This window comes from Arcicella gelida, assembly GCF_034931025.1.
Classification (GTDB): domain Bacteria; phylum Bacteroidota; class Bacteroidia; order Cytophagales; family Spirosomataceae; genus Arcicella; species Arcicella gelida.
This window is the reverse complement of the sequence record NZ_JAYGIL010000024.1, coordinates 1-93,826: the sequence shown is the minus strand read 5'-3', so window position 1 is coordinate 93,826 and position 93,826 is coordinate 1. Positions and strand designations below refer to the sequence as shown.

The following is a 93,826-nucleotide window of genomic DNA, read 5'->3' as shown; positions in this document are numbered from 1 at the left end:
CCCAACAATTTTATAATTTCGTCTTTGATGATTTGTTTCATCCTTAAAGGCTGGTTTGATGCGTGGTAGCTCAAAGTTCAGCCTTTTTGTTTTCAGAAACAAAATCTTCGGGTAGAGTAGTAAAAACCATTGCGACTAGCTATTTATCGTTTAAATTGCTCATGTTTATGAAATCAAGATTATACATATTGCCTTTATTGCTTATCGTAGGCTGTTTGTTCTTCATTGCAACGAATCGAAAGAAAGATGATGATTATGCCGAAAAGCATCTGACGGTGGTGCTTAGAGACATAGGACATCAGTTATTACTCCATGCCAAAGACTCTAGTTCGAGAGTTTTGCCCATCAAACGGATAGATGAGAATACCTTTGAAATCGCTTTTCAAAGTAAATTCACTTTTGTATCAGATACCTTGGTGGCATTGGTACATCGTCGTTTGAAATCGACCAATTTACCGACAGAATATATTGTTAATGTAATTGATTGTGGGAAAAAAGAATTGGTTTTTGCTTATGAAGTAAGTAAAAAGACCGATAGTATTTTACCATGCTTGGGAAGACAACAAGCAGTTGGTTGTTACTTGATTCAAATTGAGTTTTTAAGAGCAGAAACGTTGGCATTCAGTAATTATTTACTCTTACTGGTTCCTTTAGGACTAATAGGTTTTATACTGAAAAGCAATTTTGTAAAAGATAAAAGTGTAGCAGAGAAAGATGTTGTACCAGAAGAAAGAGATTATATCGCAATCGGTAAATATGCTTTTTATCCTGAAAAGAACAGCTTGAAGTATGAGAATGAAAACATAGAATTATCCGAACGAGAAGCCAAACTACTAAGCATTTTTGCGATAAACCTAAATCAATTAATTGAAAGAGAAAGACTTTTAAAAGAAGTTTGGGAAGACGAAGGTGTTTTTGTAATCAGTAGAAATCTGGATGTATTGGTATCGAAATTAAGAAAAAAACTTCAAAAGGATGAATTGGTGAAAATCACTAATCAGCATGGAAAAGGGTATAAGTTGGAGGTTTTGAAGGAGGCGGAGTGAGGATAAAGAAATGAGTTTTTATAAAGAATATCATGATGTAGCGGCAACCTTTACGGTTGTCGTTTTTTGTTGGTCATATCATGAAATACGGTAACCGCAAGGGTTTACCGCTACTTGTTTTATTAATTTTTATGGTAATAGAATCTGTTTAAACTTATGTGATTTTTCTATTAGCTGGCGAATTAATTCGCCTCCACTAGTGTAAGTGTTAAGCAGATTGTAACTTGTACCCAAAATAGATTCTCGCATGACCTACGATTTAGTATTAGCAATTCAAACTTAGCAATGAAAAAAATAGCCCAATATTTTGATTATTTATTTTATTGTACCTATCATTTTATGATAAAAATTAGAAGAACAAGAGATAGGGTTGATGATGTAATATGTATTTGAAGTGATTTTTTCTTGGTTTGAAAATGAAAATAGATAGTGAAAAAGTATAAAAATAATAGATAATGAAAATAAAAAAAATAATGCTATCACTCTTGTTTTTTTTGTTTGTTGCGTTGTTAATGGAGCTCTTAATTGATTACCTTAATAAGGACGAGCCGGAAATTCATTTAAAAGTAATAGCATTAACATATAAAAATAATGAGTACGCAAAAAAAATAGGAAAATTTAAAACATTTGAAATTAATTATACTCCTATGAATTTTAATAAGGATACAGTACTTTTTGATATGACAATTAATGGTGATAAAGGATTTATCTCCTGTAGTGGGGAAACAATAAAATTTGAAAATAAATGGAAGATTATAAATCTTCGATTTATAAAATAAATCTCGCTGGGAGTATTGAAACACAACGCCATTGTGTTCGCAAATCTTATGATTGGCAAAATGCGATAAAATTTTATAAAATATTGGATAGAGGAATTCGCCAGATGGTGCTACTAACATATACCTTTTCCTCAAAGTAAAGTGTGGTGCTATTCTCATTTAAGGTCGTAGGAACGCTTCGCTTAACCAATGACTAGTTGAAAACAAAAGAGAGAAGTCCAACTTTTTAATCAAAACAAATAAAAAATATGAAATTAAGACAATTATTAATATGCTTTATTTTTTTAGGTATTGTTGTCGGGTTTCGTTTCCAAAGAACGATTAATTATTCAAACGAGGATATAAGAGGTTATTGGTTTCAGCCTCATGCTGCTTTCATTAATATTACATTTTACTCTGATGGTAAATTTGTATTCAATGATTATAATGAAAAAAAAGATACAGAAGAGCGTTTGACAGGTAAATATTTAGTGCAAAATAATCGCCTCATACTTTTATATAATGATAGACCAAAACAAACATTTAATATAATTAAAGGTCAGAATGGAGATAAAAGTTATTATATTAAGAAAAAAGGATATTATTTTGTAAAGAAAGAATAGTCTACGCTCCTCAAAGTTTACAATTTCATGATATAATAAAAAGTGGTATGAGGCTGCAAATTTCCCCATTTTTCCTACTTGTGCAAGTGTTAAGCTAAGCGTCACAATTCAGTCTTTTACTGAACAAAAGCTTTGCTACGTCGTAGCGTTGGATTGGAGAAATATCTCACAGTGGGAGTATTTTTATCATTACAGTTTACCATTCTATTTTGTGACAATATTTTACAATTGACATCAAACAATAAACGGCAACCATAAAAGTCACCGTTATCTTATTGTAATGTGTTAGAAATACTCTAGGCGAATTTAGAAAGATGTAAGTTTGATGCTTACTGATAATTCCAATTAATGTCTTTGATGTGTTATTGAGTATAAGCCTCGATAAATAGTAATCATTAATTAGCCGTTGGCTTTTTAACCTTCAATTCATCAGGAGCATCTTTGGTATAAGTTTTGAATGTTGACTTGTAATTCTTATCAAAAAGTGCTTTGATTTCTTTAATGTCAACCGAACTGGCAGGATTGAATTGCGGAGAATTCATATAAGTTTTTAAGCTATATAATAACTGACGAGCCACAAAACGTTTATCAGGTTCTGTGCTAAGGTCTGCACTAGAAATAATCAATTTGCCTTTACCAACTTTCGCTTCTAAGATTAAACCCAACTTACGATTCAAGAACCAAGTATCTATGGGCTGAACAATAGGACGGAAGCCCGCAGGAAAACTATCCAACAACATTACTTGTGAACGATTTGTAATTTCCCACCATTGTAAATTACTATGATATTCAGTCGGGAAGTTTTGAAAAGCAGGATGCGAAGGTTCGCAAAGAAAACCCAAAGTATGTGGAGGACGCATTTTGAACCAAGAAGTATTCCAGAAAACAGGTTGGAAATAATTCACTACTTCTTTCCCTTTTTCGATTTTACCAGCCGCTTCCAAGAATACTTTTCCACCATTTTGTAAAATCTCTTCTGCTTTGGCATCCAATTCTTTACAGAAATAAATTTCATTGGTATTAATGATTGGAAGTGCTTCAGGATAAACCCAAAATTCCCAATTATTCATAAACGCAGTATCATCAATACGAACTTCAAAAACGAGTTTCTGTGCTTTTTGAATAGCATTTAACGCAAAAGATACTTTACCAATGTTAAAATTATTACCAATTGGAATATTCGTTTTGTCAAATTTACCTTTTGCTAATACTTGTTTGTTTTCATCAAATATTTGCCATGAAGTTTGAGCATTATTTAGCACATCTTTACCAAAATGAAACATTTCAATATTCGCTTCAAAGCTTTCTGAGTTTTTATACACAAATTTTGGAATACGTGCCAGTGGAACGGTAGTATTACAAAATTGTGCAAATTCAGCTTGTGAAATATATCCTTTTTCTTCCCAGAAAGAATCCAAAATACCAACTAAAGCTGTTCCTTGACCAGAGTAATCGTTCAAACCAAGCATTTGAATCCCTGCTGAAATAGGCGTGCGAAATGCCGTTTCTATTTCTGTTTTATAACTCAAAGCCTGTAGTTTTCCAGTAGCCATAAAGAATTTTTCACCCAATTCTTCCATGTCTTTATCTTTCAAATCTTCTTGGAAAAGCTCATAATTCTTGGCTTTGTAAACGCCAGTATATTTACTGATTTCCTTGAAATTCGGAAAAACACACCATTGTCCTAATTCATGAGTAAGATAAGGTACTTTAAAATCTTTTACTTTATCGGCAAAGTCCTCAGTACTGCTTGGAAGTTTATTCCAAGGTAAACCTCTTGGACCAGATTTAATCATGTATTCATTGGAGGGAACTAAAGGCCAACTCATTGCTACTGATGCACCAGTATATTTACGACGAGGGTCTTTAGTTTTCCAATAGTTTATGAATTTGGTTAGGTAATCTACTTGTTTGCTTCCTCTTGGTTCATTTCCATAAGCCAACATACAAAAAGAAGCATAATTACCGTAAGCTTTTGCCATACGGTTGGTTTCATCCATGATAAATTGGTCGATAGGATGCCCATCGCCTAAAGATGAACCATGATTTGCCCAACTTGGGCCTTCAGGCTGTAGATAAATTCCCACTAAATCTGCCGCAATAAAAGCTGCTTCTGGCGGACAATACGAATGAAAACGGAAATGGTTTAAACCATAAGCTTTCGCTTTTCTGAATACTTTTTCCCAAGAAGCTACATCCATTGGAGCGTAACCAGTTAATGGAAATTGGCAGTTTTCAACTGTTCCTCTTAAAAATATAGGGCGACCATTAATTTCAAAACGTGTGCCTTTTATGGCAAAACCTCTCATTCCAAACTGTACTTTTCTAGCAGATTGTACTTGTTTTTTAACAATGATTTCGGCAGATAGATGGTACAAGGCAGGGGAAAATTCATCCCAAGTTTGGAAGTCATCGCCCATCGGATAATCAATGGTGATACTTTTTTCTTGTCCATCTATCTGGAAATCAGATAAAATTAATTTTGGAGAGTGAGCTTTAATGCTGTTAAAACTTTTTGCAGAAAGCTTAATTTGTCCTTCAACAGGCTTTTGCAAAGAATTTTTTAATACGATTTTTACTTTTGCTAAATGATTAACCAAATCTGGATAAACCTGAATATCATCAAACCAAATTTTACTTTCGGCTTCTAATTCTATTTTGCCAACAATACCGTTCCAGTTCCCTTGCGTGTGGTCTGTTAAACTATGGGAATCTTTTCCAACATTGATTGCCTTAATGCGATTATCAACACGAATTGAAATGGTATGCTTTCCTGTGGATAATTTATCGGTTAAGTCAAAGGTTTGTGCAACGCACATTGAGTTTTCTAAACCAATTTCTTCGTTATCAATCCATACTCTTGTTTCAGTGTGCGGTCTTTCTAAAGTAAGAACAATCCGTTTGTTCGCCCAACTTTTAGGAACATCTATTGCTTTTTGGTACCATGCAGCACCAACATAATATTTGGCAGGTGTTAACCAAAAAGGGAATTTTAAATTTTCAGGAGTACGATACTTCGCTAAATGTGGATTGAAGTACCAAGAACTATCGTAAATACTGCCTGTCCACTGTGTATGAATTGTTACAGGATTACCTTTGCCATTTTCTAGCATCGAACCCGGCAATTTGATGGTTTCAGAAAGTTTACTATTAAACCATTTATCTTTTACACCAACGTCTGCTGAATCAATTTTGAATTGCCAATTTCCTGCTAAAGAGATTTTTTGAGCATTGATTGTATTGCCAAACAACAAGCATAAAATAAATAAGTAATTTTTAATCATAAGTTGTTAAGCGTTTTTCGCAGTAAGACTCTACTCTTATTTGATTAAGAAACCCTGCCGAACTTATCCTCAGCAGGGCTTAGTCTTTACACCAAAAAATCTATTTTTATAATGTTGATATTAATTATTCCAATCAAAACAAGGTATCGGAACTTTTAAGTTTATGAATGAGTATTTTCTCCTATAAAGAAAATTTTGAGAGTGACAATTTGTGAATATTCTTATAAATGGAAAATAATTATCTGAAAAAATATTTATTTTCTTTTGCAAATATAAACTGTATAAATTTGATAACAAATATTGATTATCAAAGAAATTATACTATCCTGTGCCTTCCTGCTATCGTCTTTGTACAATATTGACAATGTTTTTTATTGATTTTTAGGTGTATTGGTAGATTGTATTTTTCTAATAATATAAAATTTGACAACTGTATTTTTTGATTTACTTTTTTTGAATTTTTTGTATTAGAAAAGTGCAAAGATTTTTTATGTCATCGTTATCGGGAACGTTGCCATAAAAAATGGAATATTGTATTTCCATGAAAAAATCTTTGGGAGAAAGTAAGCTAAATTAAAAGTGCTGGAAAATGTAGCTGTATTTTACCGTTATTGATAAAAAGCGGTTTGCTAAGATAGCTTGGAAAATAATTTTAATATTTTTTCAATTGATTCTTGGAAAACTTTTTAAAACACCTTTTTTACGATAGAAATGCCTTTTCAAAAAGTTATATAATTTCAAAAAATACTACCAAACGCATGACATCACAGGATGCTACAGGTAAGTACTTAATTTTTCTTTGCAATAAATAACAAACCATATTTGATGAAACAGCATAAATCAACGAAATTTTTTCAGACGCTTTTACTTTTATCAATTTCTTGTTCTTTAAGTTTCGGACAAGCAAAATGGAAGCCTATTACACAGGAATCTAAACCGTGGTCACGCTGGTGGTGGGAAGGTAACTCAGTAAATGCCAAAGATTTAACCTATAATATGGAAACTTACCAAAAAGCTGGTTTGGGAGGTTTAGAAATTACACCAATCTACGGTGTGAAAGGTCAAGAAGCTAATTTTATTGATTTCCTCTCGCCAAAATGGGTAGAAATGTTCAAACATACTTTGAATGAAGGTACTCGTTTGGGTTTGGGTATTGACCTTGCCAATGCTTCGGGATGGCCTTTTGGTGGACGCTGGGTTACGCCAGAAGACGCTTGCAAAAATGTAAATTTCAAAACTTATCAGTTGAAAGAAGGGGAGAAGCTTTCGGAAATAATTTCATTTCAACAAAGTCCATTATTGCGATATGTTTTGCCTAAAAAGACAGAGATTTCAGCTTTAAAATATCCCATTTCAAAGAATGAAAACCTTCAAGAATTGGCAATCGACCAAGTGAAGTTTGAAAAACCTTTGCCTTTACAAACACTCATGGCGTATTCTGACAAAGGCGAAATAATTAATCTGACAGACAAAGTAAGTGCGATGGGACAATTGAATTGGGAAGCTCCCAAAGGTAATTGGACACTCTACGCCATTTTTCAAGGTTGGCATGGCAAAATGGTAGAACGTGCTGGACCAGGTGGCGAAGGTGATGTAATCGACCATTTTTCAGAAAAAGCCATTCAGAATTACTTAAAAGAATTTGATAAAGCTTTTGCCAAAACGGATGTTTCAAGTATGCGTGCTTTTTTTAATGATTCTTATGAAGTAGATGATGCTCGTGGTCAATCAGACTGGACGGAAGATTTATTCAAAGAATTTCAACAAAGAAGAGGTTACGATTTAAGAAATTACTTGCCCAATCTTTTCAGCAAAGAAAATACTGATTTAAACCACAGAGTATTATTTGATTATAGAACGACAATTGGAGATTTGATTCTGGAAAAATATACTGGAGAATGGGCAAAATGGGCTCATGGTCGTGGCAAAATTGTAAGAAATCAGGCTCATGGTTCGCCAGCTAATACTTTAGATTTATACGGTTTGGTGGACATTCCAGAAATTGAAGGGACAGATTTATTGAGAATCAAATTCGCTTCTTCGGCTTCCAATGTGTTGGGTAAAAAATTAACGTCTTCGGAATCGGCTACTTGGGAAAACGAACATTTTCTTTCTTCATTAAGTGATGTTAAAAAAGCGTTAGACTTGTTCTTGGTTGGTGGTGTCAATCATATTTTTTATCACGGAACAAATTATTCTCCTAAAAACGAAGCTTTTCCCGGTTGGTTATTTTATGCAGCGGTGCATTTTACGCCACATAATCCTTTCTGGAAAGATTTTGCTACCTTGAATAATTACGTGGCTCGCACACAAACCTTTTTACAAGATAGCAAACCCAATAACGATGTCTTGTTGTACTTCCCGATTACCGACCGACTCACAGAACCTTCTAAAAAAGGTTTATTAGAACATTTTGATGGAGTAACGCCAGAATTTAACGGAACAGATTTTAAAGAAGTTGCACAAAAAATGATTGACCGTGGTTATGGCTTCGATTTTATTTCGGATAAACAAATTGCCAATTTGAAATCACAAAATCAGCAAATTATTACGGGTGGCGTTGCCTACAAAACAGTATTGTTGGCGGAGAGTGAGCAAGTACCTTTAGAGACTTTTGAGAAATTAGTACAATTGGCAAGTTCTGGAGCGACAATCATTGTACATCATAAATTACCAGCTGATGTGCCAGGCTTAGGAAATTTGGACGAACGCAGAGCAAAATTTAAAGCACTTTTGGCTCAATTGAATTTTGTGAAAGTAAACGCTAAAGTGAATCAGGCGAAAGTTGGTGAAGGTTCATTTTTATTAGGAGAAGATTTAGACGAATTGATGATTTACGCTAAAATCTATCGTGAAACCATGACGGACAAAGGTTTACAATTTGTTAGAAAAACTTCTGCAAAAGGTAATTATTACTTCATCAATAATAAAGCTGGACAGGCATTTGAAGGTTGGGTAAAATTAGAAGCTGATGCGAAATCTGCCGCTTTGTATAATCCAATGACGGAAGTTTTGGGCATGGCAAAAGTGAAAAATAAAGAAGTATTTCTGCAATTGTCTGTGGGCGAATCGTGCATTGTTGAGACTTTTAAAACAGTAGAAAAAGGTTCAACTTACCCTTATTGGAAAACAAGCAAAGAAGCCGAAGAATTAAAAGGCACTTGGAAAATATCTTTCATCGACGGTGGACCGACTTTACCTAAAACGCTTGAAACCAAAAATTTAGGTTCGTGGACGAATGCAGGCGATGCTTATCAAGATTTTTCTGGAACAGCATTGTATCAATTGAATTTTGCAAAACCTAAAACTAATGCACAAGGCTATTGGTTAGATTTAGGAAAAGTAACAGAAAGTGCTTCGGTAACATTGAACGGAAAATATTTAGCTACTTTGTTAGGTCCAACTTTTAAAGTTTTTGTACCTAATACTTTACTGAAAGTACAAAATGATTTAGCGATAAAAGTCTCTAACTCAATGGCAAACAGAGTAATTGCATTAGAAAAAGAAGGCACTGTTTGGCAGAAATTTTATAACATCAACGTCTCGGCGAGACTGAAACAAAACTTAGGAAAAGAAGGCTATTTTACTACCAAAAATTGGGCTCCAAAAGAATCTGGTTTATTAGAAAAAGTAACTTTAACACCTGTAGAGGTTTTGAAATAGGAGCTAGAAAATAGAGAGACGTTGAATAAATAGTGAATTTTCAACCATTTTATTCATACATAAATAACAAAACAATCATGTTAAAACGTCTTTCTATTTTCGCCATTTATTTGTTTATCGCCACTTTTGCGAGCATTACTTTTGCCAAACCACAAGCTGAATATTACGAAACCAGAGTATATAGTTTCAAAACGCTTGAGCAGAAAAAAGTAGTTGAAGATTATTTTAAAGATGCTGCCATTCCTGCTTTTAACCGATTGGGAATTAATTCAGTAGGTGTTTTTAATGAAGCTGACCAAAAAGATGGAATTAAATTGTATGTACTAATTCCTTATAAATCTTTAGACCAATTCAGTAAAATTTCAAGCAAATTGGCTTCTGATGCTGTGTATCAACAAGCAGCAAAACCTTATTTAGATGCCAACTTCGCTACGCCAGCTTATGAACGTTACGAAAGCTCGCTTTCAGTTGCTTTTAAAGATTGGACAAAACTGAAAGTACCAACAACTTCAGCACCAAAATCTGAAAGAGTATATGAATATCGTTTATACGAAAGCCACAGTGAAACAAAAGGATTGAGTAAAATTCACATGTTTAACGAAGGTGGTGAAATCAACATTTTTGTAAGATTGGGTTTCAATCCAGTGTTTTATGCACAAACTATCATCGGTGGGAAACAGCCAAACTTGGTGTACATGACTACTTTTGATAACAGAGCGTCGAGAGATGAACATTGGAAAGCTTTCGGAGCTGATTCAGAATGGAACCGTATTAAAGTACTTCCAGAATACGACCATGCGATGACCAAAGCCGAAATCCATTTCTTGACACCAACAGATTTTTCACAAATCTAGATAGAGTTTATGAGTTCAAAAGTTTATGAGTTTACAGTTCTGATTCATAAACTTTGAACTCATAAACATTAAACCCATAAACTCAAAAAAATGCAGGAAATCGCTTTTACGATGAAGCTCAAAAAAGGATTTGAGCAAGAATACAAAAAACGCCATGATGAAATTTGGCCAGAATTATCTGAATTATTAGTAAAATCTGGAATTACAGAATACGCTATTTATTTGGATGAAGCTTCTGGGATTTTGTTTGCTGTTCAGAAAAGAGTAGATAATCATACGCTTGACGAATTACCACAAACTGAAATCATGAAAAAATGGTGGGCATTTATGGGCGATATTATGGATACGAATCCTGATAATTCTCCAGTTGTGAAAGATTTATCTTGCGTGTATAGAATGGCTTAATTGCTGGATTTAATAAGAAAGCACAGATTTAAGGAAGATCAATATCAAGATTGATGACTTAGTCTGTGCTTTTTTGATGCTTAAATTCGATTAATGTTAAAGAATAAAATACTGAAAACCATTGAGTAAGTAATATTTAAAATTGATAATTCATCCATCACTCTCAACTATTCATTATATGAAAAACATTAGATTATTACTCTTTTCTTTTGCCTCATTTTTTGTGCAATACACTTTTGCACAAAGTAAAATCGACCGAAAAGCTTTGGTAGAACGCCACACGGTTGTGGTTAACAAAATTGATACTTTGGCTTCATTGTCGGTTGGTAATGGTAGTTTCGCTTTTACGACTGACATTACTGGTTTACAGACTTTTCCCGATTTTTATGCCAAAGGAATTTCATTAGGTACACAGTCGGTTTGGGGTTGGCATCGTTATCCGAATACTGAAAATTACAAAATCGAAGAAACGCTAAAAGAAATCAATTCTCATGGCAGAAAAGTACCTTATGCTGTTCAAGCTTCTAACAGCGAAAGAGCAAAGGCTGCCAATAATTTCCTTCGTCAAAATCCACATCGTTTACAATTAGGAAATCTTGGTTTTGAATTGTTTAAAAAAGATGGTTCAAAAGTAAATCCACAAGATTTAACTAATATTCATCAAACCTTAAATGCTTACACAGGTGAAATTACCAGTCAGTTTTCAGTAGAAGGTATTCCTGTAAAAGTAATTACAGTGGCACATCAACAAAAAGATTTGATTTCGGTAAAAGTACAATCTGAATTATTGAAAACGGGACAATTGAAATATCGTTTACGTTTTCCGTACCCTACAAATCAGTTTACAGATGAAGGAAATAATTGGAAAAATGCAGATAAACACCAATCATCTGTCGTACTTTCTAGCGAGAAATCTTTTGTTTTCAAACATCAGTTAAACGATACTGAATATTTTGTGAAAGTTGAAAGTAACCAAGATTCAAAGGTTTTACAAAGCGAAGCACACTATTTTGTGCTGAGTCCAGATACAAAAGAAAGCACCTTGGAATTCAGCGTGATGTTCTCTGAAAAGCTTCCAAAAGAAACAATTCCAAATTTTACTAACACTTTATTGAGTACAAAAACGGCTTGGAAAACTTTTTGGAGTAATGGTGCTGCGGTTGACTTTGCTGGAAGTACCGATCCACGAGCCAAAGAGTTGGAGCGAAGAATTATTTTATCGCAATATCTCACCAAAATACAATGTGCCAATAACGAGCCGCCACAGGAAACAGGTTTAACCTATAATTCTTGGTTCGGGAAGCCACATTTAGAAATGCACTGGTGGCATGGCGTTCATTTTGCTTTGTGGAATCGTACTGATTTACTTGAAAAAAGTATGAGTTGGTACAAAAAAGTTGAACCAGAAGCTAAAATTATTGCAGAAAGACAAGGTTTTGAAGGTGTTCGTTGGCAAAAAATGACCGACCCAGATGGGAAAGAAGCACCTTCGTCGGTGGGTGCATATTTACTTTGGCAACAACCACATTTTATTACTTTCGCTGAGTTGGCTTATCGTAAACATCAAGATAAAGCTACTTTAGAAAAGTATAAAGACTTAGTGTTTAAAACAGCCGAATTCATGGCTTCTTACGCTTACTTCGACCCAGAGCAAGGTCGATACATTTTAGGAAAAGGAGTAATTCCTGCTCAAGAGCGTTTTAAACCTGAAGATACTTTTAACCCGACTTACGAACTGGCTTATTGGCAATGGGCTTTATCAACTGCACAAATTTGGCGTGAACGTTCGGGTTTAAAAAGAAATGAAAAATGGGATGATGTTTTGAAAAAACTATCGCCTTTGCCTGTACAAGATGGCGTTTATTTGGCTACAGAAAATGCGACAGATTCTTATACGAATCCAGTGTTTTTAACAGATCATCCAAGTGTATTGGGTACTTTGGGAATGTTGCCAGCAAGTAAAATGCTTGATAAACAAATCATGCAAAATACTTTCGATAAAATCTGGAAGATTTGGCATTGGGATGATACTTGGGGTTGGGATTTTCCGATGGTTGCCATGACGGCAACTCGATTAAACCAACCAGAAAAAGCGATTGATGCCTTGATGATGGATATTAGAACCAACACGTATTTGCCTAACGGACATAATTTTCAAGATGCTCGTTTACGTTTGTATTTACCCGGCAATGGAGGATTATTAACAGCAGTAGCGATGATGTGCGGAGGCTATGATGGATGTAAAACGATAAATCCTGGTATTCCTAAAAATGGAAAATGGAAAGTGCGCTGGGAAGGATTTAGAAAATTCTTTTAATGATGAGTATTTAGTGAAGAATGAGGCGTTTTTTAGCATAAAATTCCACAATAATCACAAAAATGCTCATTCACAACTCACAAATAACAATTATATGAAAAAAACCTTTTTAGCTATTTTACTACTTAGCCAAACACTTTGTTCTTTTGCCCAAAAGAACCTGACACTTTGGTACAAACAGCCAGCTAGAAACTGGAATGAAGCTTTGCCAATTGGTAATGGACGTATCGGTGCAATGATTTTCGGAAGACCAGCTAATGAATTAATTCAGTTGAATGAACAAACTCTTTGGTCGGGAAAACCCGTTAATACAAATCCCAATCCAGAGGCTCCAAAGTATTTGAAAGAAGTAAGAGAAGCACTTTTTAAGGAAGATTATAAAAAGGCAGAACAACTTACCCACAAACTCCAAGGACTTTATTCAGAGGCGTATCAACCACTTGGTGATTTACGTTTAGAACAAAACTTGAAAGGCGAAGTAAGTAATTATTATAGAGATTTAAACATCGCTAATGCTACCGCTAGTACTCGTTTCAAAGTAGGAGATACAGAATTTTCTCGTGAATTTTTTGTGTCTGCACCAGCCCAAGTAATGATTATTCGCTTAAAGGCAAGTACCAAAGGAGCATTAAATTTTAAGGCTTCAACCGCTGCACAGCATCCTATCAAAAAATCAGTATTAGGTACAAATCAATTGGTAGTTCGAGGAAAAACGCCTGCTCATGCCGACCCAAATTATGTGGGTTATAATGCTCAGCCTGTTATTTATGACGACCCAACAGGTTGTGGTGGCGTTCGCTTCGACTGGCGAATTAAAGTAAAATCTACCGACGGAAAAGTAAGTACTGATATTTCTGGAATTTCTATTTCAGATGCTAGTGAAGCGGTGTTAATTATTTCGGTTGGAAGTAGTTTTAACGGTTTTGATAAATGCCCTGATTCTGAAGGAAAGGATGAAAAAGCCATTGCTGAAAAGTATTTACAAGCTGCATTAAATCAAAATGTAGATGTGATGAAAAAAGCTCACATTGCTGATTATCAACGTTATTTCAATCGTGTAAGCTTTACTTTAAATGGAAACCCAAGCGTAGATTTACCAACTGACGAACGATTATTAAAATATGCAGATGGAAGGAAAGACCCTGCTTTAGAAAGTCTTTATTTTCAATTTGGTCGTTATTTATTGATTTCTTGTTCTCGTCCAGATGGTATTCCAGCCAACTTACAAGGTATTTGGAACAACTCCGTTCGCCCGCCTTGGAGTAGTAATTTCACCACCAATATCAATACGCAAATGAATTATTGGATGGTAGAAATGAGTAACCTTTCGGAATTACACACGCCATTATTGAAATGGATTGGCTACATGGCTAAAACGGGTAAAGAAACCACCAAGAATTTTTACAATGCTCGTGGCTGGACGGTTCATCATAATTCTGACATTTGGGGATTGTCAAATCCTGTAGGAGATAAAGGAAAAGGTTCGCCTATGTGGGCAAACTGGGCAATGGGCGGAGCATGGTTAAGCCAACATCTATGGGAACATTATGCTTTTACAGGAGATAAAAATTACCTGAAAAACAAAGCTTATCCATTGATGAAAGAAGCCGCTATTTTCTGTGAAGATTGGCTCGTTGAAGATAAAGATGGCTATTTAGTAACAGCACCTTCTACTTCGCCAGAGAATGTTTTTATTACTGAAAAAGGAGAAAAAGGTACGGTTTCTGTGGCTAGTACGATGGACATGGCTATCATTTGGGATTTATTTACCAACACCATCGAAGCTTCTGAAAAGTTGGGTATTGACGAAGCTTTCAGAAAAGAATTAATTGCAAAGAAAGCAAAACTCTATCCTTTGCACATCGGTAAAAAAGGAAATTTACAAGAATGGTATAAAGATTGGGAAGACGAAGACCCACAACATAGACACGTTTCGCATTTATTTGCTTTGCATCCAAGTCGCCAGATTTCGCCATTGCGTACACCTGATTTCTCAAATGCTGCAAAGAAAACCTTAGAAATTAGAGGAGACGATGGAACAGGTTGGAGTAAATCGTGGAAGATAAATTTTTGGGCAAGATTACACGATGGAAATCATGCTTATAAATTAGTGCGTGAGTTGTTAAAACTTACAGGAATGGAAGGTACAACTTATACAAAAGGAGGTGGTACTTATCCAAATTTATTCTGTGCACATCCTCCATTTCAAATAGATGGTAATTTCGGTGGTACTTCTGGTATTTCAGAAATGATACTTCAAAGTCATGATGGTTTGATTAATATTTTGCCAGCTATTCCAGACGATTGGCAGGATGGAGAAATCAAAGGAATGAAAGCCAGAGGTGGTTTTGAAATAGACATTACTTGGAAAAACAAGCAAGTAACACAATTGGTAATTCGTTCGTCGATAGGCGGAAATTGTATTATCAAAACACCAAATACACTTAATTTAGTAGGAAATCAAAGTTTGAAAAAAGCTAAAAACTTTAATGCTTATGAGTTCCAAACCATTAAAGGCGGAGTTTATGTTTTAAAGAGTTTGTAAGTAATCTTTAATATGGCAGGCATGAAACTAAATCATGCCTGCTGTTTTATTTTAAAGCCTTTCCTCATCACTTTTCATTACAGAAGAATTTCGAACAATCAATTCTGTATATAATTTAAAAGTCCGATAGCTTTTAGGCAGTTTAGAAGTGTTTTCTATTAAATCAAATAACAATTCTGCCGAACGTTTACCCATATCCAAAGCGGGTTGTACAATGGTACTGAGCGATGGTGCTAAAAGTGCCGCTACTTTTAAATTAGTAAAACCTATCAAAGCAATATCTTCTGGCACTTTGATGTTTCTTTTTTTCAAAGTACTTAAACAACCCAAAGCCAATCTATCGCTTGCGGTGAAAATAGCATCGGGTGGTGTTTCGTTGGCGAAAAGTTGGTCTATCACCACTTCAATATCTTGCAAACCATAATTACAATACTTCAATAAAGATTCATCTACAGGAATATTATGTTTTGCCAAAGCTGCCAAATAACCTTTTACCCTTTCTTTGGAAATTGATAAATGTGGAGAAGCTGCAATGTGTGCAATCCTTTTTCTACCTGTTTTGATAAGATGTTCAGTGCCATTAAACGAGCCTTCAAAATTATCTGAAATCACTTTATGGGTGTTTATTTCATCTGAGATACGGTCGAATAGCACAATGGGTAATCCTTTATCATGCAAGTTTTTTAGGTGTTCAACATTAGTCGTTTGTCCCGAAAGTGAAATCAATAAACCATCCACACGTCTTGAAGTAATATGCTGTGTGTTAATTACTTCTCGTTCATAAGATTCATGGCTTTGGAAGATAACTACTTGATAACCTTTGTTGTAAGCAATATCTTCAATACCATTGATGGCTTGTGAGAAAAAAGGATTATCAATTTCTGGTACGATTACACCGATAGACCTACTTTTATTTTCCTTTAAACTTAGTGCAATTGGGTTGGGTTGATAATTGAATTTTTCGGCATATTCCATCACCAAAAGTTTGGTGACTGGGTTAATTTCATGGCTTCCTCTTAATGCTCTCGAAACGGTTGAAGTCGAGAGATTTAAGGCTTTGGCAATATCTTTAATTGTTATATGTTCCAAAATGCTGTTTCTTTGAATTGTACAAAATGTTTCCTCTCTTTTCCCGTTGTTACTTATCTGTTTTGATTTAAATCTTGCTGATAAAATAGCACTGTAATCTCTTACCTAAATATAAATTTACACTAATGGCAACGTTCCCGAAAAGATTTGGGAAAAATATTCAATAAAATGTTTGTATCCTTCTACTTTAAGAGATATGTTTAACTAAGCCTTTGTTTAGAGCAAGTAATAGCTCAAAATGCTAATTCTTGAAATAATCTAGTTATGTGGATTTTTAAATTTGTTTTTTGAGGATAGATTTTTTGAAAATCTATTTAATACTATAAGGGAAAAATAAACTAAAGTTACTTATACGTTGAGAATCATTTTTTCGAAATCAAGTAAAAGTAAAGCGTTTTTCTCTTTAATGAAAAGCATGATTAATGTCATTTTTTCAGATGAAAGAATGAATATTAATCAAAGATTTTACAGTCAAATCCCATAAAAATGAACAAGACGATTGGTAAGTACCGCTGGCAAATAGTTGCTTTACTCTTTTTTGCTACTACCATAAATTATTTAGACCGACAAGTGATAGGTCTTTTGAAACCAACTTTAGAAAAACAATTTAGCTGGACAGAAACAGATTATAGCAGAATAGTAATTGCCTTTCAGGCTGCTTATGCGCTTAGTTTGATGGCTTTTGGTGGAATTATTGATAAGATTGGTACAAAATTAGGCTATACCATTTCGGTGATATTATGGAGTATTGCAGCAATTGCTCATGCTTTTGCCAAAAGTACTTTCGGATTTGGTTTAGCAAGAGCTGCCTTGGGTTTAGGCGAAGCAGGTAATTTTCCTGCGGCAATCAAAGCAACGGCTGAATGGTTTCCTAAAAAAGAAAGAGCTTTAGCGACTGGAATTTTTAACTCTGGAGCAAACATCGGAGCAGTAGTTGCACCCATCATGGTTCCTTGGATTTTGGGAGCTTATGGCTGGGAAATGGCTTTTGTTGTTACAGGAGGAGTAGGCTTTATTTGGTTAGTTTTTTGGATTATTTATTATGAAATTCCATCAAAACATAAAAAATTAGAAAAGGCAGAATATGAGTATATTCATAGTGATGCCGAACAAGTAAATGCCAATGAAAAGCCTGTAGCTTGGTTAAAACTTTTTGGAATCAGACAAACCTATGCTTTTGTATTCGGAAAAATGTTGACAGACCCAATTTGGTGGTTTTTCTTATTTTGGTTGCCTTCGTATTTTTCAACAACCTTTAATCTGGATTTGAAAAAGCCAAGTTTGCCTTTGATTTTGGTTTACACGGCAACAACCATTGGCAGTATTGGCGGAGGATATTTATCTGGTTACTTTATCAAAAAAGGCTGGGCAATTCCAAAAGCTAGAAAAGTATCAATGTTCATTTTTGCTATTTGCGTGGTGCCAATTATGGCAGCTCGTTATGCAACAAATATTTGGGAAGCAGTGGCATTAATCAGTATTGCGGCAGCGGCACATCAGGCTTGGAGTGCTAATATTTATACGGTGGCTTCGGATATGTTTCCTAAAAAAGCGATTAGTTCTGTGATTGGTATTGGTGGAATGGCTGGCTCAGTAGGAGGGATGATTTTCCCAATTATTGTAGGTTCATTGTTGGATTCTTACAAAGCTGCTGGCGATATCAATTCAGGCTACAATATTATCTTTTTACTCTGTGGAAGTGCCTATATTTTAGCTTGGGCTATTATGCACTTTTTCGCTCCAAAGAACGAACAAGTAGAAATTTAAGTGATTGAGGAATTTGACGAATGATGATTTAATGATTAACATTTTAGAAATCAATAAATTATCTGTTTGTACTGTGTCGTTCAACTGATTGCTGGACAGACTTCTTTCATAGCCCAAAATGTTTTGTTATTTATATCAAATAATATGTAGTGGCAACTTGCAGCTAGCTGCCTCGAATGAAACGGCAACCGCAAAGGTTGCTGCTACCTCAAATTATTAGTTAAAAAACATTTGAACATATATTTTAATTCTTAGTACAGTACTAATTCAAAATTCACTCGAATTCCTCAATCATAATTATTTAATCAAAAAATGCAAAGAAAACCTTTTTTTACTCTTCCAACTTTTAGCAAGTCCTTTGTGATTCTTGCTGGGATTTGCCTTTTCTTTTCTATGAATACTTCCTTCGCACAAATGAAGTGGTCTGAAAGAATGGCAGATATTATGCTAGACGTTCATAAAGATTCTATTACTTACAAAGAAGAAGGAAAACGTGCTCGTTGGGACTATGAACAAGCCATTCTTTTAAAAGCCATTGAAAGAGTATGGTACCGTACTGGTGATGCTAAATATTATCGTTTCATCTTGAATAATATGGATTCTTATGTAAACGATAAAGGTGAAATCAGAACTTATAAATACGATAATTTCAATTCTGATAATATCACGGGTGGTCGTTCTTTGGTAATGCTTTACCGTGAATCTGGCAAAGAGAAGTTTAAACTAGCGGCAGATTTATTAAGAAAACAAATTTCGGAACAACCACGTACTAAAGAGGGTGGTTTTTGGCATAAACAAATTTATCCAAACCAAATGTGGTTAGATGGTTTGTATATGGTAGAACCTTTTTATGCAGAATACAGCAAAGCGTTCAATCAACCACAGAATTTTGATGATATAGCCAACCAATTTATTTGGATGGAAAAAAATGCACGTGACCCTAAAACAGGTTTATTGTATCATGGTTATGACGAAAGTCGTGAACAAAAATGGGCTGATAAAACCACTGGTCGCTCACCAAATTTCTGGGGAAGATCAATCGGTTGGTACATCATGGCTTTAGCAGATGTATTGGATACTTTCCCGAAAGAAAATCCCAAACGCAATGAATTGATTGCTATTTACCAAAGATTGGCATCGGCAATTGTGAAATTCCAAGATCCTAAAGAAGGTTGTTGGTATCAAGTTGTAGATAAATTAAACGGGAAAGGCAATTATTTAGAAGCTTCGGGTTCTTCAATGATGGTTTACGGTTTGGCAAAAGGCGTTAGAATGGGTTATCTCGATAAATCATACTCACAAAATGCTAAAAAAGGATATGATGGAATTTTAAGAAACTTTATTTCTACAGAAAGTAACGGCATCAATCACTTAGAAAAAGTAGTGTTAGTTAGTGGTTTAGGTGGAAATCCATATCGTGATGGTAGTTATGAATATTACTTGAAAGAACCAATTCGTCGTGATGATTTAAAAGGAATGGCACCATTTATCATGGCAAGTGTTGAAATGGAAATTGCAGAAGATTTGGCTGTTGGAAAAGGCAAAAAAGTAGGTTTAGATAATTACTTCAACCACGAAATGCGTACTACTCGTGAAGGCATTACAGAACCTTATCACTATACTTGGTATGATGGAAAAGACTCAGGTTTTACTTTATTAGGAAGTATTTTTGAAAATTACGGTGCTGAATTAAAAACAGTTTCAACCGCACCAAGAGCTAATAATTTGAAAGATTTAGATGTATATATCATCGTTGACCCAGATACTAAAAAAGAAACACCAAATCCTAATTATGTAAATGCACAAGACATTGCAGCCATTGAAAATTGGGTAAAAGCAGGAGGGAATTTAGTATTAATGGCAAACGATTCTGCCAATGTAGAATTACCTCATTTCAATAAATTAGCGGCTAGATTTGGAATTCAGTTTACTGGGAAAAGTATCAACATGGTAAAAAATAATGTGTATGAACAAGGGAAAGTAACGATTCCTGCGAACCACCCTATTTTTAAAGACGTAAGCAAAGTATTTGTAAAAGAGCTATCAGTTTTATCAGTAAAAGCACCTGCAAAAGCTGTTGTAACTGAAGGAAGTGATAATATTATGGCGGTGGCTAAAGTTGGCAAAGGAACGGTTTTTGCCATAGGCGACCCTTGGATTTACAATGAATACTTAAACGGAAAACGTTTGCCAATGGAGTTTGAAAACTTCAAAGCAGCGAAGAATTTAGCCGTTTGGTTATTAAAAAGCAATACTAAAAAGTAATTAATAATAAACCTTAAACGAATGAAAACATTATTAATGTTAGGTACTATTTTATTAGGAACTGTAGGGCTTAGCCAAGCACAATCTGACGATGAAGCGAAAGTTGCTGCTGTGGTAGAAACTTTCAGAAAAGCTGTGGTTGATGCTGATAAAGCTACTTTAGAGAAAATCCTTGATGAAGGCTTGACTTACGGACACTCTGGTGGAAGCTTAGAAGGCAAAGCTCATTTAATCGAAACTTTGATGAATGGTGATTCAGATTTCAAAACAATGGATTTGACTGAGCAAACCATTAAAGTATTCGGAAAAACCGCTATTGTTCGTCATAAATTATATGCGGAAACTAATAATCGTGGTGTGGCTGGAACAGTGAAATTGGGTATTTTATTAGTGTTTCAAAAAACAAAAAATGATTGGAAATTAATCGCTCGCCAAGCGGTGAAAATTTAATCCTTAATTGTAGTGTAATTATAAAAAGGTTTGGACGCACTCCAAACCTTTTTTATTGACTTTAAGCTAGAAAGCTAAAAATCTTATGTTAGTTTTGGCACGTTATTTGTCATTTTTACAATGAATATTGTATCAGACTTAAACGCCTAAGCTATTCAACAAATCTTTAATTGATTAATGAACAACAAAATCCTTAAAATACGATTACTTTTATTTGTGTTTTTTTTCTGCACATTTGGGAATTTGTATGCTCAATCTAAACTTAAAGAAGCTAATTATCAATTTGAAAAACTGAGTTATCTAGAAGCAATCCGTCAATATGAGGACTTTTTAAAAGAAAACAAAGACCCAAAAGTCAAGTTAGAAGTTTTAAAAAAATTAGCTTTTTCCTATCGAAAAATACAGGATACTCGCAATGCAGAAAGAGTATTTTCTAATTTAATTAAAGATTTTCCTGATGTTGAAAGCGAACAATATTTGTACTATGCTCAGGCATTGGCTTCCAATCAGAAATATCGTGAGTCGCAGAAATATTACTCTTTGTACGGGGAAAAACAAAAAGCCGATTTAAGAGGTAAACGATTTACGGTTTCATACATGGATATGAGCCACTTTTATCGTGATTCATCTTCTTATAAAGTAGAATACTTAGCTATTAATTCTCGCCAAGCAGATTTTAGTCCAATGTATTATAATGGGGGTTTGGTTTTTTCCTCTGCACGTGACGAAGCAGGAATTATTAAACGTGTTTTTGGTTGGAACCAAACACCTTTTTTGAATCTATATTTCGTTCCAGATACTGCTCTTTTATCTCCCAAAATGGGTTTACAATCTGCTGCCGCTTTGGGTGGAATGTCTGCAAGCAATAATGAAACACTTGTACAGGAATCGCCTTTATCCAAGATTGAAGATTTCAGTAGAATTCTAAACACTAAGTATCACGAAGGACCAGTAAGTTTTTTCAAAGATGGCAAAAAAGTTATTTTCACCCGAAATAATTATAACAAAGGCAGAGCCAGAGAATCAAAAGATGGAACAAATCGCTTGAAATTATATTCAGCTAATTTGAATAAAGAAAGTTGGAGTAATGTAAAAGAATTGCCTTTTAATAATGATGAGTTTTCGTGCGGGCATCCAGCTTTGAATGTTGATAATACAAAATTGTACTTCGTTTCAGATATGCCCGGAGGTTTTGGTGGAACCGATATTTATGTAGTTGAATATAACGATGGCAAATGGGGAAAACCAGTGAATGCTGGCAGAGAAATCAATACTGAAGGCAATGAAATGTTCCCATTTGTCGATGAAAATAATAATTTATACTTTGCCTCGGATGGTCATGAAGGTTTGGGCGGTTTGGATATTTTTTTCGTGGAATACAAAAATGGAAAATTCAGTGAAAATGTCGTGAATGTTGGCGCACCATTGAACTCTGAAAAAGATGATTTCGGATTGATTACTGATGGGGGCAGAAATTCAGGTTACTTCTCTTCCAACCGAAAAAAGGGAATTCATGATGATAATATTTATAGTTTTAGAAAAGAGTGTCATCCACTCAATATCGTCGTTTATGATGCTTTGACCAAATTACCTTTGGCTGATGTGGACATTAGAAGTGTGATAAATGGAGAGAATCAGGAATTGAAAATAACCAATTCGGTTGGATTAATCTCAATCTGTTTACAATCGCTTTCAGAATATGAATTCAAAGCCATTAAAGAAGGCTATTTGATGAATGCTATTACCTTTTCTACCAGAAGTAATACGGCTCAAAACACAACTTTAGCCATTTATCTTGAAAAATCGAATACTTCTATTTTGAAAGGAATTGTAAAGTCGGAAGTAAATCAAAAACCAATTGCAGGAGTACAAGTAACCTTAGAAAACCAAAAAGATAAAACTAAACAAACTGTAATTACTGGAGAAGACGGTGGTTATGAATTTGAAGTAAAGCCTGATACTGAAAATAAATTAATTGCCGAAAAAGACGATTATGCTACCAATAACGAAGTAATTAAAAGTACTGAAAATAATGCTTCTCCACTTCAAAATGTGCAAAAAATGTATGCTAAAGGAGATGTGATTCGACTGAAAAATATTTATTACGACAGAGATAAATTCTTTATTCGTACAGATGCTGCTCATGAATTAGAAAAAACAATTTTACCAATTCTACAAAAATATCCGACAATGAAAGTAGAGATTCGTTCGCATACAGATTCACGTTCAAGTGCGAGTTACAATTTAGAATTATCACAAAAAAGAGCAAAAGCTGTAGTAGATTTTTTAGTTGAAAATGGTATAGATACGAGTAGATTAATGGCTAGAGGCTATGGCGAAACTGAGCCAATTAACGAATGTGTAGATGGCGTTTCTTGTAGCGAAGAACAACACCAAGAAAACAGAAGGACAGAGTTTAAAATTTTGTCTGTAAAGTAATTTTATTGATTTTACCATTAAAATAATACCCAAAGTCAACACGAATAATTGTTTACTTTGGGTATTATTTTTAATTATTTTTTGCACCTGCATCAATCCATTTTTTTACAACAGCTAATTGGCAATCTGTTAGTTTTCCGATGGGTGGCATTGGCGAATAGCCAGTTATATTATTGATTGCTCCAGATAATCTTTTATTATCTACATAAATCTTTACGCTGGCATAGTTTTCAAGATTTACTCCTCCAGAAATTGAACCAGTTTTGTGACATCCTAAACAATTGGTAGCTAATAAAGGCATAATTGTTTTTGAAAAAGTAACATTTTGAGTGTCAACAACTACCGCACAATCTACATTTTTGGCTCCTTGAGTAATCCATTGGGCAATCATATCTGTTTGTACTTTGGATAAAGCTTGGGAAGGAGCTGGCGGCATCCTATCCCCATCTGTTTTAATCATTACAGTATAAAGCTTACTTTTACTAGGACTACCAGTGGTGATACCTTTTTGGACAATCTTGGCGTATGAGGTAAACTCATAACCATCTGCACGAGTTTTGGCATCATGACAGCCACTAGTTGCGCAATTACTTACGAAAAAAGGAAGAATTTGTGTATTGAAGCAAACAGAATCTCCTTTGGAAACATTGGCGGTTGCGTTTCCACAATTATTGGCAGTACCTGTTCCTCCAGTATCCGTACTTGGGTTTGCAGTATTGCCTGACGTATTATCAGTTGGGTTTGCAGGTGTTACAATATCTGTTGGAGCAGGGTCACCTTTTGAGTTTTTACATCCAATTGTAAAGAACCCAATCATAAGAAGTATGGCGATAAAACTTGAATTTTTCATAAGTCAATTTATAGTATTAACAATAACTTAAAGAAGGACTAATTACTAACCGTCAAAATATTTCCAGTAATACTTACTTTAAATACTTTGATGCCGCCACTTCCATTTCCATTAAGTCCTTTTCCTGAAGTATTAAATGCAGCACCGTGAGCGGTACAATAAAATTGATTATTGGTGAACGTAATTTCATTTCTACCCTCGTGACTACAGATTTGTGTAACGGCAACATAATCAGTTGCATTTACTTTGGCAACAACTACATTGTTTTGACGAATGTATCCGCCAACAGTTTTTAAAGCCGCTGCTGCTGTACTTGTTAAATCTAAATTGAGGAGTTCGCCTGTTTGTGTTGGACTAATACTGGATTCATTTTTACATGAAGTTAGGCTTGAGCCTGTACAATAAATGGCGAGGAGAGCAGCACCTTTTACGCCTAAACTTTTTAAAAATTCGTTACGATTAATTTTTTCTTGGTTACTCATTGAGAAGAAAGTTAATGTGGTTTTGTTTTGTTATTTCAGATAAGATGAGAATTGAAAAAAAAGGTTGGGTGAAGGCAAAAAAATAAATGCGTTAGTGCCAAAAATCACACCAACGCATTTATTTATCGTTTTTTTCTAAATTTTAGAAGACATTAAAAATGCCATTTTACTCCAAATCTCACGCCAAGATTATGAATATATGATTTTAAAGGTAAATCACGCACAAAGCTGTCTATTGTTTTATTATAATTGGGTTCAATCCAAAAAGAAGCATTATGTGTCAAATCTATTGCAGCCCCAAATGCTAAATTATATGCCCAAAAAGACTGTGTATTCTTGAAATTTCCTAAAGTTGTATAATAGTCATGCCCATCAGCTTCATAAATTTCTACGGCTAATTTTTGATGAGATGGTAAGTTGTAACTAATTCCTCCGCTTCCATACAACGATAAATACCTTTGGTTACGTCCTCCTTTTTTTAATTTCCACTGAAAAGCATTGTATTGAAGAGATAATGGTAATCTGATAAAACCAACAGTATGCTCATCCTCCGATTCTAAAGTAATTGGATTGCCAATGGCAGGAACAGTTGTCATTTCTTCTGTTGGAATTGTGGCTACGCCAAATACTGTTTTGTACAAGTAAGTAGCTTTTCCATTGACTAATTCCGCTTGAATTGGAAATTTCCTGATTGAACTAGCAAATTGAATATTAGCCCATTCAATACCTGTCGAAATACTCAATTTAGGATTAATATCAATACTGGCTCTTAAACCATAAGAATTTGAATGAGCTATTTGCTCATTTCCATAGTTAAAAGCTTCTGGTTCAGAGCGATAAACTGTTAAATTACTGTACTCTGGCGAATAGAATGCAGAGATAGCAATTCTATTCATCAATGGTATTTTAGGTTTTTCTGGTTTTTCAATTGTTATATCTGGATTAGTTTTATTTGATTGATGATAGGCTATTTTTGGAAGATTGAAATAGCCATTAACAGGTTTGTAATCAAGTTTTTTTAATGTCATTCGTACTATTTGTGGCGATATTGATTCACTGTTGGAATTGATTAAATTTACGGATTCGCCAGAGGAAGTTGAAATATTGTTATTTGAATGCTGTGAATCTTTGTTTTTTAACGTAAAAGTTTGATCATCGGCAAGTAGTTTTGGATTAGTATTAAATAGTTGGTTACGATTACCATGATTGTCATCATTACTTACTTCTGAATTATTTGCCAGATTTTGAGTTGAAATATCCTCAGAAACCGCATCGTTTTTTTCTTTTACATACACATATTTTACTCTATCTACAAAAATCGTATCGTAGTCATGAATATTGACAAGTTGATTTTTGTAAAGTATTTTGGTAGCTGGGCTTTCCGAATTCTTTAGTAATAAAAGATAAATTGCTCCACCCAAAAGTATCGTAATGATACTCGAATAAAAACTTAGCCATGTTGTAAAGCCTTTGTAGCGTGCTAGTTGAGTTTGTATTGCTAACATACGGAGGCTTTCCCAAACACCATTTGGAGGTGCCATTGAAATTTCTTCAATAGCATTTTTAAAAACCTTTCCTATATTTTCTGATTCTTGTTCGCTCATTGTTGTTAATGTTTTATTTCTTTCATCATTTCTGAAACCAAACGTTGTAAAATTTTACGAGCATCAAATAAATTAGATTTTGATGTTCCTTCTGAGATGCCTAATTGTTTTGCAATTTCTTGGTGTTTAAAACCCTCAAATTCATAAAGATTAAAAATCATTCTATAAGTTGGTGGAAGTTTTTGTACTAAATTGAGTAAATCTCTAGCATGAATATTACTAAGTATATCTTCTGATGAAATAGGATGTTGTTCTTCATAATCGGAAGCGATTTCATTAATATGTCGTTGATTGGTATTTTTTCGGTAGAATTCTAAGGCTACATTCACAATAATTCTTTTAATCCAACCTTCAAATGAGCCTTCTCCTTTAAATTGATTGAGATGTTGAAAGACTCTAATGAACCCTTCCTGTAAAAGATCTTTAGCTTCTTCTCGGTCATGCGAATACCTGATACAAACAACCATCATTTTGGAAGCATATTGATGATAGAGTGTGCTAAAGGCATTTTCATCTCCTTTCAAACAACGTTTTATAATTTCAGATTGAGTTTTCAAATAATTATATTTTAGTCCAAAGAGTATTAAATAAAAATTTTACATTTTGAGTGATAGGTTTATGTTTTTGATGAAATTACTTATTTTAACGTAGATGAAATTGAGATAAAAAAGTTGGGTGAGCTTTTCGTTATTTTATCTCTATTTTTTTTGAATAATCCTTTAAGATGTGAAAGTTTGTGAACATTTCAATATTTATTTGTAAATTTCCACAGTTATCATTTGTTGTTAACAGTCAACATAATTGTCTTTGTCCTCTTTACTATGAAATTATCAAATCTTAATCCAGAAAACTATACAGACCAATTGATGTGGTTGCGGTTTCTTGAAGGGGATAAATTGGCATTTGAAGCCTTGATGAAAGCTAATTTTTCGTCTTTATTTCACTACGGAACGAAGTTTTCTAAGGATAAAGAATTTATTAAAGATTGTATCCAAGATTTATTTTTACAATTGTGGGAAAGGCGTGAACATCTGTCTGATGATATTGCTGTTAAACCCTATTTAATGGCTTCGCTGAGAAGACGTATTCACAGAGCTTCTTTGCAATTACGCTATTCGGACCCTTATACTGAAGCCAATGATATTTTTGATATTGAGTTTTCTATTGAAGAAAAATTTATTCAAGATGAGACAAGTTTGGTATTGACACAACGCATGAAACAAGTTATTGAAACTTTACCAAAAAGACAAAAAGAGGTTATTTATCTTAAATTTTTCCAAGAATTAGAGCGTGAACAAATCGCTCAGATTATGGATATTGCTCCGCAGACTGCTTCCAATCTTCTTCAAATGGCAATTAAGCAACTCAAAAAATACTGGACTACCGAGTTCATTGCCTTGTTGTTCCCCTTTTTGTTCCAATAAAAAGGCTCAAAATAGAATAATTTAATTTTTTTGATATTTTTTTAAATAATTCATGGTATCTGAATACCATTGATGTCTAACGCTATATAGAAAGGTATTATTAAGCTATATGAAAAACTATCGTGACTTCGATACAGAGGACTTTGTTTGGGATATTAATTTCCGTATTTGGGTATTAAGTCCAAACAGAGAAGTGAATACCTTTTGGGAAAAATGGTTGGAAGAAAATCCTGATAAAACAGCTCAGGTAGATAAAGCTAAATCAATTATTCAAGCTTTAGTGATTAAAAACATCACTTTTGAAAATGAAGAAGTAGATGAATTAGTCAGCCAAACCATTGCCAAAATAGATGAGAACGCAAACAGCACAACTAAAAAAATTAAATTGTTCTACACCAAACAAAACCAATGGCTTAAAATAGCAGCACTAGTAATTTTGATTATTGGCGTGACTATTAGTTATCAACAGATTTTACATCATTCTATTCAGCCTAAAGGTGTTTATGAAAAATACGTTGCAGCCAATACCAATCAATTGATAGAAGTAAAGAATGAAAACGAAGTTACTTTACCGATTCAATTAATAGATGGAAGTTTAGTATTGCTTAAAAAAGGAAGTAGAATTAGTTATTCAAAGAATTTTGTTGGTAATACTCGTGAAATATATCTTTCTGGCGAAGCCTTTTTTGAAGTAACTAAAAATCCAGAAAAACCATTTTTGGTTTATGCTAATGGATTAATAACCAAAGTGTTGGGTACAAGTTTTACTATTCGTGCTTATGATAAGGAAAAAGAAGTAACGGTAGAAGTAAAAACAGGCAAAGTATCAGTTTTTGCACAGTCTGATGCGAGAGTAGAGGAAAAAGCTACCAGTAGAGAATTAAAAGGAGTGGTATTGACACCCAACCAAAAAATAGTTTATGCACGTGAAGAGGTAAGAATGGATAAACTATTGGTAGAATTACCAACAATTACCACCAAAAAGAATATCAAACCTCAGTTTGAGTTTGAAGATACACCTGTAAGCGAAGTGCTACAAACCTTAGAAAAAGCTTACAGTATTGATATTGTGTTTGATGAAGAACTATTATCCAATTGCCCATTAACAGCATCATTAACCGACTTACAATTATTCGATAAACTTGACATTATTTGCAAAGGAGTGGAGGCTCGTTACGAAATATTAGACGGACAAATTGTGATTTACAGCAAAGGCTGTAAGTAAAAGAGACCTTAAACTAAATCAATTATAAATTAAACCAATACTATTTAACTCAATGAAAAACTAAAACCCGTCCCCACAAAAAAAAGTCGGCAATGTTCCAGCATTACCGACCTTGAAGTTCCCCTTTTGGTTCCAGCCAATGAACACTTTACAAGGTAAAGTGCGGGAATTGTTTTGCTCAAATTCAACCTAAACAAAACATCTCCAAATGTATGAAAAAAACATTACAAATCCATAAGTTACTACTTACGGCTATGAAAATTACACTCACTCAAGTTTTTCTTGCAATCTGGCTCATGAGCTCAACTTTTGCGAGTAATACTAATGCCCAAAATGTTCTCAATCAAAGAGTAACGTTGCAAGCTCAGGAGTTAGGCATGAGAAGTGTACTAACACAAATTGAAAAGCAAACGGACATTAAGTTTGTATTTAGTTCAAAGCTTATTCAATCCAATCGCAAAATTACAGTTGATTTCCAGAATGCTCAATTATCGAAAATTTTTGATAATCTTTTCAAGCCTTTACACCTTACGTATGAGGTATCTGGAAAAATGGTTATTATCAATCGTTCAGTTGGAAATGCCAATTCTGCCAGTAATCTTCAAGAAAATAATGAAGTATTAAGCATCGAAATTGCTGAACAAACAGTAACTGGTACAGTAACAGACGAAGCAGGGCAAGCATTACCAGGTGTAAATATTCTTATCAAAGGCACGCAAAGAGGTGCTATTACTGATGCAAAAGGGCAGTATAGAATTTCGGTGCCAGACAATAATACGGTATTAATTTTCAGTTCAATTGGTTTCCAAAAAAGAGAAGTTACAGTTGGTGGAAAGTCAGTATTAAACATCACTTTGGCAAACGACACACAGTCGCTTGATGAAGTTGTTGTGGTGGGTTATGGAACTGAGAAAAAAGTAACCGTTACAGGTTCTGTCGTATCAGTAAAAGGTTCAGAAGTTGTGCAATCGCCATCTATCAACGTAAGTAATAGTTTGGTAGGACGTTTACCCGGCTTAGTAGCTGTTACTTCAAGTGGTGAGCCAGGTAATGATGGCTCAACATTGAGAATTAGAGGCGTGAATACTTTAGGAGATAATAATCCTTTAGTGGTAGTTGACGGTGTTCCTGGGCGTTCATTAGAAAGAATTGACCCAAGTACCATCGAAAGCGTAACGATTTTAAAAGATGCTTCAGCCGCTATTTATGGCGCTCAGGCTGCCAATGGTGTTATTTTGGTAACGACGAAACGTGGAAAAAGTGGAAAGCCAACCATTACTTTCAACTTAAACCAAGGTTATGGTCAGCCAACTCGTTTGCCAGCAATGGCAAGTGCGGCTGAATATGCTACCATGTTGAATGAAATAGATACTTATGCTAGTAGAACAGGAAGATTTACTCCTCAGGAAATCCAGAAATTTAGTGATGGTTCAGACCCTTGGCGTTATCCAAATACAGATTGGTTTGGTGCAGTTTTAAAGCCTTGGTCTTTACAAAATTATGCTAACATTGGTATTTCTGGCGGTAGCGAAAACTTCAAATATTTTGTTTCTTTCGGTGCTAAAAGTCAAGATGGTTATTATAAAAATAGCGGGACAAAATATAATCAATACGATTTTAGGAGTAACATTGATGCCAATATTAACAAGTATATCAGTTTTGGTTTTGATGTTTCGGGTAGAATGGAAGATAGAAATTATCCAACTCGTTCTGCTGGAAGTATTTTCAGAATGGTAATGCGTGGAAAACCTAATTTGCCTGCCTATTGGCCAGACGGAACACCTGGTCCAGATATTGAATATGGCGATAACCCAGCTGTGGTAAGTACCGATGCTACTGGTTATGATAAAGACAAATGGTATTACCTGAACAGTAATATGAAATTAAATATTCAGATTCCTTGGGTGAAAGGTTTGTCGCTATTAACAACTGCTAGTATTGATAAAGGCTTACGTTTTGATAAGAAATTTGAAACGCCTTGGTACTTATATTCTTGGGATGGACAAACAGTAGATGCCAGTGGAAAACCTGTGTTAATTAAAGGTAAAAAAGGTTTTGATGATGCTCGTTTAACGGAACAAATGGAGGATAATCATACCATTTTGATGAATGCTTTGTTGAATTATGAAAAAACAATTGGGCAAAATCATTATTTGAAATTCATGGTTGGTACGGAATCTCGTTCTGGACAAATGGATAGATTCTCGGCATATCGTAGATACTTTGTTTCAACGGCATTAGATCAACTTTTTGCGGGTGGAGATTTACAAAAAGATAACAATGGTTCTGCTTCTCAGAATGCTCGTAGAAATTACTTCGGTCGTGTAAATTATAATTTCAAAGAAAAGTATTTGGCTGAATTTGTCTGGCGTTATGATGGTTCGTACATTTTCCCTGCTGATAAAAGATATGGTTTTTTCCCTGGTGTTTCTTTAGGATGGAGACTTTCTGAAGAAGAATTCTGGAAAGATAAAGTGTCATTTATCGAAAACATGAAGTTGCGTGCTTCGTGGGGACAAACTGGTAACGACCGCATTGCAGAATGGCAATACCTTTCTTCTTATGGTTTTTATGCCAACAGCGGAGGCGTTCCTCAGCCCCTTATTTTAGGAATAGACCAAGAGAACAAAACACTTTATGAAACTCGTATTCCTAATTTGAATGTAACTTGGGAAGTAGCCAATCAAGCAAATATTGGTTTTGATATGCAATTGTTGAAAGATAAGCTTTCGTTCTCGGCAGACTATTTTTATAATACCCGTTCACAAATTTTATGGCCAAGAAATGCTTCTGTTCCAACATCAACGGGTTTGACTTTACCAAGCGAAAACATAGGAAAAGTAGCAAACTCTGGTTTTGAATTTGATATTAACTATCATAACAAAGCTGGTGAATTAACTTACCAAATTGGTGCGAACGGAGGTTATTCTAAAAATGAAATTGTATTCTGGGATGAAGCTCCAGGCTCACCAGATTATCAAAAAACTACGGGTTATCCAATTCCTACTGACCCAAGAAACCCTAATGCCGATTTATATTACAATGCGATTGGTATTTTCAAAGACCAAGCTTCGGTTGATTCGTATCCTCATTGGGATAATGCAAGACCAGGCGATGTGATTTTTGAAGATGTAAACAAAGATGGAAAAATTGATGGTAACGACCGTGTCAGAAGTAGAAAAAGTAATATTCCTCGCTTTACGGCAGGTTTTTCAACCAATCTTCGTTACAAACAATTTGACTTAAGTATTTTGTTTCAAGGAGCTTTCGGAGCAACCAATTATATTTCTACAGAATCTGGTGAAATTGGAAACTTCTTAAAAAGTTTTTATGACCAACGTTGGACTTCAGAGAATCCAAATGCTTCAGGTCCTAGAACTTTCAACCGTAGCAATGAATATTGGGTAAGTAACAGAAATACTTATTTCTTGAAAAGTACTGATTATATCCGTTTGAAAAATATTCAATTTGGTTATTCTTTGCCTAAAAAGCTTAGTCAAAAATTAGGTTTAGAAGGTGCAAGAATTTATGTAAGTGGTCTGAATTTATGGACATTGAGTCCAGATTATCAAGACTTTGATCCAGAAATGGGAAGTGGAAGTGGACAAGGTTATCCACTTCAAAAAGTGTTTAACACAGGGCTTTCATTTACATTCTAAATTTCGATTCTTGAAAAGCGAATTATTCTTCAGTTGAACTTTTGTTCACCGAAAGCAATACATAAACATTTAATCAGATGAAAAAAACAATATATATATTATTGACAAGTGTCCTTGTACTTTTTAACACTGTTTCGTGTAAAAATGACCTCGACATTCAACCTTTAGATCAGTTTGCAGAAGATGCCGTATGGAAAGATCCAGCCTTGGTAACGACTTTTGTGAACAATATTTACTTGGGCATTCCACATGGTTTTAGCAATATGATGATGGCATCATTGAGTGATGAATCTATGTATAATGCCGATTTTGGAAGTAGCAACGTTACCAAATGCTTAGTAACAGCCAGTGATTATTCCGTTTGGGATTTCTGGTCTGGAAATCGTTACAAAGGAATGATTTGGCAAAATGTTTACAAATACATTCGTGCTTGTAATCTTTTTCTTGAAAAAATAGAAAGTACTCCATTTGATAATCCTGATACTAAAAAGCGTTTAATTGGCGAAGTATATTTCTTGAGAGCATATTTGTACAATAACCTAGTGTCTGTATATGGTGGAGTGCCAATTATCAAGCAAGCTTATAAATTATCGGATGATTTTACGCCTGCTAGAGATACTTATGAAAACTGTATCAAATTTATTGCTGAAGATTGTGATAAAGCAGCTCAAAATTTATTATTGGTAAATACTGGTGCTGATAAAGGAAGAGCAACGAAGGGAGCAGCCTTGGCATTGAAGGCTAGAGTATTATTACACGCCGCAAGTGATTTATACAATAAAACTCCTACTTGGGCAGGTGGTTTTGCTCATCCTGAATTAATTGGTTATGTGGGTGGCGACCGTAATGCACGTTGGTTAGCTGCTAAAAATGCAGCCAAAGCAGTAATGGATTTAGGAGCGTACAGTATTTACAAAGCTACTCCAGCAGCGGGCGATTCAACCGCCAAAAATTATGGTGAAATGTTTTTAATGAAAGAAAACACAGAAGATATTTTCGTAAGATTCTTTTTGCCTAAAACAGAAGATAGTTGGGATGGTTACAATCCAGGTTTATTCAATAACCCGAATGGCTATCATGGCTGGGGAAGTAATACGCCATTACAGCAGTTAGTCGATGCTTATGAAATGAAAGATGGTTCGAAATTTAGCTGGACGAATACCGAACACGCTAAAAATCCATACAAAAATCGTGACCCACGTTTTTATGCAACCATACTTTATGAAGGAGTTCAGTGGAGAAAGCGACCATCTGATGTAGCCGCTTCTGACCCTAAAGGAGTAATACAAGTAGGTTTTTGGGAAAAGTGGAATGCTTCAACCAATTCTGTAGATGTAATCGCTGGTCTTGATACTCGTAAAGGTCCGATTGAAGATTGGAATGGTACTTATTCTGGATATTATCTACGTAAATTTATCGACCAAACGATTGATGCACAATATGTGAAACAAGATTTGCCTTGGCGTTTTATTAGATATACAGAAGTTGTGCTAAATTATGCCGAAGCTTGTATTGGACTTGGACAAGATGCCGAAGCTCGTCAGTATATTAACATGATTCGTAAAAGAGCAGGAATGCCAGAAGTAACTGAAAGTGGACAAGCATTATTAGAACGGTACAGAAATGAAAGAAGAGTAGAGTTAGCTTTTGAAGACCATCGTTTCTTTGATGTACGTCGTTGGATGATTGCTCCAAATACTTTTGATAATGCCAAAGGAATTGAAATTCGGTATCCACTCAATCCTGATAAAACAACATCAAGTACACCAACTTTCAAAGTTATTGATGTTCAAGATAGAAACTGGAAAGATAGAGCTTACTTTTTGCCCATCAAGTTAGATGAAATGAATAAAAATAAGAATCTCATCCAAAACCCATTATACTAAATTTAAAGTCCCTTTGCTTAATAGGCAAAGGGACTTTTTTTTGATACAAATTTTACAAAAGCTACAGTATTTTATCATCTATCTACAGAATGCCTCATTCCTACGAAAAACGTCTAAAACAAGAATTAGATTGAAACTGTAAATGTATTTTGAAGTAATTTGGCATGGTTTTAGCTAGTTTTCAAAGATTAATACATTAGTTTCGTAGCAGTACTTTACGATGGTAGATGTATCCAAAACATAAAGAATCCTATTTGATAGTATTTACAATCTCTATTTAAAGCATTTTTATGGTATTTTTCAGTTTGATAAAAAAAACTATAGCATTCAATCAAGGTCTGTTGAGTGCCTTTTTTGAAAAAAACATGCTCAGAACTAGCGTTTTTATGAGCATTATTATTTTGTTATTGTATTTTTTATCAATTAATAGCAGTGAAGCATCGTTTAATGAAATAAGATATTTTCGTCCTAATATCCCAAAGTATGTACCTAAAAACGAGTTTGTATCATCTGAAGTAGCTTTGAAATGGGGAGAAATGTCCTTAAAAACAATGAAAAATACACCTGGAGGTTCACCAACTTATGGTTCTCGTTCACTGGGATATTTGGGTTTAACGATGTATGAATGTGTAGTAGCAGGGGACGTAAAGAAAAAATCTTTAATAGGCACATTAAAAGGATTGAACGAATTGCCTAAGCCAGAAAAAGGGCAAGTTTATAATTGGGTGCTTTCATTAAATGCTGGGCAAGCCTTTCTTTTGAAAAAATTATACAAGCAATCTGCTCAAATAAATATTAGTAGAATAGATTCTCTGGAAGAAGCGATATATCAAAATGAGCTTAAAACAACAGATGGAAAAGTAGCCGAGCGTTCTAAATTGTTTGGTCAGGCAATTGCTGAAGCTATTTTTGAATGGTCGAAAACGGATGGAGGACATGAAGGATATAAAAGAAATTTTGATAGTACTTACAAAGTGCCAGTTGGTAAAGGTTTGTGGAAAGCACCAACGAGAGGGCAGTCATCAGTAGCGATGCCATTACATCCACATTGGGGAAAAAACAGAACATTCTCGCCAATGAATAGTGTGCTACCGATTCCTGAAATGATAAAGTATGACTTCAAGCCTGATTCTAAATATTATGCTTACATGTATGAAGTATATACAAAACGAAAAACATTGACCCAAGAGGAAAAAGAAATTGCCAATTGGTGGGGAGACGATCCTTCTCAAACATTTTCACCCCCCGGACACTCGTATAATCTAGCTAATTTAGCGGTAAAAACAGCTAAACCAAATTTGTTCAAAGCGGCTGAAACTTATGCTAAAGTAGGAATGGCAGTGGCTGATGCTTTTATCAATTGTTGGAAAATAAAGTTCATTTTTAATGCTGAAAGACCTTTTTCTTTTATTTATTACAATATAGATAGAAATTGGGATTTGTATTGGCCAGAACCACCATTCCCAGCTTATTATTCGGGTCATGCAGTGCAGAGTGCTGCTACGGCAACAGTATTAACTGAATTATATGGACCAAGTTTTAAATTTATAGATGATTCACACGTTGGCAGACCAAGAGATGAAGAAAGGTCGGTAGAATATAAAGCAAGGAGTTTTAATTCATTTTGGGCTGCTGCTGAAGAATCTGCTATGTCACGTTTGTATGGAGGCATTCATACTCGTCAAGATAATGAAGTGGGGTTAGTAGAAGGAAAGAAAATAGGTAAAAATATCAATTCATTACCTTGGAATATAATCAAAAAATAAGCTTTAACTGTATTAATAAAACATATTGAAGGAACAAATACAATCGTAAAATGATGAAAAATCTTAACTCATGGTTAATAAAAGTGTTCAAAACTTTGTTTGACCTTTGTCTATCAATAAAAATGATTGGCATATTTTTCCGACGAAACATAAATAGTCTAGTTATGATAATGTCTTTATTTTCATCAGAAAGAATGCCAACAATGCGTGCATTTAGAAATATCTCGAGCTTTTTTATGTTGTTGTGTTTGAGTTTTTCTTCACTACATCTGAAAGCTCAGAATTCTCCAGTTGGTTGTGATAAAACTTACATGATTGTTGGGGTTGTTCCAGTTTCGGGAGATAAAGCTCTAACTCGTTCAGAAGTATTTGAATTTGGTAATGGTAATACGAGTAATCCAAATGCAGGAGCAATAGCATGTTCAATTCAAGGCGGTGGAGCAGAAGGCATCGTTGTAGATCCAGACAAAAATATTGCCTACATGGCTACTTGCTGTAACCAATCAGAGATTGTAATTTATGATTTTGCAAAAGGAGTTTTTTTAGCTCCTATACCAATACCTGGTGAAGATTTATTAGATCTTGCCATGTCTCCAGATAAAAGCTTTTTATATGTTACAAGCTACAACGGAATATCAAAAGTAAGTACTATCACTAATTCTGTGGTAAATTATTATGAATCGCCAAGTTTCAATAACAAAACTGCTGGATTATGGGGAATTGCAATTCATCCGACTACAGGGAAAGTATATGTAAGTAAAAACTGGAATATAACTGGTGAAACAAGTACAATTGAATATGTAGATCAAAGCCTCTCAGGTCCAGCAACTCTAATAGCGACAGCTCCATCTGGTTTTAATTATAGAGGGATAAACTTTGCTAATGATGGTAGTCTTTGGGCAATTTTGGCAAGTGATGCTTTAAATATACCTGATCGTTTGGTTCATTATAATAGTTTAACAGGTGCTGTAATTGAGTCTTTTGAATTTCCAAGACCTACTTTAAACGCAGGTATAACAAGTGGTGCTGTAGATGCTTTTGATTTAGCTTTTGGGCCTGATGGAAATCTGTATATTACAAGTTATAAGGGTGATTGTGTTACAAAGTTTGATTTAACCACTAAAGGATTTAGCACTTTTATTCCTTATCATCCTGGGGTACAGGGTAAATCTATTGCATTTGTTTGTGGTAATTTAAAATGTAACGATTGTGATGCTCCTGCTGTAACTACTAATGATATTACTACCACCCTCGGTACTTGTACTAACTTTATACCAAATAACAACGGAACGGCAACACTCTCAAACCTTGTTTACAATGCTACCAAAATAATTGAAGCTACGATCAAAGAAGGTGAAACATTTGGGACGAACCCTATCTTTGGAGCAGGAGCGAACTTAGCATTAGCTCCAGGAGCAACATCTTTAACTTTTACTGGTTTAAAACCTGCCACTAAATATACTATTCGTATTTGGAGTGGCTCAGATGTATGTTTTAATGATGTTACTTTTACAACTCCTGCCTTTAGTTCAAAAGTGTCAAGTTCAACAGGTGCTGTACTTTGTGGACCAGGAATTACTTCATTGACGGCTACTTGTGCTGTTGGAGTTCCTCAGTGGTATAATTCACAGACATCTAATACAGTAATAGGTGTTGGAAATAGTTTTTCATTCAATGCCTCTTCTACTATTACTTTTTTTGTAGGTTGTAAGCCAATTGAAAATAGCTGTGGAGTATTTCCAGAAAATCGTACTGCTGTAACGATTTCAGTCAATACTACTCCAGCTGCTCCTTCACAAGCGACGGTGGCTGGGGGCTTAGTCTGTGGTGCTGGTAGCCTTGGCTTAAGAGCAACATGTGCCGCTGGGTTTGTGCCAGTATGGTATGACTCACAGATTTCATCTACAGTTTTGCATACAGGAAGTCCATTCAATGTACCAGTAACTGCTACTAAAACATATTTTGTTGCTTGTAAAGACTTACTTAGTGGTTGTGAATCGCCTGCGGGAAGTAGAACTTCAGCAACTGCTACCTTTAGTACAGTGCCTAATCCAGTAATTACCACTTCTACTTCGCCTGTTTGTGCTGGTACGAATGTTACGCTTTCTGTTACTCCAACTACTGCTACTTATGCTTGGACAGGACCAAATGGCTTTACGTCATCATTACAAAATATACCGCTTAATAATATTCAAGCAGCTCAAGGAGGAATTTATAGTGTTGAGGTAAGTAATGGTTTATGTTCAGCTAGTACATTGATTAATGTTGTTGTTTTTGACAGACCACTGGGAATAACTGCTACTGCTACAAATTCTACTTGCGACCAAGATTTGGTAAAAAATGATGGAACAATAAAACTTGCAGGCTTTGGTTCAAATTTAAGATATGATATTAGTGCGGGAGCTACTTATACTGGCGGAAAATTGTATGCTACTTCAACGGCAATACCAACAGATGGTGTGCTTAGAACTGATGTTCCTAATCCAACGATTGTTCTTCAGCAATATACAGTTCGAGTATTCAATGCCAATGATTGTTTTACAGATCATGTAGTTACTATTCAGCAAGTTGTTTGTGATTGTGGTGTGGCAAGATGTATTCCATATACAATTATTAAAACAAAAACAGCGACTAAAAAAGGTTTGATTAAAACCACAAGTTTAAATTCAGGAACTACTCCACCTACAATAATTCCACCTACAACTACGCCATCGCCGAGTAATAAGATTACAATCCAAAACTCAAATGGAGATAAGGTATTTTTAAATACTAATGATTTGAAAGAAGCAGAGGATTGGCTAACAATTAATCCAATAACGGAGGATATTATAGTTCAATTTAATACTTCTGATACTTATTTGCTAGAAAATACATTTGCACCAAAATATGCAAATGGAACAAACAGAGTTACGTTTCAAGGAGCAACTGGAGTAAGACCTATTTTTGATGCACAGAAAAAATCCGCATCTGTTTGGAGATGTGAACGGGATTATACCACACTAAAAAATATTGAATTAAGAAATGCTGATATTGATGATGCTGGTGGTGCAATTATCCGTGCGGATAGTAGAACTAACATGAAGTTCTTAGACATCATAGTAAACTTTGGCTTTTGTGTGATGAGGGCTACGACTGGAGTTTCTAATTTAGAAATTGACGGATTTGTCGTTAGAAATGTAACTGCTGGTTCTTTTCGTATTAATGGTGAAAATGGTTTGAGTAATGGAAATATTAGTATCAAGAATATTAAGTTTGACCACAGTACTGGGCAGGGAGGGAGTATTATTGGAACAACCCATGGATATTCTCCTTCTTTAGTATTAAAGTTTAATAAGAATTGGGTCATTGAGAATATAGGTTCTGTGAATGGTGACATGCTCTTTGATTTAGGAATTATAGAACAGTCTGAAGATATTAAGTTTAAAAACGTCCGTGGTTTATTGATGTATTTCCAAAATAATAAAAATATTAGTCTTACGAATTGTTATTTACCATCTGAAAGTAATCAACAAAGTAGTTATATGAGTGAGGTTGATGGTATTGATATTATTCATAGTCAGATTAAATTTTCAAAAATTTATTTATGCTCAAATTTTAGAAAAATTAGAGGAAGTATATTTTTAGAGGGTTTGAGAGGTGACTTATATGCAGCTAAAGATGTACCAGTAATAGAAGATAATAATCTTATCGTAGAATATACTAGTGGAAGATATATAGACTTTGACTTTATAGATGGAAGTCCAAATTTTAGCATTAATGATTCAAATTTAGCTACTTATCAATCATCAAAAGGACAAAATACTTTATTTGTTCCGTTAGCGAATAAAGCACAAGTAAGTTTTAATACGTCTGGTTCATTGAGTAGTAGTTCTGTTGGTAAAGGAATGATTCCAACAATTATTGAACAAGTATCAGATGATGTTAATGGCGTTTCTAGAACATTTCCAACTGATGTTGGTCCATTTAGTGGATTAACAGTAGAATAGTTTTTAATTTTAGTTTTACGAATATAATATTCTACCCAATATTTGAGAGTACTCGATATTGGAAATTACTAAAAATCCTTTCACAGTTCAAATCTCAATTCATAAGGTAACAAATCCATACCAAAATTCCCTGCAAAAGCATCGTTCCGTCCAAAATTCCATAATGATAAAACGACCATTTTTGAAGGCTTTTACTGTTTAAAAAGAACAAAGTACTGATTGCTGAAAGTACAAAAGCAAGTAAAATGAAGGAAGCAGAATCGTAATAATGCAGAAGACTGATAATCAGAAACAGCATTGTTAAAACATTGGCTAAAACCATAGATTTTTTAACACCAATTATCAATGGAATTGTTTTGAGACCAGATTGTTCATCGCCTCGCATATCCCGAATATCAAATGGAATCGTTATGGCAAAAACGAATAAAAACCTTTCTAATAGCATCAGTCCAACGTGAACAAAATCAATGCTTTTCCCTGATTGAACAATTGGCAAAATAATCGTTGTAGCCGACCAAACAATAGAAATTAGAAAGATTTTCAAAAAAGGAATTTCTCTTAATCTGAATAAATACTTTTGATTTTTAAAGATGGGCAAAGAATAAAAAAACGTAATTAAAGCAAAAGGAGAAAGCGTAATTAATACTTCTTTCTTGGCTAAACAAACGGCAACAATAAAGCCAATTACCGAAAATCCTACCAAAGCATAAAATAGTTTCAAATACTCTTTTAACCATTTATGTTTATCACTATTCAATGCTTCTTTATTAGTTAGAACTGTAACGAGTCGATGCAAATTATAGTCGAACAGCGTAGCAAAAAAGATGATGAATAAATAAGGATGCCATTGCGGAGGCATCCCTAATTGCAATTGTGTCTCTACCGTTAAAGCCACAGCGGCTAACGAAATATAAATATTGGTATTGATTAAAAAATGAATGAATTTCAAGGTTTAATTTCTCGTATATTTTAAAGTAAAGACATTGGAAATATCTATTTTCAAATTAGCACATCTTCAAATTTTCAAATTAAAGTGTTAACAAACCAAAATCTTGCAAATTATTCACGGGTTTATTGAACCAAAATAATTCAAAATCTTCTAATCCAGCTTTTTCGTAATGTGTTTTTATATCTTGAAAAGTATAAACTTTGTTATTTGAAACTGAAATTTCTTTTAAAATTTCAACTAACCATTCGCCCTGTTTTTGTTCGACAGAAATACTGAAACTTTCTTTTTTATCGTGAAAAGATAAGTTGAGCAGATTCAATACTCTTCCTTTTTGATTTTTAGTAATCAGTTTCGTAAACGGTTTTGTTCCCAACCAAACTATTTTACTGCTTGGTTTTAAACTATAATCATCTTCCCGATTGATGGCTTGCTCAATATAATTTCTTGGAATTTTTGTTTTAGGTACTTTAAAATCAAACCACTGGCTCAGGTTCATATCAAAGCCAATTCCGTGCATAAAATTGAAGAGTGATTTCTTTAAACTATCGCTAAATAAACTATGGTCAGTTCCTGTTGGGTCAAGGTGAAAAATATCGTTATTGGCAAAAGTACCAATTTTAGCACTTTCTTTTTGTACTTTAAATTGTTCTGGATACATCCCGACGGGACTATGAGCTGTCATCGCAAATTGATGCCAAAAGCCTGATTGCAAAATCCCTAATTCAAACATTTGGCGTACCATTTCCAAAGAATCAATCGTTTCCTGAGCTGTTTGTGTGGGAAATCCATACATTAAATATGAATGCACCATAATGCCTGCTTCGGTAAAATTGCGGGTTACTCTTGCTACTTGTGCTACTGTTACGCCTTTTTGGATTAGTTCTAAAAGTCTGTCAGAAGCTACTTCCAAACCACCAGAAACGGCTATACAACCCGACGCTTTCAGTAATAAACATAAATCTGCGGTAAAACTTTTTTCAAAACGAATATTTGTCCACCAAGTAACAGTCAGTTTTCTTCTGATAATTTCTAAAGCCAAGGAACGCATCAACGCTGGCGGAGCGGCTTCATCCACAAAATGAAAACCATTCTGTCCTGTCTGAGCCATCATTTCTTCCATTCTATCACAAAGAATTTTGGCAGAAATCGGTTCGTAAAGTTTGATATAATCTAAAGAAATATCACAAAAAGTACATTTGCCCCAATAGCAACCATGTGCCATCGTGAGCTTATTCCAACGTCCATCACTCCACATTCTGTGCATCGGATTGACGATTTCAATGACAGAAATGTAATGGTCTAAAGGCAAATCTGCATAATCAGGCGTACCTACTGCCGACTGTTTATAATCGTGCGTTTGGCTATGGTTGATGTACTTTACTTGTTTATCTACCAAAGTAAAAGTACGTTTTAATTCTTCAAGTTTTCGCTTTCCCTCCAAATGTTCAAGCAAATTTTCGAGCGGAGCTTCACCATCATCTAAAGTGATAAAATCAAAAAACTCAAATACTCTTTCATCCGAAAGTGAACGTAATTCAGTGTTTGGGAAACCTCCGCCCATCGCTACTTTTACAGCTGGAAAGTGTTTTTTTATCCATTGTCCGCAACGAAAAGCACTGTATAAATTGCCGGGAAAAGGAACAGTAATCGCTACCAAAGTAGGATTTACTTCCTGCATTTTAGATGCTAGAATCTTGATGAGTAATTCATCAATGAAAGTATAATCTTGCGATAAAGCTTCATGAAGTTCATCAAAACTATTAGCAGAACGCCCCAAACGCTCGGCATAGCGACTAAAACCAAAATGTGAATCCACACATTCAACAATCAAATCAGAAATATCTTCGAGATAAAGCGTAGCAAAGTGCTTGGCTTTGTCTTGCGTTCCCATCGTTCCAAAAGCCCATTCTAATTCTTCTAATTGAGCAAAGCGACTGGCTTCTGGCAAAAAATCTTCTTGACAAATCAGATGCGATAAAGTAGGATTTTTGCCTTGTAAGAAAAGCATCACCGCATCAATCGTGTGAATATAATGTTCTTTGAGGGCTACAATTCTTTGGGCATTTTCTGATAATTCTTGTTCCTGACTTTCAATTTGGGCAAATAAATTTAGAAGACCTTCTTTAGAAAAAAGGCTTAAAATTACTTCAATTCCCAAATCAGCCTGATAGGAAAGTATATTTTTAGTATTCAAAAACCCCTTGATATAAGCCGTAGCTGGATACGGCGTATTCAGTTGCGTAAACGGCGGGGTTATTAGAAAGACTTTTTGAGTGTTCAATGGTTGGTTAATTTTGGGGAAGGACTAAAAGAAATTGGACTTTAAGACTTTAGGATTGGAAGACTTCTCGAAAACTTTATTTTCTTTTCCTAAAGTCCCCCAGTCCTAAATTCCACAAATCCACTTAAAAAAACCTATCTCGCCACTTCAATTTTATACTTCTTCCCTTTCATTTTTTCATCACGAATGGTTTGGAGTAATTCTTTTACTTTTTCTTTTTTTACGGCGGCGAATGAAGTGAAATCTTTTACTTCTATTAGTCCTAAATCACCTTTTTCGAGTTTGCCTTTTTGTGAAAAGAAACCTACAATATCAACTTTATTCAATTTATTTTTCTTGCCTCCGCTGATGTAAATCGTTAAAAAATCTGGTGGCTTTGGCAAAGGATTATTTTCTGATAACTCCAATTCTTCTAAATTATCATCTACATAAGCTGGACGATGTTCGTTGCGTTGGAAAATTAAATACGAAGTTCCTTGTGCATTCATACGTGCCGTTCTACCGTTTCTATGAATAAATTCGTGGGCTTGCAATGGCAAATGATAATGAATTACGTGCTTCATTTCTGGAATATCCAAACCACGAGCTGCCAAATCTGTCGTGACCAAATAACGAACACTTCCATTTCTGAACTGAATCAACGCTCGTTCTCGGTCGTCTTGGTCCATTCCGCCATGATAGAAAATCGCATAAATGCCCATGTCTTGCAATAGTTCACAAGTACGTTCTGCGGCATCTCTGTGGTTCAGGAAAATGATAGCAGATTCAGAATTTAAAGAGCAAAGTAAGTTGAACAAAGCATCTATTTTATCTTTTTGTTCTGAAATCACTACTTTCATTACTAAGCCTTCTGCTACTTTATCTTCTGGAATAAAATTCAATAAAGTTGGCGAAGAAACGCCTGTAAATTCTGGAATTTTAATGCCTTTTGTAGCAGAAACTAATACTCTTTTGTTGAGTTTGCGTAAACCGCCAATGATAAATGACATTTGGTCATGAAAACCTAAATCTAAAGATTTATCGAATTCATCCAATACCAAAGTTTTGATACCATCCAAATTAAAAGACCTACGAGTAATATGGTCGGCAATTCGTCCAGGTGTACCGATAAGTACTGCTGGAGGGTTGCTTAGATTTTTGATTTCAGTAGCAACATCATGTCCGCCATAACATACATTTACTTTATAACCTGTGGACATTTTCTTCCAAACTTGTTCGATTTGCGAAGCCAATTCACGAGAAGGCGTAAGAATTAAACACTGTACAAAAGGTACATCGGGCTTTAATAATTGTAGAATCGGCAATAAAAAACCAATGGTTTTTCCTGAACCTGTAGGAGAAATTAAAAGTACGTTGCTGTCTTCTGAAATGGCTTTTAAAGCCGCTTCTTGCATCGGATTTAAAGTTTCAATCCCTAAGTTTTGAAGGATTTGTGCTGTTGTTTGATTGGTTTCCATAGCACAAAGGTAAAACAAAATATCTGTTTAATTGGGCTTAATGGATTTTTGAAGAACTGGGTGAAAAGGCTTGTCTGAAAAAGACGTTTACGAAACATATTTTATCTGATGCAAGTGATAAAATATGTCTCGGATGAGATGTTTTGTGTCATCGAAGAGATATTTTATGTCTTCGGAGTATTGTTTTATCTGATGCGAGAGATAAAATATGTTTCTGATGAGATGTTTTGTGTCATGGAAGAGATAAAAAGTGATTCTTGAGAGATATTATCTGTCATCGACGAGATATTTGAAGTCTTCGGAATATTATTTTATCTCATGCGAGAGATAAAATATCTTTACGCAAAATGTTCACGAGCTACTTGCCAAATGATTTTGGTTTCAATCGGCATGATGCCTTTTTGTTGTTGCTGAATAGAAATATCTGCAATGATTTTCCAATGATGAGCTAAATCTCTGTAGGCATTCCAAACGGTGTTTTTCGGGTCGTAGATATGTCCCGGTTCAGAACTTACTCCGTTCAATTCCATGATTCGGATATTTTTTCCTTCATATAAATCTTCGATTGACTTTACTTTCATATCGAATCTTCCATAATGAAAACCCTCAATTGGCAAAGCAATTTTATCAAATACTTGATTTAGTTTTTCATTGATTAAGAAATTGTTATCTAAGAATTTTGTGCCTCTGCAATGATTCCCTATCGGTTCTAATAATCGTTTTTCTCCTGCTGGAATTACTTCATGAATCTTTTCTCCCAAACGTAAACGCATCGTTTCAAGCTGAAATCTAGCACGAGTATTGGCTTGCATTAATGCTTCAATACTAGATTTTCCATCACCTATTACCGACAAAAACTCTTTCCGTGTAATCGAACTTACTTGTCCTTTTGATTGATTGGGATAACGATAATAGAGTACGCCCAATTCAATCTCAAAAGTGATAAATTCTTGAATGATAAAATCCTCTTGAAGGTTTTGTAAGTATTTTTCTAGCGTAATTTTGTCGATAATCTTTTCTACTTGCGAGCCTCTTTCACCTACATTGGGTTTACAAATAATCGGAAAGTCAAGCTTGTTTTCTTTTAGCTTTTCAAGAATTATAGCTAATGAAGTTTCTTTTTTTACAAAGAAATAAGTTGGTAAAAAGTCCGAAGGAATCTGTTTTAGAATATCAATTTTACTTTCGCCAAAGAAACCGCCATAATCAATACAAGGGTCAGCATTGGTAAAAAAAGTAAGTGAACGTGTACGAGTGGCTTGATACAACCAATAGGGGAGAAGCGGAATGTAAAACATCCACCACGTCCAATATTCAAAATGCGTAAGTTTAATGAGCCAGAGCGGTAATTGTAATTTGTTCATGTTGCAAACTTACGGAGAATTGGGAAATGGTGGATGTCGGGAATCAGACAGTTTTTTTGATTTGGGATTTGTGATGTTGGATTTCGGATTTTCAGTTAATCAATAATTACTAACTATTAATTCTCTGATTTTACCTGAAACGGCAAAGCAAGAGTTGCCGCTACGAAGTGCCAATTTTTAAGCAGATTCCTAATCGCTAATTCACTATTTGCTAACTCACAATTAAGAAAATCACTAATTCACAACTCACTCAATCACTAAATAATCTATTGTCCTAAATGTTGAATAGTACTTCTTCTAGGAATGGTTAAAATCTGTTTTTGCCGCCCGTCGATATAATGTACTTTTCCATTGATAAAAAGTCCTTGTTCTTCTAGCATGATTCTTACTTCTTTATTTCCCCATTCTGGAATTTTTACTTTTGCATTCAGTTCAATGGCATAAGCAGTATTTTCGTTCAAAGGATATTCGCCATTGCCCGGCACGCCACCTTGCATATCCCACATACCAATGGCTGGACCTGCTGCATGACCGTGATAGCCCACTGGATGCGAATAAATTTGAGCCACCAAACCATCTTGCTCTGCTTTGCGAAGGGAAAGTGCTAAAATCTGATTACCCGTCATCCCCACTTTAAAGAAACCCGTCATAATATCTTGTACTTTGTTGCCAGCGGCTAAGGCTTTTCGTAAATACTCAGGTAATTCTTTTTCTTCGGGACGAAGTACGTAAGCTAATTCTTGCACATCAGTATTTAAGCGAAGATAAGTAATGCCAAAATCGCAATGAAGTAAATCGCCGGGGAGAATCACATCTTCTGCGGGGCGACGGTCGTAAGGCCAATTCGTTTTGTCTGGGTCTGGACGTTGGACATCAACTGTTGGATGAAACCAAGTATCTAATTTTAGTTCAGCTACTCTTTCACGCAAATACCAAACGACATCTTCGGTAGTAGTCACACCCGGAACGACTACTTTATCAGAAAAAGCTTCTGCAATAATTTGATGCGTAATACGGTCGAGAGTTTCGTAAAGTGCTATTTCTCTAGGTGTTCTACTTTCCAACCAGCCAACGGCTAGTTTTTCACTAGAAACAATTTTTTCTTTACTTTTCTGTGATAAATTTTCTATCAAAGCCTCATGTTCAGAATGTGAAAGTCCATCAGAATGTGCATATTGTTCAGAAACATCAATGGCAATTTTCTTAGGATTTCTTTCTTCAATCAAAGCTGAAAGACGTTTCCATTGGTTTGGTTCTTCTTCAGGTTTCCAAGCAGATTTGAAAATTGTGCCTACATTATAACGTGCTACCGCTAAACATTCCAAGCCTTCTTTTTCGCCTTTATCATAAATCAACAGAATCGTTCTTCGGCGAGCATTCAGCCAAGTAGAAGGAAGCATCGTTTTGATGATAGGATCTTCGTTGTATTCACGGGCAATAATTAGCCACATATCAATACCTTGCTTTCGCATCAAAGAAGGCAAGAGTGACTTAAAGCGTTCTTCTAGTAATTGGTCTTGCAGAACAGCTCTGTCTTTTAACGCTAAAATTTTAGGAATATCCTGTGCAAAAAGAGAATGAATAGCAAAAAGTAAGGCAATAAAGGTAAAAGCGTATTTGTTCATGATGAAGGATGTTAATGAAATTAGATTCTTATAAAAATAAGGGAATTTCATTAGAGAAAACTTATCATAGGCAGATTTTTTCTTTATTTAGTATTTAAACTGTAACACGAGTTTCCAACTTGTATTATGCAAAAGATAAAGCCTACCTATCAAAATAATACCAACTACACTTTATCTTTGCCGCTATATCTATCAAACTTAAACTCATTTCTATGAAATTAGCTTTTATACCTACTTTATGTATTTGTCTCTTCTCAACATTTTTTACCAATGGACAATCATTAAAACAAAATCAAATCGGAATAGAATTGGGAGGGGATAATATTTACTACAGTCTTTATTATCAGCATAATATTCCTGTCGAAAAACATTATATTAGTTTAAAGATTGGCGTAACTCCTTATTTTCCAATTTATGATATTGCCAATAGTGGAGTGCTGAGTACTACCTTAGGGAAAAATAACCGTTGGTTTATTGGGGCAGGCTATACCAGAATTGATTTTAATGAAAACCATCAAAGCAATAAAGGTGTTGGCAATAATGAGGATATTCCACTTGAATTATTGATGCCTCAAATAGGCTATCAAGTTTTAACAGCTAATCAACAAAACTTTTGGCGATTTAGTATAATAACGCCAATCCAAGTAAGTAGCAAAGGAAGTACAGAATTGGAAGTGCCAATATGGGCATCAATTTCATTTGGCTGGATTTTTAATTAGAATTGTTTAAAGAATAGTTTTGCCATTGTTGATGTTTGGGGTATCAACAATGGCATTTTTTATTTCTTAAAAGTGAATTCAGACGTTTTACCATTCTCAACACTTCCAAATTTCAATTCTCCATTGCTAGGGGTATATCTCAAATATCCATTTTGCGGGCTACTTGTTGTACCTACTTCAGTAAGATTAAAAGTATCTCCCGATTTTGTAATATTAAGTTCAGCACTTTCTGAATCAAGTGTATCAGTAACGATTACTGTTTTTAATATCGCACTAACTTTATTAACACCAGTTGCTTTGAATTTTAAGTATAAAGCAAATTCAGGGTCGCCAATTAAACTAACAGTTTGTCCGTCTTGAACGACAGTGGTGGCTTTCCAAGTGCCAACGAAAGTACTTGTGTAATCTGGCGTAGGTTCATCATCTTTTTTACAGCCAGATATTGTAAATAGAACTACTAAGAGTAATAAAGTTAATTGTTTCATGTGTATGTTGTTTTAATTGTTTACGTAAAACTATTGATGAGAATGGACGGGGTAATTTAGACATTTCTCATAACAGATAAGGAAAGAATCGGTATTATTAAAAGCCAGTAGAAGAAAAACACAATGCCATTATTAAAAACCGATAGTCAGTCCAGCACTGAGTTGTTGGTATTCGTTTTGATAAAATATAGGACGAAATGATACTTTGCCACTGCCAGTATTTTTATTGAATGTTGTTACTGCTTGTTTTAATTTTGTATTAGCACCACCATTAATGAGTAAGCCAATCAGAGAAACACCTATACCTCCTGCAAAAAGACCAGTATCAAATTTTTTCCCAGCTATTGCTCCACCAATAGGCCAACCTACAGCAAAACCTCCAATAAATGAAATTACTTTAGCAGTACTTAGGCTTGATTGATAAGAAGATAAAAGTTGAGAAATTTCTTGGTTGGGATTGGAGAGTAAGATACGTTGTATATCTTCAATTTTAGCATAATGAACGTCTTTGTAAAGAATACCTCCTTTTTGATATGCGACAGTATCTTTTGGTGCAAAAAAATCCTGTGAAAAAGAATTGGTAGTGAATAAGCTAAGTAATAGAATTAAAATATTGTATTTCATAATTAGTGAATTTTAGATGATTGTATGTGATAGGTAATAGCATAATAATTTGTCTTCCACTGGCTTTTAGAAGTACCAGCAAAGATAAGTGAATCAGCAATATTACAAAGGAGTATTGATGAAGATTTTAATAAGTTTTTGTTATGGCAAAGTAGTAAAACGGAAATAGGGAATCTATTAAAATAAATTCCCTATTTATAATGACTGAAATCTGGGGACTAAAAGCAATCTAAATCACTGGTGTGGCAAATATTCTTACATCTTCTAGTGTAATTAAATCATTACACATAATCACTAATCTTTCCACTACGTTTCTAAGTTCACGAACATTTCCCGTCCAAGGTAAAGTTTGTAAATACTCCATTGCTTCTTTTTCTATTTGCTTGCTCGACTGCCCGTACTCATTAGCCACATCGTCTAGGAATTTATCTACCAATAATGGAATGTCGTCCGGTCGTTGTTTAAGTGGTGGGACATAAATCGGAATCACACTTAAACGATGGTATAAATCTTCACGGAAACGTCCTTCTGCAATTTCAACGTGTAAGTTTTTATTAGTCGCTGCAAAAACTCGCACATTCACTTTGATTTCCTTATCGCCACCCACTCTGGTAATTTTACTTTCTTGTAAAGCTCTTAATACTTTTGATTGTGCCGAAAGCGACATGTCTCCGATTTCATCTAAGAAAAGTGTTCCGCCATCTGCTTGTTCAAATTTTCCAATTCTTTGTTTAACAGCAGAAGTAAACGAACCTTTTTCATGTCCAAACAATTCCGATTCTATCAGTTCAGAAGGGATTGCCGCACAGTTTACTTCAATTAAAGGCATGGTAGCACGGTTACTTTTTTCGTGCAAACGTTTCGCAACCATTTCTTTACCTGCTCCATTTGGACCAGTAATTAATACTCTTGCTTCTGTAGGACCTACTTTATCTGTAATATCTTTTACTTTTTGAATAGCGATTGATTCCCCAACAATTTCATTCAAGCGGTAAACTTTTTTCTTCAAAACTTTCGTTTCAACAATCATCTTTCCACGTTCAATGGCATTCTTTACAGTTACCAAAAGACGATTCAAATCAGGTGGTTTCGAGATAAAATCAAAAGCACCACGTTTGGTAGCTTCAACGGCTGTCTCTACATTTCCAAAAGCTGAAATCATGATAAATTGCGTAGAACGACCCATTTCGGTTGCTCTTTGCAATAATTCTAGTCCATCCACTTTCGGCATACGAATATCACAAAGTACAACATCGTAGTCGTTCTGTTTGAACATCTCTAATCCTTGTTCACCGTCACTTGCTTCGTCGATGTTATAGCCTTCATATTCCAGAATGTCTCGTAGCGCACCTCGAATTGCTTTTTCATCATCAATAATTAATAATTTCGCCATGAATTGGAATGGGGGATATTTTGAGCAGTCTTAATTTGTAAGGGTTATTTTGTTGTGAATTTAAGAAGGAAATTCTTACAAATAGTTAAAAATGCCTTTTTTACTTCGCTTTTCACTCCAAATTTATTAATAAAATTGCAGAATTTGCATCAAGAATTAAATTTGGTGCTTTCTTTTCTTGCAATTTTATGCGTCAGTTAAATTCAATTCCGCACGATTAAAGATTTCTCTCCTTAAAAAAACTTGTTTTCTGTTTTGAGTCGCCTAGCCGACAATGTGATTATAGACAAGTCTTCAAATTTGTAACGTAATCAAACAACAAAACAATGAAACAAATACTCATCTCTTTTTTAAGTGTTATCTTATTGAGTTCTTGTGTGAAAGATATTGAACTCGTTCCTGTTAACAATACTCCTAGTCCTGTAATACAAGAAGGGAAAGAAGAAGCCACAGGAATGTTTACCAATGGAGTTCATGCGGTATCTGGAACGGTGAAAGTAATCAGCGACAGCAAAATGCCTGATAAAAAATACCTTTCTTTTGAGAATTTTAAAACCGACGAAGGACCAGATTTGTACATTTATCTGGCAGAGGATACTCGTTCAAGTAATTTCACAACAGTGGTAAAACTAGATAAAACAGGCACATTCGTATTGGAAATTCCTCAAGAAGCTAGACTCGACAAACAACAGTATGTATTGGTTTGGTGCAAACGATTTAGTGTACTTTTTGGTAGTGCGAAACTTTCTCAGTGAAATTTTTCAATGAAACAATTAAATTTAAGCATAATGAAAAAAATATTTGTATGTTTATTGTTGAGTCTTGTTAGCATCAAAAGTTTTTCGCAAGGCTATGAAACCTCTTATAAAACAACTGATTTAGCTTTAGCTGCTGGCAAAGGATTTTCTCCTGCAATATCCTTTACCCAAATGTTTGGTGTCGGCAAATCTTATCGTTTCAAAATTGGATATGGTGTTCGGTTAAGCTCATTTTTTGCTAATGATATTCAAGCAAGAACCGCACCCGCCAATTTAACATCAGGGAAAGCTAGTTTTGCAGCACTCGTTTCGGAAGATATTATAGCCAATATTGATACTTTTTCTTTGAAAAAAGTGCAAGTAAATGCCTTAAACTTGTCTATTAATTTACAATACTCTCTTTCTCAAAAATTAGAAGCAGGAATTAATATTGATGCCATTGGTTTTACTTTCGGAGGGAAACAATCAGGAAATTTAATTGCCAAAGCATCCAAACGTACATTTGCTGATGGGAGTACAGTTTCGGAAGCAAAGCCAACAAACTTTAATTTGTTATTAGTGAGTGATTCTGATTTAGGAAGTTTAAATTCAGAAGTATTTCTTCGTTATTGGTTGAATGATAAAATCGGTATTCGTGGAGGTTTGAGCTTCTTCTTTGCAGAATATACCTCCGACAAAAAAGTAGCTGTAGCCAATCAACAAAACGACCGATGGCGTTATAAAAGCCTTTTGCCAATGTTGGCAGTTTCTTTTAAATTCTAAACATTATGAAAAAAATCTTGATTTGTTTACTCTTCGTAAATATCATCACGAACAGTTTTGCACAGCAATGGCGACCAGTAACCGCAGGTATTACTTTCAAAATAAAAATGCTTGGTGCTACCGTCGATGGGAAATTCAAAGGCTTTATGGGTGTCATAAAATTCGATGCCAAAGATTTAAACAACGCAAGTTTAGTCGCTTCCGTAGATGTCAATACTTTAGATACCGAAAACAATTTAAGAAATAGGCATTTGAAAGAAAAAGAAGATTTTTTCAATGTCGCCAAATATCCAATTATCAAAATGAAATCAACCAAAATAGAAAAAGTAGGAGATACTTACCTTGGCTATTTTGATTTGACAATGAAAGAAACTACCAAAAATATTAAAGTGCCTTTTACTTTTAAACAAGATGGAAACAACGCTACTTTTTTAGGAAGTACCACAATAAATAGAAGAGATTGGGCAGTAGGAGGAGGAACATTAGGATTGAGTAACGATGTAACTTTTACCATTTTAGTAAATGCCATCGCTCAGTAAGTAAGCGTTGATTTATTTTATAAAATCCTAAAAACGTTTAAGCTTAAACTCAAGAAATCAATTCAGAAAAATATAAAATTATGCTTCAGAAAATAAACATTGATATTATCGAACAGCTAAGCGATTTGCTGGAAGATTTAGATAATGTAGTGTACAAAGAAAGCTTAGCCCCTTTGCACTATCATTCGGTTGGGCAACATGTTAGGCACATCACAGAATTTTATCTATGTCTTGTAAAAGGTTATGAAACAGGTGAAGTAAATTATGATGCTCGCCAAAGAGATTTGCGCATAGAAGTAGATAAAGATTTTACTTTGGAAGTATTGAGAAATGTAATAAATCACTTAAATCTTTATCAGCAGGATAAACAACTAATATTACAAACGGCTTTTGGTTTAGAGGAAGCGATGGAAATCTCAAGTAGTTTTTTCCGTGAACTTACTTATTTGATAGAACATACTATTCATCATTTAGCAATTATCAAAATAGGTTTGAATGAAGTATATCCTGAAATTCAGATTGCCCCAGATTTTGGCGTAGCTTATTCTACCATCAAGCATCGCAACATGCAGAATGCCTGAACATAATTTTAAAGACCTTTATCACCATTATGAGTAGTCGATGGAAAATAAGTAACGGTACTTTTCGAATTAAATAAAAGTATTTCAATATTTTAATTCGTAGTGTCGGGTTGCTCATCATTCATCATTCACAATTCATCACTTTTAATATAATGTGCGTACTTACTTACTTGCCCAAGCAAAACGGTTTCTTTTTGACGAATAATCGAGATGAAACTCTTGCTCGTCCGAAAGCCATTCCGCCTAAGAAATATACAATTAATGGAAAACAAGTTTACTTTCCGAAAGACGCACAGGCGGGAGGAACTTGGTTGGCAACGTCTGATGATTTTACATTATGTTTATTGAATGGTGCTTTTGAAAAACATCAATCAAATCCTCCATACCGACAAAGCAGAGGACAAATTATCCTTGATTTCTTTCAATACGATTCTGTCGAAGCTTTTTTAGAAGCATACAATTTTGAAGGAATTGAAAATTTTACGCTGATTATCATTCGAAATGTTAATGATGAAGTAAATATATCTGAGATTCGTTGGGATGGTGAAGTATTGTATCTTACTGATAAAGATAGCCTTTTGCCACATATTTGGTCGTCGGCTACTTTGTATAGTGATGAGATTAGGCATCAAAGAGAACAATGGTTTACTACTTTTCAAAAACAATTTCCAGCCTGTAGTGCAGAAGATGTACTCGATTTTCATTTAAACGGTGGTACTGGCGACAATCATAATGATATGCGAGTAAACCGAAATAATGAATTAGTGACACAATGTGTTTTTCAGGTAGTCAAACAAAATCATTATTTGTCATTTTCCTTTCATGATTTACTTTCCGAACAAGCATTGCGTTATAGAGTACTCTGAGTAGTCAATAATTCTTTGAAAACATCAATACTTAATTCCCCTACTATTTCCCCTTTTACTTGAACAAATAATTCCTTTTGATTTTTAATTAATTGAAGTCTTCCTTTGAATAGTCTTGCATTATTCTCTTCCAGAAATTGATACAACGTTTTCTTACTTTCAATTCTACAGACATATTCTTCGTCGTTATTAAAAACAACTAATCTAAGTTTTTCCTGATGTGGAAAAATGTTAAATGTAAAGGCAGGAGATTGTAATTGTATCATAGCGAACAAAGATTGAAAGATTTGTCAAGTCTAAACTAAACCGATAAACATTTAGGAAAGAAATTTGTTAAGCTTCTTGGATAATGATTGAAAACAAATGAATTTAATTAATTTTCCGCTGAAAATTAAAACAAAAAACTTCCGTAAAAATGAATACACCTAAAACTACAGCTCAACAGTCACTTTTGCTTACTTTAGTTTTGATTGGTTGGTTTGCTCTTGCTGCGCAATTATACATTATGCTTGGTAATTCCTATGCCAGTACTATCGAATTAATCATTAGATATTTTAGCTATTTCACTATTCTTTCTAATTTATTGGTCACCATTTCTTCAACAGTTTTACTGTTGAATCCTACAATTTCATTGGCTCGTTTTTTATCAAAATCCAAAACATTAACAGCTATTGCAGTATATATTCTAATTGTGGGTATTATCTACAATGCAGTGCTTCGCTCTATTTGGCAACCTGAAGGTTTACAAAAAGTAGTAGATGAATTACTACATTTAATTTTACCGATACTTTATGTTATTTATTGGTTTGTGTATGTGAATAAAAGCCAACTGCAATGGAAAGATTTTCAGGCATGGTTAATTTTTCCTTTGATATATGTGACTTTTATTTTGCTTCGTGGAGCATTGTCGGGCTTTTATCCTTATCCCTTTATGAATGTAGCCCAACTTGGTTATCAGCAAGTATTTATAAATACTTTTTTTATTACGCTTGTTTTTACCATTGTCTCGCTTATTTATATTGGTATTGCTAAAATGAAAAGAAATGAGGGGAAATAATGAATGGCTTATTGTGTCTGTTTTTCAATTCCGAAGGGTGATATAATGATTCTTTGCAAGTCTTTATAACCATTATTCGCCATCAAATGTATCACCCTTTCAGGGTTCAGTAAACAACATTTCAATCATTGCTATAATCCTGACATCTCTTTGGGATTTAGAGAAAGTATTTCAAAGCTCTTTTTAGAATTTTATTTGGTTTTAAGTATGTATTTGACCAATAAACCAAATGAATCCTATCTCCGAGACAGGATTTTCCATCGATTTGATAAGTTGTCCTGTCTCCGAGATAGGTTTTCCCATCTTTTTGATAGGTTGTCCTATCCCTGAGATGGGATTTTCTATGTTTTTAATAGCTTGTTCTGTTTCTGAGAGTGACACTCCTGTCTCTGAGATAGTTTTTCCTATCTTTTTGATAGCTTGTCCTATCACCTAGAAAGCTTGTCCTATCTTTGAGAATAGAGATAGGTTTTTGCATTGCATCTTCCTTACAAGAAAATGCAACAAGAGCGATTTCTTCTTAATATTTCTCCTTTAAAAGCATAAAAACAATTGGTCAATAAGGCTTTTTTGTAACTTCGGGCAAAAAATAAATAACCTATGAAAAAGTTAAGCCTTCGTCTATTCATTAGTTTTGTTGTGATTACTTCATTGATTACTTCTTTTGCAAGTTTTGCTCAACAAGACCAACAATATATTACCTATCCAATGATGCCCCTGAACGTCAACCCAGCTTATGCAGGAAGTCGGGAAGTAGTAAGTATAGCTGCTTTGTATCGTCGTCGCCCACTTTTTAGTACAGTTGGTGCGGCTTCAACCAATCAGCAATATTTTAATTTCGATATGCCCATTGCCCAAGATAAAATGGCAATTGGTTTTCAAGCATATAATGCCGAACAATTGATTGGCACAAATACAGGAGGAATTATTGGTAATTTAGGTTTGTATGGCGACTTTGCTTATCGTTTTGTTTTGCCCAATGATGGTAAATTAGCTTTGGGGCTTCAAGCAGGCGTAACACAAGTACCTGCTTATATAACTTCTGGAGGCGGAGGTTTGGGTACAACTGGTTTTAAATCAAGCCTTGGTTTGGGGGTGTATTATCATAATGATGATTATTATGCAGGACTTTCGATGATGAATTTGAATGCTGATAAAACCCAATTCAGTCAGCCTACATTTTTAACGGCAGGTTATGTTTTTCATTTCGACGACCAAGTACAATTAAAAACAGGGGTATTAGTCAGAAGACTTTCAAATGCTTATAACACCCAAACCGATGTTGACTTCAACGCAACAGCATGGTTTAATAATCGTTTTGGTTTAGGGCTTTGGTATCAAAACACAGGTTCTGAATTTTCAGAGAAAGCCTTTTTAGGTTCTTTACAGATTCAATTCAGTAAAATTCAATTAGGATATGCTTATGACTTTAAAGGTAATCCAAACGGAGCAGTAGGAGCGAAGGAAGGCTTTCATCAAATTATGTTACGCTATGAATTTGATTCAGGTAACGGGAAGTCTGGCGTATTTAGGTATTTCTAAGCCAGAAAGCAGGAGTTCATTTGTAATAATGAATCATGAAATTTCAGGAAAGTACAGGAATCCTAAAAAAGCTGAACGAATAGTGTAAAATAATTAACTTTTGAAGTTATTATTGTACTTTGTAAAGAAAGATACCCTTTTAGAAGCATTAAAAGCTGTGCTATATAAATTTGGCATTCTTTCAATAAAAAACAAATAATTTTTATGTTTTAATTTGAAAGCATAGCTTAACTTTGCCTTGGAATAAAATAAGTACAAAAAAAGAAAACAAATAACGATAGTCCCAATTCTGGTTACGTCATATTATAATGGATCAATTTTCATACATTGCCAATGCTGATACGGCAGCGATTTCTGACCTTTATGAGTCATATTTAAAAGACCCTAATTCGGTAGATACAAGTTGGCAAAACTTTTTCAAAGGTTTTGATTTTCACGCAAGTTGGAATAACGCTGAAGGCGCAACCAACGGGATAAAAAGTGAAGGCACTTCTTCGCCAGATGCTTCAACGGTTCAGAAAGAAATGGCTGTAATTAGCTTAATTAAAGCCTTTCGTTCACGTGGACACCTTCTCGCAAAAACTAATCCAATCCGTAATCGTAAAAACCGTCAGCCACGTTTGGATTTGAAAGATTACGCTCTTTCAGAAGCGGATTTAGATACAAATTTTCAAGCTGGAAACTTCTTGGGTATTGGTCCAGTTTCATTACGCAAAATCATTGAGTCGTTGAACACGATTTATGCGGGTTCTGTAGGTTTTGAATATGCTTATATCCGTGAGCCAGAAGTAAAAGAATGGTTACGTGCTAAAATCGAAAGAGAGGCTTTAGCGTTTAATCCTTCTTTAGATGAAAAGAAACAAATCTTAACGAAACTGAATGAAGCCGTAGTTTTCGAGAATTTCTTGGGAACGAAGTATTTAGGTCAAAAACGTTTTGGTTTGGAAGGTGGCGAAAGTACTATTCCTGCTTTAGATGCAATCATCAATCGCTCTGCTGATTTAGGAGTAAAAACAGCCATGATTGGTATGGCACATCGTGGTCGTTTGAATGTGCTAGCGAACATCATGCACAAGTCTTACGATGCAATTTTTGATGGTTTTGAAGGAAATATTCCCACACAAATTCACGGAGACGGAGATGTGAAATATCATTTAGGATATTCTTCTAGACATATTTCTCCATCAGGTGCAGAGATTTCTTTGAAATTAGCTCCTAATCCATCTCATTTAGAAGCAGTCAACCCACTTGTTGAAGGATTTTGCCGTGCAAGGGCAGATGCTCATTTCAATGGTGATTATGATAAGATTTTGCCAATTTTGATTCATGGAGATGCTGCCGTTGCAGGACAAGGCATTGTGTATGAAGTAACACAAATGGCTAAGTTAAAAGGCTATGAAACTGGAGGTACAATTCATTTTGTGATTAATAATCAAGTTGGGTTCTCTACCGATTTTGAAGATGCTCGCTCGTCAATTTATTGTACAGACGTTGCTAAAATTATTGATGCACCTGTATTCCATGTGAATGGAGATGACCCGGAGGCAGTAGTTTTTGTGTCAAAAATGGCTGCTGAGTTCCGTCAACAGTTCAATCGTGATGTTTTTATTGATATGGTTTGTTATCGTAGAAATGGACACAATGAATCTGATGAACCACGTTTCACTCAGCCAACACTTTATGCAAATATTGCATCTCATCCAAATCCACGAGAAATATATACTCAAATTTTGATTGCCCGTGGAGATATTGATGCTCAATTGGCATCTCAAATGGATAGCGAATTTAAAGCCGAACTACAAGCTCGTTTGGATTTGGTAAAACAAAAAGTTCGTCCAGAATATGTGCCTTTGAAATTAGATAACCGTTGGGCAGAATTGCGTTATGCAACACCAGCTGATTTTGATAATTCACCCAATACAGGTATTACGAAAGATGTAATTGATAAAGTTGCAGTTGCTTTGACAAAAATGCCAAGCGGGTTTAAAGCCTTGAAGCAGATTGAAAAAGTATTATCAGAACGTAAATCTTATTTTGATAGCGGTATTTTGAACTGGGCAACAGCTGAAGCTTTGGCTTATGGTTCATTACTTTTAGAGGGCAAACCCGTAAGAGTTTCAGGTCAAGATGTTCAACGTGGTACTTTTTCTCATCGTCATGCAGTGCTACATGATGCAGAGACAAACTATGCATACTATTCGTTGAATTATATTGAGGAAGGTCAAGAAAAATTACAAATCTATAACTCTTTACTTTCTGAATACGGGGTGTTAGGTTTTGAATTTGGTTATGCCTTGGCAAATCCTGATGCGTTAGTTATTTGGGAAGCACAGTTTGGTGATTTCTCAAATGGTGCACAAACAATGATAGATCAGTTTGTTGTTTCTTGTGAATCTAAATGGGGTACAATGAACGGCTTAGTGATGCAATTACCACATGGTTATGAAGGTCAAGGCCCAGAACATTCTAATGCTCGTCCTGAAAGATTTTTGCAATTAGCTGCAGAACATAACATTGTAATTACTAACCTTACTACTCCTGCAAATCTTTTCCATGCTTTGCGTCGTCAATTAACATGGGAGTTCCGTAAGCCTTTGATAATGATGTCTCCAAAATCATTATTCCGTCATCCAAAAGTAGTATCGCCAATCAGCGAATTTACAGATGGCAAGTTCGAAGAAGTTTACGGAGATACGTTTGTAGATGCCAAGAAAGTGAAAAAAGTTTTACTTTGCACAGGTAAAGTATATTTTGATTTGTTAGATAAACAAGCAAAAGATAACCGTACAGATGTGGCCATTGTTCGTGTTGAACAATTGCATCCTTTCCCTGCTAAAAAAGTTCAGGCTGAATTAGACAAGTATCCAAAAGCAAAAGTATTCTGGGTACAAGAAGAACCAGAAAATATGGGCTATTGGTCATTCGTAATTCGTGAATTCGGTTGGAAACCATTTGAAGGCTTAGTAGCTCGTAAAAAATCAGCTTCACCAGCCACAGGTTTCTTAAAAGTTCATAATGAAGAACAAGCAGCTTTACTAGAAAGAGCATTCTCTTAAATTTAACCTATGTAGATTACTGATTCTAGGATGAGTAATCTACATTCTTTTTTATATTATCTAAGTATTTTAATCATATAGTTTTGGTTTTTAGAGGTATCAGCATTCTAAAATCTAAATTCTAAATTATAAAATCAGAATATGGCAATTGAAATGAAAGTACCGCCAGTAGGCGAGTCAATAACAGAGGTAACTATCGCCGCTTGGAATAAGAAAGACGGAGATGTTGTTAAAATGGATGAAGTTTTGTGTGAATTAGAATCAGACAAAGCGACCTTTGAACTCCCTGCCGAAGCAGAAGGCGTCTTGAAAATCGTTGCAAAAGAAGGTGATACTTTGCCTATCGGTGCTGTTATCTGTATTATTGAAACAGTTGGTGGACAAACTGCTGTTGCACCTTCTGCTCCAGTTGTTGAAGCAGTGGCAGCTCCTGTGGCTGCACCAGTAGCAAGTACAGAACCTGCAAAAACGATTGAAATTAAAGTTCCTGCTGTTGGTGAATCAATCACTGAAGTTACAGTTTCTTCTTGGAACAAAAAAGAAGGTGATTCAGTAAACATGGACGAAGTACTATGTGAATTAGAATCTGATAAAGCAACATTTGAACTTCCTGCTGAAGCAGCAGGAACATTACATATTGTAGCCGAAGCTGGTACAACATTGCCAATCGGTGGTTTAGTAGCAACTATTACAGTGGGTGCGGGTGCAGTAGTTGTATCAGCAGCACCAGTAGCACCTGCTCCAGCTCCAGTGGCATCAGCTCCAGTAGAATCTTCTTCAAGCTATGCGGCAGGTCATGCTTCACCAGCAGCAGCGAAAGCATTAGCTGAAAAAGGTATCGACCCTGCAACCGTTCAAGGTTCAGGCGTAGGTGGAAGAATTACAAAAGAAGATGCACAATCAGCTCAAAAACCAGCACCTGCTCCAGTGGCTGCACCTGCTAAAGCAGCAGAGCCAGCACCAGTAGCTTCTGCTTCAGGTAACAGAGTTGATAGAGCAGAGAAAATGACATCTTTGCGTAAAACAGTAGCTCGTCGTTTGGTTCAAGTGAAAAACGAAACAGCGATGTTAACTACTTTCAACGAAGTAGATATGAAACCAATCATGGATCTTCGTGGAAAATACAAAGATAAATTCAAAGAAAAACATGGTGTTGGTTTAGGCTTTATGTCGTTCTTTACAAAAGCAGTTTGTGTTGCTTTGAAAGAATTCCCAGCAGTAAATGCTTCAATTGATGGCGATTCAATCATCTTCCATGATTATTGCGATATTTCAATTGCAGTTTCTGCTCCAAAAGGATTAGTTGTTCCAGTAATCAGAAATGCAGAACAATTATCTTTAGCAGGAATTGAATCAGAAGTAATTCGTTTAGCTTTAAAAGCAAGAGATAATAAATTGACTTTACCAGAAATGACTGGTGGTACATTTACAATCACTAACGGTGGTGTATTTGGTTCAATGTTATCAACGCCAATCATCAATGCTCCTCAATCAGCAATCTTAGGGATGCACAATATCGTTGAGCGTGCTGTAGTAGTTGGTGGACAAGTAGTAGTTCGTCCGATTATGTATCTTGCTCTTTCTTATGACCATAGAATTATTGATGGTAGAGAATCAGTTTCATTCTTGGTAAGAGTAAAACAACTCCTTGAAGATCCAACACGTTTATTATTAGATGTATAGCATTTTATAAATCAATTGAGACACCCCAAAGTGTCTCAATTGATTTAATAGCATAAAAATCCTTTCTACTCAATGTCTAACTACGAATATTCAACCTTTAGTATTTCCATCAACAGTGAAGAACTAGAGTCGAATGAATTTGAAGAAATTGACGAAAAGTTTCTTGCTGAGACGCTAAATAAAGCAGCTAGAAGCGGATGGGAACTTGTTAGTATTATTCCTGTTGTAGTAAAAGGAACTACTGTTCAAGTAGTGATAACTTATAAAAGAACAGTGTTTTAGTAAATTCATTTCCCTTTTTATATCAAAATCAATTTAAGTAATTAAACTTGTTGGTTATCAGTAAATAACTGAATACCCAAAGCTCATAATATGCAATACGACGTAATAGTAATCGGCTCTGGTCCGGGTGGCTATGTAGCTGCAATCCGTGCCGCACAATTAGGCAACAAAACTGCCATCATTGAGAAATATTCAGTTTTGGGCGGTACTTGCCTGAATGTAGGTTGTATTCCTTCAAAAGCACTTTTAGATTCTTCTGAGCATTTTCATAATGCTGCTCACACTTTTGCAGACCACGGTATCGAAATCTCTGCTCCGAAAATCAATATCGAGCAAATGATTAACCGTAAGTCGGGCGTGGTGAAGAAAATGAACGATGGTATCAATTTCTTGATGAAGAAAAACAAGATTACTGTTTACAATGGTCTTGGTTCATTCGTTGATAAAAGTACTGTGAACGTTGCTAAAGCTGATGGTACTTCAGAACAAATTACTGGTAAAAACATCATCATTGCTACGGGTTCAAAACCAACTGTTTTACCATTTATTCCTGTTGACAAAACAAGAATCATTACTTCAACTGAAGCTTTGAATTTGAAAGAAGTGCCAAAACACTTAGTGGTAATTGGTGCAGGAGTAATCGGTGCGGAGTTAGGTTCAGTTTATGCTCGTTTGGGTGCTAAAGTAAGTTTTGTAGAATTTGCTGATTCGATGATTCCTACGATGGATAAAACGATGGGTAAAGAATTACAAAAAGCCATCAAGAAATTAGGTGCTGATTATTACTTCTCTCATAAAGTTACAGGCGTAGTAAATAACGGAGACGACGTTACGGTAACAGCAAGAAATTCAAAAGACGAAGAAGTACAAATCACAGGTGATTATGTGTTGGTTTGTATCGGTCGTCGTCCATATACTGATGGCTTAAATCTTGAAGCAGCAGGTTTAACAACTGAGCGTGGCAAGATTGAAGTAGATGAGCATACTTTGCAAACAAAAGTACCAGGAATCTATGCGATTGGCGATGTAATTCGTGGTGCAATGTTGGCACATAAAGCAGAAGAAGAAGGTGTTTTTGTAGCAGAAACTATTGCAGGACAAAAACCACATATCAATTATAATTTAATTCCGGGTGTTGTTTATACTTGGCCAGAAGTAGCTTCGGTAGGTAAAACCGAAGAAGAATTGAAAGCTGCTGGAAAAGCTTATAAGACTGGTTCGTTCCCATTCAAAGCTTTAGGTCGTGCTACGGCTTCTGGTGATACTGATGGTTTAGTAAAAGTATTGGCTGATAAAACGACTGACGAAATATTGGGTGTTCATATTATTGGTGCAAGAGCTGCCGATATGATTGCAGAAGCAGTAGTTGCGATGGAGTACCGTGCAAGTGCTGAAGACGTAGCAAGAATGTCTCACTCGCACCCAACTTACACAGAAGCGATGAAAGAAGCTTGTTTAGCTGCCACAGAAAATCGTGCGATTCATACGTAATCTAAGAAAAAATGATAAAAATCAAAGGCTTGGAGGGTTGTCCCTCCAAGCCTTTTTTGTTAGCTTTGGGGAAATTAACCAAAAATAATCATGAAAACATCATCTTTAAATTTCATTACCTTTTATAAATACACGTTTCTTTTTGTAGTAACCTTATTCTTGAATGCTTGTTCTACCAAGCCAAATCAAGAAAGTAAAACAGATTCTTCAGTAGTTATTCAGAAAGCTAAGAAAGAAGTTATTACCAGAAACAGTACTGGAAAAAGCGAAGGGATGTTTTTGGAAGATATTTTAGCTTGTGTGAGTTTTGATGGATTAGTCAAAAAATATGGCGAAGCAAATATCAAAAAAGAAGTAATGATAGAAACTGGCGAAGGGCAGTTTAAAGTAACCAAACTCTTTCCAGATACAGAAAAAGAAGTAGAAATCTATTGGAAAGATGGCAAAGAGTATCAACAAATTCAAGATGTAATAGTAAGAGTACGTTTTACCAAAGATGAAAAAACAGATTTAAGCTCGCCTTGGTCTTCAAAAGATGGCATTCATCTTGGTATGCCATTGTCTGAGATTGTTCAGCTGAATGGAAAAACATTTACCATTACAGGTTTTGGTTGGGATTTAGGCGGAAGTGTTGTGAGTTGGGAAGGAGGAAAGTTAGCCAATAAAAATATTAATCTTCGCTTCAATGATTTTTCTGATAATAACGGTGGGTTGACTGATGCAGAATTTACGGCAATTTCAGGTGAATTGGAATTTGATGTACTGCACGCTTCTATCAAAAAGTTAAATCCTTTGGTTGACCAAGTTTCTGTTTTTATCAAGCCAGAAATCAGTAAAGATTTAGGTCAGAAAATGGTGAAAGAAGTAGAGGCAAAGCAGATGAAGAAGTGAAATTAGATATGAATTTTGAATTATGAGATATGAAATATCGGAGTTTAATATTTATAATTCATATCTCATAATTTATATTTAACTCCTAAGTTTTTCATTCTCCAAATGCCGAGTCCCATCTCGTTTTGTCTTTTTATCTAGGTTTTTTTGTAAAGCTTCTGTTAGATTTATGCCTGTCTGGTTAGCTAAACAAATTAACACAAACAAAACATCAGCCATTTCATCACCTAAATCTTTGGCTTTGTCAGATTCTTTTTCGGATTGTTCTCCATATCGACGAGCTATAATTCTGGCTACTTCTCCAACTTCTTCTGTAAGCATTGCCATGTTGGTTAGTTCATTAAAGTAACGGACGCCAATGGTTTTTATCCAATTATCAACAGTACTTTGTGCTTCTTCTATTGTCATTTTTGATGAATAGTTTTATTGAAAAATGAACCCATAAATCCACCAAATAAACATGGAAGTGGTGAAATATAAGTAGAGAATTGATTAATATTTGGAAATTTGGCTGATACCCCCAATAACTGTGCAATAAAGAAACCTGCAAAAATTCCTGCTGTCAATTGTATGGCAGAAATCCAGCCTTTTTGTGGTTGTAAGTAGCCCAATAGCAAAGCTGAAAGTAATATGACAAAAAGTGGCCAATGTACCACATCTGAATTAAGATTTACCGCAACTACAATTACCGTAGCGATTAACGTGAAGATAGTATTTCGTATCATTTGAAAAGACTTAATGCTTATTTTTTGAATCAATAACAATAGTAACTGGACCATCATTAATAAGAGATACTTTCATATCAGCACCGAATTCTCCAGTTTGTATCTCTTTTCCCAATTCTTTAGATAATTGCTTAATCATTTGCTGGTAGAAAGGAATCGCAATTTCTGGGCGAGCGGCTTCAATAAAACTTGGTCGATTTCCTTTCTTGGTACTTGCATGCAAAGTAAACTGACTGATTAATAAAATATCACCATTTACAGACTTTATGTCAAGATTCATTTTCTCTTCTTCATCCGAAAAAATTCTCATGCCAATAATTTTCTTGGAAAGCCATTCAACATCTTCAAGTGTATCGTTATGAGTAATGCCTAACAAGATTAAAAATCCAGTTTGAATACTTCCTTTTATCTTCTCTTCAATTTTTACAGAAGCTTCCGAAACTCTTTGTATTACTGCAATCATAACTTACATCAATAAATAAACAATCAATAAATACACGCCATAACCCAATAAATCGTTTGTAGTTGTAATAAATGGCCCTGAAGCGATGGCTGGATTAATATTAAATTTGTTTAATACTAATGGCGTTAATGTACCCATAAATGAAGCTAAGAGTACCACAGAAAAGATAGAAAGCGATACCGTTATAGATAACTGTACATTGGCACTATCAACAATTAGGGAACCTAAAAATGCAAAAATACCAGCAATGATAGCATTGAAAAAAGCTACTTTTAAAACCTTCAAGAGACGTTCGCTAAGGGATATATCAATACCCGATTTATCAGCCAAACTTTGTACAATAATAGAAGAAGATTGAACTCCAACATTACCACCCGTAGAACCAATTAAAGGAATGAAAAAAGCTACTGCTGGAATTTTTGACAATAAATCTTCAAAATTATGAATTAACCTTGCTGCAAAAAAACTCCCAACCATTCCGCCAAGTAGCCATGGCAAACGAGAACGAACCAAACGCCAAACGCTATCATCTTCCTCAACATCTTCCGAAATCCCCGTCATCGCTTGTACGTCTTCTTGTGCCGATTCTGTGATAAAATCGACCACGTCATCAATGGTAATTCTACCCAATAATCGCCCTTGAATATTCACGACTGGTACTGCTTCTAAATCGTATTTCTGCATGACATCGGCTACTTCTTCTCCTTTGGCTGTTGTTTTTACAGAAACAATATTTTCATCATAAATATCGGCTACTCTTGCACCTCTTTTGGCAAGAATAATTTTCTTTAAAGAAACTCTACCGAGTAAAATACTTTCATCATCCACTACATAAACAGACGATACGTTTTCAACATCTTCGGCTTGTCTTCTAATTTCCTCAATACATTCTGTAATTGATTGCTTGATGTTGATTTTTATTAACTCTTTTTGCATCAAACCGCCCGCAGAATCTTCATCATAGTGCATCAAATCGTTGACAAAACGAGCTTGTTCTCTGTCTTTCAACAAACCAATAATATCTTCCGAAATATCTTTAGGTTGTTCATTCAGAATATCAACGGCATCATCAGAATCCAGTAAATCAACGTACTCTGCGATTTCCATAGCCGTAAAATTCTTTAGGAATTTTTTACGGTCATCAGCGTCAAGATTTGTGATGATTTCAGCACCAAGCTTTTTATCCAATAATCTTACCAAATAATGAGCTTCTTCGCCTTCTAATTCGTACAAAATATTGGTAATATCTGCTGGATATAACTCTTCCATTTCAGCAATGATTAATTCATTTTCTTGCTGATTGATGGCAGTTTGTATTTTCTCTAAATATTCCTTTGTGAGTTCAAAAGGAGTAAGTTCAAATGGCTGTTGATTGATTGGTTCCATTTCGTTCGGGCTAGCCATAATTATTATTTTGACGAATAAGTTTTAGAGATTCTAAGCAGAATTAACTTAATTACAATACTTTAAATTACTAAACCTAATATTTACAATGCTTCATTATCATTCACAATAGGATTTTGCTCTGATAAACGAGTGAGTTCTAAAAAGTCGGCAACAGATAATTGTTCTGCACGTTTATTCAAAAATGGATTTTCAGGCAATTGTAAAGCTCTCAAAGCATTTCGGAGTGTTTTGCGACGTTGATTAAATCCCATTTTTACAATGGCTTTGAATTTACTTTCTGATACTCCTAAATCGGATACATTGTTTCTTTTCAAACGAATTACGCCAGAATTTACTTTTGGTGGTGGCGAAAATACTTCTGGGCCTAATGAAAAACAATACTCAATATCGTAGAAAGCTTGCAGTAATACGCTCAAAATACCGTAATCTTTATTGCCCGGTTTTGAGGCAATTCTTACCGCTACTTCTTTCTGAAACATTCCTGCTATTTCTGGAACAAAGTCTTTATAATCAAGTACTTTGAATAAAATCTGAGAAGAGATATTATAGGGGAAATTTCCAACGATTCCGAATTTTTTACCGCCGAAAAAAGTCGATAAATCTAAATGCAAGAAATCGGCTGAATGAATTCTGCCTTGTAATTGTGGATAATGTATATTAAGGTATTCTACTGATTCTCTGTCTAATTCAACCACCGAAGTTTGGTATTCGGTATGTTGTAATAAATATTGAGTAAGTACGCCCATTCCTGGTCCGATTTCCAGAACTTGGTCATAACCGCCATGAAGCGACATCAACTCTACAATTTTCTGTGCTGCCTCTAAATCTCTTAGAAAATGTTGCCCTAGACTTTTTTTAGCTCTTACGTCTTTCAATGATGCTGTTGTTGATTTTTGGATGATAAATAATGTTAAAAGACTAATGAATTGCTTTTATTCCTTAAAATTACGCCGTTTTTTGTACTTTTAAGTTAAAATTTCGTTAAAATCGAAAAGGAAAATAACCAAGAACAAAAAGCTATGCGTTGGTCTCATAAAACAAAAGAAGAATTAATCATAGAAATTCGTCACCTCAAAAAAGAATTAAGAGTACTGGAAGTCAATGAACGAGCAGGCGAAATGCAACCTTCAATGGCATCTGAACTCGAAAAAGCGGTAGAAAACCTTAATTTGGTGGGAATGGTGCTGGAGGATAATGGGACGATTGTGTATTGTAATCCTTTTTCAATCAGAATGTTGGGCTATCAATTGGATGAATTGATAGGGAAAAACTTTTTTGACGTTTTAGTACCAAGTGAAGAAAAAGTTCAGCGAATTACTTCTTTTCAAGATGCTATGGAAAAAGGCGGTTTGTTCGACCAAAAGGAAAGAACAATGCTTGCCAAATCTGGTCAATTAAAATATGTTGAATTAAATTCTACGATTTTCAATGATGCTGGCGAAGATATTCGATACTTAACCATTATTGGTGAAGACGTAACCGAACGCAGAAAAGTAGCAGAAGCTTTGGCACGTTCAAATGCACAATTACAGGATTTAATTACGAACACGACCGACTTAATTCAAATTACCAGTATTTCTGGAAGATTTTTGTACGTCAATAAATCATGGTTAGAAACCATGGGTTATGAGTCGAACGAATTAGCTTCTTTGCGTTTGAAAGATATTCTTCATCCAGATTTTGCCAATGATGCCCTAGAAAAATTTGATAAAGTAAAAAGCGGAGCGAATATGCCTGACTTCGAAGTTGTTTTTCGAAGAAAAGATGGTCGCCGACTTTACCTAGCAGGCTCTGTAAACTGTCGATTTGAAAAAGATGTTCCAACGGCTTTTCGTTGTATTTTTCATAACTCAACTGCAAAAGTAAGAGCGGAACGTGCTTCTAAATTATATTCAAGTATTGCTCAAGCAACGATTCGTTCTACCAATTTGGATGATTTATACGTAAACATTCATAAAGAATTGGGTGAAGTAATTGATGTAAAAAACTTCTTTATTGCTCAATACGACTCAGCGAAATCTTTCCTGTACTTCCCATATTATGTAGATGAATATTTTGATAATCGGGTGCATTTTACCAAAAGAAAATTAGGAAATGGACTGACAGAATACGCCATTGCAGCCAACAGACCGTTGATTTTGCGAGATGACGATATTTTTAAATTGGCTGAAGACAAAACGATTTATCTCTACGGAGTAGTACCTAAAGTGATGATTTGCGTGCCTTTGCGGATTGGCAATAAAGTAACAGGAATCATTGGTTTGAAATCGTACGAACGCCAAAATAAGTACGAGCAACGAGATTTAGAATTATTAGACTTTATTTCTGGACAAGTAGCCTTGGCGATTGCCAGAAAGCAAGCTGAAGATGTGTTGGCTCGTGAAACTGCTCGTTTAAATGCCATCATTGAAGGTAGTTCGCACTTAATGTGGTCGGTAAACCGAAAAATGTTATTGACATCCTTCAATAAAGAGTATTCTCAATTAATTGAAAGACAATTAGCCGTAAAACCACAATTGATGTTAAGTACTGAAAAAGTAGGTTTCAGAATGGTTTCGTCGGCTGATAGGAGAGTACTTGAAGAAAAGTATAAAGCGGCTTTCAGAGGCGAGCAACAGCATTTTGAAGTAAAATTAGACTCGGATGATGGTAATCCTAATTGGATTGAAATCTATCTAAATCCGATATTTCTAAACAATGGAATGATTGAAGAAGTATCAGGGATTGGTCGTGATATTACAGATTTAAAGAAATATCAGCAAGATATTGTAAAAGCAAAAGATGAAGCAGAACGTTCGTTGAAAGTAAAAGAAAGATTTTTGGCGAATATGAGTCACGAAATCAGAACACCGATGAACGGAGTAATCGGGATGATTGATTTGTTGAATGATACTGTTTTGGATATTGAGCAAAAAGATTATGTTCAAACGATTAAAAAATCATCCGAAACGCTTTTACATATTCTGAACGACATTTTAGATTTAGCGAAAATCGAAGCTGGAAAAATGGCTTTGCATGAAGCTCCACTGGTTTTCAAAGACGTTTTTGATAGACTACAAGCACTTTTCTCACAAATTGCTGCCAATAAAGGCAATAGAATTATTTGTGAATTTGGCGAGAATTTACCTGAATTTGTCATTGCAGACGAAACTCGTTTGCTACAAATTCTATCAAACCTTACTTCAAATGCTTTGAAATTTACTGAAAATGGAACAGTAGAAATCAAAGTGAATTTGGTAGAAAAAAGAGGTAAATTCAATAGAATTAAAGTTGAAATTAAAGACTCTGGTATTGGTATTACCGATGAAAACCTCAAGATGCTTTTCAATGCTTTTCAACAGGTTGATAATTCAACGAAGAAATCATTTGGTGGAACAGGCTTAGGTTTAGCCATTTCAAAAGAGCTTTGTCGCTTAATGAAAGGCGAAATTGGCGTACATTCTGATTGGGGCAAAGGTTCTACTTTTTGGTTTATCATCGAAATTAAGCAAACGGATATTAGCCCAATGATGGCTAAAAAGGATGAAGTAGCGTTCCAAGTGCTTGGTCATTTTAGTGATATTAAGCCATACATTTTGTTGGTTGATGATAATGCAACCAACCGAAAAGTAGCTAGTGAAATCATGAGAAAATCAGGTTGTGAAGTTATTACAGCAGATTCTGGGAAAAAAGCAATTGCTTTGGTGGAAACTTCCTTGCTTGAAAAACCTTTTGATGTAATTTTTATGGATATTCAAATGCCTGAAATGGATGGCGTAGAAACGACACATCATTTAAGAGCTTTATCGGATAATCTTCCACCAATCATTGCTATGACAGCCTATGCTATGCGTGAAGACCGTGACCGTTTTATGGCAAATGGCATGAATGATTATGTTCCGAAACCAATCAGAGCCGAAATTTTGGTCAGAAAAGTACGTGAATGGATTGAAAGAGGAAGTTCTCATAAAAAACATTCTGTCAAAACTGTGGCAAAATCTGAGTTTTCTAAACCACAAAGTACTTCTACACTGATTGAAAAGGCAAAAGAAAATGTTCAAACCATCATTTCTTTGGATGCTTTTCCAGTACTTGACCAAGAAATTATCAAGCAATTAGCAAATAGTGTTGGTGGTGATATGAGTTTTGTGAGTTCAATTTTGGAAGGATTTGAAGAAGAAGCCACCGAGCAAATTCAATTGGCTATCCAAGGTTTTCATGCCAGTAATTGTAAACAAGTACAAAGTGAATTGCATACGCTGAAAGGAAATTCAGGTACTTTAGGAGCGGCACGATTACACGAAATCACTAGAATTATTGAAGAGAAAGCTAAACATTGCGATTTTACTTTCTTTGAAAAGGAAGTTGTGATTTTACAGGAAGAATTTGAGGCTTTTAAAATTGAATATAAAAAATTATAAAAAAAGGGTACGATGCCTAAGCAAAGTACCCTAAACATAGTTTTTGATAAAATACTTAAAACCTAAATAATATTGAGATTTTAAGTTTGCTGATTGTTTGGTTGATGATTATATCGATTTAACGACTTAGTGGTAATTCAAAAAAGTACGCTAAAATAAATTAAGTTTTTGATATTTTTAATTTTTTTAAAAATATCAAAAAAACATTAAGCTACTAAAAGCTTGTATTTTAATAATTTAATGACAGAAATGTGTTTTTTTGCCATTGACCATGATAGTAATTATAGAGATAAGCATTAAATTAAGCGTTTGTGAATATTAAAAACTATCAATCTTTACTTTATCGATAATATAATTTATGCGTATTACTACTAGAATTCAACTAATGTTCATGATGTTCCTGATGTTTAGCACGTGGGGAGCTTGGTACGGACAAATGGGCAAATACCTTTTTACAACCTTACATGCAAATGGTGACCAAATAGGAAGTGCTTATGCTACTTTTTCAATCGCTTCTATTTTTGCTCCTTTTTTTGTAGGATTAATCGCAGACCGCTACTTTTCTGCACAAAAAGTAATGGGTGTTTTGAATTTATTAGGTGCAGTAATTTTATATTTTCTGATTCAAACAAAAGACCCTGATACTTTCTTTTGGTATATTTTGGCTTATACTTTGACTTTTGCCCCCAATTTAGCTTTGTCTAGTTCAATTGCCATGAATCAAATGAAAGACCCAGGTACTGAATTTCCTCCAATTCGTGTACTAGGAACTGTTGCTTGGATTGTCGTAACCAATGTTATTGGAGCTTACGGATTTGGCGATAAAGTAACGATTTTTCAAATTGCCATGTTTACTTCTGTAGCTTGGGGAATTTATGCTTTTACTTTGCCTAATACGCCACCCAAAGCTACAGGAACAGCTTCAGTTTCGCAGATTTTAGGAACTGATTCTTTTGTACTTTTCAAAGACCGTTCCTTCTCAATTTTCTTTGTTTCTTCTGTATTAGTTTGTATTCCTTTGGCTTTTTATTACGCTCATGCAAATTTGTCTTTGACGGAATCGCACATGACAAATGTTGAGAATAAGATGTCTCTAGGTCAAGTTTCGGAAGTGTTATTTATGTTGTTAATCCCTTTTGCCTTACAAAAATTTGGGATAAAGAAAATGCTGATTGTTGGTTTGGTTGCTTGGATTATCAGATTTATATGCTTTGGTTATGGCGATGGAATTTCTTCGGAATGGATGTTGTATTTAGCCATTGTACTTCATGGTGTTTGTTATGACTTTTTCTTTGTAACGGGGCAAATTTATACAGATAACAAAGCAGGAGAAAAGATTAAGAATTCGGCACAAGGTTTAATTACTTTAGCAACCTACGGTATTGGAATGGGAATTGGCTCTATTCTTTCCGGAAAAGTATTGTCAAATTATACAAATGGAGATGTTCATGATTGGACTTCCGTTTGGATGGTTCCAGCAGGTATAGCAGCCGTTGTATTAGTATTATTTGTTATTTTCTTCCATGATAAAAAACAGACAAACGCATAAAGAAATTTTTTTATCAGATGAAACGTTTATTTAAAGAATTATTTAATTTGACAAACAAATTCTTTAAATAAGCGTTTTAGATAATGTTAATAAAACAAGATTTTTTTCTATATTTAATCCTAATTACTCTAAATATTCACCTACAATTATCTAAAAAAGAGCCTTTGCAAGCTTTTATCCTGCTTTTAAGTAATTCAGATGATTTTTTTAGTTCATTTAGTAGCATATACTTTCAAAGCATATATATTTGTACCCTACAAATTTAGTTAGTCATAATTTGTTAGTCATTGAATCGATAAATATAGTTTTAGAATTGAAAATTAATTTTTTTGAAAAATAAAACTATAAGAGTAAAGCTCACAATTTAACACAATAAAACATCCTAAAATAAGTCAACTTAAAGATAAATACTAATACTTTTTGAGCATTAGACTATTTACCCCCAAAGAAATGAAAAGAATTGAAGACAGAGTAAGAGTACTCATTGTAGAAAGAGGAATGACATTACTACAATTGGCAACTCAATCAAAAATTACAGAGGCTACTTTACATGCAATCTTGAATAGAAATGATGCAAAGTACTCTCAATTAAGAAGAATGGCTGAGACTTTGAATGTAAAGGTTGCTTACCTTACTGGTGAAACAGACTTGCCTTCAATGTCGGTAGTTCATGAATCTGAAGCTGGATATGTTGCCCTGAAAGCTGGTGACGTAATAGCCATGCAAAAACAAATTATAGAACTACAGAGCAAATTACTTACACTTAATACTCCGAAGGATTAAATAAATGTAAGCAATATCATTCTAATATTAATAATCAGAATATTGAATTCAATATTCTGATTATTAATTGCTTATCTATTGAATTTGTCTTTTAGTCGTAAAAGTGGAGATTCTATAAAACGGAATGATAATTCACAAACTAACACTGTTAAACCAATAACTAACGTGTATAGGATGACGTTAAAAATGGGAAGACTAAGTTTATCTCCGATAAAGTAATGTATTGCATTAATACAAAAAACTATCACAGCTGAGTGATATATGTAAATCCCATAGGAAATCTTCCCTAAATAATGAATAATTGGGATTTCTAGGTTTAAAATTGTATTTGGGTTTGCCGCTACATTAATAATGAAATAGCAAAAGAAAATACCATGAAATTCAAGATTAAAACCTGGCACATAAACGTTTGATCCAATTATCAAAAGTGTAATAGCGTAAACGATAATCTGAGTACTTTTCTTGAAAAGAAACGATAAAATTCTTTCTTGTTTGCTGAAAACCAAATACGCTCCAATTCCGCCAATTACCATTGTCAAAATCCTAAATTGACTAAAAAATAGGGCTAAGTTTTCATAAATCTTATCTTTTGTAGCTACTGGTAAATCACTTATTTTCAGGAAATAGAAAGATACACTTCCTACAATAATTACAAATACAGCTGCCGCAATTAAGAATGATTTAAAAGGATTTTTTCGTTTGATAATCCAAGGCCAAATAGCATAAAATTGTTCCTCAATGCCTATAGACCAAGTTTGTGCACATAAATAAGGTGCTCTGAAAAAGACAAAACCAATATTTGGAAGGAAAAGTAAGAAGAAAGGGAGTCTTTTGTAAAAATTAGCATCATAATAGAAATCATCACGAAGTGGGCCATTGAAAAAGGGAATTTCAGGAAAAACAAAAAAGGCAAGCAATACGATGATGTAATATAAAGGCCAAATTCTAAGAATTCTCCTGACGTAAAAATTCTTCGTTGAAATATCACCTCTTCTACTTTTTTCGCTTAATAACAAATAAGTAATTAGAAAGCCGCTTAGTACAAAAAACAAGCCAACACCCAATTTTCCCATGTTCTTAATGATATAAAAGCCATAGAAATGTTCTAAACCCATCATGTATCTTATTTGTTCAATATGATGAATTAACACTGAAAATGCGGCAATAAAACGGACGCCGTTCAAATTAGGAAAGTAAACAGGTTGATGAGAATTTTGCATTATTGTTTTTTTTAATAAATGAGTTTTCAAGATTCATACGTTGGCATTTATCTGATAATTTTATAGATAAACCATGTTTCGTTATGATTATGCGATGGGTTCAACACATAAGCAATGTTATCTATAAAGCTTGGTTCAATGTTGGTATCGTGTTGTAGTTTTGGAAATATTTTTTTCATCATAGCAAGCCTTGCTTCCAAATCTGCCGAACCTACAATGATTAAGTAATTTGGATATACCTTTTTGCCTGATTTTAATTCATTAGGTAATGCTTCGAGTTTTTCAGGAGTATCAACTTCGTAATAGTCCAATCGTTTATCTAAATAAAAAATAGCAACTGGCTGAGATGCTTGAAAGTTTTGAATAACAAAGTTTTGTAAATCGCCTTTTTTTCTGAAATAATTCATACTTTCTACTCTCGAACGCTTCGTATAAGTTACAGAAAGAATACAAAGTAGTAGTGCATTCAATACAATAAACCAATAAACGAATACTTTGGTCGTGGTTCTGAACCAAGTTTTAACCTGTAAAGTCTCATAAATATCTCGGAAGCCAATTACTCCTAAAATTAAAAAGAAAGGAATAAAAGGTAGAATAAACCTTTCTTGCTTATTAGGATAATACGAATGAAAGGCAAAGAAAAACAAAGAAGCTAAGAAAAGCATTCGTCTATTTCCTGCTTGTGTCGCTGTTTTAAAATAACCTGCAAAAAATAGGAGTGAAGATAAACCTAAAGTCAAACCAGCCATTGTGCCAATATATCGATGCCAAGGGCCGTTCGGATAAATTTCTATATTTTTAGCATCAGCGTTGAAGGTAAAATAGGCTTTGATAGACGCAATCGGATTTCCCCAATAGATATAATCGAAAATTCCCTGTGTAAGTAAGTAAAAACCAATACAACCGAAACCAAATAAAATGGCTTTTTGCCAATTTGTTTTGCTTAATAACCAAGTTAAACCTACAGTAAAAGGAATAAAAACGATTTGGTAACGAAATACAAAAGCGATGACAAACCAAAAAGCTGATAAAAGAACTGATTTATTATTAAGTTTCTGATTTACTGCATAGTAACAACCAATCAAAAGTGGTGGGATGCAAACAAATTCTCTTAAATTTCGAACTGACATAAATGGGAAAACCCAAAATACAGCCAATAGCAATCCTACAATTTTTGCATCGTTTTTGCGATTACTCAATCGCTCTGTCAGTTTATAACCGTAATAAATGCTAAGGAGTGAAAATAAGCTATTGACAATTCTTGCCAACAACATTTTAGTTTCTGGGTTGGTACTGCCAAACCATTCACAAACTCCAAAAATTAAGTAATGAATATAAGGATAAATTAAGCTGAAAAGATAGGCTTCGCCATTCACTAAAAAGTCTTTTGTAAAAGGAGAATCAACTTTATCTAGTAAGTTTTGGGCAAGTACAACTACTTCGTAGTGGTCGTCAGTGAAAGCGTAACCTTTTGAAAAAATGATTGATAATACTCTAAAAAAAAGACCAATCAATAATATTTTTCTGAGATTTAATGACTCTAAGTATTGTTGCATAATGTAATTGCCTAAAAATGTTTTGCAAAATTAGACATTTTACAGGCAAAAATGAAACTACATTAAGCATCTAATAAGATTCTGAAAGTAGTTCCTTTGTTTAATTCAGATTGTTTTACGAATAGCTTTCCATCATGGTAATTTTCAATGATACGTTTGGCAAGCGTTAAACCCAAGCCCCAACCTCTTTTTTTGGTACTAAAACCTGGGTTGAATACTTTACTAAGATTTTGCTTAGAAATACCTTTTCCACTGTCTTTAATGTCGATGGCAATTTTATTATTTTTGGTTTCGCTCAAGGTAATTTTTAATGAACCAACGCCACCCATTGCATCTACTGCATTTTTACAAATATTTTCAATAACCCATTCGAATAAGTAACGATTGACGTTGACTGTATTACGTTGATTAAGTTGATTATCAAGCGAAAAGACAACTTTTGTAGAAATCCTTTTTTGTAAATACGACATAAACGTTTCGATAGTTTCAATGATATTTTCAGGTTTTAATACTGGAATTGAGCCAATATTTGAAAAACGGGTAGTGATAATATCAAGTCTGGTAACGTCTTTTTCTAATTCTTTTACAATTTCTGGATCATAAGTCGGGTCATTTTTGAAAAATTCAACCCAAGCCGTAAGTGATGAAAGTGGTGTGCCTAATTGATGAGCTGTTTCTTTTGCCAAACCCACCCAAACTTGATTTTGTTCTGAACGCCTCGACGCATCAAAAAATAGATAAGCCGCCAAACCAAAAACCAATACCACAGCCAACTGAAAAAGCGGATAATAACGAAGTAAATCTAGCAAGCGAGAATTCCCAAAATAAATGTATTCTTTATGGAGTGTCATGTCAAGCTCAATCGGCGGATTATCATCTCTGATAATTTCTTGTAGTTCTTTTTGTAGAAAAGCCTGTTTTTCATCCGAACTCAAACCTTCTGGCATTTCAATATTTTTTGCAGTTAAATAGCCTGTTCCATCTTTGTGGATGATAGGAATTGTGTTGTTTTCATTCGATTTTTTAATTTTTTCAAAGAAGAAATTCACATCTTGATTTGGGTCGCTGGTCATGGTATATTTCAATGATTCTGCATACAATTCAATTTGCTGTTTTTCACGTTCTTCTAGTTTTGAAACAATTTTATCGGTGAAGTACAAAGAAAATATACCCACAACTAAACAAAAGCCCAAAAAAGCTACTTTCCACCAAGTATTACGGCTATAAATATCTACAGATAATATCATAAAAATGTCTTAAGCAAAGGATTTTAGCGTGAAATAATCAATTTCCCACTTGTTTTAAACGCCAAATCTACCGCTTTATTTTTTAAAATTAAACGATAAAAATACGTTCCAGAAGGCAAGTAATTACTTGTGAAACCTTTGCATTCCCAAATGATTTCGTTGATACCAATTTTTATTGAATTATCAGGTCTTACCAAAGCTACTTGTTTGCCCTGGAGGTCAAAAATTTCAATATAAAATTCATCAGGAATACTTTCTCCAGCTAATTCAAGGACAAACTTTGTGAATAACTGAAATGGATTGGGGAATACTTTGAAAGCTATTAAAGAATCATTTGGAAGTATTCTAAATGAAATTTGATAAGGATGATTTCCAGCGAAATTTCCTGCAACATCTTGTGCTTGAACGGAAATGCTTAAAGTGTCTTTGGGTAAATCTTGAGGAAAATAGTCAATCAAAAAAGTATTCGTCAAACTATCTGTTCGCCAAGTAATATCGTTTTGACTAAAATAAACTTTTTTGAATGCACAATTTGAACAGTATTTTATTTTTAAATCGATGCCGCTTGTATCTTTTTTAATGCGAAAGATATTCTCGTCTTTCAAACCGATTTTGACGAAAGGTTTAGAAGAAACAATTTCATATTGCTGAATTTGTCGCCCATCAAAAGTAACTGATAAAATAGGATTTATTTCATCGGAAATTACTTTGAAACTATAATAAATAGAATTGTTTCGATAAGATTTTTCTGGTAAAATTTCGGGATTAAAAGTTAGACTAAATGTGTTTTCTCCTAACCAGCCCACAGTTTGAATTGGTAAATTTACACTGACTGAATCTTGACTTTTTAATGGTTTTACTTTAAAGATTTTAATGTCTTTTTTATTCAGAAATATGTTTGTTAATACTTGTTTGACGGTAATTGAATCGCTAAAATCTTTATTTGAAATGTTTTTGAAAGTAGTCTGAATCTTGAAATTTTCATATTCCTGCTTGTCGATGAGTTTGATATTTTCTCCTTGTGTAATAATTCCTTCTGGCGGACTTTGATAAAGCACAATCAGTGATTTTAGCTGTGGTGATTTCCCAGAAAAATCAGTGTCTTTTAAGTGAATCTTGATTTTTAAGTAAGGAAATTCTTTTGCATCAATAGACTTAATATTAAAAGAATTTTGCTGAATATTTTCTAATAAAATTCGTTCTTCACCTTTGAAATTGATGCCCAAAATATCATAAGAAAATGTTTGTTGCTCATCTTTTTCAACATCAATCAAAATTTCTTCCCATTTTGAAGCTACGCCAATAAGCGGCGAAGTAATTGTTCCAGCATCAAAATTATCTTTAATAGCATAATTTTCTAAACTTAAAATCTGAGTATCGCCACGCTTATTAACATCAGGAAATAGTTCTAACAAAGCCTTTGTTGCTCCTTTTCTACCGATAACTAAAAAGGGAGAACCTTTTGTTAAACGCATAATTTTATTGGTATCAACCCCAATTTCAGCGAAACTTTTCCTGAATTCACTCGTCCAATTTTGGTATTCTAAATGTCCAGAATTCCAGAGTATTACATGATTTCCATACTCTGTAGCCGTAAAATAATCTTTTAAATCACTTGAAAATTCTTCTGTTGAAAGATAATTGACAGCATAAGGAGCATAGCCACAAACCAAACTAGGAATAGCAGCGTAAGGTCTTAAAGCCCGATTGAAAGCCAACGCATTGAGGTTATACCAAGGATAACAAACACCATCACTAATCAAAATTTTATCATTTAAAATGACGGAATTTGCTCTGTGAGAACGTGGAACTCCACTATTTGTTCCATAGATTTTAGCCGATAAAGCAACAGAAGAAGTATGAAATTTCCATTGAGAATTCTCCAAATAAATTCGTTCGTCGGTCACTGATTTTGATAGTTGTGGAAAGCTAAATTGAGCGAAGCCTTCTGTGCTATTTTTTAGAAAAAGGAAAGAGTTTTCTATCCAATTATCGCCTTCTATTTTTACTCGCCAATAATATACAGTACTGTCTTTTCCTAAGATATTATGTTTGAAAGATAAGAAATTTTGATAAGGTAAAATAATACTTTTTTTGTAGGCTGAAAAGAATAAATGATTCGTGTCTATTTCAAAAACGATAGTTGGATTATCTGTTTTTAAAGGTATTTGTAATTGAAAATCAATTACTTGTTCGTTTTCAATGCTAAAATTTAGAGGATTTAGTACAGTGATATTTTGAGCTGGAAAATTGTATTCTAGTACGGAAGTATTATTATTTTCTTGCAGTTCTGAAATATGATTATTGTAATCTACAAATACTTCGAAACTATTGTTGCCAACACTTGAAAATTTGTCATTTGGAATGTTAAAATATACAGTATCTTGATAGGAAATTTCTTTCAAAAACGTATTTTCATAGAGTACCATTTCCCCGTTTGGAAATGTTCTTTTTAATTGAATATTTATGGAGTTTCTGCAAACTCTTCCTAAATTTTTGATGACAATTCCGATGCTTAAAGAGTCTGAAAGTAAAGTAGTATTTTCTTGATGTTTTTGTAATAAAATTGCAGTATTATCAATAGCAAAATCAGGTTTACTTGCAGGGAAAAGTACGATAGCTGGGTCACCTTGTAAAGTGAATTGCTGTGCATTCGCTAGTTCAAATGCTGAGTTCGGGAATCTTTTCAAATAATGATTAATGCTGGTTTGCATAATTGTTCCAAAGGCTTTATCAATATAAATACTGTCTTGAAAAAGCGTTTGAAATAGTTCGTCTGAATATGATTTTAGGCTAAAAGAATAACTCAAATAACTATGTGCCAAAAATAAAATTGCACCTCTTTTAGGTGTGTTTATCCAGTCGGTTCCAAAAGAATTTTGTGAGGCAAATAAATCACCAGCATTGCAGCCATTCACCAAAATAAAAGGATACTTTCCTTGATTTTTGTAGCCAAATAAATCATTGGAAACATAGCCAATATCCATATCGGTTTGCTGTGAAGCCGAATGACCAAACATCGTAATCATTCCCACACCTTGATTTACTTGTTCTGTAACATTGATAAATTCGGTAGGATTATCTGTCTTTTTGGCAAGTAATTGTACTTGTTGCCCAAGTAGTCCGCTTTTACTAATTTCCTTCAAATTAGTTACATAATCTTTGAAAGTATTCAATTCAAAAACACTTCTTCCGCCAGACATCATTAAGGCTTTTTTTCGCCAAAGTTCATTCATTGGTTCAGCTTCGTGTTCTTTTACTTTCTGTAAATAATCCATAACTGTTTGAGGATTATTAGTAGCTAAACGACCGACTGGAATATTTAATTGGACATCGTTGAGATTCATCCCAAAAGGAATATCTCCACAAGGAAAACCCCAAGTTGGCACTAAATCTAATTGATAGTCTGATGAATTTTTTCTGGCTTTTTGTGGATAAGTAGCCGTACCAATGATAAAGCAGAATTGTGATTTTTCCGTGTTTTTTATAAAAGCTAAAAACCGTTGAATCGCCAAAGGACTTTTGTCGCCATAAGTAAAATAATTATACAAAAAATCTATCGTTACGCATAAAGTATCATGTTTCCCACCTTTTTCAGAAGCTCTATAAGCTGCATATTTTTGAGCCGATTGAAGTAATTTTTGATGTGTAATAATTAAGAAATCGGCTTTACTTTTTGGAAACGCTTTAAAAAATATTTGTTCAATCGAATCAGGCTTTTTGATTTGATTACTTATCAAGATATGTTGTCCATTGGTTTGAAAAGTAAGCGTAGAATCGTTTTGATGAAAATCAATTTTGATAGGATGAAATTTGTCTGAAATGTCATAGACAAAAGCGTTTTTGGGAGGGTTTTGAACAATAACCAGACGTTCAGTTGATGAATTAGTTGCTAAATGAAAAACCTTTTCATTCAAACCTTTCATCTCGAAGTTTTGTGGATAAGTAATTTTCAGAAATGAAACTGAATATTGGTCATTTGATTGGCTAGAAAGTATAGATATTTGATTTTTATCAGTTTCAAAATTTACTTCTTTTTTATAAAGTTGAGTAAAGTAATTTTCGAAAAATAAACTATCTACAAGCTGATTATTGAGGCTAATTTGTAAACGATGTTTCCCTTCTGAACGTCCTGAAAAAAGTATCTCAATTTTTGGTTTGTAAGAACTATTTTTTATAAAATTTTTAAGTTGAATATCAAAGCTGAGTTTGCTGTTTGGTTTTTGAATTTCGCCAGTCCAAGCTTTGCCAAAGCTATAATTACTGTTCAAAATGCCTGCGGAAAGTGAAGTGCCAACAGGTTCTGGCTGACCTTCTGAAAAGGAAGAAGTAAATACTTGTAAATCTTCTTCTAAATGAAATGCTGTTGGTTTTAAGTTTTTAAATGGAGTTTTTTCTTGAATAGATATTCTTTTATTTTTCTGATTATCAATGCAATAAGTAATAAAATAAGAAGCTGTGTCTGAAAATAAACTATAATAAGAATGCGGTTGAGTGTTGCTGGGTTGATACAAAAGAGAATCCAAAGAACCATCATTGTTTTCAGCGTAAAATGCTATGAAATCATTTGCTTGAAACACAGTAGGATTATTATGATGAACCGAAATCGCTACTTCTTTTCCATGCCTAAATATTTGTATTTTTTCAGGATGAATGTTTTCTGGAAAACCTACTTTTTGTAGTGCTTCAAAGCTGATTTGATGGATTCCTTTTTGGGTGATTTTAACCTTGAAATATTGTTGTAGGGGATTAATCCATTCATTGCCAATTACTTGTGCTGAAGAGTCTGAACGAAGAAGATGTAAAAGAAGTACCAAAAATATTAATACTGTCTTGTAGATTGTAGTTGATTTTCTCATATTTTTATCAGTAGAATTCTACCCTAAAGTACTAAAAAATGGCTTATCAATTAATCTCCACATATAATTTTTCTTTCATTCCAACATTGGAATTCAATTTTACTAGATTTTTCTTTAACGAACCTGAACATTTGCGCCAACAAGGTGGAGAAGAAGTATATACTTTTTACTGGAAGAATCTTGAAAATCAATTGCTTGAAGCTCGTTTTTCTGTAATTATTTTGGCAGGAAAAGGTTTTAGTCCTTTGCGAGCAACTTTTGGTGGAATAGAATTTAGTAAAGTACTTCCAAAAGAATCGCTTTTAACATTTATCCAATCAGCTTTCAATACTTTGCCAAAACTTGAAAGTGTGCAAATTACTTTTTGTCCAGAAAATTATCTTAGTATGAATCAGCGGAAAGCAATAGATTTTTGTTTTGAGAAATTATCTTTCAAACATTGTGTTGTTGACCAAAATTTTGAAATAGCGGTAACTGATTTAAGTTTTTACGAAACAGTCAACTCTTCAAGACACAAACAACTTTTGCGAAAATCGCTGAAGAATGCCTTTTTATTTCAGCAAGAAAAAGAACTCGATTTTGCATTAATTCATGCTTTTATTACTCGGTCGAGAGTGCGGAAAAACAGAAAAATGACGATGACTTTGGTGGATTTAAAACAGAGTTTTGCGTTATTTCCAGACAATTTTCAAATTTTTTCAGTCATTCATGAAAAAAAAATGATTGCAGTAGCAGTAACCGTTAAAATTACAAACGAAATACTCTATACTTTTTATTTGGCAGATGACGAAGAGTATTTGAAATTTAGCCCGACAATATATTTAATTTCAGGAATTTATGAATTTTGTCAGCGAAACAATTTTAAACTACTAGACCTTGGAATTGCTACCGAAAAAGGCATTTTAAACGAAGGATTGGCTCAATTTAAACAACGTTTAGGAGCTAAAAAATCGCTCAAAAAAAGTTTTTTTGTACAATTTTGAAAATAAATAAAAAATAATTGTGATTTGGTGAATCCTTTTTGTCAAAATTCTCGTATGTTCATTCTAAGAAGTAAAATTTTTGTCTTTAGCGGGCAAAAATTATTATTTTGGTGTGTTAGTGGCATTATGGCGAGTCTCCTTGAGGTTCGCCATATTTTTTTGCTTGTATTTTATGGGATAAAAATGCTTCGTTTACCCGTTTTTCGTTACAAAATTTTGAGAAAATCATTTTTCTCAAAAGAAACTTCTTAATTGTTATAACTTTTCAAACATTCTGTGCTTATTTAACTGTTTTAACAAAATCATGTATTATTTTAACAATTGAATTAACTTTGCAAAATATTCTCCGAAAAATTAATCTGCTTAGTCTTATTTGGAGAGATTAATCAAAATATTCGAATAAATCAGCTTAAAAAAATATGCAAAATTTTTTGTCGGTCAAAGATGCCGTTGATGTGCAAGCACTTGTAAAAGAAGCACTATTATATAAGAAAACTCCTTATGCAGATAAACACCTTGGTAGAAATCGTACAATGGGGCTTTTGTTTTTTAACTCAAGTCTTCGTACTCGTCTAAGTACACAACGTGCTGCACAAAATTTGGGTTTGGAGCTTATGGTAATGAATGTCGGACAAGATAGTTGGGGTTTGGAATTTGAAGATGGAGCTATCATGGATGGCAACAAAGCTGAACACATCAAAGAAGCCGCACCAGTTATCGGGCAATATTGCGATATTGTTGGGATTCGCAGTTTCCCAGGTTTGACCGACCGTGAAGAAGATTATTCAGAAAAAGTAATCAATCAATTTGTTAAAAATACTGGTCGTCCAATCGTAAGTTTGGAATCGGCTACTCGTCATCCGCTTCAATCTTTAGCAGATTTAATCACTATTGAAGAATTAAAAACGAAGCCACGTCCGAAAGTTGTTCTTACTTGGGCACCACATGTAAAGGCGTTGCCACAGGCAGTACCCAATTCATTTGCAGAGTGGATGAATGCGGCTAATGTAGATTTTGTTATTACTCATCCAGAAGGCTATGAATTAGCACCTGAATTTGTAGGAAATGCAAAAGTGACGCATAATCAAGAAGAAGCATTTAAAGATGCCGACTTTATTTATGCAAAAAACTGGTCTTCATACACTCAGTACGGACAAATCTTGAGCCAAGACCCATCATGGATGGTAACAATGGAAAAAATGAAATTGACAAACAATGCTAAATTTATGCACTGTTTGCCAGTTCGTAGAAATATTGTTGTTGAAGATGCCGTGTTGGATTCTCCGAATTCAGTTGTTGTTCAGCAAGCTGGAAACAGAGTATGGTCTGCACAAGTAGTTATGAAACAAATTTTACTTAGTATCATCAAAGAAGAAAGTCCTTATTTATTTTAGCTTTTGTTGAGGAAACGTTTGAGGAATTCCAAAAGCGTTTCCTTTAAAATAATATGAAATTAACAGTTGTAAAAATCGGCGGAAACGTTATTGATAATCCTACTTTTTGTAAACAATTTCTAAGAGATTTTTCAGATATTCCTTCACCCAAAATTCTAGTACATGGTGGCGGGAAAATCGCCACACAAGTGGCTGAGAAATTGGGCATTGAAACGGTAATGGTAGAAGGCAGAAGAATCACCGATAAAGCAATGTTAGATGTTGTAACAATGGTTTATGGTGGTTTGGTAAATAAATCATTAGTTGCCCAAATGCAACATTTCAGTGATAATGCAATTGGTTTGACAGGTGCAGATGCTGGTGTAATTTTATCGCAAAAACGTTTGGTTAAAACGGTTGATTATGGTTTTGTTGGCGATATTGAAAAAGTAAATAGTACTTTTATTGATAGTTTGTTACAACAAGGTATTGTACCTGTTTTTGCTCCGCTGACCTTCGATAAAGAAGGAAATATGCTCAATACCAATGCCGATACGCAAGCACAAGCCATTGCAGTAGCCATGACTGAAGCTTATGAAGTAAATTTGGTATATTGTTTCGAGAAAAAAGGTGTATTATCAGACCCAGAAGACGATGATGCAGTAATTGCTGTATTGAAACCAGAAGATTACGAAAAGTATAAAGCAGCAGGAGTTATTAATAAAGGAATGATTCCGAAATTAGATAATGCTTTTAAAGCATTGGCAGATGGTGTTTCGCAAGTAACGATATGTCATGCAAAAGAAGTAAAACTAGCGGTGAAAGACGGAGTGGCTGGAACAAAGATTATTAAATAAGTGATTCGACCTTTTCAATGAGGTTAAATTGCTAAAGAGCATTGTAAAGCCATTATTTAAAATTATTTTTACGAAAATAAAATCTAAGAATAATGAACGTTACATTTGAAGTAAATAGCCAAGCTGAATTGGAAAAACTATTTTTACTGTTCAAATCATTTCAATTTGAGAATGTAAAAGTCGTTTCATCTGAATTGAAAGGCAATACTTTGATTACAAAAGGAAATAAGTCTCTCAATCCGAAAGATTTATTTGGTATTTGGAAATCAAATCCACGGTCTTTAGATAGAAAGACCTATTTATAAATTTTGAACCTAATTTATCATTCCTCTTTTTACATACAATCTAAAAGATTTCAATTTTATTCCTAATTTGGACTTGTATGAAATTTAATTTTTTCATTAAAGAACTCAAAAATGCACAGTAAAGGACTACTTTTGGGCATTGCTACAGGCGATGCTTTAGGCGTACCTGTAGAGTTTATGAGTCGTAAACATTTACAGGCAAAGCCCGTAGTGGGTATGCGAGAATATGGAACGCATCATCAACCAGCGGGTACTTGGTCGGATGATACTTCGATGTCTTTCTGTTTGGCTGAGCAACTGATTGAAGGTTATGATGTAGAATTACTCGCCAAACGTTTGTGTAAATGGTATGAGTTTAATTATTGGTCATCCACAGGAACATTGTTTGATATTGGCGTTTCTACTCGGAATGCTATCGACAAAATTTTAAAAGGTGTTTCTCCATTTCAGTCTGGCGAATGCGATGATTATTCTAATGGAAACGGGTCTTTGATGAGAATTTTACCTTTGGCTTTTTATCTAAAAAATAAACCAATTGACCAACGTTTTGCTGTTGTCAGAGAAGTATCAAGTATTACTCATGCACATATTCGGACCATTATTGGTTGTTTTTTTGCCGTCGAATTTGTCATTAATCTTTTAAAAGAGGAAAACAAATTTGAAGCCTATTACGAAACTCAAAATACTGTTAGAGATTATTTACATTTGATTCAAATTAAAAATGCTGAAATAGAGCTTTACAATAGAATTTTATTTGATGATATTGCTCACCTTTCTCAAGATGAGATTTTCTCTTCAGGCTATATTCTTCATACTTTAGAAGCAAGCCTCTGGGCATTTCTAACTACTGATAATTTCCATGATGCCGTATTAAAAGGCATAAATTTGGGCGATGATACCGATACAATCGGTTCTGTAACAGGCGGAATGGCTGGTTTGTATTATGGTTTCGACCAAATTCCTACCGAATGGATTCATCTTTTAGCTCGTAAAGAAGATATATTTGACCTCACTGAGCGGTTTTCCAAACTTGGATAATTCGCAAGTCTTCCAAAAACATGACCTTACAACAACAACTTACTCAAGACGCTATTGTTCTTTTAAAACAACTCATCGCTACACAATCTTTTAGCCGTGAAGAACAACAAACAGGCGATATTCTTGAAGAATTTTTCAGAGAAAGAAACATTCCTTTTCGTAGAAAAATCAATAACCTTTGGGCAAGAAACCAACATTTCAATCCAGCCTTACCAACAGTATTACTTAATTCCCACCACGATACAGTAAAACCTAATCCTTCTTGGACACTGAATCCTTTTGAACCTTTGGTGAAAGATGGAAAACTCTTTGGTTTAGGAAGTAACGATGCTGGAGGTTGTCTGGTAAGTTTATTGGCTACTTTCTGTTATTTTTATCATAGAAGTGATTTAAGTTTTAATGTACTTTTTGTGGCTTCTGCTGAAGAAGAAATTTCGGGTGTAAATGGTTTAGAATTATTGTTGAAAGAAAACGATTTACCAGAAATTTCATTTGCTATCGTTGGTGAACCTACAGAAATGCACTTGGCAATTGCTGAAAAAGGTTTGATGGTCGTTGATTGTACTGCCCACGGAAAAGCTGGACACGCCGCCCGTGAAGAAGGCGACAATGCCATTTACAAGGCTCTTCGTGATATTTCTTGGATTCAGCAGTACGAATTTCCGAAAGTATCGCCTGTGTTGGGAAAAATGAAAATGTCGGTAACGATTATCAATGCAGGAAAACAACACAATGTAGTGCCTGATACTTGTACTTTTACGATTGATTGTAGAGTAACCGAGCAATATTCTTTGGAAGAAACTTTAGATACAATTCGACAAAATATTGAATCTGTAGCCGAAGCTCGTTCTATTCGTTTAAAACCATCTTCAATTCCTTTAGAACATCCAATTGTGCAAGCTGGAATTAAATTGGGAAGAAATACTTATGGCTCTCCGACTACTTCCGACCAAGCCGTTTTAGATTGTCAATCGCTAAAATTAGGACCAGGGCATTCTGGTCGTTCGCATACGGCTGATGAATTTATTTATTTATCAGAAATTGAAGAAGGAATAGATTTGTATATCAAAATGTTAGGTGAAGTAATCATTGCAAAATAAGCAATCAAATCCAAAACAATGGCTCAATTATCATTTTCAAATCGACTTAGTTCAGCAGACGTGTATCGTGGCTTTGTGATGTTTTTAATGATGGCTGAGGTTTTGAGTTTTGAAAAAGTTTCGGAAGCTGTACCTCAAAGTACTTTTTGGTATTTTTTAGCTTTTAATCAATCGCATGTAGAATGGATTGGTTGTTCTTTACATGATTTAATTCAACCTTCATTTTCTTTTTTGGTGGGTGTCGTTTTGCCTTATTCCGTAGCCAATCGTTTACAGCATCAAGAGAATTTCACCAAAGTATTCAGTCATGTGCTTTGGCGTTCTTTGAAGTTGATTTTGTTGGGAATTTTCCTTCGCTCGCAGTGGAAAGAACAGACTTATTTTACTTTTGAAGATACACTTACCCAAATTGGTTTGGGCTATTCTTTCTTGTTTTTATTGAATTTTCGTTCTCAGAAAATTCAAATCGCTACTTTAGTGCTGATACTTCTTGGCTATTGGTTGGCTTTTGCATTGTATCCTTTGCCCGATGCCAATTTTGATACTTCAAGTGTTGGCGTGGCTAAAGATTGGTCGCATCATTTATCAGGCTTTGCCGCTCATTGGAACAAAAACACCAATTTAGCTTCCGACTTCGACCAATGGTTTTTGAACCTTTTTCCAAGAGAAAACCCTTTCATTTTCAATGGCGGAGGCTACGTTACTCTTAGTTTTATTCCTACTTTAGGCACAATGATTTTAGGACTTTTGGCAGGAAATATCTTGAAAGCCCATACTTCTGCTAATGAAAAATTAAAAACTTTTATCATTTTGGGCATCAGTGGTTTGGTGTTGGCATCAATCCTAAACGCCCTTGGAATTTGTCCGAATGTAAAAAGAATCTGGACACCCACTTGGGTACTTTTTAGCGGAGGTTGGTGTTTTCTGTTGATGGCATTTTTTTATTGGACAATAGATGTACTTCAAAAAGGGAATTTTGCTTTTTTCTTTTTGGTGATAGGGACAAATTCCATCGCAGCTTACGTCATTGCCCATACGATTGATTCCTACATTGCAAAATCATTATTGATTCATTTGGGGAAAGATTATACCACAATTTTTGGAATTCCTTATCAAAGCTTGGTGCAAGGAACATTAGTTTTAGGTTTTGAATGGCTAATTTTGCGGTGGATGTATCGTAAAAAGATATTTATTAAGGTTTAAACGAAATATAAAAGATAAAAAATTGAGCAAACTCTGGCAAAAAGATAATGTTTCGGTAAATGAAAAAATTGAAAAATTTACCGTTGGGCGTGACCCCGAATTTGATGTACTCTTAGCTGAATTTGATGTGTTGGGTTCTTTGGCTCATACGCAAATGTTAGAGAGTATCGGCTTGCTTGAAAAAGATGAATTAGTAGAGATTCAGCAAGAATTAAAAGCGATTTACCAAAGTATTCAAGCAGGAGATTTTACGATTGAAGAAGGTATCGAAGATGTACATTCACAAGTAGAATTGATGCTTACTCGTAAATTGGGTGAAGCTGGAAAGAAAATTCACTCTGGACGTTCAAGAAACGACCAAGTTTTGGTGGATTTAAAACTTTTTACTCGTGCTCGTTTGCAGGAAGTAGCAGAATCTTCTAATCGTTTATTTGAATTGTTGATTTCTTTGAGTGAAAAATTCAAAGATGTATTGTTGCCGGGTTATACGCATTTGCAAATCGCCATGCCTTCAAGTTTTGGTTTGTGGTTTGGGGCTTATGCCGAAAGTTTGGTTGACGATATGGAAATGTTGCAAACGGCTTATCGTTTGGCAAACAAAAATCCATTGGGTTCTGGGGCTGGCTATGGCTCATCTTTTCCTTTGAACAGAACCATGACGACAACATTATTGGGTTTTGATAACTTGCATTACAATGTGGTTTATGCCCAAATGTCTCGTGGAAAAACTGAATTATTTGCCACTACTGCCATTGCTCAGTTTGCTTCAACGCTTTCGAGATTGGCGATGGACATTTGCTTGTATAATTCTCAGAACTTCGGTTTCATTAAATTACCCGATGAAATGACGACTGGAAGTTCGATTATGCCGCACAAGAAAAATCCTGATGTGGCAGAATTATTAAGAGGAAAAACCAATCGTTTAAAAGGACTTCCCAACGAAATTATGTTGGTAATGGGCAATTTGCCTTCTGGTTATCATCGTGAAATGCAGATTTTGAAAGAAATTTTGATGCCTGCTTTTGATGAAATTTTGAATTGTTTAGACATGACTTACTTCATGCTTTCAAATATTCAAGTAAAAGAAGGCATTTTAGACGACGCCAAGTATGATTTATTATTTTCGGTAGAAAGAGTAAACGAATTAGTGTTGCAAGGCGTACCGTTCCGTGAAGCGTATAAAATTATTGGAAACGAAATCAATTCAAATACTTATACGCCCAACCGTGACTTAAAACATAGCCACGAAGGAAGTATTGGCAATTTATGCAACGAACAGGTTTCGACAATGATGCAAGAAGTAATAGTTAAATTTGGTTTTGATAAAGTACAAAACGCCATCGAAGATTTACTGAAATAAACATTTTTTTAGCCTCAGTGATTAAAAAATCATTGAGGCTAAAACTAATCGAAACAGAATGGCGTTAATCTGGAAATCGTAATTAACATTGGAAACAAATCAAACTCCACCCAAAAAAGACTTTCGTGCATGGCTCAAACGCTTAGGTTGGGCAGGTTTTTTCTTTTTCTTAATCAAAGGAATCGTAGTTTGGATACTTTTCCCATACTTAATTGCAAAAGGTTTTTGGAAAGAAATAGTAGCATGGTTTGGTTCTTTTTAATTGTGAATGAGTGAGTTAGTAATTTAGTGAATTGTGATTGAGTGAGTTGTGAATTAGTGATTTTTATTTTTTAGCCCTTTTGTCTCAAAGTCTTCCAGTCTCAATAAAAAAAACCTCTTTCATCTTGTCTCTTGCATCTTTTGTCCCAAAGTCTTCCAGTCCTCCAGTCTCAAAATCCTCCAGTCTTAATAAAAAAACTCTTTCATCTTGTCTCTTGCTTCTTTCATCTTAAAGTCTTCAAGTCCTAAAGTCCTCCAGTCCCCCAAAACATCTAAATCTCAAACAAAGCTTTAATCGCTTCCCCAAAAGTACCACCCGAAATCATTTTGCTTTGAGCTTTATCTTTCATCGTAATTTGAAATTTCCCGTTGAAATGTTTCTCAATTTCCTTGATTTTCAAAGTATTAACAATATTTGCCCGACTAATTTGTAAAAACTGATTAGAAGGTAATTTCTCTGCAAGAATAGAAATTGTGTAACTCGTCAAATATTTTTGTCCATCCAAAGTAATCAAAAAAACATACTTATCGTCGGCCTCAAAATGACTAATTTCTTGTAAATCAATCAATAAAATCTTGCTTCCCGTTTTTACAGAAATAGAACTAATTGATTTTTTAGGCTTCATTGCATCAATCATTTTCAAAAGATTATCATTGAATAAATGCTCTTGATTGTTCGGCTGTTCAATTTTTGCTTTTGTATTGGCTTGCCAAAGTTTTAGTTTTTGCACCGTTTTGTCTAATCTTTCATACTCGATGGGTTTGAGTAAATAGTCAATAGAATTTTCCTCAAAAGCCTTAATCGCATACTCATCAAAAGCCGTGGCAAAAACCACCAAAGGCATAAAAGTAAGTCGAGAAAGCATTTCAAAGCCCGTCATCACAGGCATTTCAATGTCTAAAAAAATCAAATCAGGGCGAAGTGTTTCTACCAAGGAAAGCCCTTCCGCACCATTATTGGCTCGTCCGATTATCTCAAAAGTATCTGTATATTTGCCCAGCAATCTCTCAAGGCGATTGATAGCCAGTTTTTCGTCGTCGATAAGTATTGTTTTAAACATAGATTTTTCACACGATTTGCCAAATCGCTGGTTAATTTTTGATATACACGATGTGGCGAATCGTGGAAAATGGGATGATAGAAATATATTCAGAACGATTAAAATTAATTCCTTTAGATAATGATTTACTGACGCTCTGGTTTATCCAAAGTAGAGAAAAAATGGAGCGACAATTAGGGCTGAATCCATCTAATTGGCAAATTGAAGATTTCTTCAAAGCCGAAACTTTGGATGCTTTAGTAAATTTCTGGCTTCCGATGACAGCCGAAAACCCTGATAACTTTTTTTGGTACACCAATTGGGAAATCGTATTGGTGGCTGAAAATACTTCTATTGGCGGCATCGGTTTTGCTGGTTTTCCAGACCAAGATGGCGTTACGATGGTCGGCTATTTTATTGATGGAAAACACCGAGAAAAAGGTTATGCGAGCGAGGCTCTTAAATGTTTGTTAGACTGGGCGAGCCTTGAACCTTCTTTAAAAACCATTTTTGCCGATACGCCATTTTTTAATTTGCCTTCACAAAATGTACTTAAAAAAGCTGGATTCCGAGAATTTGGTATTGCCGAAGTACACCATATCGAAAAAATGCAAGTTAAGAACTGGAAACTAGAGATACGTTAGATTGTAAGCTAATTTGAAAATACATTTTGCCTTTATAAAAAATATATAGTGGCAAACCCTTGCGGTTGCCGTTCGATGTAGGAGCAACCGCAAGGGTTGCCTACATTAAAAAAACTAAAAATCATTAATTTTACACGTCAGAGCTTTTTTAAATTAAGGTTTGTTCAATGCTTAAATCTTATAGCTCCTTCACTTGGCATGGCGAAACACAACTCCAAACAAAGGAAATGTTCATAAATCCACCAATACGCTTAAACCGAGTTCCAATACAGTTTTTCTGACTATCAACTCAATTTGACTGAGCTTTAACTCAGATTTATGGAGTACTGACTCAGTTCAAGCGAGTTGGTACTCAGATTTTCTGAGCTTCAATACAGTTTTGGCGAGCTTTAACTCCAATTTTCAGTATCATAGCTCATCAAAACTGTCATCTCATACAGAAAAACTGAGTTACGATACAGCTTTAGTGAGACAGAGACTAAATGAGCAGTGAGCTACAAGCTTTTTAATTAAGGTTTGCTCAAGGCTCATAGCTCGAAGCTCGGAAGTGTTCATTCAACTGTGTCAGTTGATTTATTGAGTTAGGGGGCTAGCCCCCTAACTCAATAAATCAACTTGTGAAATTCTGTCTTCAAATGTAATGATTAGTTCTGCACGCATT

At 34.5% G+C, this 93,826-nt stretch carries 69 protein-coding genes; 44 read left to right on the top strand and 25 right to left on the bottom strand.

What is annotated here, in order from left to right:
* Positions 1 to 86: 86 nt before the first annotated feature.
* The 3 genes from VB776_RS17565 (at position 87) to VB776_RS17555 (ending at position 2,427) form a co-directional block, all read left to right on the top strand.
* The gene (locus tag VB776_RS17565) at positions 87 to 1,046 is read left to right on the top strand and encodes a helix-turn-helix domain-containing protein (RefSeq protein WP_323698183.1); all 960 of its coding nucleotides are present in this window, start codon (positions 87 to 89) and stop codon (positions 1,044 to 1,046) included.
* Between the two features lie 455 nt (positions 1,047 to 1,501).
* Complete coding sequence (locus VB776_RS17560; RefSeq protein WP_323698182.1) at positions 1,502 to 1,825, top strand: hypothetical protein; 324 nt, start codon at positions 1,502 to 1,504, stop codon at positions 1,823 to 1,825.
* A gap of 248 nt (positions 1,826 to 2,073) precedes the next feature.
* Positions 2,074 to 2,427, top strand: coding sequence for a hypothetical protein (locus tag VB776_RS17555; protein WP_323698181.1), 354 nt, complete (start codon positions 2,074 to 2,076; stop codon positions 2,425 to 2,427).
* Between the two features lie 395 nt (positions 2,428 to 2,822).
* Here VB776_RS17555 and VB776_RS17550 read toward each other — a convergent pair whose 3' ends face one another.
* Positions 2,823 to 5,711, bottom strand: coding sequence for an exo-beta-1,4-galactosidase (locus VB776_RS17550; protein WP_323698180.1), 2,889 nt, complete (start codon positions 5,709 to 5,711; stop codon positions 2,823 to 2,825).
* 825 nt (positions 5,712 to 6,536) lie between these two features.
* Here VB776_RS17550 and VB776_RS17545 point away from each other — a divergent pair.
* The 5 genes from VB776_RS17545 to VB776_RS17525 all read left to right on the top strand — a co-directional run bounded on the left by VB776_RS17545 (position 6,537) and on the right by VB776_RS17525 (position 15,495).
* Positions 6,537 to 9,374, top strand: coding sequence for a glycosyl hydrolase (locus VB776_RS17545; RefSeq protein WP_323698179.1), 2,838 nt, complete (start codon positions 6,537 to 6,539; stop codon positions 9,372 to 9,374).
* A 77-nt stretch (positions 9,375 to 9,451) separates the two neighbouring features.
* The gene (locus VB776_RS17540) at positions 9,452 to 10,228 is read left to right on the top strand and encodes an NIPSNAP family protein (RefSeq protein ID WP_323698178.1); all 777 of its coding nucleotides are present in this window, start codon (positions 9,452 to 9,454) and stop codon (positions 10,226 to 10,228) included.
* Between the two features lie 90 nt (positions 10,229 to 10,318).
* Entirely contained in the window at positions 10,319 to 10,633 is a 315-nt protein-coding gene (gene rhaM / locus VB776_RS17535) for an L-rhamnose mutarotase (RefSeq protein ID WP_323698177.1), read from the top strand.
* Positions 10,634 to 10,811: 178 nt separating this feature from the next.
* Positions 10,812 to 12,950: a hypothetical protein gene (locus VB776_RS17530; RefSeq protein WP_323698176.1), complete on the top strand. Its 2,139-nt coding sequence runs from the start codon at positions 10,812 to 10,814 to the stop codon at positions 12,948 to 12,950.
* Between the two features lie 94 nt (positions 12,951 to 13,044).
* Complete coding sequence (locus tag VB776_RS17525) at positions 13,045 to 15,495, top strand: glycoside hydrolase family 95 protein (protein WP_323698175.1); 2,451 nt, start codon at positions 13,045 to 13,047, stop codon at positions 15,493 to 15,495.
* Between the two features lie 51 nt (positions 15,496 to 15,546).
* On the opposite strand, the gene VB776_RS17520 is transcribed toward VB776_RS17525, so the two are convergent.
* Positions 15,547 to 16,584: a LacI family DNA-binding transcriptional regulator gene (locus VB776_RS17520; protein ID WP_323698174.1), complete on the bottom strand. Its 1,038-nt coding sequence runs from the start codon at positions 16,582 to 16,584 to the stop codon at positions 15,547 to 15,549.
* Between the two features lie 486 nt (positions 16,585 to 17,070).
* Here VB776_RS17520 and VB776_RS17515 point away from each other — a divergent pair, with 486 nt between their 5' ends.
* The 4 genes from VB776_RS17515 (at position 17,071) to VB776_RS17500 (ending at position 23,505) form a co-directional block, all read left to right on the top strand.
* Positions 17,071 to 18,351, top strand: a complete 1,281-nt coding sequence (locus tag VB776_RS17515; protein ID WP_323698173.1) for an MFS transporter — start codon at positions 17,071 to 17,073, stop codon at positions 18,349 to 18,351.
* Positions 18,352 to 18,744: 393 nt separating this feature from the next.
* A complete protein-coding gene (locus tag VB776_RS17510) occupies positions 18,745 to 20,616 on the top strand; it encodes a glycoside hydrolase family 88 protein (protein ID WP_323698172.1) in 1,872 nt (623 codons plus the stop codon).
* Positions 20,617 to 20,637: 21 nt separating this feature from the next.
* The gene (locus VB776_RS17505; RefSeq protein ID WP_323698170.1) at positions 20,638 to 21,066 is read left to right on the top strand and encodes a nuclear transport factor 2 family protein; all 429 of its coding nucleotides are present in this window, start codon (positions 20,638 to 20,640) and stop codon (positions 21,064 to 21,066) included.
* 177 nt (positions 21,067 to 21,243) lie between these two features.
* On the top strand, positions 21,244 to 23,505 hold the full coding sequence (locus VB776_RS17500) for an OmpA family protein (protein ID WP_323698169.1): 2,262 nt from the start codon (positions 21,244 to 21,246) through the stop codon (positions 23,503 to 23,505).
* Between the two features lie 70 nt (positions 23,506 to 23,575).
* Here VB776_RS17500 and VB776_RS17495 read toward each other — a convergent pair whose 3' ends face one another.
* From VB776_RS17495 to VB776_RS17480, 4 genes are all read right to left on the bottom strand, one after another.
* Entirely contained in the window at positions 23,576 to 24,355 is a 780-nt protein-coding gene (locus tag VB776_RS17495; protein WP_323698168.1) for a hypothetical protein, read from the bottom strand.
* 38 nt (positions 24,356 to 24,393) lie between these two features.
* Positions 24,394 to 24,837 carry a Rieske (2Fe-2S) protein gene (locus VB776_RS17490; RefSeq protein WP_323698167.1) on the bottom strand — a complete coding sequence of 148 codons (444 nt, stop codon included), beginning with the start codon at positions 24,835 to 24,837 and terminating at the stop codon, positions 24,394 to 24,396.
* 152 nt (positions 24,838 to 24,989) lie between these two features.
* The gene (locus tag VB776_RS17485; protein ID WP_323698166.1) at positions 24,990 to 26,441 is read right to left on the bottom strand and encodes a hypothetical protein; all 1,452 of its coding nucleotides are present in this window, start codon (positions 26,439 to 26,441) and stop codon (positions 24,990 to 24,992) included.
* A 5-nt stretch (positions 26,442 to 26,446) separates the two neighbouring features.
* Entirely contained in the window at positions 26,447 to 26,998 is a 552-nt protein-coding gene (locus VB776_RS17480; protein ID WP_323698165.1) for an RNA polymerase sigma factor, read from the bottom strand.
* A 264-nt stretch (positions 26,999 to 27,262) separates the two neighbouring features.
* Between VB776_RS17480 and VB776_RS17475 the strand changes: the two genes are divergently transcribed.
* From VB776_RS17475 to VB776_RS17450, 6 genes are all read left to right on the top strand, one after another.
* Positions 27,263 to 27,865 carry an RNA polymerase sigma factor gene (locus VB776_RS17475; RefSeq protein WP_323698164.1) on the top strand — a complete coding sequence of 201 codons (603 nt, stop codon included), beginning with the start codon at positions 27,263 to 27,265 and terminating at the stop codon, positions 27,863 to 27,865.
* Positions 27,866 to 27,974: 109 nt separating this feature from the next.
* Positions 27,975 to 29,090, top strand: a complete 1,116-nt coding sequence (locus VB776_RS17470; RefSeq protein WP_323698163.1) for a FecR family protein — start codon at positions 27,975 to 27,977, stop codon at positions 29,088 to 29,090.
* A gap of 296 nt (positions 29,091 to 29,386) precedes the next feature.
* Entirely contained in the window at positions 29,387 to 32,749 is a 3,363-nt protein-coding gene (locus VB776_RS17465; protein ID WP_323698162.1) for a TonB-dependent receptor, read from the top strand.
* A gap of 77 nt (positions 32,750 to 32,826) precedes the next feature.
* Positions 32,827 to 34,635, top strand: coding sequence for a RagB/SusD family nutrient uptake outer membrane protein (locus VB776_RS17460; RefSeq protein WP_323698161.1), 1,809 nt, complete (start codon positions 32,827 to 32,829; stop codon positions 34,633 to 34,635).
* Positions 34,636 to 35,021: 386 nt separating this feature from the next.
* On the top strand, positions 35,022 to 36,401 hold the full coding sequence (locus VB776_RS17455) for a phosphatase PAP2 family protein (protein WP_323698160.1): 1,380 nt from the start codon (positions 35,022 to 35,024) through the stop codon (positions 36,399 to 36,401).
* 164 nt (positions 36,402 to 36,565) lie between these two features.
* Entirely contained in the window at positions 36,566 to 40,387 is a 3,822-nt protein-coding gene (locus VB776_RS17450) for an Ig-like domain-containing protein (protein ID WP_323698159.1), read from the top strand.
* A 94-nt stretch (positions 40,388 to 40,481) separates the two neighbouring features.
* Here the strand turns inward: VB776_RS17450 and VB776_RS17445 are convergent, their stop codons facing one another.
* The 5 genes from VB776_RS17445 to VB776_RS17425 form a co-directional block, all read right to left on the bottom strand.
* A complete protein-coding gene (locus VB776_RS17445; RefSeq protein WP_323698158.1) occupies positions 40,482 to 41,336 on the bottom strand; it encodes a UbiA family prenyltransferase in 855 nt (284 codons plus the stop codon).
* 79 nt (positions 41,337 to 41,415) lie between these two features.
* A complete protein-coding gene (locus tag VB776_RS17440) occupies positions 41,416 to 43,617 on the bottom strand; it encodes a B12-binding domain-containing radical SAM protein (protein WP_323698157.1) in 2,202 nt (733 codons plus the stop codon).
* Between the two features lie 134 nt (positions 43,618 to 43,751).
* On the bottom strand, positions 43,752 to 45,074 hold the full coding sequence (locus VB776_RS17435) for a DEAD/DEAH box helicase (RefSeq protein WP_323698156.1): 1,323 nt from the start codon (positions 45,072 to 45,074) through the stop codon (positions 43,752 to 43,754).
* Between the two features lie 338 nt (positions 45,075 to 45,412).
* Positions 45,413 to 46,438 (bottom strand): ATP-grasp domain-containing protein, encoded by a 1,026-nt coding sequence (locus tag VB776_RS17430; RefSeq protein WP_323698155.1) that lies wholly within the window; start codon positions 46,436 to 46,438, stop codon positions 45,413 to 45,415.
* A gap of 266 nt (positions 46,439 to 46,704) precedes the next feature.
* Positions 46,705 to 48,063 (bottom strand): M24 family metallopeptidase, encoded by a 1,359-nt coding sequence (locus VB776_RS17425; protein ID WP_323698154.1) that lies wholly within the window; start codon positions 48,061 to 48,063, stop codon positions 46,705 to 46,707.
* Positions 48,064 to 48,275: 212 nt separating this feature from the next.
* Between VB776_RS17425 and VB776_RS17420 the strand changes: the two genes are divergently transcribed.
* Positions 48,276 to 48,782: a hypothetical protein gene (locus VB776_RS17420; RefSeq protein ID WP_323698153.1), complete on the top strand. Its 507-nt coding sequence runs from the start codon at positions 48,276 to 48,278 to the stop codon at positions 48,780 to 48,782.
* 59 nt (positions 48,783 to 48,841) lie between these two features.
* Here the strand turns inward: VB776_RS17420 and VB776_RS17415 are convergent, their stop codons facing one another.
* From VB776_RS17415 to VB776_RS17405, 3 genes are all read right to left on the bottom strand, one after another.
* Positions 48,842 to 49,267 (bottom strand): hypothetical protein, encoded by a 426-nt coding sequence (locus tag VB776_RS17415; protein WP_323698152.1) that lies wholly within the window; start codon positions 49,265 to 49,267, stop codon positions 48,842 to 48,844.
* A gap of 132 nt (positions 49,268 to 49,399) precedes the next feature.
* Positions 49,400 to 49,891, bottom strand: coding sequence for a hypothetical protein (locus VB776_RS17410; RefSeq protein ID WP_323698150.1), 492 nt, complete (start codon positions 49,889 to 49,891; stop codon positions 49,400 to 49,402).
* A gap of 229 nt (positions 49,892 to 50,120) precedes the next feature.
* Complete coding sequence (locus VB776_RS17405) at positions 50,121 to 51,284, bottom strand: sigma-54-dependent transcriptional regulator (RefSeq protein ID WP_323255081.1); 1,164 nt, start codon at positions 51,282 to 51,284, stop codon at positions 50,121 to 50,123.
* A gap of 326 nt (positions 51,285 to 51,610) precedes the next feature.
* Here VB776_RS17405 and VB776_RS17400 point away from each other — a divergent pair, with 326 nt between their 5' ends.
* From VB776_RS17400 to VB776_RS17380, 5 genes are all read left to right on the top strand, one after another.
* Entirely contained in the window at positions 51,611 to 52,039 is a 429-nt protein-coding gene (locus VB776_RS17400) for a DM13 domain-containing protein (protein ID WP_323698149.1), read from the top strand.
* 33 nt (positions 52,040 to 52,072) lie between these two features.
* The gene (locus VB776_RS17395; protein WP_323698148.1) at positions 52,073 to 52,804 is read left to right on the top strand and encodes a hypothetical protein; all 732 of its coding nucleotides are present in this window, start codon (positions 52,073 to 52,075) and stop codon (positions 52,802 to 52,804) included.
* A gap of 5 nt (positions 52,805 to 52,809) precedes the next feature.
* A complete protein-coding gene (locus tag VB776_RS17390; protein WP_323698147.1) occupies positions 52,810 to 53,343 on the top strand; it encodes a YceI family protein in 534 nt (177 codons plus the stop codon).
* A gap of 80 nt (positions 53,344 to 53,423) precedes the next feature.
* Entirely contained in the window at positions 53,424 to 53,924 is a 501-nt protein-coding gene (locus tag VB776_RS17385) for a hypothetical protein (RefSeq protein ID WP_323698146.1), read from the top strand.
* Positions 53,925 to 54,076: 152 nt separating this feature from the next.
* Positions 54,077 to 54,790 carry an NRDE family protein gene (locus VB776_RS17380; RefSeq protein ID WP_323698145.1) on the top strand — a complete coding sequence of 238 codons (714 nt, stop codon included), beginning with the start codon at positions 54,077 to 54,079 and terminating at the stop codon, positions 54,788 to 54,790.
* On the opposite strand, the gene VB776_RS17375 is transcribed toward VB776_RS17380, so the two are convergent.
* The gene (locus tag VB776_RS17375; protein ID WP_323698144.1) at positions 54,775 to 55,056 is read right to left on the bottom strand and encodes a hypothetical protein; all 282 of its coding nucleotides are present in this window, start codon (positions 55,054 to 55,056) and stop codon (positions 54,775 to 54,777) included. The two genes, VB776_RS17380 and VB776_RS17375, sit on opposite strands and share 16 nt — an antisense overlap.
* A gap of 149 nt (positions 55,057 to 55,205) precedes the next feature.
* Between VB776_RS17375 and VB776_RS17370 the strand changes: the two genes are divergently transcribed.
* The 7 genes from VB776_RS17370 to VB776_RS17340 all read left to right on the top strand — a co-directional run bounded on the left by VB776_RS17370 (position 55,206) and on the right by VB776_RS17340 (position 64,792).
* Positions 55,206 to 55,847 (top strand): Pr6Pr family membrane protein, encoded by a 642-nt coding sequence (locus tag VB776_RS17370; protein WP_323698143.1) that lies wholly within the window; start codon positions 55,206 to 55,208, stop codon positions 55,845 to 55,847.
* 600 nt (positions 55,848 to 56,447) lie between these two features.
* Complete coding sequence (locus tag VB776_RS17365; protein WP_323698142.1) at positions 56,448 to 57,389, top strand: PorP/SprF family type IX secretion system membrane protein; 942 nt, start codon at positions 56,448 to 56,450, stop codon at positions 57,387 to 57,389.
* A 308-nt stretch (positions 57,390 to 57,697) separates the two neighbouring features.
* On the top strand, positions 57,698 to 60,445 hold the full coding sequence (locus VB776_RS17360) for a 2-oxoglutarate dehydrogenase E1 component (RefSeq protein WP_323698141.1): 2,748 nt from the start codon (positions 57,698 to 57,700) through the stop codon (positions 60,443 to 60,445).
* A 141-nt stretch (positions 60,446 to 60,586) separates the two neighbouring features.
* Positions 60,587 to 62,128 (top strand): 2-oxoglutarate dehydrogenase complex dihydrolipoyllysine-residue succinyltransferase, encoded by a 1,542-nt coding sequence (gene odhB / locus VB776_RS17355; protein WP_323698140.1) that lies wholly within the window; start codon positions 60,587 to 60,589, stop codon positions 62,126 to 62,128.
* Positions 62,129 to 62,200: 72 nt separating this feature from the next.
* The gene (locus VB776_RS17350) at positions 62,201 to 62,410 is read left to right on the top strand and encodes a DUF4177 domain-containing protein (RefSeq protein ID WP_323698139.1); all 210 of its coding nucleotides are present in this window, start codon (positions 62,201 to 62,203) and stop codon (positions 62,408 to 62,410) included.
* Between the two features lie 90 nt (positions 62,411 to 62,500).
* Positions 62,501 to 63,901 (top strand): dihydrolipoyl dehydrogenase, encoded by a 1,401-nt coding sequence (gene lpdA / locus VB776_RS17345; RefSeq protein WP_323698138.1) that lies wholly within the window; start codon positions 62,501 to 62,503, stop codon positions 63,899 to 63,901.
* 90 nt (positions 63,902 to 63,991) lie between these two features.
* Positions 63,992 to 64,792: a hypothetical protein gene (locus VB776_RS17340; RefSeq protein WP_323698137.1), complete on the top strand. Its 801-nt coding sequence runs from the start codon at positions 63,992 to 63,994 to the stop codon at positions 64,790 to 64,792.
* Between the two features lie 78 nt (positions 64,793 to 64,870).
* On the opposite strand, the gene VB776_RS17335 is transcribed toward VB776_RS17340, so the two are convergent.
* The 5 genes from VB776_RS17335 to rsmA all read right to left on the bottom strand — a co-directional run bounded on the left by VB776_RS17335 (position 64,871) and on the right by rsmA (position 68,262).
* A complete protein-coding gene (locus VB776_RS17335) occupies positions 64,871 to 65,200 on the bottom strand; it encodes a nucleotide pyrophosphohydrolase (protein WP_323698136.1) in 330 nt (109 codons plus the stop codon).
* The gene (locus VB776_RS17330) at positions 65,197 to 65,517 is read right to left on the bottom strand and encodes a hypothetical protein (RefSeq protein ID WP_323698135.1); all 321 of its coding nucleotides are present in this window, start codon (positions 65,515 to 65,517) and stop codon (positions 65,197 to 65,199) included. The genes VB776_RS17335 and VB776_RS17330 overlap by 4 nt, the downstream gene beginning before the upstream one ends.
* Positions 65,518 to 65,527: 10 nt before the next feature.
* Positions 65,528 to 65,980, bottom strand: a complete 453-nt coding sequence (gene dtd, locus VB776_RS17325) for a D-aminoacyl-tRNA deacylase (RefSeq protein WP_323698134.1) — start codon at positions 65,978 to 65,980, stop codon at positions 65,528 to 65,530.
* A gap of 3 nt (positions 65,981 to 65,983) precedes the next feature.
* On the bottom strand, positions 65,984 to 67,384 hold the full coding sequence (gene mgtE, locus VB776_RS17320) for a magnesium transporter (protein WP_323698133.1): 1,401 nt from the start codon (positions 67,382 to 67,384) through the stop codon (positions 65,984 to 65,986).
* A gap of 83 nt (positions 67,385 to 67,467) precedes the next feature.
* A complete protein-coding gene (gene rsmA / locus VB776_RS17315) occupies positions 67,468 to 68,262 on the bottom strand; it encodes a 16S rRNA (adenine(1518)-N(6)/adenine(1519)-N(6))-dimethyltransferase RsmA (protein WP_323698132.1) in 795 nt (264 codons plus the stop codon).
* Positions 68,263 to 68,406: 144 nt separating this feature from the next.
* On the opposite strand from rsmA, the gene VB776_RS17310 reads away from it, so the two are divergent.
* The 3 genes from VB776_RS17310 (at position 68,407) to VB776_RS17300 (ending at position 74,119) form a co-directional block, all read left to right on the top strand.
* On the top strand, positions 68,407 to 71,787 hold the full coding sequence (locus tag VB776_RS17310) for a PAS domain S-box protein (protein ID WP_323698131.1): 3,381 nt from the start codon (positions 68,407 to 68,409) through the stop codon (positions 71,785 to 71,787).
* Between the two features lie 358 nt (positions 71,788 to 72,145).
* Positions 72,146 to 73,336 (top strand): nucleoside permease, encoded by a 1,191-nt coding sequence (locus VB776_RS17305; RefSeq protein ID WP_323698130.1) that lies wholly within the window; start codon positions 72,146 to 72,148, stop codon positions 73,334 to 73,336.
* Positions 73,337 to 73,786: 450 nt separating this feature from the next.
* On the top strand, positions 73,787 to 74,119 hold the full coding sequence (locus tag VB776_RS17300) for a helix-turn-helix domain-containing protein (RefSeq protein WP_323698129.1): 333 nt from the start codon (positions 73,787 to 73,789) through the stop codon (positions 74,117 to 74,119).
* 71 nt (positions 74,120 to 74,190) lie between these two features.
* On the opposite strand, the gene VB776_RS17295 is transcribed toward VB776_RS17300, so the two are convergent.
* The 4 genes from VB776_RS17295 to porU2 form a co-directional block, all read right to left on the bottom strand.
* Entirely contained in the window at positions 74,191 to 75,339 is a 1,149-nt protein-coding gene (locus VB776_RS17295; protein ID WP_323698128.1) for an acyltransferase family protein, read from the bottom strand.
* Between the two features lie 47 nt (positions 75,340 to 75,386).
* Positions 75,387 to 76,895: a glycosyltransferase family protein gene (locus VB776_RS17290; RefSeq protein ID WP_323698127.1), complete on the bottom strand. Its 1,509-nt coding sequence runs from the start codon at positions 76,893 to 76,895 to the stop codon at positions 75,387 to 75,389.
* A 62-nt stretch (positions 76,896 to 76,957) separates the two neighbouring features.
* A complete protein-coding gene (locus VB776_RS17285; protein ID WP_323698126.1) occupies positions 76,958 to 78,142 on the bottom strand; it encodes a sensor histidine kinase in 1,185 nt (394 codons plus the stop codon).
* Positions 78,143 to 78,165: 23 nt separating this feature from the next.
* Entirely contained in the window at positions 78,166 to 83,001 is a 4,836-nt protein-coding gene (gene porU2, locus VB776_RS17280; protein WP_323698125.1) for a putative type IX secretion system sortase PorU2, read from the bottom strand.
* Between the two features lie 38 nt (positions 83,002 to 83,039).
* Between porU2 and VB776_RS17275 the strand changes: the two genes are divergently transcribed.
* The 9 genes from VB776_RS17275 (at position 83,040) to VB776_RS17235 (ending at position 91,482) form a co-directional block, all read left to right on the top strand.
* Positions 83,040 to 83,984, top strand: coding sequence for a hypothetical protein (locus tag VB776_RS17275; RefSeq protein WP_323698124.1), 945 nt, complete (start codon positions 83,040 to 83,042; stop codon positions 83,982 to 83,984).
* Positions 83,985 to 84,403: 419 nt separating this feature from the next.
* Positions 84,404 to 85,378, top strand: coding sequence for an N-acetylornithine carbamoyltransferase (locus VB776_RS17270; protein WP_323698123.1), 975 nt, complete (start codon positions 84,404 to 84,406; stop codon positions 85,376 to 85,378).
* Between the two features lie 53 nt (positions 85,379 to 85,431).
* Entirely contained in the window at positions 85,432 to 86,214 is a 783-nt protein-coding gene (argB, locus tag VB776_RS17265) for an acetylglutamate kinase (RefSeq protein ID WP_323698122.1), read from the top strand.
* A gap of 92 nt (positions 86,215 to 86,306) precedes the next feature.
* On the top strand, positions 86,307 to 86,519 hold the full coding sequence (locus VB776_RS17260) for a hypothetical protein (RefSeq protein ID WP_323698121.1): 213 nt from the start codon (positions 86,307 to 86,309) through the stop codon (positions 86,517 to 86,519).
* Between the two features lie 111 nt (positions 86,520 to 86,630).
* Complete coding sequence (locus tag VB776_RS17255) at positions 86,631 to 87,557, top strand: ADP-ribosylglycohydrolase family protein (protein WP_323698120.1); 927 nt, start codon at positions 86,631 to 86,633, stop codon at positions 87,555 to 87,557.
* 20 nt (positions 87,558 to 87,577) lie between these two features.
* Positions 87,578 to 88,657: a M20 family metallo-hydrolase gene (locus tag VB776_RS17250; protein WP_323698119.1), complete on the top strand. Its 1,080-nt coding sequence runs from the start codon at positions 87,578 to 87,580 to the stop codon at positions 88,655 to 88,657.
* Positions 88,658 to 88,675: 18 nt separating this feature from the next.
* Positions 88,676 to 89,860 (top strand): acyltransferase family protein, encoded by a 1,185-nt coding sequence (locus VB776_RS17245; RefSeq protein WP_323698118.1) that lies wholly within the window; start codon positions 88,676 to 88,678, stop codon positions 89,858 to 89,860.
* Between the two features lie 22 nt (positions 89,861 to 89,882).
* Positions 89,883 to 91,220 carry an argininosuccinate lyase gene (gene argH, locus VB776_RS17240; protein ID WP_323698117.1) on the top strand — a complete coding sequence of 446 codons (1,338 nt, stop codon included), beginning with the start codon at positions 89,883 to 89,885 and terminating at the stop codon, positions 91,218 to 91,220.
* Positions 91,221 to 91,308: 88 nt separating this feature from the next.
* On the top strand, positions 91,309 to 91,482 hold the full coding sequence (locus VB776_RS17235; protein WP_323698116.1) for a hypothetical protein: 174 nt from the start codon (positions 91,309 to 91,311) through the stop codon (positions 91,480 to 91,482).
* Positions 91,483 to 91,753: 271 nt separating this feature from the next.
* Here VB776_RS17235 and VB776_RS17230 read toward each other — a convergent pair whose 3' ends face one another.
* Positions 91,754 to 92,542, bottom strand: coding sequence for a LytR/AlgR family response regulator transcription factor (locus tag VB776_RS17230; protein WP_323698115.1), 789 nt, complete (start codon positions 92,540 to 92,542; stop codon positions 91,754 to 91,756).
* 50 nt (positions 92,543 to 92,592) lie between these two features.
* On the opposite strand from VB776_RS17230, the gene VB776_RS17225 reads away from it, so the two are divergent.
* Positions 92,593 to 93,165 carry a GNAT family N-acetyltransferase gene (locus tag VB776_RS17225; RefSeq protein ID WP_323698114.1) on the top strand — a complete coding sequence of 191 codons (573 nt, stop codon included), beginning with the start codon at positions 92,593 to 92,595 and terminating at the stop codon, positions 93,163 to 93,165.
* Positions 93,166 to 93,826 lie beyond the last annotated feature (661 nt).

What these genes read in the sequence shown, in the direction of transcription:
- VB776_RS17270 (WP_323698123.1), top strand. Translation starts at nt 84,404, where the DNA reads ATGCAAAATTTTTTGTCGGTCAAAGATGCCGTTGATGTGCAAGCACTT.
- VB776_RS17530 (WP_323698176.1), top strand. Translation starts at nt 10,812, where the DNA reads ATGAAAAACATTAGATTATTACTCTTTTCTTTTGCCTCATTTTTTGTG.
- VB776_RS17470 (WP_323698163.1), top strand. Translation starts at nt 27,975, where the DNA reads ATGAAAAACTATCGTGACTTCGATACAGAGGACTTTGTTTGGGATATT.
- VB776_RS17540 (WP_323698178.1), top strand. Translation starts at nt 9,452, where the DNA reads ATGTTAAAACGTCTTTCTATTTTCGCCATTTATTTGTTTATCGCCACT.
- lpdA (WP_323698138.1), top strand. Translation starts at nt 62,501, where the DNA reads ATGCAATACGACGTAATAGTAATCGGCTCTGGTCCGGGTGGCTATGTA.
- VB776_RS17285 (WP_323698126.1), bottom strand. Translation starts at nt 78,142, where the DNA reads ATGATATTATCTGTAGATATTTATAGCCGTAATACTTGGTGGAAAGTA.
- VB776_RS17370 (WP_323698143.1), top strand. Translation starts at nt 55,206, where the DNA reads ATGAATACACCTAAAACTACAGCTCAACAGTCACTTTTGCTTACTTTA.
- argB (WP_323698122.1), top strand. Translation starts at nt 85,432, where the DNA reads ATGAAATTAACAGTTGTAAAAATCGGCGGAAACGTTATTGATAATCCT.
- VB776_RS17495 (WP_323698168.1), bottom strand. Translation starts at nt 24,355, where the DNA reads ATGAAAAATTCAAGTTTTATCGCCATACTTCTTATGATTGGGTTCTTT.
- VB776_RS17340 (WP_323698137.1), top strand. Translation starts at nt 63,992, where the DNA reads ATGAAAACATCATCTTTAAATTTCATTACCTTTTATAAATACACGTTT.
- VB776_RS17485 (WP_323698166.1), bottom strand. Translation starts at nt 26,441, where the DNA reads ATGAGCGAACAAGAATCAGAAAATATAGGAAAGGTTTTTAAAAATGCT.
- VB776_RS17525 (WP_323698175.1), top strand. Translation starts at nt 13,045, where the DNA reads ATGAAAAAAACCTTTTTAGCTATTTTACTACTTAGCCAAACACTTTGT.
- VB776_RS17415 (WP_323698152.1), bottom strand. Translation starts at nt 49,267, where the DNA reads ATGAAACAATTAACTTTATTACTCTTAGTAGTTCTATTTACAATATCT.
- VB776_RS17275 (WP_323698124.1), top strand. Translation starts at nt 83,040, where the DNA reads ATGGCTTATCAATTAATCTCCACATATAATTTTTCTTTCATTCCAACA.
- VB776_RS17460 (WP_323698161.1), top strand. Translation starts at nt 32,827, where the DNA reads ATGAAAAAAACAATATATATATTATTGACAAGTGTCCTTGTACTTTTT.
- VB776_RS17555 (WP_323698181.1), top strand. Translation starts at nt 2,074, where the DNA reads ATGAAATTAAGACAATTATTAATATGCTTTATTTTTTTAGGTATTGTT.
- VB776_RS17295 (WP_323698128.1), bottom strand. Translation starts at nt 75,339, where the DNA reads ATGCAAAATTCTCATCAACCTGTTTACTTTCCTAATTTGAACGGCGTC.
- odhB (WP_323698140.1), top strand. Translation starts at nt 60,587, where the DNA reads ATGGCAATTGAAATGAAAGTACCGCCAGTAGGCGAGTCAATAACAGAG.
- VB776_RS17420 (WP_323698153.1), top strand. Translation starts at nt 48,276, where the DNA reads ATGAAATTAGCTTTTATACCTACTTTATGTATTTGTCTCTTCTCAACA.
- VB776_RS17410 (WP_323698150.1), bottom strand. Translation starts at nt 49,891, where the DNA reads ATGAAATACAATATTTTAATTCTATTACTTAGCTTATTCACTACCAAT.
- VB776_RS17225 (WP_323698114.1), top strand. Translation starts at nt 92,593, where the DNA reads ATGTGGCGAATCGTGGAAAATGGGATGATAGAAATATATTCAGAACGA.
- VB776_RS17515 (WP_323698173.1), top strand. Translation starts at nt 17,071, where the DNA reads ATGAACAAGACGATTGGTAAGTACCGCTGGCAAATAGTTGCTTTACTC.
- VB776_RS17380 (WP_323698145.1), top strand. Translation starts at nt 54,077, where the DNA reads ATGTGCGTACTTACTTACTTGCCCAAGCAAAACGGTTTCTTTTTGACG.
- VB776_RS17375 (WP_323698144.1), bottom strand. Translation starts at nt 55,056, where the DNA reads ATGATACAATTACAATCTCCTGCCTTTACATTTAACATTTTTCCACAT.
- VB776_RS17505 (WP_323698170.1), top strand. Translation starts at nt 20,638, where the DNA reads ATGAAAACATTATTAATGTTAGGTACTATTTTATTAGGAACTGTAGGG.
- VB776_RS17360 (WP_323698141.1), top strand. Translation starts at nt 57,698, where the DNA reads ATGGATCAATTTTCATACATTGCCAATGCTGATACGGCAGCGATTTCT.
- VB776_RS17475 (WP_323698164.1), top strand. Translation starts at nt 27,263, where the DNA reads ATGAAATTATCAAATCTTAATCCAGAAAACTATACAGACCAATTGATG.
- VB776_RS17230 (WP_323698115.1), bottom strand. Translation starts at nt 92,542, where the DNA reads ATGTTTAAAACAATACTTATCGACGACGAAAAACTGGCTATCAATCGC.
- VB776_RS17300 (WP_323698129.1), top strand. Translation starts at nt 73,787, where the DNA reads ATGAAAAGAATTGAAGACAGAGTAAGAGTACTCATTGTAGAAAGAGGA.
- VB776_RS17335 (WP_323698136.1), bottom strand. Translation starts at nt 65,200, where the DNA reads ATGACAATAGAAGAAGCACAAAGTACTGTTGATAATTGGATAAAAACC.
- rhaM (WP_323698177.1), top strand. Translation starts at nt 10,319, where the DNA reads ATGCAGGAAATCGCTTTTACGATGAAGCTCAAAAAAGGATTTGAGCAA.
- VB776_RS17510 (WP_323698172.1), top strand. Translation starts at nt 18,745, where the DNA reads ATGAATACTTCCTTCGCACAAATGAAGTGGTCTGAAAGAATGGCAGAT.
- VB776_RS17260 (WP_323698121.1), top strand. Translation starts at nt 86,307, where the DNA reads ATGAACGTTACATTTGAAGTAAATAGCCAAGCTGAATTGGAAAAACTA.
- VB776_RS17310 (WP_323698131.1), top strand. Translation starts at nt 68,407, where the DNA reads ATGCGTTGGTCTCATAAAACAAAAGAAGAATTAATCATAGAAATTCGT.
- VB776_RS17350 (WP_323698139.1), top strand. Translation starts at nt 62,201, where the DNA reads ATGTCTAACTACGAATATTCAACCTTTAGTATTTCCATCAACAGTGAA.
- VB776_RS17455 (WP_323698160.1), top strand. Translation starts at nt 35,022, where the DNA reads ATGAGCATTATTATTTTGTTATTGTATTTTTTATCAATTAATAGCAGT.
- VB776_RS17245 (WP_323698118.1), top strand. Translation starts at nt 88,676, where the DNA reads ATGGCTCAATTATCATTTTCAAATCGACTTAGTTCAGCAGACGTGTAT.
- VB776_RS17435 (WP_323698156.1), bottom strand. Translation starts at nt 45,074, where the DNA reads ATGGAAACCAATCAAACAACAGCACAAATCCTTCAAAACTTAGGGATT.
- VB776_RS17305 (WP_323698130.1), top strand. Translation starts at nt 72,146, where the DNA reads ATGCGTATTACTACTAGAATTCAACTAATGTTCATGATGTTCCTGATG.
- VB776_RS17560 (WP_323698182.1), top strand. Translation starts at nt 1,502, where the DNA reads ATGAAAATAAAAAAAATAATGCTATCACTCTTGTTTTTTTTGTTTGTT.
- porU2 (WP_323698125.1), bottom strand. Translation starts at nt 83,001, where the DNA reads ATGAGAAAATCAACTACAATCTACAAGACAGTATTAATATTTTTGGTA.
- VB776_RS17330 (WP_323698135.1), bottom strand. Translation starts at nt 65,517, where the DNA reads ATGATACGAAATACTATCTTCACGTTAATCGCTACGGTAATTGTAGTT.
- VB776_RS17405 (WP_323255081.1), bottom strand. Translation starts at nt 51,284, where the DNA reads ATGGCGAAATTATTAATTATTGATGATGAAAAAGCAATTCGAGGTGCG.
- VB776_RS17255 (WP_323698120.1), top strand. Translation starts at nt 86,631, where the DNA reads ATGCACAGTAAAGGACTACTTTTGGGCATTGCTACAGGCGATGCTTTA.
- VB776_RS17365 (WP_323698142.1), top strand. Translation starts at nt 56,448, where the DNA reads ATGAAAAAGTTAAGCCTTCGTCTATTCATTAGTTTTGTTGTGATTACT.
- VB776_RS17290 (WP_323698127.1), bottom strand. Translation starts at nt 76,895, where the DNA reads ATGCAACAATACTTAGAGTCATTAAATCTCAGAAAAATATTATTGATT.
- VB776_RS17395 (WP_323698148.1), top strand. Translation starts at nt 52,073, where the DNA reads ATGAAAAAAATATTTGTATGTTTATTGTTGAGTCTTGTTAGCATCAAA.
- VB776_RS17385 (WP_323698146.1), top strand. Translation starts at nt 53,424, where the DNA reads ATGCTTCAGAAAATAAACATTGATATTATCGAACAGCTAAGCGATTTG.
- VB776_RS17430 (WP_323698155.1), bottom strand. Translation starts at nt 46,438, where the DNA reads ATGAACAAATTACAATTACCGCTCTGGCTCATTAAACTTACGCATTTT.
- VB776_RS17450 (WP_323698159.1), top strand. Translation starts at nt 36,566, where the DNA reads ATGATAATGTCTTTATTTTCATCAGAAAGAATGCCAACAATGCGTGCA.
- VB776_RS17490 (WP_323698167.1), bottom strand. Translation starts at nt 24,837, where the DNA reads ATGAGTAACCAAGAAAAAATTAATCGTAACGAATTTTTAAAAAGTTTA.
- VB776_RS17550 (WP_323698180.1), bottom strand. Translation starts at nt 5,711, where the DNA reads ATGATTAAAAATTACTTATTTATTTTATGCTTGTTGTTTGGCAATACA.
- VB776_RS17545 (WP_323698179.1), top strand. Translation starts at nt 6,537, where the DNA reads ATGAAACAGCATAAATCAACGAAATTTTTTCAGACGCTTTTACTTTTA.
- VB776_RS17500 (WP_323698169.1), top strand. Translation starts at nt 21,244, where the DNA reads ATGAACAACAAAATCCTTAAAATACGATTACTTTTATTTGTGTTTTTT.
- VB776_RS17390 (WP_323698147.1), top strand. Translation starts at nt 52,810, where the DNA reads ATGAAAAAAATCTTGATTTGTTTACTCTTCGTAAATATCATCACGAAC.
- dtd (WP_323698134.1), bottom strand. Translation starts at nt 65,980, where the DNA reads ATGATTGCAGTAATACAAAGAGTTTCGGAAGCTTCTGTAAAAATTGAA.
- VB776_RS17250 (WP_323698119.1), top strand. Translation starts at nt 87,578, where the DNA reads ATGACCTTACAACAACAACTTACTCAAGACGCTATTGTTCTTTTAAAA.
- VB776_RS17465 (WP_323698162.1), top strand. Translation starts at nt 29,387, where the DNA reads ATGAGCTCAACTTTTGCGAGTAATACTAATGCCCAAAATGTTCTCAAT.
- VB776_RS17400 (WP_323698149.1), top strand. Translation starts at nt 51,611, where the DNA reads ATGAAACAAATACTCATCTCTTTTTTAAGTGTTATCTTATTGAGTTCT.
- VB776_RS17425 (WP_323698154.1), bottom strand. Translation starts at nt 48,063, where the DNA reads ATGAACAAATACGCTTTTACCTTTATTGCCTTACTTTTTGCTATTCAT.
- mgtE (WP_323698133.1), bottom strand. Translation starts at nt 67,384, where the DNA reads ATGGCTAGCCCGAACGAAATGGAACCAATCAATCAACAGCCATTTGAA.